This window comes from Winogradskyella poriferorum, assembly GCF_050618035.1.
In the GTDB taxonomy this organism is placed as follows: Bacteria; Bacteroidota; Bacteroidia; order Flavobacteriales; family Flavobacteriaceae; genus Winogradskyella; species Winogradskyella poriferorum_A.
This window is the reverse complement of the sequence record NZ_JBODPY010000004.1, coordinates 346029-461371: the sequence shown is the minus strand read 5'-3', so window position 1 is coordinate 461371 and position 115343 is coordinate 346029. Positions and strand designations below refer to the sequence as shown.

Sequence of the window (115343 nt, the reverse complement as noted above, 5' to 3'; positions counted from 1 at the left end):
TGTTCCATTGCTCGATCTCATACCAGAACTACGGTTGACAGAACTATTATTTGATCTAACTCTTCTTGTATTGGTTACCGCATTAGATAATCTGCTTGTTGAATAATTACGACGGGATACTGCGGCGTTACTTCGTCCAACACTACTAAGGTTTCTGTTATAAAATGAAGCGCCTCGTCTTCCGTAATTAAGAGCATATCGATTTGGGTTACCATAATAGCCATTATGCCATCCCCAATTACTCCAACCAGGACCCCAGCCCCAATTGTTCCAGCCCCAGCCCCAGCCAAAGCCTGCATTCCAGCCCCAACCAGCATTCCAGCCCCAAGGTCCTCCCCAGGCCCAATTATTCCAGCCCCAGCGCCAAGGTCTACCCCAGCCCCAGTTGTTCCAGCCCCAGCCCCAGCCAGCGCCCCATAACCAAGGATCATTCCAACCCCAGAAGCCATTATCTATAACATTTATGGTAACAGTACTATTATTTTGTCCCCAGCCACCATAAGGTTGTACTTGTTCTAAAGAATCTTGTACTTTTTCGGTATAATCACTAGAATATGAATCCACGTCAGTAAAGATTTCAGATTCAGATTGGTAAGCATCTAATTGTGCTTTATTTTCTGCAAAATAATTTGAGTAGTAGTTTGAATCATCAGTAGAAGTAGTTGCAACTGGTTGTTCAACAAGATTATTATCTTCATTTTCATTTGATGAGTAAATACCATCATTGTCGTAACCTACGTATTGATAAGGACCACACGAGGTTATCACGGCCATAAGACCAAGAGCAACAAAAAATGGCAATTTTTGAATTGTATTGGTTTTAAATTGCATATCTCTTCTATTTTATTGTTGAACATAGCAAAAATAGTTAGTTTTGCGCAACTATTTTTTTATTTAATAATAGCACAATTTCTGTGCCAAAACTTTGAAAATGGGTAAAAATCTTACTAGTAGAGCTGAGGATTATTCAAAATGGTATAATGAACTGGTAGTCAAAGCAGACCTTGCAGAAAATTCTGCCGTTAGAGGCTGTATGGTAATTAAGCCCTATGGTTATGCTATTTGGGAAAAAATGCAAGCAGAATTAGATCGCATGTTTAAAGAGACAGGTCATCAAAATGCTTATTTCCCACTTTTTGTACCCAAAAGTTTGTTTGAGGCTGAAGAGAAGAATGCTGAAGGATTTGCCAAGGAATGCGCTGTTGTAACACATTACAGGTTGCAAAATGATCCTGACAGAGAAGGAAAGCTACGAGTAGACCCTGAAGCAAAATTAGAAGAAGAATTAGTTGTAAGACCTACGAGTGAAGCTATAATATGGAATACCTATAAAGGTTGGATACAATCATATAGAGACTTACCTATTTTAGTTAATCAATGGGCAAACGTTGTACGGTGGGAAATGCGTACCCGTTTATTTTTGAGAACAGCAGAATTTTTATGGCAAGAAGGGCATACTGCACACGCTACTCAAGATGAAGCATGGGAAGAAACTAAGCTTATTAATAATGTCTATGCAACTTTTGTAGAAAATTTTATGGCTATTCCTGTCATTCAAGGTTTAAAAACAGAGAGTGAGCGATTTGCAGGTGCGGATGAAACTATGTGTATTGAAGCCTTAATGCAAGATGGTAAAGCTTTACAAGCAGGTACATCTCATTTTTTAGGTCAGAATTTCGCAAAAGCTTTTGATGTTAAGTTTACCAATAGGGAAGGGAAGCAAGATTATGTTTGGGCAACATCTTGGGGTGTGTCTACTAGGTTAATGGGTGCTCTTATTATGACGCACAGTGATGATAAAGGATTGGTATTACCACCAAATTTAGCACCTTTTCAAGTCGTAATTGTTCCTATCTATAAAAACGATGAGCAATTTGATAAGATTGCAACCTTAGCTGAGAGCATCATTAGTGATCTTAAGGAACGTGGTATCTCTGTTAAATTTGATAATCGCGATACATTAAGACCAGGTGCCAAATTTGCACAACATGAATTACAAGGTGTGCCTTTGAGAATTGCCATTGGGCCAAAAGATCTCGAAGATGAAACTGTAGAGCTTGCAAGAAGAGATAATCTTACCAAGCAGACGGTAATTTTAGATAGACTGAGTGTTGTTGTAGAGGATCTACTAGAAGAAATTCAGGAGAATTTATTTACTAAAGCCTTAGAATATAGAAACTCACATATTACAAAGGTTGAAACTTTTGATCAATTCAAAGATGTTTTAGAAACAAAAGCTGGCTTTATATCTGCACATTGGGATGGTACAGCTGAAACCGAACAAAAGATAAAAGAGCTAACTAAGGCCACAATACGTTGTATTCCTTTAGATGGTGATACTGAGGCTGGTAGTTGTGTTTATAGCGGAAACCCTTCTAAACAGCGTGTTCTTTTTGCTAAGGCGTATTAAAAAAAGTAAAAAAAATATATTAGTTGTTGCAACATTTAAAAATAGTTGTATTTTTGCATCCGCAATGGAAACATTGTAGGTTCATTTAAATAGTTAAATAACCAAATGGCCCGTTCGTCTATCGGCTAGGACGCCAGGTTTTCATCCTGGTAAGAGGGGTTCGATTCCCCTACGGGCTACAACTTTTAATAAGAAAAATAAAATGGCAAATCATAAGTCAGCTTTAAAAAGAATAAGAAGTAACGAAAAAAGACGTGTGCTTAACAGATACCAGCACAAGACTACGCGTAACGCTATAAAGAAGTTACGTGAAATAACTGATGCTAAAGAGGCTCAGAAAATATTACCTTCTGTAATTAGTATGATTGATAAATTAGCTAAGAAAAATGTAATACATGCTAATAAAGCTGGTAACTTAAAAAGTAATTTGACCAAGCACGTCGCTGCTTTATAAGCGATAGCATTAAAATATTTAAGAGCCTTTCCAAGTTGAAAGGCTTTTTTTATTTACAGATATAAATAAAAAAACCTCAAGAATCACTTGAGGTTTTTTTAATGTTTAGTATGAGTTGTTTATCCGTTCATTGAAATAAGGAATTCTTCATTATTTCGAGTTTGTTTAAATCTGTCATTAATGAATTCCATTGCTTCAACCGGATTCATGTCTGCTAAGTATTTACGCATTACCCACATTCTTTGAATGGTATTGTCATCAAGTAATAGGTCATCTCTTCTCGTACTAGAACTGGTAAGATCAATTGCAGGGAAGATACGTCTGTTTGATATTTTTCTATCTAATTGTAGCTCCATATTACCTGTACCCTTAAATTCTTCAAAAATAACTTCATCCATTTTAGATCCGGTTTCAGTCAATGCTGTTGCAATAATTGTTAATGAGCCTCCATTCTCAATATTACGAGCGGCACCAAAGAAACGTTTAGGCTTATGAAGTGCATTTGCATCGACACCACCAGATAATATTTTACCTGAAGCTGGTTGTACTGTATTGTATGCACGTGCTAACCTGGTAATAGAATCTAATAAGATTACTACATCATGACCGCATTCTACCAAACGCTTTGCTTTTTCTAAAACAATATTAGCAATCTTAACATGTTCGTGGGCTTCTTTATCAAAAGTAGAAGCAATAACTTCACCACGTACATTTCGTTGCATATCTGTAACTTCCTCTGGACGTTCATCAATCAACAATATCATTTGATATACTTCTGGATGATTTGCTGCGATAGCATTAGCAACATCTTTTAGAAGCATGGTCTTACCTGTTTTAGGTTGAGAAACAATCATACCACGTTGTCCTTTTCCGATAGGAGAGAATAAATCCATTATTCTTGTAGAGATTGTAGATTGTCTTTCAGCAATATTAAATTTCTCTTGAGGAAAAAGTGGTGTTAAATGTTCAAATGCAACACGGTCTCTTACAACCTGTGGGTTTTGACCATTTATTTTACTCACCTTAATTAAAGGAAAATACTTTTCACCTTCCTTAGGAGGTCTTACATGACCTAATACTGTATCACCAGTCTTAAGACCAAACAGTCTAATTTGAGATTGCGATACATAAATATCATCAGGAGAAGTGAGATAGTTATAATCTGAAGACCTTAAGAAACCATAACCGTCTTGCATAATGTCTAAGACACCTTCACTTTCAATAATGGCATCAAATTCGAAATCTGGTTCTCTGTAACGATTTCTGTTGTCTTTGTTACCATTATTTTTTGAATTGTTGCGGTTTTGATCTTTGGATCTATTTTGTCGATTATCGTGGTTTTGATTATTGGATCTTTTGTTGTCCTCATTTCTGTTGTTGGACTTATCCTCATTTTTCTCACGCCCACTATTATCCTGAGGTTTATTATCCTTAGGATTATTTTGAGATTGATCTTTGTTTTTCTGATCCTTGTTTTTTTGATTGTTGTGACGTGCGTTGTTATTTTCTTGTGGTTGTCTTTGTACTCTGTTACGTTTTTGTCTTTGATTATTTGACTGTTTTTCAGAGTCTGCATTTACGTCAACCTTTGCTTTAACAGCTTCTGGATTTGCTGCTTGATAGTCTAAGATTTGGTAGACTAGGTCTAACTTTTTTAAGCTTCTATACTTAGGAACATTAAGTTGTTTCGCTATGTCCTGTAGTTCAGGAAGCTTCTTAGCTTTTAGCTGGGAAATTTCAAACATTTGTATATGTGATATAATATTATAGTTTCGATATTATTAACTCAAAATTTTCTAAATGAAATAAAAAGAAAAAAAGTGAAATTAATTCGGAAGATTGCATGCTTGCGATGAATTCGCCTGTGCATTGCAATGCAATAATACAATTTTATTTTAAAATAAATTCTATCTTTTTAAAAAATAAACCCCTAATTTTGCAGAGCTTTTTTGAAAAAAAGATATGATTCAAAGAATTCAGACATTATATTTAATACTAGCAGTCGTAATTTCTGCAGGCTTAATTTTTGTTTTTCAACTCTGGACAAACAATGAAGGTGTTTCAGTTTTTGCTAAAGACAATTACTTGTATTTAGGCTTGTATTTTGGCTCTGCTTTATTATCTTTAATTTCGATTTTTAGTTTTAAAAATAGAAAGACTCAGTTTATGTTGGGTCGACTTAATATAATATTAAACTTTATTTTACTAGGAATCTTTGTAACTCAATCTCTAAACTTATCTGGAGAGGCTGATGTCTCTGAGAAAGGTATTGGGATTCTTCTTCCTGTTTTTTCTATTGTGTGTTTAGCCTTGGCTAACAAGGCTATTAAAAAGGATGAAGATCTTGTAAAATCTGTAGATCGATTACGTTAGAACCTAAAATCTTAGTAGTATTAGTGCGAAAAACCCAGACGCTGTCGTCTGGGTTTTTCTTTTGTTATCTTTTAAATTCTATAATTTCTAAATTTTTAATGTCCTTGCCATCAATAATAAAACGTAGCATTGTTCTTACCTTATGAAATCCATGCTTACCAATGGCTCCAGGATTCATATGTAATAGATTTATTTTTTTATCAGGAATGACCTTAAGGATATGGGAGTGACCACAAATAAATAAATCTGGAGGATTACACATCAACTCCTCTCTAACGCGACCATTATATTTTGGAGGATACCCTCCAATATGAGTTATCCATACATCAACACCTTCACAATTAAATCTGTTGTGAAGCGGAAATTCAGCTCTAATCCGACTATCGTCTATATTCCCATAAACTGCTCTCAATGGTTTGTGTTTTTTAATGGCATCAGTTACAGATAAATCACCAATATCTCCAGCATGCCAAACTTCATCAGCTTGCTTTACATATTTTAATACATCATCGTCTATATGGCTATGTGTATCGGAGAGTAGGAGTATTTTTTGCATTAAGATAATATTGTGATTATAAGTATGAAATCTGTTTATCTTTGTCTTGACAAAAGCAAAAATAGGTATTCTTTTGAGATATTTTTTAGAGCTATCATACAATGGTAAGGCTTACCATGGTTGGCAAAATCAGCCGAATGCGATAACCGTACAAGAAGTCCTCGAAAAGGCTCTAAGCACCTTGCTTGGAAGTCCTATTGCTATTGTAGGTGCAGGTCGAACAGATACAGGAGTACATGCCGCAAAAATGTATGCACATTTTGATTTTGATGCACCAATAGATTTATCTCATTTAGCATATAAGCTTAATTCTTATTTGCCAAAGGATATTGCTATTTCAAAGATTCATATGGTAAAGGATAATGCACATGCACGCTTTGATGCAAAAAGTAGGACTTATCATTACAAAGTGAGCACTCAAAAAGATGTTTTTTCATATGACTATGCCTATCAGCTTACAAAGTCATTAGATTTAAATGCAATGAATGAAGCCTGTGCTATTTTAGTTAAGTACACGGATTTTCAATGTTTTTCTAAAGTTAATACAGATGTAAAAACCTATATCTGTGAGATTAAGGAAGCCAAATGGTATGAAAAGCAAGGTAACCTATTGTTTGTAATTACAGCAGATCGATTTTTAAGAAATATGGTTAGGGCAATAGTGGGAACCATGATTAATATCGGATTGGGTAAATTGAAGCCACAGGATCTGCATGGTATAATTGAAAGTAAGGATAGAGGTGAAGCAGGCTATTCAGTCCCAGCTCAAGGATTAAGTTTAGTTGATATTGTTTATCCTCAAGAAATATTTATAGTGGATTCTGATTTAATTTCAGCATAATATGGCAGAAGAAGGAAAGAAAATATTTGATGTTTCGCTATTTAAGCGCTTGTTACAATATATAAAGCCATATCGTACTGTATTTATTGTATCGCTTGTCTGCGTAATAGGTTTAGCCATATTTGGAGCCTTAAGGCCTTACATTTTAAAAGAGGCTATTGATGTAAAGATTGCGAATAAAAAATATGATGGCTTTGTTTTTTACATGGTCATAATGCTGGCTTTATTAATATTTGAGGTGGTATCACAACTGCTCTTTATTTACTATGCTAGTTGGTTAGGACAGTCTGTGGTAAAAGATATTAGAGTTAAGCTTTTTAGGCATATGCTTAAGTTTAAAATGACTTATTTCGATAAGTCGTCTGTTGGTGTTCTCATTACACGAGCCGTGACCGATATGGAGCGTATCGCAGATATTTTTGGTCAAGGTCTGTTTATGATTTTCAGTGATATTTTAAAGATGGCTGTTGTTGCTGGATTTATGGCGTTTATCAACTTAAAATTGAGTTTAATAGTCTTTGTGGCCATGCCAATAATTGTTTTTGCAACTAAGATTTTTCAAAAGTACATGAAGCGTGCTTTTGAGGATGTAAGGACCGAAGTATCAAATTTAAATTCTTTTGTCCAAGAGCGTGTTACAGGGATGAAAATTGTTCAGCTTTTTACGCGTGAAGCTATTGAATACAAAAAGTTTAAGGCCATTAATGAGCGTCACAAAAAAGGATGGTTAAAAACCGTTTGGTATAATTCGATTTTCTTTCCAGTAGCAGAATTTGTGTCTTCGGTGACTATGGCATTAGTAATTTTAATTGGTGGTTTTAGTGTGGTGTCCTCTATTCCTGGCACTACATTAGGTGATCTTATTTCATTCACCATGTTCATCCCAATGTTGTTTAGACCATTGTATCAGATTGCAAATAAGTTCAATACACTTCAAATGGGTATGGTAGCTGCAGATCGTGTATTTAAAGTTTTAGATACGGACTCAAATATTGACGATACAGGAACACAAATTGCTAATCATTTTAAAGGCGATATCGAATTTGATAATGTAAGGTTTTCCTATATTAAAGATGAGGAAGTTTTAAAAGGTATTTCATTTAATGTTGAAGCCGGTGAAACCGTTGCTATTGTAGGCGCAACTGGTGCTGGTAAGTCTACGATTATTAATTTACTGAATCGTTTTTACGATATTGATTCTGGCACAATTAGAGTTGATGGCAACGATATAAAAGCACTTACTTTAAACTCATTGCGTAACCAAATTGCTGTGGTGTTGCAAGATGTTTTTTTGTTTGCTGATACCATATTGAATAACATTACCTTAAATAATGAATACATTACGGAAGAGGATGTAGTTACTGCAGCAAAGGCAATAGGTATTCATGAATTTATATCGAGCTTACCAGGTGGTTATCATTACAATGTTAAGGAGCGTGGTGTTATGCTTTCTTCTGGTCAACGTCAATTAATTTCGTTTTTGAGGGCGTATGTGACCAATCCTAGTATACTCATATTAGATGAGGCTACCTCCTCAGTTGATTCCTATTCAGAACAACTTATACAAGATGCGACGGACAAAATAACCAAGGGTAGAACGTCCATTATAATAGCGCATCGATTAGCAACTATCCAACAGGCTGATAAAATTATTGTTATGGATGCCGGTGAAATCGTAGAGATAGGTACACACAAATCACTAATCAAGAAAAAGGAGGGCTATTATAAAAATCTTTACGAAGTTCAGTTCTTAAAAGCTGAACCTATCTAATTATTTTTTAGGGGCAAAATCTTGAATATTTAGTTCCCCAGTTAAAAATCCAATTACGGTAATTGCGAGATAAAATCCAAAGAAAAGAATCACAAATAAGAATAAGAATACAAGTATTTGTGCAAAAAATGTAATACCCTTTAATTTACTTAGTCGGTACAATAACCACATCAGATAAATTCCTAGAATCAATAAAGAGAAGAAGGAAAAACTCATGTAATGCTCAGGTAATAAAAACATAACCAAAATTGATGGAATAGTCGTCATAAGACTGAATTCTGCCATACCATAAATGAACGTTACGGTCCTCTCAGTAAAATTATATTTAACTTCTTTTAAAATTAACCAACTAGAAATAACTAGAATTGGTATGTACGACAAAAAGAAAAAGGACGAATACTCAGATGACATATCTCCAATTTTATTTTTAGTGGCTTCATCCATACCTTGATTAAAAACATCCACATCAATATGAAAATTCGCTTTCTTCATTAAGAAAAAAGTGATACCAGAAAGCGTAAGAGCAATTCCAAGGTAACTTAAGGGATTTACATATCGTTTTCTTATACCTTTAACATAACCATCAATTACAGCCTCGGGCTTGGTTAATAAGTCTATAAACGTTCTCAGTAACTTATTATCGTAATTAAAAAAAGTTTCGCTGATATGCTCAAAGAGGTTTTTAAAGCTGAGACGATTTCGGATGACACGTCCTCCACAATTACGGCAGTAATCATCGTGTTCAGATAGTTTAGTATAGCAATTCTTACAATTCATAATTATTATTTAATGGCGCCAAAATAGCCATATAAAAACCCAGCGATAAGAATCAAAATTCCTATTATTGCTCCTATAATACCAAATGCAACCATTACCAATAGATAAAAAGCAACACCATTCCAAAAATCTAGTTGAAAGACCCGTTTTAAAGTGTAAAAATGATAGATAAAAATAAGAACGGTAACAACGCCAGATATTACTAAATAGTCTAACCCAAGAAATAAAAATAAAATATATAAAACTGCAGTGATAATGATAACCTGTGCATAGTAATAGATGTTGACGACCAAATGTTCGGTAAAATTATATTTATAGACAGGTTTTATCAAAAAATTGGTAGCCCAACTTCCAAATGCATAAAGTGGTATGGATAGGATATAAAAAACACTCTGATAATTATTTATTTCCTCGAAGCTTTCAAATTGTGAATTAATTGTAGAATTGATGGGGTTTTTAGCGCCTCCTGTAGCCGACTCAAAAGCTCTTAATGATTCAAATGTTGATTCGAGTTCAGACTTAAAAAAAGAGTTCATTAAAAAAACTTGAACACCGACAAGTGTTAATGCAAGTGCAAAATATTGCAAAACATCAATATATTTTTTCCGTGTACCATTTATATATCCATTTATCACCTGTTCTGGACACTTAAATAAATCAATAAATGTTATTAGAAGTTTATTGTCAATAGATAAAAACTGCTCGTTAACTTGTTTCGCTAAAACTGTTGGTGTTAAACGATTTTTAATGATTCGAGCACCACAATTGTCACAAAACTTTTGGTTTTGTTTTATCGATGTTTCACAATTCTTACATTTCACTAGGCCAAATCCTTTTTAATTTTTTCAATGAGGTCGTGTGTGTCTTTAAACATTTCAAAACCTCCATTTTTTATATATGAAATCTGTCCGGTTTCCTCACTTACTGCAATAGCAACAGCATCTGTTTTTTCTGTTATTCCTACCGCAGCTCTGTGTCTTAATCCAAAACGTTCAGGAATATTCTTTTCATTATTAACAGGTAGGATTACACGAGTGGCTTTTACAATGTTTTTTTCGATGATAATTGCACCATCGTGCAAAGGGCTATTTTTAAAGAATATACTTTCTATTATGGGTTGTGATACTAAAATGTTCATAGCATCACCAGTATTGATGAGAAAGTCGAGATTATTATTACGCTCAATGACAATTAATGCGCCTGTATTGGTTGCTCCCATTCTACTACAAGCATTAATAATAGCATCAACATCTGTAGTGGTTTGGTCTTCGTTCTTAAGAAACTTGAAGTTTTTAAAGATGCCTTTTTTTCCGCCGATATTGGTAGATCCTACTAGAAGGAGAAATTTTCTGATTTCGGGTTGAAAGACAACAATTAAAGCAATAATACCTACCTTCATAAAACCGTCGAAAATGCTGTAAAGCATATGCATCTGAAGGTAATCGGTTAAACGCCAAGCCAGATAGATGATTAAAATACCAATGAAGATATTTATGGCAACAGTCCCTTTAACAAGCTTATAGATGTAATAGAGGAGAATGGCAACAAGGAAGACATCGACAAAGTCTATAAATCTAAAATCCCAAAGTTGTAAATCCTCCAAGGCAGGTGCTTTTTGCTAATTTAAGAATTTAAGGTTTAAATACGAATTCAATGTTTGAGGTATTTTTTGCAAACGGTAAAAGTGAATTCTTTATATCTATATAATCTTGAAAACTAAGGTTTTCGTTAAAATATAATGATAGTTTTTTGAGGCCTGGATCTTCTTTATACGCTTCTGAAAGTGTAGCTTCAAGATTTTTAAAATTAGCTTCATAGATTTTGTTAGATAGTGATCGTATCATAATATCATCCATGCTTTCTACAATAAGATGGCAGAGTTCATTTGAGTTTTCATTTATCTCTAAGTTTTCTGTCAGAAAGGTGGTATCTGTAAAATCGATAAATCCTAAATTCTTGCTATTGGTATTATTGCAGGTAAAGTAGTTTTTTGCCGCTTCATTTTTGTGCATGGAAGCCTTACGTCTTTTATTTTGAAGATACTGTAAATGAGGAATAGCTTGTTTTAAACTTAAACGCGTGTCAACATTTACCAACCAGTTTGTTGTACCTATTAAATTTTTTCGATTAAATAAAGTAGAATCTGGTTGCGATTCATCATAAAATATATACGCTGGTGAAACGTCTAATACCTCAGTGATTTCTGCATTTTCAATTTCAGGTAGTTCTAAAACACGTTCATTTGCACAGCCAAGCAAAAGAAATGATAGAAATAACAAATAAATGGGTTTCATTAATTTGAATTGAGTTGGTTGTAAAGTGTAATACATTCATTTGCTTCTTTAACATCATGTACACGAAGTATTTTTGCTCCTTTTTGAAGGGCAACCATATTTAAGGCTGTGGTTCCATTTAAGGCCTTATCACTGGTTGTATTAAGCGTTTTATAAATCATAGATTTTCTTGATACACCAGCTAAAACAGGTTTCCCAATGATTTGAAGCAACTCCATTTTATTAAGAAGTTCAAAATTTTGTTCTAAGGTCTTGGCAAAGCCGAACCCAGGATCAACTATGATGTCATTTACCTTTGCCTCGTGAGCTAAAGCAATGCGTTCAGCAAAATAAAAGTTAATGTCTTTTACTAAATCTTCATAATCTGTTTGCTGTTGCATCGTTTGAGGCGTTCCTCGCATATGCATCATTATGTAAGGGACATTCAGTTCGCCAATGGTTGGTATCATGTTTTTGTCGATATGACCAGCTGAGATATCATTAATAATTGAGGCACCAGCTTCAATACTCTTTCGCGCTACCTCACTTCTAAACGTATCTACCGAAATAAGTGTACTTGGAAATTGTTTCAGAATTAATTCTATTACAGGAATAACACGATTGGTTTCTTCATCCACACTTACTTCTGATGCTCCTGGTCTAGAACTGTAACCACCAATATCAATAAAAGTGGCACCGTCAGAAATCATAGTTTCAACTTGATTTAGAATCTCACTTTCATCTTTGTATTTTCCACCATCGTAGAAGGAATCTGGTGTAACATTAAGTACACTCATTACTTTTGGAGTACTGATATCAATTAAATTTCCTTTACAATTTATGGTCATAATTATGGGTAAAAAACGTGGTGGTAAACTTTAAACGTCAAACTTTGAACTTCTGATTTATTTATGCGAAATTTACGGAAATTTTATGCCTTTTTAGAGTATTTAATTTTATCGCTCAACGTTAACGAGCATAATACATTTGACTAACTAATTTTATATAGCGTATTACAATAATGCAAGATACCTCAAAACAATATGATGCTGTGATAGAAAAGTGTCGCAACCTTTTTAAGAATAAGATGAGTGATTATGGAAGTGCATGGCGTATTTTGCGTTTACCCTCGTTAACAGATCAAATTTTTATAAAGGCACAACGTATTAGAAGTCTGCAACAAAACGCGGTGCGAAAAGTTGACGAAGGTGAGGCAAGCGAGTTTATTGGTATCATTAACTATTGCATTATGGCCCTTATTCAGTTAGAGAGAGGTGTTGTTGAACAACCAGATATGGATACTGATGAAGCAACTTTGCTTTATAATGAAAAGATTGAATTGACGAAGCAATTGATGTTAGACAAAAACCACGATTATGGTGAAGCCTGGCGTGATATGCGTGTGAGTTCTTTAACCGATTTAATCTTGCAAAAATTGTTACGTGTTAAGCAAATTGAAGATAATGCAGGTAAGACCTTAGTGAGTGAAGGGATTGATGCTAATTATCAAGATATGATCAATTATGCAGTTTTTGCAATGATCCATTTAGGGGAATCAAACGCTTAAGAAATAATAAGATTATGAAATTTCTAGTACAACTTAGTAGAATCTTTGTCGGAGTCCTGTTTATTATTTCTGGCTTTATAAAATTGAATGACCCTCTTGGGTTTTCTTATAAACTACAAGAATACTTTGGTGCAGATGTGTTGAACATGGAATTTTTAATTCCATATGCCTTATTAATTTCAGTTTTTGTAGTTGTCTTCGAAGTTGTACTCGGTGTATTTCTATTGATTGGGTATAAACCAAAATTTACGGTTTATAGTTTATTGGCTATGATCGTGTTCTTTACGTTTCTTACTTTTTATTCTGCATATTTTGATAAAGTAAAAGATTGTGGTTGCTTTGGAGATGCCTTAAAATTAACACCTTGGGAGAGTTTTACTAAAGATGTTATTCTCTTGGTTCTTATTCTCATCCTATTTTTTGGACTTAAACACATTAAACCGCTTTTTAAAGCTTTGCCAACAACTATTATTGCGCTATTAAGCTTTTTAATTTCGTTATGGTTTGGTTACCATGTATTGATGCATTTACCATCAATTGATTTTAGAGCATATGCTATTGGGAAAAACATTCAAGAACAAATGGTGATTCCAGAGGATGCACCAAAGCCAATTTTAGAATATACGTGGACTTTCAATGTTAATGGAGAGGAGCAAGAGTTTGTTACTAACGGAAGCTATCCATCGGTTGATGGTGAGTATATTGGTGTAGAGACTAAAACCATTGACGAAGGTTACATACCACCAATTCAAGATTTTTCTATTGAATCTAATGATGAAGATTTGACGTCCTACTTTCTAGAAAAGGATAAACTCGTAATCATAGCGATGTATAATATTACGTCTTCAGAAGATGAGGGTGTCGCTAAATTGAAGGCCTTTACTAATGATGCCATTAAAGCAGGTTACACCGTAATAGGACTGACATCATCCGGTGATGCAGAAAAGCAAAAGGTAAAACAAGAATATAATTTGAATTTTGATTTTTTCCTTTGCGACGAGAAGGTGATAAAGACCATCGTACGCTCTAATCCAGGTGTGGTTATTCTTAATAAGGGAACCGTTATGAATAAGGCACATTGGAATGATATTGAGGACCTTGAATTTTAGTTTTGGCGAGATACCTATTACATAAATTACTGTACGCCTTTATAACATTAATGGGTGTCGTTACAGTAATTTTCTTTTTGTTTACAATTCTTCCTGGAGATCCTGCTAAAATGATGCTAGGACAAAATCAATCGGCCGAACAAGTTGAAGCCGTTAAAAAAAAGTATGGTTTTGATCAGCCAATTGGTAAGCAATATCTTTATTATCTAAATGATTTGTCGCCAGTATCCTTCCACTCTAATGCTTCAGGTAATTATACCTATTTAGCACCTAAGAAATATAATGCCGTTGAGTTATGGTCTGTTGGGAATACTACCACAGTTTTAAAGACACCTTACCTTAGAGAATCCTTTACAAAGCAAGGTAAAAAAGTAACTCAGGTTATTGGAGAAACAATACCAAATACATTTGTTTTGGCAGTATCCGCAATTATGATAGCCATTACCTTAGGTATAATATTAGGAATAATATCTGCCTTGTATAAAGACACTTGGCTAGATAAACTCATACAGATATTAAGTACATTGGGTATGAGTGTTCCGTCCTTTTTTAGTGCCATATTATTTGCCTGGTTTTTTGGATTTGTCCTCCATGAAATTACAAATCTTGAAATGACAGGAAGCCTTTATGAGTTAGATGATTTTGGTGAGAAAATGACCATTCAATGGAAAAACCTTATTCTCCCAGCTTTGGTTTTAGGAATCCGACCATTAGCTGTGGTCATTCAATTAATGCGTAATTCTCTGCTAGAGGTTCTGTCTCAAGATTATATTAGAACTGCAAGAGCAAAGGGCCTCAGTGAGTTTCAGGTTATTAAGAATCATGCTGTTAAAAATGCATTGAATCCTGTAGTAACTGCAATATCTGGTTGGTTTGCTTCAATGTTAGCAGGTGCTGTCTTTGTGGAATATATATTTGGTTGGAATGGTTTGGGGAAAGAAATTGTCAATGCATTAAATACCCTTGATCTTCCTGTAATTATGGGTGCTGTACTCGTGGTTGCAATTATCTTTATAACAATAAATATTTTAGTAGATTTAATATATGCTTGGCTAGATCCGAGGGTGAAATTGTATTAGATAAATCATGAAATAAATCATTTAAGCTTCATTATGAATAGCTTATTTTTGTGATTATTAAATCAAAGTGAAATTCAATTCAAAATAAAATGAGAAGAAAAATCGTAGCTGGAAACTGGAAAATGAACAATGGACTTATTCAAACGGAATCTTTAATTGTTGAATTAAAAAAACAAACGAAAGGGTCTGACGCTGAGGTTATGATCGCGCCAACATTTACGAATTTATGGCATGCGTTCGAAGCTACTAGACAACATAATATTGAAGTTATAGCGCAAAACATGCACTTCGCAGAAAATGGAGCTTACACAGGTGAAATAAGTGCTGGGATGTTAAAAAGTATTGGAATTCAAACCGTTATTCTGGGACATAGTGAAAGACGTGCATACTTCAACGAAACTGATGAGGCTTTAGCTAAGAAAGTTGATGCTGGTTTAGCAAATGGTATGGATATCATTTTTTGTTTTGGTGAAGAATTGGCAGATCGTAAGGCTGGCAATGAGGAGGCCGTTGTGGAAAGCCAAATTAAAAATGCGCTTTTTCATTTGGGAGCCGAAGACTTTAAGCACATAATATTAGCTTATGAGCCAGTTTGGGCTATAGGAACAGGAGAAACGGCTACACCAGAACAAGCACAAGACATGCATGCTTTTATCCGTAAGACGCTTGCTTCAAAATATGGTGAAGAGGTCTCTGAATCTGTTTCTATTTTATATGGAGGTAGTGTGAAACCTAATAATGCACAAGAAATATTTTCAAAGCCAGATGTTGATGGTGGTCTTATTGGAGGCGCATCGTTGAAAGCTGAGGATTTCTATGCGATTGTAAACGCGTTTTAAAATATTTAAAATATAATTAAGCCACAAAGCATCTGCATTCTGCAGGTGCTTTTTTGTTAAGGGTATACCCTTAATAATATTATTCAGAGAATACCCTTAGATTTTTTTTACTGTAGCCAACTATCTTGCTCATATTTATTGTATTGATTAAATGTTGGTTTTTAGTAATTTAATCTACTTTTATAGGAACTCATAAATACCTTCTAATCGTTTTGAGATATAAGATTTTATTTTTTTGGTGCTTTATTTCTTTAATGGGAACCGCACAAGACATTGAAGTCTATAAGGATAGTATAGCTCTAGAACTACAAGGCATTAAGTCAGATAGTCTGAAAGCGACGCGCTTTTACAGAGAGTCTACTAATGCTTTGAGACGTTATAATGATTTAGGATTAAGTAGGATATATCTTGATAGTGCAATGTACTATTCGAAGCAATCTGGATTCAAGGATTCAGAGGCTAAATGTCATTTTTTATATGGCTTATTAGAACGTGTAAGTGGTAATAATGAGGTTGCCTTGGGTCATTTGGAAAAGAATATTAAATATTTTGAGAAAGACTCCACCAATAAGGCATATGCATTATTTCAAGTTGCTATCATACATCGTAATCTTGGTGATTATGAGAAAAGTCTAGGGAAATATTTAGAGATCTTAAAAATATTTGAGCATAAAAAAGATTCTTCAGCAATGGCCTCAACATATAACAGTATTGCTAATATTTATGGTGATATGGATAGATATGAAGAATCGGTTGCCAATTATAAGAGCGCAGGCGCCATCTTTAAGGCTAAAAATGATCAGCGTAATCAAGTCAATACTTTAAATAATATGGCTGAAATATATTTGCGAATGAAGGATACGATAGCCTCTAGAAATTATGCGTATCAATCATTAGAAATTGCTCAGCAGATAAAGGAAGATTTGGCTTTGGGAGGCGCATATTATGCTATTGGTAGATCATTTCTTAGTTCTGATAAAAATAGAGCTTTAAGTAATTATTTAAAGGCAAAAACCTATTATGAACGCATAAACTATGTTGGGAAATTAGTTCCTCTATACAATGATTTAGGTCGTTTTTATAAGAATGAAAATAATATTCCACAATCTGTACTATTTTATAACAAAGCTCTTGATATACTGCGAGAATCTAGCGACTTATTAGATATTAAAAACACCTATGAAGGATTGTCTGATAATTATGCGTTGAATAATAATTTCAAAAAAGCTTACGAGTTTCAGTCTTTATATATTGTTACCAAGGATTCACTTTTTAACGAGCAAAACATTAAATCCATTAATCAACTTCAGAAACAGTTTGAAACTGAGAAAAAGGATAAAGAAATTGCTACGCAGCAGTTAGAAATTCAAAAACAGGAAGCAGAAATTCAGAAAAAGAAAACGGTTCAAAATTACATGCTTGGTGCTATTGGATTCCTAATAATAGGTGCTCTACTAATATGGGCTGTGTATAAACAGAAGCAGAAACGAAAAGAGCAAGAGTTTTTGACCTTAAAGCGAGAATATCAAATTAGGTCTTTGGAAGCACTTATCGAAGGAGAAGAAAAAGAACGCTTTAGAATAGCTAAAGAATTACATGATGGTGTTAATGGTGATTTATCAGCTATAAAATACAAGTTATCTTCCTTAATTGAAATGAACAATAAGGTAATTCACGAAGCTATTAATATGATAGATGACTCGTGTAAACAAGTACGAGCAATTTCTCATAACTTAGTGCCTCCTTCCTTAGAAAAATTTAGTTTAGTTGAAGCTGTTGAAGCGTATTGCAATAGTATGAATGTAGCTAATGAAGTGGAGATTACGTTTCAGGCTGTAGGTGAGGAATTTACCTTAACTAAGAAGGCAGAAATAAATATCTTAAGGATTATACAGGAATTGGTTTCTAACAGTGTAAAGCATGCAAAGGCGAATGAAATTAATGTACAAGTTAGTTTTCAGTCGCAGATCTTACAGGTAACTGTTGAGGATGATGGAATAGGTTTTAAAAAGGATGATGTTGATGATAAAGGCATTGGTTTAGCTAATATTGATTCTAGAATTCAATACTTAAATGCAGAATTAGATTTTATGTCTAATAATAAAGGAACTTCTTATACTTTTGAAATTGACTTAAACAAACTAGATGAGTATTAATGTAGCTATAACTGATGACCATGAAATGGTATTGCATGGTATTAAAAGTATGCTTCAAGAAACTGATGAGGTAAATATTGTTGCTGCTTTTCCTGATGCCAATTCAACTTTGAATGGAATTTCATCATCACATGTAGAGGTATTATTACTAGATATAAATTTACCAGATATTAATGGCATAGATCTTAGTAAACAACTACTTAGACAATATCCAAATTTAAAAATTATAGCATTAACAAATTTTGATGATGCCTCATTTGCGAAGCGAATGCTTAAAAATGGAGTCCATGGATATCTGCTAAAAAATACGGATAAGTTAGAGATACTAAAGGCCCTTAAAACAGTGCTTTCGGGTGATATTTATTTGCACAAGGCTATAAAAGATAAACTACTTTATCAAAATTCTAAACCTAAATCTAGTAATGGCTTAAATGTCAAATTAACGCGCCGAGAAAAAGAAGTTTTATTAGCGATCTCAGAGGAACTAACTACTCGAGAAATCTCAGAAAAGCTATTTATCAGTCCTAAGACTGTTGAAACACACCGTTCGAACATCATGCTTAAGTTTGGTGCAAAAAATAGTATTGGTATCATTAAGGTAGCCCTTGAGCACGGTTTACTTTAATTTAGATTTCGTCTGGTATAATTCAAATCTAAGGGTATACTACTAAATTATTATTTAAGGGAATACCCTTAAATGTATCCTTCTCGTTCAATTTAATTTTAAAACATCAAACAATCTTCATCTTAATGATGTTTTAAAACAAAAAAAATGAAAACAATTACACGTCTTAAAAGTTTGCCTCAAATCATTACCCTTTGTCTTTTTATCAATTGTGTTATGCATCTAAATGCTCAGGTTTATAATGGGGATTTAACCTTGAATTCTCAGTCAGATGTAGATAATTTTAGCTATTCTGAAGTCACTGGAAACTTAATTATCATTGAAAATTCAGCAACACCAATTTCTAATTTAACTACTCTTAGTACACTAACTCAAGTTGGTGGAAATCTATTTGTTAATAACAATACTCAGCTTACAGATGTTGCTGGTTTGTCTGGTTTAACAACCATTGGTGGAAGTCTTCAGTTTTATGGCAATAATAGTCTTACTTCGCTAACAGGTCTCAATAACTTGGCAAGTGTCGGCAGTGGGATTACTATAAATAATAATGATTCATTAACCTCATTGTCCGCTTTAAACGCGGTTAGTTCTAGTAACAATATAGTTGTTATTCAGGGTAATGATATCTTATCAGATGCAGACGGTTTAAATGCCATTCAAAATGCGAATACAGTAACCATTTCATACAATAATGGTTTACAAACTATAAGTGGTTTTACTGGTTTGCAAACTTTAGAAAGTATTACGATTAACAATAACGCTATAACTTCTATTTCTGGTTTTAATGTTCTTTCAACTGTACAGAATTCACTCACAATAAATGAAGATATTAGTAGCCTAAACTTTTTGAGTCAGTTAACTACTGTCGGTGACGACTTAACATTTTCAAATACAGCTTTGATAAATTTTAGTGGGTTGTCAAGTTTAAGTAGTGTTGGTGGATTAGCCTTATTATATAATAACTCTCTTTTATCTTTAGTTGGATTGGAAAATATTACAAGTCTGTCTAAAGCATTGTATTTATTCGATAATACTAGTATCACAAGCTTAGATGGTTTAGATAACTTAACGGCTATTGGAGAGGACATTAGTTTGCAATTTAACGACAGTCTTACAGATTTAAGTGCATTGACTAACGCTACAGTTGGCGGTAGCTTATTTATTTCATATAATAATTCTCTTAGTAGTCTAGACGGCTTACAAGGTATTACTCAATTAATCTCCTTACATATTTATAATAATTTATCCCTTTCTGACTTAACAGGGTTGTCAAGTTTAGTTACAACTACTAGTTATTTTCTAATAGAAGACAATCCGTCGTTATCTGATTTCTCGGGGTTTGGGAATTTAGTTTCCATAGGAGGTTATGCTTCTATAGAAGGCAATACCTCATTAACTTCATTAAGTGGAATCAATAATTTAGTATCAATTGGTGGTGGTTTGAGCATAGATATGAACAATGACATCATAAGTTTAACAGGACTGGAATCGCTAAGTTCAATAGGAGGAAACTTCTATCTAAGAGATTCGGATTTAACCTCAATAGCAGCATTAAGTAATTTAATGTCTATTGGCGGTGATGTTACTATCAGAGGTGAAGTTTTGAATTCACTTACGGGATTTGAGGGTTTAACGAGTCTACCAGGAGCATTAGAAATTTCCTTTTCTAATGTATTGACAGATTTAACAGGATTGGACAATATAACGAGTGTCGGAGGAGAATTAACAATAAATAACAATGCCAACTTAACCACATTAATGGGATTAGAGGCTTTGACCTCCATTGGACAGTGTCTCACAATAAAAGGTAATACGTCATTAATAAATTTAGAAGGTCTCAATAATGTTAACTCTATTGGCGCTTGTTTTTTCTATGGACCAGGCCGTAGCACTAGTAATTTTAATAGTATTGCAATAACTATTGGTGGTTTTTTTGCTAATGAAGGTAATGGGAATCTCTACGATTTGTGTGCTTTGTCAAGTCTAATTGCAAGTGTTGAAGTTTCGGAGAGTGAGCTTATCATTGCTAATAATCTGTATAACCCAAGCTATTTAGAAGTTCAGAGCACTTCATCATGCGCAAATGCCGCATTGTCAATTGAAGAGGTTATGCTTGATGAAATACATATTTATCCGAATCCTGTTGTTGATGTATTAAATGTAGAATTACCATTTTCTGGTAATTTTGAAACAAGTAACACCAATTTTTCAATCTACGATCTGTCAGGCAAATTGGTAATACATGTAGATCAATTATCGCAGTCAACAATCAATCTTTCTCAGTTAAATCCTGGTGTTTATTTTTATGTACTTGAAGTTTCTGATTTGACAGTAATTAATGGGAAAATCCTTAAAAAATAGATTCGGTAAATTTTTAAAATAGATTGTTAAGTAAGGTTAGGTTTTATAGGACTTAACTTTACTTTTTTATTAATTAAAACAATAGAAATAGATTGATAATTGAACCTTATGTTACTTGAGTTAAGTTCGATGTTCAAATAATCTTTAGTATAAGAGTTTTTAATGAATTCTTAGGGTTTAATTTGCCTTATCTTTGTCAAACTACATAATAGTAATATGACAAACAATATTTATATAGGCTACGATTTTAAGATTGAACCACTTCAACCTGCATCTGAGATTCTAATTGCTGAGCTTGGTTTGGTGGGTTTTGAAAGCTTTGTGGAGAATAATGAAGGTGTAACAGCTTATATTCAAAAAGAACATTGGGACTCGTTTATTTTAGAGGACATTCAGATTTTAAAATCTGATGAGTTTAGTATTAGCTATAGTTTTAATGAAATAAAGCAAACCAATTGGAATGCGGAGTGGGAGAAAAACTTTAATCCTATTGTTGTAGACAATTTGGTTACTGTTCGAGCTCCATTTCATGACGCTCCAGATACGAAATACGATATCATTATAGAACCCAAAATGAGTTTTGGGACAGGTCATCATGAAACCACCCATATGATGATTCAACATATTTTAAAGAATGACTTTAAGAATAAATCTGTGTTGGATATGGGTTGTGGCACAGGAGTGCTCGCAATACTTGCTGAAAAAGTAGGTGCAACCCGTTTAGATGCAATTGATATTGATAATTGGTGCTATATAAACAGTCTTGAAAATGTTGATAGAAATAATTGTAAGAACATTTCTGTTTTTGAAGGTGATACTTCCCTATTAAATAGTCAATCTTATGATGTTATAATTGCCAATATAAATCGAAATATTCTACTCGCCGATATACCAACTTATGTAGCGCATCTCAGTGAGAATGGGATCCTTCTCTTAAGTGGATTCTATGAAATTGATATTCCTTTAATTGAGAAAGCATGTAATACTCACATGTTAAAATTGAAAGAAACTATAAAAAGAGGGGATTGGGTATCTTTAAAATTCATAAATTAGTCTTGTTATGAGTCCTAAAGAAAAACAATCAGAAGAACTACTACTAGACGAGCAAGTTGTGAATCAAAACGAAATTGTTTTGTTCAACGATGATGTGAATACGTTTGAGCATGTAATAGATACCTTAATTTATGCTTGTGATCATACACCGGAGCAGGCCGAACAATGCTCAATTATTGTGCATTACAAAGGTAAGTGTACCGTGAAAACAGGGCCTTATGAGGATTTAAAACCGAGATGCTCAAAACTATTGGAAGCCGGATTAAGTGCCGAAATTGTATAAAAAACCGCCTTTAAGCGGTTTTATTTATTTTGATACTCTTCCTACAGCACAACTCACGAAGGATTTCGCTTTTTTAGGTAAGGGGTTAGCCTCACCTTCGACTGGATATCCTAAGTTCGATAATTTTTTTTTCGCGGAAGCTAGTGCTTCACGAGAATTATATATAAAGCTTACTTGGTCTGTTTCATTACTAACTTCAACCTTATCAATTCCAGTGAGTTTAGAAAGTTGAGTTGTAATGGTATTTGCACAACCATGACATTTTAAGTTTTGTATTTTAATCGATGCAGACGTCATTTTATTCGCTTTTAATTTTACAAGTGCTTATTCCAAAAACACGATATAGAGGGCAGAAGTTTATTAAACTTGTAATTAAAAATATAATTGCAACAGCCATTAGTATATAGGCTAATGTACCTTCAATGATATTAAAATAGTAAAGTGCCGCTACTGCTACAGCAATCAGCGTTCTTATACCTTTGTCTGTGTTACTCATGTTTTTTTTCATATTGTTTGATTTAAAGTGTTGATGGACAAACAAAGTCAGTAGTAGGTAAATCTGTTTTTTGAATGGCTCCAAATCCACCTGCTATATCAACTAAATTTTGAAAACCTCTAGCCTTTAGTATTGAAGCTGCTATTACGGATCTATAACCACCAGCACAGTGAACATAATACGTTTTATCTCTATCTACTTCATTCATTTGTTCATTGATATAATCTAGTGCAAAATGTTGCGCATTTTCGAGATGCATGGATTTATATTCACCATCTTTTCGTACATCGAGAATATTAAGATCGTTTGAATTTGCTCTATTTGCAAACTCTTCTGCAGATATAGATTCTAAAGTTTCTGTCTCCTTACCTGCTTTTTTCCAAGCGTCTATACCTCCTTCTAAATAACCTAGGGTATTATCATAGCCTACTCTTGATAGCCTTGTTACGGCTTCCGCCGATTTACCTTCTGGTACAACCAATAGTATAGGTTGTTTTATGTCGGTAATTAAAGCACCGACCCATGGAGCAAACTGCCCTTTGAGGCCAATGAAAATAGAATTAGGAATATGTTCTTTTACAAAATCATCTTGGTGTCTCACGTCGAGTATTAATGCAGACTCATGGTTTGCTAAAGCTTCAAATTCTTCTGGTGTTAATGGTGTGTCGCCTGTGTTTAAAATAGTATCAAACGCATCATAACCCATTTTATTCATCATGGCATTCTTTGCAAAATATTGTGGTGGAGGTGCAATACCATCTAATACCTCTTTTACAAATTCTGCCTTAGTCATATCTGCTCTCAAAGCATAATTAGTCCTCTTTTGTTCACCCAAAACACCAACTGTTTCTTTGCTAAGGTTTTTGCCACACGCAGAACCAGCGCCATGAGCAGGATAAACAATGACGTCATCAGATAAGGTCATAATCTTATTTCTAAGGGAGTCATATAACATGGCTGCCAAATCCTCCTTAGTGAGGTCAGATTTTATGGCAAGATCTGGACGACCAACATCTCCTAAAAACAAGGTGTCACCAGAAAATATAGCATGATCTTTACCATCCTCATCGATCAATAAATAAGTAACCGATTCTAGAGTGTGACCAGGTGTGTGTAAAACTTTAATAGTGATCTTTCCTAATTTGAGTTCCTCACCATCTTTTGCAGAATGTATGGCGTAGTCTGTACTTGCTCCAGGACCAAATACGATTGTAGCGCCAGTTTTTTTAGCTAAATCAACATGGCCAGAAACAAAATCTGCATGAAAATGTGTTTCTAAAATGTACTTTATTTTCGCGTTATTTTTATTTGCGATATCAACATATTGTTGTGTTTCTCTCAACGGATCAATTATAGCAACTTCACCATCTGACTCAATGTAATAAGCACCTTGTGCTAAACATCCTGTATATAATTGTTCAATTTTCATTTTTAGTTTTTTTAGTCATACAAAGTTACAAAACTCCAATTCTCGAAATGTGACATTTATCACATAGTCCTACAAGAGCTCTTTATACAAAATATATAAGGCCATAATAAGTGTAAAATAACCAAAGCCTTTTTTTAATTTTTTACCACTAATAAATTTAGACATCCAAACTCCAATAATTATTCCAATGATGGATAGGATTGTAAAAATAATTAGGAAATTCCAATCAATTTCAAGATTGGTAACATCACCTAAAAATCCAATTAAAGACTTAATGGCAATAATAAAAAGTGACGTACCAACAGCAGTTTTCATGGGTAGTTTAGCCAATAGAACTAACGCTGGAATGATTAAGAAACCACCACCTGCACCAACAATTCCTGTTAGAACACCAACACCAATTCCTTCCAATCCGATTAAAGGGTAATTATATTTTATTTCAATATTAGTTGTATCAGTTGAGATTTCCTTTCTGTCTTTAATCATAGAAAGGCTTGCTAACAGCATAATAAGTGCAAAAAAGACCATGATAAAAATAGAATTAGTGATATCATAATCACCAATTGAGAAAACGACATCAGGAATCATAGGTACTAAAAATCGTCGCGTTAAATACACAGCTATAAAGGCAGGTATAGAAAATATGATGGCTGTCTTTATATCAACCAGTCCTTTTTTAAAATTCTGATAAGCACCAATTAACGAGGTTACACCTACTACAAAAAGTGAGTAGGCTGTTGCTGTTATAGGATTCAGCCCAATGAGATAGACGAGGATTGGAACAGTAAGAATAGAACCACCTCCACCAATAAGACCAAGCACTAAACCTACAATGACTGCACCTAGATATCCTAAGATCTCAATGACATCCATTAGTGTGGTAATTTGTCTTTAATTATTCCGTAGGTATATGTACCAGCTATTGCAGCAACAATTACAATAAGCATTGTATATACACCTGTACCAACAAGAATGTACATAGGTCCTGGGCAAGCTCCACAAAGTGCCCAACCCAATCCAAAGATGCTACCACCAATAAGATATCTACTTAATCCTTTAGCTTTTTTGGGTACACTTAAGTAAGTACCTTCTGTAGTTTTAACGTGTTTTTTCTTTGCGAAAAGTAAAAGGATTACACCTGTGATCACTGCAGTTCCAATTATACCATACATGTGGAAAGATTGAAACTTAAACATTTCAAAAATACGATACCATGAAACGGCCTCAGATTTAACTAATACAATACCGAAAAAGATACCAACTAAAAAGAATTTAATGTATTTGCTCATATCAAAATAGAATTGGGTAAATAAAATGAATCATAATTAGGCCACCGATAAAGAAACCTATCACGGCGATTAATGATGGTAATTGAAGACTGCTTAATCCTGTTATTGCGTGCCCAGACGTACATCCGCCTGCATAACGCGTACCAAATCCAACTAAAAATCCACCTATTAAAAGTATACTCATACCTTTAATGCTTACCACATTATCCCAGCTGAATAATTCAGGTGGTAATAAGCTTACACCAGCATTTTCAAAACCTAAAGTATTTAAGTCTTTAATGGTATTTTCGCTGAGTTGTATATCAATAGGATTGGATAGAAACTGGTGCGCTATAAAACCACCAACTATTGCACCTAAGACAACAACCAAATTCCATCTTTGACTTTTCCAGTCAAAATCAAAGAACTTTACTTTTTTACCGGCACCACCAATTGCACATAAAGTTCTTAAGTTGGAGGACATACCAAAGGTGCGCCCAAAATAAAGCAGTAAAAACATAACTATGGCAATCAGTGGACCTGATACATACCATGGCCATGGGTTTAAAATATAATCCATACAATAATTTTATGTCAAAAATATAATATCAATGATTTAGGAAATGTTACAAATGTTACTAAAAATCAATAACAGATATTTTATTTCTACCTAATTCAATTTTATTGGCTTTTTCAAGTTGCTTTAATAAACGTGAAACTACAACACGAGAGGTGTGTAAATCTTCCGCAATCTCTTTGTGTGTAATGTCTAGTGTTGTATCTGCAGTTAGTTTAACTTTATCTGTGAGGTACTTAAAGAGGCGTTCATCCATTTTCATAAATGCTAAGGTATCTATGGTTTCTAGCATTTCATCAAATCTTATTTGGTAGCTCTTTAAAATAAAATTTCGCCAACTTTCATTCGTATTAAACCACTGTCGCATATGATCTAATGGTATCATTATAACGGTAACTTTATCATCTGCTGCCGCTCTAATTTTACTAACAGATCTTGCCATACAACAGGTTAGAGACATGGCACAGGTATCGCCTGATTCTAATACATATAATAGGAGTTCATCACCCTCAGTATCTTCTCTTAAAACTTTAATGTTTCCTTTAATTAGTAAAGGAATAAACTCAAGCTTTTGACCAATATCAATTATAATTTCACCTTTATCATAGGTCTTTAATCTTGCTGTTTCTGCAATAAGGTCGAGAATTTCGTTATCAAATATATATTGGAAGGATTCTAATAGCGCTTTATCTATCATATCTCAAAAATAGTCAAATAGATTTTTGAAATAAATAGTTTGGTGGTTTTTTAGGAATTGTATTATATTTGCACCCACTTTTAAAGGCCTCGTGGCGCAACTGAATAGCGCATCTGATTACGGCTCAGAAGGTTACAGGTTTGAATCCTGTCGAGGTCACTAAATCGGAGAATTGATTCATAGGAATTGGTTCTCCTTTTTTTATGCCCTCTATTCTCCCTGTCAATGAGGGGATTGCGGAAAAAACAGCGTTCACCTTTGAGGTTCGAACTCTATCGTTTGGCTTGTCATAACCCAGACCGCCAGGAAACACCAGATTTTGCAGTTTCTGTTTTTGTTTCAAATCCCCGTTTGCCCATATATCCTGGAGTGAAGCGGACAGTTCAAGTGCTTTTTCAATGGCATTTTCAAGGTTAGAACTGTTCAGTGCTGGATTCTCTGTTTTTGATAACAGTTCCTTTCTTTGAGCTTCATATTTGTTCTTGAACTTATTGTACATGTCCGAATCTATCTCGCCAAGCGCAAAACGTTCCTCTATGGATTCTATCCTGTCTTCAAGTTCTATAAGCGTTCTTTTTATTGTAGCACTCTGCTGTCTTACTTCCTTTGTGATATTGTCATAAGTGTACGCCATGACCTCCTTGACAATATCATTGTATTTTGGGTCTAATTGATATGTATTCAAATAATCCATAAAGGATTTATGCAGAACCTTAGCTGATTTGTTGCACGAGCAGCCCTTGGACCTACACTTGTAATAGTAAAGCCCCTTTTTCTTGACAAGATAGCCTGTTAGTGGAAGCTTACAGCTTTCACAGTAAATCATCTGCTTCAAAGGAAGATTCTCGTTTTCCGATTTATGGTGCTTGGGGTGATGTGTCTCCACAGAATTAATTTTAAGAAAATTCTCTTTTGAGACAAGCGGCTCATGCTTGCCCACTATTATCTCACCGGGTATCATTCTGCTGATAAGGACACCACAATAGAACGGGTTCTTGAATACTTCGCTCAACCTACGCTCGTTGATGGCCATTCCCAACCTTTTAAGCTTATCGATAATCTCCACATTGGTATATATGCCCTTTGCCTTCCATGCAAAGGCCTTTTTGAGCAGTTTCCCCTCACTGGACGGCACGATTTCCCAGTCCACGGCCTTGTGGTATTTCTTTTTATTGACATATCCTATTGGAGGACTCCAAAGCCAATAGCCCTTGCGTAGAAGGTCCGTCATGGCAGTAATGGTCTTATCCCTGCGCAGCTCGTTATCAAACTGGCTGAACATAAAGAACAGATTCTGCTGGAACTTTCCCGCAGCAGAAGTGGTATCCACCTCCTGTGTGACCGCCTTTACCTGGATACCCCTCTCAAAGAGCTCCTGTGATATCTGGGCCGCACTGCTGCCCGTTCTCGAGAACCTGTCATAGGAATACACAATAATATATCCCACAGAACCGCTCTGCCTGACGTGCTTGAGCATCCTTTTAAATTCTTTACGCTCATCACTCTTGGCGGACTCGTAAGTCCCCCCAAAGTAGCCCACAATGTTATACCCGTTGGATTTGGCATAGTTCTCACAGTACTTTTTCTGGGTCTCAAGTGATGTGTTTGTATCGGCCTGTTCTTTCGTGGATACGCGAGTATAGATTATAGCGTTCCTGTTATGGCTAAGCTGGTTTTGCTTTGGCGCAAATTGTTTGAATCTTTCAAGCGTGTTCATGTGTAATTATTTGATTGTGTTCAATACGATGAGGCAATAGGCCTCCAGTGAATTTAAAATTTCATCTATATCATCTTCCTTTCCACAAATAAGAGCAAGTCTTTGTTTAACGGCCTCTCTTTTCTGCCTGGTAAGTTTGTTATCTTCTAATGCATAAGAATCCCTTTGGTCCATAACGAGCTAATGTCAGCTCGGGCTGGAACCTCAGGGACCGATTCGGTGATACTTGTGTTTTCATATAAATTAATTGTTTTATTTTGTTAAAATAGTCAGTTTATAATTACCCTGTGCCCTTGGCTCTATCAGTAGCCTTGCTGTTTTGGGTAGTTTGTTGTTTAAAAAGAAATCTGCTAGTTCTTCACCTTTTTTATGGTCCTCCCTTATGATAAGCGGTTTTATCGAATCGTCATCAACAAGCAGCTCGATGTACTTGGGTGATCTGAACATGATAATCTCCCGTATCTGGTTTTCTACTTGTGAGAGATAGGGAAGGTCTCTTTTGACATATTCAAATTCGACAGATACAACAGACCTTATAAATTCCATGAGGGGGACACACAAATACGCTTCACTGTTTATAAGAGCCAATAGTTCCTCAGTGATGGCCTTGTTCCCATCACGCACATGGCATTGTCCGCTCTTTGGAAAGTAATAGAATGACAAGGGGTTCTTGTCGATGAGGATACTATCCACAACAGCATCCACAAAGGGATTGATTTCTTGGCCGAGGGTATCCATCAGCATAGGGTCGTTCGACATATCTCTTAAGTCCCCAAGAGAGCCATCATCCCCATTTTTCCTCTCAAGGGATGCAATCCTCTTCTCGAGCTTATTTTTAAAGTATCCATCCTCACGCGGCTTTTGCCATACCAAGTGTGCCAGCTGCGCAAGCTTGCCCGTATGTATGCCAAAGGTACTGAGCTCCTGTACCAAATACATCCAAACTGCCTGTGGGACGTTCATGCTCCCGTTCTTGTGCGCTTTGAAAAAGGGCAGTATGCCCTTGCTCTTCCAGTAGGTGACCATCCGTGAGCTGATGCCAATATGCTTGGGGAGTGTGTATCGCTGTTCCAAAAGGTTGTTTTTAAGGGTTAAAATATCTGTCATCTCTTTAATTTTACAATATATGGTAAAATAAAACATATTTAAATGTATTGTGTAATATTAAGAATTTTAATTGAATCCACCAAATAAAAAGCATTTAAGAAAAATGGCCTTAATGGACTTGATGGGCATAAGTGCAATGGAAGAAAATAAATGGCCATCGCCGTTGTTACAATGACCCTGATAGAACAGAGCGGTCTATGTCGGGTTTACGCTCAAGGATTGAATGGAATTCATATTCACTTAAAAAGTCATGGCATGGGGTTCCCTTCACAAAACACATAGCGATAAGGACCGCAAGGAAGAATATATTCACCATAGCTCAAACCACCGTCAAAAGTTGGCACGGATAGCCATGACCTTTTTTTGTTTCCAAAAATAAAGGTTATTTTAAGGGATAAATATTGTCATTTAAAATAAGGATTGTTTTAAAAAATAATTTGCCCGTGTAAAGGAAGCTGCCGATACAGAAGGGGCATAATCCATGGTAAACCACATTGGAACCGCTGAAACCGTATTAAAATCGATTTTAACACGGTTTCAACGATATTACAAGGCATAAAAAACACCAAAGAAAAAAGGCAGTGTTCCATAAACAAAAAGAAGGGTTTCAAATAAGCTCCCATTAATTGATTTTACTGTAATTGCCCGCATTTTTCGCTCTTTTTTTGTTATTAATGAAAATGTTTAAACAAACCCTATACAAATTAATGGAATTTTATAAATAAAAGTACTTATAAAAAGGAATTGAAAAACACCAATGTTTTTACTGTGATTAAATGTAAAAAAAACAAATGTTTTATTTCAAATAAAAAACAAAAAGGAACAATAAAAATGGGCGTTTTTATTGTTCACGAAACAAAACAAAGAATTTCTTTTTTTTATATACGATCGATTGTTTTGGATATGCCGTAAAAACTATTTGTAGCTGGTTTTTTAAATGGCAGGCTTTAAACATTGTTTTTCTTTTGTTTTTTTTCTTTTGTTTTGTGCCATTTCCGAAAAGAAATTCTGCAAAGAAAAAAGAAGGAACTTTTATCTTTTGATCTTGGTATTCAATTGTATTGTTTCTTATTTCTTTCTTTCTTTCTTTCTTTCTTTCTTTCTTTCTTTGTTTTGAATTATTGATAATGACATAAATAACGCTGCAAAATAAATTTTAAATGATAAAGGAAATGACCAAACAAAAGCATTTGGCAATATCGTTTTTTGTTTAAATCGTTCATAAAGAAAATTGCGGCATTTGTTCCAAATAAAAAAAACAATAAAATGGTGGGTTTTTATTGTAATTTAAACAAAACAAATAATATAACGCTTTATTGTAAGATCGATTGTTTTGGATGTGCCATAAAATCTATTTGTAGCTGGATTTTTTAACGGCAGGATTTAGCCATTGTTTTTGTTTTGTTTTTTTGCAATATTCTAAAGAACATTCAATGGTAAAAAAGTTGTTTCTTTTATCATTGTGCCCTTTAAAACAAAAAAGTAGTTTTATTTATCAACTTTTTATATTAAAAGTCAGATAAATCTCAAAACGAATAGGTCACTTATATTAAAAGGAATACAATAACTAAAAATGGATTACTACTTAGTTGGGAAATTAGAGTATCTAATATATTTTAAAAGATTATTTAAACCCCTTAAAGTGTCTTGACCCTTTCAACTAAGTGGTCTGGGGCAATAAGTTTTACATCTCCTAAGGAGGATGCTATCAATTTTACCAAATCGATGTTAGGTACTAAAATGAATTCAACAAGATTGTAACCTTGGCTTTTTTTACCCGTAATTCTTTGTGTAAAATGTATGGGCTTAATCTTCCAATATTCAATTAAAAAATCAGAAACACCTAGAGTAATAAGTAATTTATTCTCCTTTTCAGTTATACGACTGGTAACGCCAAGATAGTATTTTTGAAGGTCCAACTCGGCCAATGCCGAAGTAGGAATGTCGCCTGCATTGAACTGTTTGCCCAGTTTAAGGTCTTTCACTCTATCTAATCCAAATACCCTCAAGGCATTTTTTCGCACATCAAATCCAATAATATACCACCTGTTCTGGCTAACCTTGAGCTGGAGCGGCGCAATAACGCGATTTGTTTTATCTTTTTTGAATTTATGGTAAACAAACGAGATGGTTAGTTTTTCATCTATAGCCTTAAAAAGGAACCTTAACATATCGATGCCTTCCGATTTTGATTCCCCGTCAATAACGTACTTTTTGTATAGTCTGGAAAACCCGTCCTTAAAGTCTTTCAAATATTCCAATTCTAAAGCGCGGTCTAAAAGATTGGTTTTATCGATTTCAGTATCTCGGATAATGAACATTTTTTCGTGACTGTTATAATCTACTTCATAGCCAATCCCTCTTAGGAATTCAAAATCTCTATTTAAGGTTCTGGACGAAATAATGTGCTCCTTTGTCTCTAGATAGTCTATGAACTGCTGTTTAGTCCTATATCTGTTAATGCCAAAATCTCGGACTAAGGCAATACGATTTAAGGCTGGATAATTTTTACTTGACATAATATGGCAAACTTATAAATTATTTTTGTATTTGAATATAACTAGTAAAAAATGGATGCATTTACGAAAAGTCTATGTGAAAACTCGGAATTGTATTTTAAGCATTATGAATTTTATTCTAAAGGACAATTAACAACCTTTTTGAGAGATTTCAGTTATTTAAAAAGTCGTTTAGATTTAAATGCCATAACCTACAATAAATGGGAAAATGGCATGAAGTCTCCTGTACCGCTTTGTACATACAATGGTGGACTTGGATTGATGTGCCAATATAGCCACATTAAAGTAATGCAAGAAAGGTAGTCAAAAATCCCTACAGTATCAGAGATAATTATCAGTCAGAACAACTTTAAAAACAACACCTATTCAATCCAAACTAATAAAAAATAGTTCCTTATGAAAACACCTAAGACACTTACAGAAATCAAATGCCCTAAATGTGATGAAAGCATAGACATCAGTGACTCGTTGCTGCAACGGGTCGAAGCGCAATATAAGGCCAATATGGAAGAACGGTTCAAGTCTGAAAAAGCCCAAATGGAAGCGAAACACATAAAGGCATTGGAGACAATCAAGGAAACCGTAAGGGCCGATACCGAAAAGGAACAGAACAATAAATTAAAGGCACTTGAAGAAGATTTGCTGCAAAAAGAGGAACGGTTGAAGGCCTTTAACCAGACCGAACTCGAATTCCTTAAATTACAGCGTGCACATAAAACCCTTAAAGACGACCTGTCACTGGATTTTGAGAGGAAACTTAATGAAGAGCTCGAATTAGAACGTTCCAAGATTAAAAATCAACTGGCATCAGAATCCGAATTAAAGATTAAAGAACTGGAAAAAAAACTAGCTGACCAAGTGAAACTGACAGAGCAGATGAAACAAAAGCAGGAACAGGGATCCATGCAGATGCAGGGCGAGGTTTTGGAGTTGGCACTTGAGCAGTTCCTGCAGCAGGAATTCCCGTTAGACAATATTGAGGAAATCAAAAAGGGCGCCAACGGTGCCGATTGCCTTCAGATAGTAAACACCCATCAAAAACCCAACTGTGGCACCATATACTATGAGACAAAGCGTACTAAGAGTTTTAGTGACGGCTGGATCGAAAAGTTCAAGGCCGACATCCGCGATAAGAATGCTTCGGTTGGGGTTTTGGTCTCTGAGGTCCTGCCAGATGATATAAAGGGTGTTGGGCAAAGAGATGGGATTTGGATATGTAATTTTGCAAGTTTTAAACTGATAGCGCACGTACTAAGAAAAGCCGTTGTGGACATCAACTTTGTTGAAGCTAAAAACCAGGGCAAGAGCGATAAGATGAGCCTTCTGTACAATTATTTGACGAGCAATGAATTTAAGATGCAAGTGGAGGCCATTGTAGAGGGATTTACCCAGATGCAACAGGACTTGGACTCAGAAAAACGGGCCATGAAACGCTTATGGAAAAAGCGCGAGAAGCAACTTGAAAAGGTAGTTGATAGCACCCTAGCTATGCACGGTTCAATTACGGGCATTGCTGGAAATGCCATAAAAAGTATTGATGTCCTGGAGTTAAAGCAATTGGGTGAGTCAGATGTGGAATGATTGGATTATAAAAGTCAACTAATGGGATTTATGGCTTACAAAGAGTATAGTCATTTCACTTGAATTCTAATGAATCAATAAATTATAAAATCAGGTTTCTTTCTTTTGATATATTTTTATAAAGCCTTAGTTTAAAGACACAATTTGTCAATAGTACTATCTATTTTTACCAAAAAATAAAAGAAATGCTATTTCTACTTAATTATTTCCTAACGGGTTTCTTGCTTTTTGTCCTTATTGACCTATTTAAACGGTACAGTTCTGGCAATAAAGACTCATGCTCGTTTTTAGAGAGTTTATTCTATGTGTTTATTTGGCCAATTATGCTGTTTATTATCATTCGGCACACGTTTAATGAAGATGAGGAAGAAGAGGAGATTGAATAGTAAATGTGTGATTTTTTTAATTTCTCAACTTTTTCATAATTTAAAAAAATTATTTTTAATCTTTCAAAACAAAAAAAATGAATAATATTGAAAAAGCAATTGAGCAGTATTGTGACCTTAATTTAACTAATGAGAATAATTGGTATAATTGGAGCATAGATATGAATAATTTGCCTGAACAAATTAATATATATGATGGTAATAACTATGAGCAAAATATTCAATTAAAACAGGATCTCAATAAATTATGGGCCAAAACAAATAATCAAGAAGAAAAAGAAAATTTGATTAAATATTACATCAGAGATTGGGGAGGAATCCGAACCAATAGACCTGAGACAATTAAAAAGTATACAGCAAGTACTACTGAAGAACTAATAAACACATTAGGAAAAAGAGGAATTGCATCCTGGTCAAAAGCTTTAGTTGTAAAAGATTCTGAAAACTACGCAATTTTTGATGCTAGAGTCTCCATATCCTTAAATTGTGTTCAAATTTTACACAAAAAAAAAAGATATAGTTTTATTTCCAATTTTATCAAGTAGAAATAATGTCATCAAAAGAGGAAATGACCAATTAAAAATTCTGGCAAGAAATAATAATTGGACTAAAGTAAGTGAAAATAATTTTTATATGCAATATATAGATATACTCAAATCTGTTGCTAAAACAAAAGAAACAAACATATCTACTATTGAAATGTTATTATTTGCAAAGGCAGAAGAACTTGTGCTGGAGACTTTTTTTAATTAGTGTTTCAGAAATGTTATTTATACAATCTTTTTATCACCCCAATGCGCTACCTCACCAAATCTCGTTACAAATTAGGGCTTGAATGCCCCAACAAACTCTATTATACCAAAAAGGATGTGTATGCCGACCAAAAGAAGGACAATCCCTTTTTACAAGCCTTGGCCTCTGGTGGTTTTCAAGTAGAGGAACTGGCTCGCTTGCACTATCCAGATGGGCTTTTAATTGATGATACACCCGGTAAAAGGTATGATTATAATGCCAAAGTTGAGGAGACAAACAAATACCTACAACAAGAGAACGTTGTCATTTTTGAAGCTGCCTTCAAGTACAAAAATCTATTTATCCGTGTAGATATTCTAGAAAAGAAAGGCGACCAAATCAATTTGATTGAAGTAAAGGCCAAGTCCTTTAAAAAGGGACATGAGAAGAAAGATGTAAAATTCAATACCAACTGGAACTTTTACCTATTTGATGTTGCCTTCCAGAAGTACGTTATCGAAAAAGCAAGGCCATCTTATACGGTAACCCCGTTTTTAATGTTGGCAGACCAAGATAAGACTGCTCAAGTTGATGGTCTGAACCAAATGTTCCGAATCAAAAACAACAAAGAAAACCGCACTGGTATTCAAAAAATGAATACACATTTAGAAACATTGCAATTGCCAGAGCAATCCGTATTGTCATTGGTGCCCGTTTCTGATATCATCGCTGATATAGAGTCTGGAAAGCATAGGATTTTAAAGGATTATGCCTTTGAGGATTCAATACAGGTCTTGGCTAAAGCCTACAGTGAGGACCGCTACTTTGGTTTCGACTTAAACTTTAGTATATGTAAAAAATGCGAGTTCAGAACGGACGAAACCACAAAGGATAAAAAATCTGGTTTTAAGGAATGTTTTGCCAAACAAATGAATTGGGATGAAGCCGATTTTGAGGATGCCACGGTTTTTGAGATTTCCAAACTTCACCATACCAAACTCAAAATGTTCAATGAGCAGGGTGTTTTGAAATTGCAGGATATTGATGATTTGCAATTGATGCCCAAAAGTGACTCTAAGCAAGTACTTAACGGATGGACTCTTTATGAACGTCAAATTCTACAAAAAGAAATGGCATTAGAGGATTACGACATTCCTTATAGGCTCCAAAAAGACAAACTTAAAGCTGAGATTGGTTCATGGAAGTTTCCTCTTAATTTTATAGACTTTGAGGCTTCTACAATGGCATTGCCGTTCCATAAAGGGCAACACCCTTATGAAAAGGCAGTGTTTCAGTTTTCACATCATATCTATTACAAGAATCGTTATGTTGAGCATGCAAACGAATACATTAATGTGAAGCCAGGAGTATTCCCCAATTTTGAATTCGTTAGAGCCTTGAAAAAGGCTTTGAGCCAGAATAATGGCACTGTGTTCCAGTACTCACCTTACGAAAACTCCACATTGAACCAGGTTAAGAGGCAGTTGGAAGAATCCAATGAACCTGACAAGGAACAACTCATTACATTTATCAAATCTTTGACAACGCCACCAAAGGATAGGAATTATAGTGGAGAGCTATGGGTACCAACCCGCGGCATGGTAGATTTGTGCGAGGTCGTCAAAGCCTATTATTACAATTCGTACACCAATGGCAGTAACTCCATAAAAGACGTGCTACCGGCAATTTTCAGAACATCGCCATGGATTAGGGATAAGTACAGTCGTAAGATTTCTGATATCAACATGACCACCACTAACTTTCCTTCTGATTATATTTGGTTGCGTGATGAAGATGGTGTGGTTGTAGACCCTTACAAAAATTTAGACAAGCCATTTGAGGATTGGGATGAGGATTTTGAGCGTAAAAGTGACATTAAAGAAATCAACAATGGAGGTGCCGCATTGACAGCCTACGGGTTAACACAGTATACGGACATGAGTGATAAGGAGCGCAATACTTTACGCAAGGCCTTGCTAAAATATTGCGAACTAGATACTTTAGCGATGGTGATGGTATTTGAGCACCTGAAAGAACTGTGCGACTGATTTAGTCTGCATGTCCTAGACGCATACCTATTAAGAAATTTAGATGAAGTAAGGGCCCAAGCAGAAGTATTTAGAGAAGATTATAATGAACATCATCCACATAAATTGTTAGGAAGAAAGAGTCCTAATGAACTATTGAACGATTTTTTTTCATGAAAAACATTTTGTTAACTTTAATGTTTTGTGAAAAAGTAAGTCTTCAGCTTAAACAATGTATTTTAATTAATTATGGTAAAAGAAATTATTGAAAAATCCACTGTTAAAACTTCGTTTAATATAACAGAAGGAAAAAATAGGGTAAAGAATCTAAAAAATGAGATTAATTCTAAAGAAGGGGCACACTTAAGCGAGAAATTACCCCTTTATCTAGAAGAAAAAGAGTTTATTTCTAAAGAAGAAATCATAGAATTAATTAAAAGTAAAAAGTATGATCGGAAAACAGAAGTATATTCTATTCTTTTATGGGGAGTTTATTTTCATGCAGTACCAAATAAGGAAACAAAGAAAGAACTCTTAAAGTATATAGAATCAAAAGATTTTCATGAATTAATAGAAATTATCATATCGGAAATTATTAAATCGGATGATTCAAATGTTCTTTTTAAAAGTTTCAAAGAGAATAAGGAATTCCAAATTCCAGGTATTGATTATGCCTTTTTTACAAAGTTTTTTTTCTTTTATAGAGCAGCCCTTGCACCAGAAAAACAGACTTATCTAATATTAGACAAATGGTTAAGTATAGCTTGGTGTATGATTGAGCTTATGAGCAATAATACAGAAATAATAAACAACTTTTATGGAAAAAGAAGTAAAGGTAAATTGTACGTAGATGGTCGTTTAAAAAATAACAAGTATGTAAATTCTAATGCTTATGGAGAATACCTAAAGTTTATGATAAGATTGTCAGAAGAATTTTCAATTTCAGTTATCGAATTAGAAGAAAAACTATTTGGACATAATCTTACCGAAACATTCGCCTTTAATGCTAGAAACGTATACAAAAAAACTGCACTTGAAGAAAATATTCCTCTTTCTAAACCTAAAGATATTGAAGTTTCTCAAGAACCTAAAAATAAGCTAAAATCTAAGCTTAAGAAAAATGTAAATCAAAAAGAAATAAAACAAACACGTTTTTTTCTTTTCGAAAAACCTGCTTATAAAGCTATTCGTTATTCAAAAGATATAAATAAGAATAGAAAAATTGGTCGAATTGAAAGTCGTAAAAATGGAAGCTACCTTTACTTAAAAAAAGACTTTTTAGGCACTATTGAAACAGATAAAAATGAATGGGAGGATATTATTAAAAAGAAGTCAGAAGCAGGACACTTTAAAAAGTTTTTTAAGGATGAAAAAAGTGCGATTAAGTTTTTAGAAAGTAAAGGTGTAACTTTAGAAAAAATTAAATAAGTTTTTAGTTTCCTAATAAAATATTAATTTTATGAATAATCAGTTTATTGAATATGGTATAAAAGGTAAATCAATTTTTAACCTGTAGCCATATTTCAGGACGAGACAGAAAAAACATTAAATTTAACTCATATGAAAATTATTATTAAACAATGGGAAACCCTCATAACAAAACGACTTCATAAGATAGAAATTAACTCAGACGATTATCCTGAAATGAAAGATATGTCAAAATTGGATATTCAGAATTACATTAATGAGAATATTTATTCAATGTCAGCAAAAAATTCAGAATTATTTGATAGTTTACATGATGAACTTATTGACGATTTTGAATATGATGATTTTCCACCCTCTGACTACTCAGATTGTGAAATAACGATTGAGGATTAAATCATGCCATAGCATTGTATTCGGGAATTGATGAAAAGTATACCGAATTTGGAAAACTTTTAAATAATTTTAGCGAATTCTTTTATTCAATGTTACCTGCAAAAAACGGGTATAGTATACCATCCAAAGCGGGTAATTCTGAGCATAGATAAATTATCAATAACTCATAGTATAACCTTAGTTTAATGTCATAAATGACATGGTTCAAATTATCCGCTACGACTGGTTGGGTTTTGCACCACATCCAAATTATATTATTATCTTTTATCAGTAATAAGAAATCGACATAATTTGTCATACCTTGTGTTTATGTTTGTTTTGTAAAAATAACATATGAGACACTTAACAAAATCACTTTACAAAACAGGCTTAGAATGCCCCAACAAGCTGTACTTCACTAAAAATAAACAATATGCCAATACCAAAAAAGATGACACTTTTCTTGAGGCTTTAGCTTCTGGTGGTTTTCAGGTTGAAGAATTGGCTAAACTACATTATCCAGGTGGTATTTTAATTGAAGATAAAAAGTCGGATAAAAGTTATGACTATGATGATAAGGTGTTACAAACCAATCACCTTTTACAACAAGACAACGTCGTTATTTTTGAAGCAGCCTTTAAGTTTGAAAATCTATTTATTCGTGTAGATATTCTAGAAAAAAAAGGTAACCATATCAACTTGATTGAAGTGAAGGCCAAATCCTTCGATTCCACAAATATGGAACATGAATTCATAGGAAAACGAGGTGGTCTTGTAGGGGATTGGAAATTTTATCTTTTTGATGTGGCATTTCAAAAGTACGTTATAGAAAAATCACACCCAGAATTTAAAGTGACACCGTTTTTAATGCTTGCCGACAAATCAAAGACAACAACCATAGACGGCTTAAACCAATTGTTTAGGGTGACTAAAAACACTGATAATCGTACAGGTGTTGAATGTAAGATAAAACAATTGGATAATGTAGAAGAACAATCGGTTTTAACAAAAGTTAATGTGTCTAACCCTATACAAGGTATAGAAAAGGGTAAATATAGAATTCTTGAAGCATTTGATTTTGAAACATCCATCAAAGAGTTATCTAAAGCCTACAAAGAAGACAATTACTTCAATTATCCATTACAGTATAATGTATGTAAGCACTGCGAGTTTAAAACAAATAAAGACACGCAACATTTAAAATCTGGTTTTAAAGAATGCTTCAGTAAACAAATGGCATGGACAGAAAAAGAATTTAAAGAACCCAATGCTTTTGAAATATGGGATTTTAGGTCTTGGAAAAAACTTGAAGAAAGCCAACGATTACTACTTAAGGATTTAGATGAAACCGACTTTGGAGAAGACAAACCTAAAGCAGGAAAAATGTCTAGAGTTGAGCGACAATTAATTCAGCGAGAAAAAGCTATTTCAACTGATAATAAACCTTATATTTTAAAAGATGAACTCAAGGAAGAAATGAGTACATGGCAATATCCTTTAAATTTCATAGATTTTGAAACTTCGACTTCGCCATTACCTTTTTTTTGTGGTCAAAAACCCTATGAGCAAGTAGCTTTTCAATTTTCACATCATATCTATCATAAAGATGGAACCATTGAACATGCTGCTCAATATATCAACACCACTGCAGGTGAGTTTCCAAATATAGATTTTTTAAGGGCCTTAAAAGAGTCTATTGAAAGCAATGAAGGGTCTATTTTCATGTTTTCCAATCATGAAAATACTATCATTAACCATTTAGTAGAACAAGTTTATGTATCCGATTTACCCGACAGAGCAGATTTATTTGTTTTTGGACAACAAATATCAAAAGGTAAAAAAGACACACCATTAATTCCCTGGAAAGGGTATCGCTCAATGATAGACTTATGTAAGGTCATTAAGGATTATTATTATAATCCATATACCAAAGGTTCAAACTCAATTAAACAAGTCTTGCCTGCTGTATTTGAAAGTAGCCCATTTATTAGGGATAAATATTCTAAACCTATTGGGAAGATTAATTTAAACTCACTCAACTTTCATAATGATAAAATTTGGCTTAAGATTATTGATGGTGTTGTTGAAGACCCTTATAAAAGCCTACCAAAAGTATTTGATGAATGGAATGATGACTTTGAAACGATATCTGAGCTAGACGATATTAATAATGGTGGTGCAGCACTAACCGCCTATGGCAAATTACAATATACAGATATGGGCGATGAGGAGCGCTTACAAATAAAAGAGGCCTTACTGCGTTATTGTGAGCTAGACACTTTAGCTATGGTGATGATTTTTGAACATTTAAAAGAACTTACAGAAAATAATTAAGATTATGGTATCATTTATAATAGTTTATCTTGCAATAGGATTTTGTATTGGCTTAATATTCAATATCCTTTATTTTGTTACCTACAAGCCGCTTTCTGAACCACTGGAAGTTTTAGCTATCCTACTTTTATGGCCTACTGTACTAACAAGTTTTATTAATTGCTTTTTTGATACAGATGAATAAACTCAAAATGTTTTATTAAAATATCTCTTGTAAATATATTATATGACCAATTTATGTTTGTTAGATTTAGACCATACTTTAATTTATGGCTCATATGCACCTTCAGAAAAAGCAGAATTGTTGTTTGAGTATAGTGAATATCTAAAAGTCTATAAACGACCATTTGCAGAGGAGTTTATTAACTTTTTGAATCGTTACTATACGCATATCATCGTGTATACAACTGCTAAAGAAGACTATGCGAATCGTATTTGTTTTGATCTAAATATCGATGCTTTCAAAATTTTCACAAGACAAGATTGTAAACAAAAAAACGATAGGTATTATAAAACTTTCCAGCATCTATGGGACCATTTATATGACAAAATTGATATTATAGATGATAGCCCAAATGTTTGGCTAGGCACTGATGCCTTGGAATCTAAAATTAGATTTATTGTACCCAAAGAATTTAGAGGGGAATTAGATGATGATGAACTGACTAGAATTATAAGCGTTATAAATCTAAAGGACTAATTTTAATAATTTTTTTATTGTTGCTTTACTATTAAAAATTGAAAGACAAAATGCTTTTTAAGTCTTCAATTGTAAATCGTCATCAAAAAGTGGACTGATTCAAAAAAAATTATAAATATGTAAAAAAAAAACTTACCTTTAAGTTATTAACTAAATACTCTCTAAGATAAAGTTCACTTTAGCGAGTCTATAGACTTCATTTATCAATATAATTAAAACAAAAAACTTAAACAATAATATTATGATTAAAGTAAATTTTACCAAAGTTGAATCATGTTATGTCAACTTAAATTTAGAAAGTAAAGAAGAGGCTATCGAAATAGTAAAATCTTTTATTGAAAACAGTGCTTATGATACTTTATTTTTAAGTGAAGGTGATTTAGATGGAGATGAAGATAACGAAAGTTTTAAGAAGCTTAAAGAAGTTTATATAAGTAGTGGGAATTATACTGTTGAAGATGGGGCTTCGCCTGATTTCGAAATTGAGAGCGCTTACGAAGAATAGATAGAAATATCAAAAATCGAACGATAAAATGTTTTTTAAATCCTCAATAAAGTTAGAAGAGTCAACAGTGGAGGTCACGATTTATTCCCAAGCATAATTTTTTATCCTTGGGAATATTTTTTCTAGAGGCATTAATGTGCTCTATATACAAAATAATTCTTAAGATACTCCTCATTAAAAAGAAAAAAACGAGCATCTCGTGCCAAGTTTAAGTAGTCTTTTTTGAAGCTTAGTTTTTCTTGAGCATCATTTGCTAAATGATATCCTATTAAATTATAGAAGATAAGATAGTAGTCACAATATGACCCATAAATAATCTTACTAGTATCCAGGTTAGCGAATACGAGATTAGCTCGTTTTGCATTACCCAATTGATAACTAATGATCACATCAATAAGACCAAAAATAAAGACGTCAAAATAATGATGCAGGTGAAAATTATCCATAATATCTTCATAGAAGTTTTCCAAGATATACTCTAGTTTTTTAAACTGTTTCGCTAAAAATAGATGGTTGATGAATTCATTTAGATATTGACGAATATCAGTTTTGTTATCAATTCCATTTAAAAATAACTCCCAGTTTTTTTCAACTTCTATTTGGTTACCCTCCAATGTGTTGTGTAAAATTTGATATCCATAATACCTGCCAATTAACACATAGGGAAGTTTCTTTAGTTCCTGTTCATCAAAAGCTACGGGCTTAAGACTGTTTCCATTTAGGTAATTCCACAGATTGCTAAGTAGCATTAGAAACAGCATTTCTTCCTTGTCTTTATTTACAGTGGCAATGATTTTATTTATGATAGTGCCATAACGATGGTTTAAATGAATGATATCCACATACAGGTAAACACAATAATACCGAAACCCATCTATTTGTATTAATTTATCAATAACAGCATTAAAATATGCTATAGGTATCAAGTAAAGATAGATAGTTAATAAGTAAGCCTGTTTTGCTGCATATTCAGTAACATCAGTATTATCTTTTAGCAAGCTAATATTATCTGGATTGAGCAAGTCTTGTATATAGTTCCATTTTTCAAAGTTTACAGCATGCTCAAAAAGGGAAACGCTAACAAAGGTTGTAGATTCTGTTCTGTAAAGCGTTTCTATAAATTTAAAATCTGATTTCGTGAGTTTATCCTTGGACTTTAAGCGTTGTATTTGGGAAATATTAAACCACTCTTCAAATCGGTTTTTGGATTTAACATACTCCAGATACGTTTTATAACCTAAAAATTCAACGAGCGTGTTTAATGTTTTTTCATTGGGCTTACGATGGGGAATTAATCCCCAAAAGCGTCTTATGGTGCTGAGACTTAAATCATGAATATCCTGCTCCAGAAGAAGATTTTGCAAAGCCCTAGCTTCTGTTGTAGATGAAATTTTAAACCCTATCTTCTTTTCAACGTCAATTTTAAGTTTTTTCTGAAATGCTTTCATGGGGTTGTATTAAAAGTAAAACATTAAAAGCCCGAATATGATAAGCATAAGGCCTACCATAGGTTTCCATTTCAGTTTTTCTATACCTAAGATTGTAGCTATAATTACCGTAATCGTAGGCGTCAACAGGCCTATCAAAGCAGAATAAAAAGGGTGGGTAGATTTTAGACCATCCAATCCCAATAACACGGCTAAACTTATGGGTAGAGCGAATAAGGCATACTGCCACCATACTATTCTTTTTTGTTCTTTATGTTTTACAGGTATAAACATCCAAATACAACTAGCCAAAACAAAGACTAAAAGTTCTTGAAAAAAAGCGATAGCGATTTTGGATACACTATCCAATAAATGCCATTGTAAGAACAATAGTCCGCCAAAGCATACATGTGCCAAAATAAAATATATATGCCCTAAAACTGATGGTTTGCTTTTTACCTTACTGAATTGTCCCCAAACAAAAGCTAGGTAACCTAATGTAACTATTAAAAGTTCAGGTAACTTTTGGACTACGGATACTGTATTTGTTTGTTCACCTACAAAACCTAAAACAAAGGTTAATAGGAGGCTGTACACAGAGAACTGCAGCACGGTTCCTTTTTTAAAGCCCAATACCAAAAACAATAAACCAACAAAGCCAACAATACTAACGACTATAAGTTCCAATAGGTGGTTTTGAAACCTTAGTTCTTGGGTCAAACCTACATAGATTAAAATACAACCCATAAATATACTGGTAAAAAAAGCCCTTTTACCAATCAATTTAAAAGGATAAACCTTAGGTGCATAATGCGACCAGAGCACGTTGTTTATGGAAAAGAATAAAACACTACTTATTAAATAAAGCATGAGGTAAAAATAATAAATAAAATGAACACTGAATGAACATAAAAGGTAAATTAAAAACAATAAATTTAAAAAGATTTTAAAATTTTTAATTGAAAATAAAATGGCAAGAGATTACACCAAGTACAACGTGGAAGGTTTAGGAGAAAACCTTAATAAAAGAAAACTAGTATTTACCATCGTAAATGACTGGGTAGAAAAAAATAATCCCAGCTTTGAAGACTTACAAAAAGCTTTTCCAGATCAAATACAAGGTTCAAAGGGGGTCGTTAAAAAAGAAGCCGAGGTTAAAGACCCTAAGCGATACAATGTTAAAGAACCACTGAAGATTAAAAACGGTGCACATGTTGTAGTTTGTAATCAATGGGGTGAGAATATTAATGATTTTATAGTCGCTAGTGAAGAATTAGGCTATCAGATTAACACAAACGATCAGAATTCAACTCTAGGAAAGGAAAAAAACGGGAATATAAAAGAAGCATACCTTAATTACTTCCAAAATCAAACATTTGATGAAATCTATGATTTTATAGAACAAACTAATAAGTTATTTGAAAACTTTAGCTGGGAGTCTGAAAGTGACTGTGAAGAAATAGCTGATTTATATAACGATTTACATGAAATTACCTTAAAAGACTGTGTTAAATACGGTGGGTATTTGTATGTGTTTACTGAAATTTCAGATAAAATGGGAGAAGGGGAATATGATACTTACTTCGATTGGGATATAGCTACCGAGTATGGTTATGATTGGTACGATATGATACAAAGTGAAGAAACAGTTGTTCATAAGGTGGCAACTAAGTATGGTCAAAGTGAATTTGATAAATACTTTGCATCTTTATTTGTTCTGACATTATTACGAATTGTTGATAATGCAGATTCAGAAGAAATAGCAGAATTTATAGTAGCCAATGATGTTTCTGCTTACAAAGAGGTATTCACAGATACAGATGATTCAATGGAAGATTTTGTTTCTGATATGGTTATCGATCTATTGAAAAGTATTGGTTACGATATTTATGATTATGAGGGTGAATGCGCTGTTAATGGGTTACACTTCTTAGATGTAGGCTTAGATATGGGCTATGACTACATTAAGCTTGCCGAAGATTTTAGAGATTCAAACATTTAAAATAAATCATAATAATATTTAATTATTTAAATGGCAAGAGATTATACCAAGTACAACGTAGAAGGTTTAGGAGAAAACCTTAATAAAAGAAAATTAGTATTTACCATCGTAAAAGACTGGGTAGAAAAAAACAACCCAAGCTTTGAAGAATTACAAACCACTTTCCCAGATAAAATTCACGGAGGTAACCCAGATAAATTTGGTCTAGTTCGTAAGGAGGTAGATGTTAAAAATCATAAATACTTTAATATGCGTGAGCCCCTAAAAATAAAGCAAGGAGTTCATGTTGTTGTGATGAACCAATGGGGTGAAAATATTGAAAATTTCATTGCGGCTAGTGAAAAATTAGGGTACAAGATTAGAAAAAAAGAAAACACTGTAAATAAAGAATCTATTGAAAATAATGATTTCGAAATTACACTAGATGAAAACTTTCCAACTTCATTTGTTAATCAATTAACTGACAACAGGAAAGATGAAAACTTTCTTAATCAAGTAAATAATTTTTTTGAAAAAGAATTGAGGACAGACCACAAATATTTTGGTGCAGCTAAACTTTTTGAGTCACTTACCAATTCTTACTATGATAATGAAGCAGATGAATTCGAGGCATATTACATGTATACAAATTATAAATATGAAGCTGCATTTAAAATTGAAGAAGATGAATGGGAGCTCAAAGATGTATTGAAAGAAACTCCATTAGCAGATAAGATATTAGAACTTGAAGACTTAAACATTTCAGATGTAGGTAGCATAGACTTTAAACTATATTATTGTGCTTATTTTAAATATGTTGTTGAACAATTGGCATATTGTGAAGATCCAGAAATACTTGCAGAATTTATTAATGCGCAGGCCTTAGGGTACTCTGACCAGATAGTAGAAGGATTTAATTATGAGGAGGATTGGTTAGTTGATTTTGTTGATAAACTTCTATTTTATTTCTATGAAATAGACGTAGATGATTATGAAGGTGAGTACACTGCAAATGGACTTTATTTTGGAGTAAATGTAGAGTCCGAAATTGATTATGTAAAAATTGCACAAGAAATAATCGACAGTGTAATATAATTTACAAAAAATGGCAAACAGAGATTACACCAATAGAAAAGAGAGAGTGAAGTTGTTGATACAAGACAATGGATCATTAGCTTTTATATTACTAGAAAAACTATTTAATAATAAGTTAGGTGAATAGTGAATTGTTTACATATTCTTTGCGTTATGTAGAGGAGCTTCATAACAAACTGTTTGGTAGGCGCTTTAGTAAAGATGATTTTGAGCATTTGAATGTACTTTATGATTTCAAGAATTTAAGAAGCAATCTTGACCTAGAGGATTTGAATGAGAAAGTAGAGGAGCTTATTGTTCATGTAACGCAAGAAAAGGTAGATGAGATTGAAAAAGAGTCAGCAGAACTTTTAGAGTCTTATACAGCTCATTACCAGTCTGTATTTTTGGTTGATGGGTATGTTTATGCATCAATTGCTGAAGCGCTGAAGCATGCGCTAGTGCTTTATACGGTGGTAAACAAAAATAAAATTAATCACAAGCTTCTTTCTGCCAACCCTAAGCTGTAAAAGATTTTATCACGAAGCGCAAAAACGGATAGCATTATTAATGGCTGGTATTTTAATGCTAACTTTTTTGCTCTTAATCTTACCATTTTTCAGGAGCTCGGCTTACGAATGAATACCGTTAGAACTAATGACAAGGAATTAAGTATAAAGTCAATAAATTTTTTAGAAGCGGTTTACAGGTATCAAGTTGGTGAACGCATTAACGAGATCGAATCCGTTTGGAGAGAAACCAAGAATGGTAAAAAAAGATGGCAAGGTAAGTGGATTAAAAGTATAGTTGACGGTAATAAAGGAGAGCAAACTCATAATTTTGATTGGATCTCTGATACTGAAGTAATATATCAGAACACTTATGGAGTTGCTTTATCTGGAAGAAGTGAAACGAGTCTTTATCAAAAAGATAATAGTGAAAATTGGCAAAGGATAAAGTTCCTTAAAAAGTTAATACGTTAAGCAATTTATGAATAAGCCAATAATATACATAGACATGGATGGAGTCATTGCTGATTTTTCAAAAGCGATTAAAACACATCCTAAGTCGAATTTAAAACCTTACCAAGAAGACCCTGATAATATTCCAGGTATTTTTGAGCACTTAGAATTAATTACTGGAGCAAAAGGTGCCATCCATCAGCTACATCTATCAAATAAATATGATTTGTTTATATTGACAACTGCACCATGGGACAATCCTTCAGCTTGGATGCACAAGCGTTTATGGATAGAGAAACACTTTGGAGATATCTTCTATAAAAAAGTGATTATCACCCACAGAAAAGATTTACTCATTGGTGATTATTTAATCGATGACCGTACCGCTAATGGCGCAGGCAACTTTAAGGGAACTCATCTTCATTTTGGTTGGGATTACATCAATAATAAAGACAATATCTATCCAAACTGGGAAGCAATCTTAACTTATTTTAATCAACACTAATACTTAATAATGCGATACTTAACCAAATCACGTTTTAAAACAGGTCTCGAATGCCCTAATAAGCTCTTCTACACCAAAAAGGATGAATATGCCAATCAAAAAGATGAAAACCCTTTTTTAGAGGCTTTAGCCTCGGGCGGGTTTCAGGTGGAAGAATTAGCACGATTGCATTACCCAAATGGTCATTTGGTTGATGATGTTCAAGGTGATAAGTATGATTATGAGGAAAAAGTAGAAGAAACTAATCAATTGCTTCAAAATGAAAATGTTGTTATTTATGAGGCTGCTTTTAAGTATAACAATCTATTTATTCGTGTTGATATTTTAGAGAAAAAAGGGCATCAAATCAATTTAATTGAAGTTAAGGCCAAATCCTTCAAAGAGGGATACAAAGAGGTTAAGTATAATTCAGAATGGAAGTTCTATTTATTTGATGTGGCCTTTCAAAAATATGTCATAGAAAAAGCACATCCCCACTTTCGTGTCAAACCTTATTTAATGTTGGCCGACCAACTTAAAACTGCATCTATAGATGGATTAAATCAAATGTTCCGAATAAAAAAGAACAACGGGAATAGAACAGGTATAGAAAAAAAGGAAGATCAATTGGCGCAGTTAAAATTTCCAGAAGACTCGGTGTTATCCCTTAAAGATGTGACTGATATCATCACTAAAATTGAAGCCGGAGAACATCGTATTTTAGAAGAGTATGAATTTGAAGATGCCATTGAGATATTAGCCAAAGCCTATCAAGACGACTGTTATTTTGGTTACCCTCTGGACTTTGCTAAATGCAAACACTGTGAATTTAAAACCGATGCTGATTCAAAAGATAAAAAATCTGGATTTGAAGAATGTTTTAAAAAGCAATTAGGATGGAAAGAGGATGATTTTAAAGCACCAAACGCTTTTGAGATTTGGGATTTTAGGCGTTGGAAAAATCTTACTGATGAAGGTAAACTAAAGTTAACTGAAATTGAGGATGATGAATTTGGCGATATGAAGCCCAAAGAATTAGGCATATCACGAATCGAACGTCAATTGATTCAAAAATATAAATCTATTGAAAAAGACAATAAAATATATTTAGATAAAGAAGGCTTAAGTCGTGAGATGACCACTTGGAAACCGCCTTACAATTTCATTGATTTTGAAGCCTCAACGGTAGCTTTGCCTTTTTACAGCGGACAACACCCCTACGAAAAAGTAGTGTTCCAATTTTCTCACCACATTTACCAAGAAGATGGACGCATAGAGCACGCCAACGAGTTTATTAACGTTAATCCGGGAGAGTTTCCAAACTTTGAGTTTATAAGAGCACTTAAAGCTGCATTAGAACAAAACACAGGCTCTGTGTTTCAGTTTTCGCCTTATGAAAATTCAACTTTAAATCAAGTTAAACGGCAATTAGAAGCCTCTGTAGAGCTAGACAAAGAAGACTTGATTACATTTATCAAAACACTAACAACACCACCCAAAAGTAACGATTACAAAGGAGAAGTTTGGGAGGTTAAGCGAATGATGATTGACCTATGTGAAGTGATCAAGGCTTATTATTATAATCCCTATACCAAAGGGAGCAATTCTATTAAGGCCATTTTGCCAGCCATTTTCAAAACTTCTGCATTCATAAAGGAAAAATACAGTCAACCAATTGCAGACATAAACATGACGAGTAAAAATTTTCCGAGTCATTATAAGTGGCTAAGAATAAAAGATGGCGAAATTGAAGACCCTTACAAGTCATTAGATAAGCCTTTTAAAGATTGGGATACAGATTTTGAGCGTAAAAGTGACATTGAAGAAATTAATAATGGCGGAGCTGCTCTTATTGCTTATGGATTAACCCAATATACTGATATGAGTACTGAAGAACGTAACACTTTACGCGAGGCCTTACTTAAATATTGCGAGCTAGACACCTTAGCTATGGTGATGGTATTTGAGCATTTGAGAGAATCTCTATTAATAACAGAAATTGATAATATTAAATAACAAGACAAAATCTATTAAATTAAAATATAAATTATGAAAGACATCAAAAACAATTATGCTATTCAAAAACAGATTAAAGAATGTGTTTATCTTATTATTCTTGACTGTAAAGACGGTTTATGGGATTCATTAGACGTTAGAAGAGCACATCTTGAAGGTAGGCGTTTGGATATAAAACCTAAAAAATTCAATGGCCCATATTTAATTAAAATAGGACGCAATACAAAATCTCAAACATTATTTGATCGGATGAAAAGCTATAGAAGTTTGACTACATTACCAGATAGCATGAAGCCTATTTTCGATGAGAAATTACTAGAACACTATTGCTACGATTTCACTGGAAAAGGAACAGATTATGTTAAAAATTTAGAACAGGGCCTAAAAAACTGGATAAATACCAAGTATAAGTCAAAAAGATATACTACTAGTGAGTATTATCAACTTGAATCTTTAGAGGATGTGTTAGCTTTTAAGGAATATTTCCAAATATTTTTCAAACAGTTAAAATAAGTTAATATCATTAATTTGTTACACTATGGTTAAAAAGTAAAACTAAGTCACTAAGAGACATCGATTATTACGTAAAATATCCAGAAGAATTTTTGATCATTCTGAACTAATAACTTTCGGATTTTATTTTAAAGTATAAGTAGATTATGAGCGTTTCAAATCTTTAAACTATGAACATTGACACTATAAAAAGCAAAATCATAAAATTAGCAGAGGAGCATCATTCTATAGATGGCGAGGATTTTAAAGAGATTAAATCCGCAGAGCTATTAGAGTCAGAAGCTCAAGACCTCATTATTGAGTATTGTGTAAACAAGAATTATCTTGTCAATGGTTTTCCAACCCAAAAGAAAGAGATGCCTGAAGAGTATGATGAAGATTATTTTTCTATGGAGCGCTATCAATTATACTTAGATAAATTAACGCTTGAAAAAGAAGATGTGGCAGAATTGACGTGGTGTTATGTGTCAAGTTTTTGGCCTGGATGGTTTGATTCTAAAGACGAATATATTGAGAGCATAGTCCATCAAATCAATTCAAGTAATTTTTATGATGTTGATTTGTAATGTAATATAGTTGTGCTTTAATATAAATTATTATCTCAAAACACTTAATCATCAATACATCAAATGTTGTTTGGATTTGTTTCTCCATCCAGCTTGGTTCTCGTAGTCAACAAAGAATATTTTTAAATCAGCTTGGTTCTTGTACTCCACGAAGAACAGCTTCTTGTCAGCTTGATTGGCATATTTGGTAAAGAACCATTTACCATCGTTTTTCCCAGCTTGATTTTGGTATTTGACCTTATAAACCTTTAAGTCGGCTTGGTTTTCATAATCGACCACAAATACCTTAACATCTGCTTGATTGACATATTGTACCGAAAATACCTTTTGGGCCTTACAATTGATTCCGAATAATAGGATTGCTGAGATTGTAAAAAATAGTTTCATTTTAGATATATTATGGTTCGTTCTTAAAAATAGCAAAAAATAGGCCAGATATTGCTTTCCAACAAATCACTAATTAAAGGTAAATTGATTTTATAGTAAAACAATCTAAATAAAATATGTAACTACCCAATAGTTTAGAAAATTGAGCTAAGCTTTCTGTAATTGAGTTCGATATTTTTTCTGTATGCTCTACTAAATGAGACTCAAGCGCTTTTTGTGTTTGAGTCTTTTGTTTTTTAGGGTTGTAATTTTATAAAAATGAACTGGTTAACTCAAAAATCAGGTTCATTTTACTGGTTCTACATTCCTTGTTTTTCATTGAAAACCTAAAGCCTTCGGGAAACAGGATGTTTTGGAAAAGCCTTTTGCTATGGTAATCCAGTGATTCGTAGAATTGACGGGGTTTTGGGCTACTTTGAAAAAGAATTTCATTACTTTTTTGTGGTTCGACATTTTTGACGGCAGATTCAGAAGAAATTGTTTTTTCTTTTCAATTTGTTCTTTAAGCCTTGATCCATGTTTTTCAAAAATCTCCTTTGATATTTCATCGGTGGCGTACCTAAATTCGATTTTATCATACTGTTCCTGAAGATTGTTTATCTCAGAGTTTAGCTGTCGCTTTTTATCAGCACTCGTTGATATTTGATGCTCAATAATCTTCTCTAGTTGTTTTGAGAACAGATTTTGAAACGCTTTTGATAACTTAAGAGATTCCAAAACACCAGAAAATTGCTGATGCATACCAGCTGATAGTGATTTCGTTCTTGTATTTGCATTTATCGTTTTATTACAGGACGAACATTTATAGTATAGGATCTGCTTTCTTTTGTTCTTATATGAGGCCATATTAGTGTTACAGTCGTCACAAATCAAGAACTTTGGAGCCAAAGGGGTCTCGGTATTGCCATTTATTTTTGGAATACCTATCTGGTTCGAATTATTGAGCTTATTTTGAAGCATACCAAATTCCTTTTTTGTAATTATTGGTTCCCAATGTCCTTTGATTTCGATATCGGGAACTAAACTGTTGGTAAAGTAACCAGCATAAAATATGTTAGACCACATTTTGTTAAGGGTCTGTTTTGGGATATACAATCCCTCTAGTTGCAGATAGTCTTGAATTTCCTTATTGCCATAGTTTTTGTCTTAAATGCAGTACAACTGCAGGGTTAAACGTAGTTCTGCTTAGAGAATGAAAAGATAATAAATTCTTAAGCAATAATCAGAGAATCGGTCTTCCTTATAATCTCTGATTATTGATTGTCAATTAGCTTCGCGAGAGCGAAGAGTATATTGTAGAATTTATTAGATTGGGAATTCGAGAAGCAGGATCAAATTACTTTTAACCGACGATGTCGCACGTTTTGGCTCGAGGCCCGCTGAAGGCGATATTTTTGGGATGGGCATTAGTGGTAATTTGGTTTAACCCTGCAGATGATAGCACGTTTACTTTAAGGTGCATTGTCTGCGAAGCAGCGCATATTAAAGTTCGCCTTTGGCGAATGTGCTATCATCGGTCTTGTATATGATACGTTGCGTGTTTTAGCACTAAAGTTAGCAAATAAATCACAGATAGAAAGTCCGCGAGGATTTTCGTAAATAAGCCTTCATTAGCAATGGATTATATACATTGTTGTACACAGTATTTTTAGTTCTAATTTTGTGATTGTCCCTTAAATTCTATTTTAAATTAGACTTTATTATTCTATAATCTTAATTCCGTGTTCTAAAATATTCTTTGATAGTACTAAAGTTTTTCAAAAGTTTTCTTGCAGTATGTTTCTTTTACTATCTAATGGAATACTCTTTTTGTGTTGGCTTAAGCTGGTGGAGAAAAAGTGTGTGGAATGTTAATATAAATTAATTTTTTTTCTAACTTAATTCATTGTTATTAAAAGAGAAGTCTAATTACAGCATTTGTTGTTAAACCCAGAGAAAATCTTGAAAACTTATTTACTCCATCACTTTCATTGACCCTGTAAAAGTCTTTAATAACATTTTGCTTGTTAGAGATGTTCCAAACTGATGCACCAATTTCTGACCGAAATGTGTTACTTATTTTGAATTTGTAAATAGCTGAAGCATCAATTCTCATATAATCAATTAATCTTTGACCATTACCTTCATCAAAATTTACATCATCATCTACAATCTCATTACCCACTAACGGTATAGTAGTTGGGTTTCCTGTTCGGTAATTTAATCCTGCTGAGACATTCCAAGATTTATTACTAAACGTTGTACCCAAAGTAACAGAATGTGTTATATCAAAGTTGCTCGAAAACTCAATATCTTCAAGAGCTTCAAATGAGTAAATATTATTCATATAAGAATAGCTTAACCAACTATTGAAGTTACCAAAAGTTTTTCGGCAGAGAAACTCAAATCCATAGACATCATAACTTCCTTTTTCTTTTGCAAACTCGTATTTAGTGGTAAAGCTCTGACTTTGGGTGGTTATGCCATCAACTGTTTTGTAATAGCCTTTGGCATCTAAAAACCAACCACTATTCTTATACAGTATTCCAAATGAAGTTTGTTTACTTTGTAGCACAGGAATACTATCGTTATCGGTTAACTGCCATCGTCTCTTTTCAATTCCTAAAAAGTCATTTTGGAAATTGACAATTTGTGAAGTGCTTTGGTGTTTAAATTCTCCTTGTGCCTCAATTTCAAAATGTTCTCCTATTGATTTTCTAACGCTTAATCTAGGTTCAACTATCAATTTTTCAAAACGAGTTAGATAGTTCGCTCTTACACCACCTCTAACTGAAAAGTCATTATTTGGACTTTTATACAAAGCTTGACCGAAGACTGCATGTTCTCTCAATATTTCTTCATCACGTCTCACAAAACGTGGTAAATCAATATCGTTTAAATTAATAACTTCCGTTTCTGTAAATTGATAGCCAAGATTAAAACGCCATCTATTTTCCTCATATAAGTTATTCAATTGAACACTTGTTTCAGAAACAATGTTTTCTTGTAACTGAAGCTGATTATTTAAAACATCTGCGTTAAGAGCTTCGAGCTTATACTCATTATCATAGATGTTAATGGTTGAGGACAACTTTTCATTCCATTGTCTTTTATAGTTTAGTCCAATAGCAAGAGTATTTTGAGAAATACCGCTTCTTCTTGATTGTGAAATTCCATTAACGTCGGCAGTTTCGTTAAAGCCTAAATCGTTGTTAATCAAAATAAAGTTTAGCCTTAAAAAATCTTTGTCTGTTGGCTGATATAACCATCTTAAAGAAGCATCATAAAAATCAAACTCTTGGTTAGAATTAGTAACGTTGGAAACATTATTGTCTGCTTCCGTTTCTTGAATTACTCTTTCAAAATAGACATCGTAAGTTGGTGTTCTTACAAAATCATCTAATGACTTTCTTGAAGCTATTTGCAATGATGATTTGTTTCCTATTGGTATGTTTGAAAATAACTCCGCATTTAAGAAGTTAAGTCCAAAAACACCATTAAATTTTGAATCAATTTGTTTATCTGTTTGCATGTGGATTGTTCCTGAAACACCATCTGTCAATGCTACATCCGAACCATTATTAATTACATTAGCAGTTTGCGTCATAAGAGGGTTAAAACTTGATATTAGACCAAAGAAGTGTCCTGTTTGATACATTTTTATATCATCCCAAAGCATTAAATTCTGGTCATTAGAGCCTCCTCGAATATTGATGTTTGAAACCGTTTCATCAACACTCAAAACACTAGGCAGTGCTTGAACAGTTTGCAAAACATCAGATTCAATAAGGCCAGGTAACAAACTGAACTTTTTGTAGTCAATGGATGTTGTCCAGTCTTGTCTTTTGTCAATTCCACGAACCAAATAAGATTCAATGAGAACAGGTGCTATGACTTCTTGTTGGGCAAACATTGTTACTGTTGAACAGGCTTCTAAGTTGAAGTATTTTAATTGACGTTCTATGGTCTTGAATCCAATATGCCTTATGGTTAATACTTCATTTAAAGATTTGAGTTCAATTTCAAAATAACCCTTATCATCAGTTACAGCATAAGCAAACTTACTCGTTACCGTAGCTGAAACGAGTGGACTTTGTGATTCAGAATCAATTATATAACCGCATAACTGAATCCCTTTAGAAATAGTATATACCATATCACTGACCCTCTCAAAGACTAGGTTAGTTTGATTTTCAAGATTCTTAATTTTAGCTGATAGTTTTAAATCCTTTGGTATAGGTTCTACAAGAATATCTTTTAGAAGACTGCTTTCATAATTAAAAGTGATTGAGTGAATCTGTGAAATTTCTTCAAGAACTTTAGAAATAGGTACACCCTGTTCAGAATTTTGTCCTAATATTTGATATAGTGGAAAGACACTTAATAACAGAAATATGTAAAATCTAGTTCTCCCCATTCGTAATAATGACCTTGTTTGTGTCGATTAAATAGGTCAAATTAAAGGGCTTAGAGATTGATTTTAGTGCGTTTTCAAGATTATCATGTTCAAAAGCACCTGTAAACTGAATATTCAAATCAGATGGATACTGAACTTTTATATTATACTGTTTTTCGAGTTCAATGATAACATCTTCAAAAGATGCGTTTTCAAAAACACTCATGTTTTTTAACCAATGTGGCTCTGCTATTGTAATTTTAGATTTAGAACCTTTTCCTGATGATAAGATAAACTCTGTTCCAGCAGGTAACTTAACATTCTCATCATCAAATGCAACTTGCACCAAACCTTCATAACATGAGACTTTAAAAATACTATCTCTCGACATTACATTAAATTCTGTACCAAGAACGCTTACTATACCAAAAGGCGTATTAACATCAAATCGTTTTCCTTTTTCTACATCGAAAAAAGCTTCTCCAGTTAAATCCAATGATCTATTAGAATTCCATTTGGTATTATTGTATTGTAGCTCGGATAGTTCGTTGAGATTAACAATTGAGTTGTCAGGCAAGGTAATGACTTCATTTTGGGCTAAAGTGGTCTGATAAGAGCTAATTTGGTCTTTATTTAAAAATGTAAAGAGTGCAAAACCAACAATAAAAATTGCAGCTATACTAGATACAACTTTTACCCAATTGATAGAATTGTTGTTTTTGGAAACTAGTTTCTCATCCAATGTATCAAAAGATTCAACTTTGGCATGTGTACTAACATTAAACCGTTGAGCTTCTTCAATAATTTCCTTATAGAGGTCGGCATCTTCCAATGCATTGAAAGCTATTGACTCTGTATCAGACAGGTCATTATTTAACCACTTTTTTACTAATTGCTCTTTATCCATAACATGCTGTTATATATTTAAAACAACTTAAAATTTAATTGTCCCAAAACTATTTTCGATTAAGTTCTTCAAGTTTCTCTTTAAGTATATTCAAAGCTGCATATATTCTGTGCTCAGCTACTTTTTTGGTAATGCCCAAAATTTCTGCAACTTCCTTATGGGTTTTACCGTCTAACTTATTTAAAAGAAATGCAACGCGCTCTTCTTCTTTTAATTCTGAAAGTACACGTTCAAACCGTTTTAAAAATTCTTTTTTGCGCAAAATAAATTCAGGAGATTCATTAGTATAGTCTTTTGGTTTTACCTGTTGATATTTTAATACTACTTTTTGATGCTTAACTTCATTCAGCATCATATTATTAGCAGTAGTGTACAAATAAGATTTTGCTGCTTCTGGTTTTATTTTAGCACAGTTTTCCCATAACTTTATAAATGCCTCCTGGACTTTGTCTGAAGGATTTAACAGATCACCATACTTATAAAAAAGTATATTACTCAATGACTGTGCATACTTCTCATATAGTTTTGAGAAGCGAATCTTATCGCATATGTCTTGGTGCAATGATTTTGGCAAGGATTAGGTTTTTTGATTACAGAAAAGAAAGATAAATAAAAAAAAGTCTATTTTTTCTTGGGACAATTTTTTAATGGGTTGTTTTAAGAATAAAGAGCCTTTTAAAAGGTAAATCAAAAAACGAACTTATTTAATCAAAAACATTTAATTATGAAAACATTAAAACCAATCTTACTACTAGTTCTTGGTGTTGTATTCACTATGACATCTTGTAGAACTGAAGACGATTTACAAATTGATCCTCCTGTTGAAGAAACAATCGAAGCCAATTCTACAATAGCAAATTTAATGAGTAGAACCGCAACCAATGATGGTTCTAGCGATAACATTATAGATAATGCCAGTTGTTTAAGTGTTCAACTTCCAGTTACCGTTACAGTAAATGGTATTGAACTCGAAATTAACGATGAGGATGGTTATGAAGATATTGAAGACATTATCGATTTGTTTGATGATGATGTAGATTCCGTTGTCATTTCATATCCAATAACAGTAATATTAATAGATTATTCAACAGTTGTAATCAACTCAGATGCTGATTTAGCAGAACTTACAGGTAACTGTGTTGGTGAAAATGAAGATGATGATGATATTGAATGTATTGACTTTCAATACCCAATTACAGCTTCTATTTTCGATGAGAACAATGATTTAATCAGCTCCATAACTATCAATAACGATAATGACATGTATGATTTTATTGATGATCTAGATGAGTATGCAGCAGTAACTATTAACTTTCCTATTACTGTAATATTTGCTGATGGAACGACACAAACCATAAATTCTATACAAGAGTTAGAAAACGCTATTGAAATGGCAGATGACACTTGTGATGAGGATGATGACAACGATTTTGACGATGACGATTGTGATAACTGTTCTACCAATGACCTTGAAACCATTTTTGCAGATTGCTCTGAATGGACAGTTGATAAATTAGAACGAAATGACAATGACCTAGAAGACAACTATGTTGGTTACGTGTTTGAATTCAATGGAGACGGGACAATTTTAGTCACTCAAGGCAATAATACTTTTAATGGTACCTGGGAAGCTTCAGGTGCAGGTAATAATATTTCAGTAACTATTAATATTACCGGGTTGCCAGATTTTAATGATACTTGGAATTTACATGAAATCGAACAAGAAAGTGATGATGACGATGATGAGGTAGAGATTGATTTAAGATTAGGAGATGACCGATTAGAGTTTGAGAGTGATTGTCAATCTAGTGGTAATATTGATGATACTGCTCTAGTTAATGCACTAACAAATGGAGATTGGTATGTCACTTACTTCTTTGATGATACAGATGAAACAGCAGATTTTGCTGACTATACCTTCAATTTTGCATCAGACAATACCGCAACAGCAATGGATATGGCTGGAACGACTAATGGAACATGGTCTACAACATCTGGGGATGATACCGAACTTGGTCTAAATTTAAACTTTGGTGCTGGTATTCCACTTGATGAATTAGCAGATGATTGGGATGTTCTTGAAGTAACCAATGACATTATCAGATTAAAGGATGTAAGCGGAGGAGATGGTTCGGAAGACTTTTTAACGTTTGAAAGAAATCCTTTTGATGGTGGTAGCGGAAATGATGATTTAGAAGCTATATTAATTGATGGTTTATGGATTGTGGCATCTTACACAGAAGATTCCGATGACCAAACATCTGATTATGCAGGTTATGAATTAGATTTTAACATGGATGGTTCTGTATCTGCTTCAAATGGATCTAACACCAATAACGGTACTTGGGACATATTTAGTTCTGGTAACCAAATGGCTCTAGATTTTGCAACTGATATGCCTTTTGAAGAGTTTAATGATGACGATTGGGATGTAATATCAGTTTCATCTACAGAAGTGGTAATCCAAGACGTGAGCGGAGGTGGAGGTGGAACAGATACACTAACGATTCAAAAACTATAATTTAAGAAATAAATAAAATCTAATAATCATGAAAAAAGTATTTAATCTCGGACTGTTATTAATGTTAAGTTTTTCTCTAATGTCATCCATGTGTTCAAGTGATGATGACGATGGAAGTTCGAATGATAACAGTCAGCAAATTTCACAGATTGAAAATAATGTCGAATCTGGCACATGGCGAATCACAAACTTTAATGATTCAGGGCAAAATGAAACTTCTGATTTCAATGGTTATGACTTTACATTTAATTCTGACGGCTCACTAGTTGCTACAAATGGTTCAAATACCCTAACAGGAACTTGGTCTGTTACAGATGACAGTAACAGTAGTGATGATAGTAGTAGTGATGACGATATAGATTTCAATATTTTCTTCCCTGTACCAGATGACAATGATTTTGAAGACCTAAATGATGATTGGGATGTGGTAACAACAACATCTACAAGAATTGAACTTATTGATGTTAGTGGAGGAAATGGAGGTACAGATATGCTCACATTTGAGAAAAACTAAATAAAAACAGGGTTTAAGTTAGTAATTGTCCCTTAGCTCCAAATTACTTGATTAATAGCAAACCAACCATGAATTTCATGGTTGGTTTTTTTATACGTAATCAAAAAAATCATCAATTTAAGGGCAAATGTAGCAAGTGTATAAAATTTTTAAGAAAGGCAGATGTAGTAGGAAAATTTTATACTCTTGTGGGAAGTTAATCCTAAATTTTCTGAAAACTTTTACAGCAGAATGTTTCTTAAAAAGATCAATTCTGCAAAATTTTAATGTTTAGATTAGGTCTTTTTCCAATATTGTGTACAACGGTCTCGGCTATGAGTAGTTGCGTGGGTTAGCACTTAACTTTGCAAGTACACACCAACCTGAAAATCCGCGAGGATTTTCAGAAGTAGGCGAGAACAAGCAATTACTTATAGCCATTGTTAGCCTTTGTTAGTTTACATTAATTTTATGTGTAAGGCGTTCCTATAACGTGAAATACTATATCAGATAAAATATGTGATAATATCGCAATCAACAATCCTCGTTTCCAAAAAATCCACCCGAATACTGAACCAGTAATTAAATTCCCAACCATTGTAACGCCAATTGTAAAAGACGTTAGTTCTACAAAATTCTTTGATAATGGCAGATGAATAAGTCCAAAAAATAATGATGAAATTATTATGCTTGTCCAAACTAGTTTATTCGATGGTTTTTTGATTTTCTTAAAAAAAAGGAATACAGTTAGTATAAGTGACATTAGTCCTAATCTAAACATTATCTCTTCGGTTATTCCAGCTGAGAAAGACACAAGTGCATAAAAAGGTTTGGATGGGCGGGACAGCTTATGTGCTACAGGATAAAACTCTTTCTGAATTTCAAATAAGCCTAATAGAATGATAGAAACAACTATTGCCAACAAAAAACTGGACACAACTGCATCTCTCGTAATTATCTCACTAATCGGTTTTTTTGAAAAAAATCTGGCAATTAGTGGTGCTCCCATATTGGCTCTTGAAGAAAGCCAAATACCAATAAAAACTAATATAGCACCTAATATTAAACTACTGATTACTATTGTAGTTATGTCGGCATAAATTGATTCATTCAAGTTAATTCCTGTATTTCCAGCCTCTATGTTTAGTCTTTTAACTTCTCTACTAAATGGAATGTTAATGAGGGCACCAAAAATGAATAGGATAAGCACTGCTAATGAAACCTGCCATCTATATTTTTTAGCTTCTTCTGCGTTGCGTATAACTGATGATTTAAAACTTTTTTTCAATTGATTATCTGTTGTTTTTAATAAAGGCTAACGGTTTGGCTAAACTGCGTTTTAATGCAGTTTAGCTTTTGTTAGCATTTTTTCTATTCTCAACTCACTTTTCAACTTTGGAATAATATTCTACCCATTCTTTATCTATTTCCCAGTTGTAAAAATCTAAATCATAATCTGAATCAGTATATTGGTAAATTAGACTTTTTTCATCATCAACAAGTATCGTTCTAATTCTGGTGTTGCTTTTATAGTTAGCATTAGTCACTTTGTTCAGAGAGTACTTGTTATACGTGATACATATGCCATAGTTATCATATGTATATTCTCTATTGCTTGAAATTCTAGCCGTCGAAATGTCGTTTTTGCTTAGCTTAATGAAGCTAGGGGAATACATAACTCTCTGATAATCGAATTTGTTTTTTATAACCCCATATTCCCAGGTGTGGTATTTCAAAGAGAATTTTTTAGTGTTTTTAAAGATGTACCTTACTTCTTCCTTACTTGATAGTAGCATATCCTGTGCTTCGGCGTCCCAGCTATAACTTTTTGAATACTGCTTATCTAGCAATGCACTGTAAGTGAATGTAGTTTTACTACTCAAAAAGAATTCATTGCGATAATCTTTGTTGTAAGATGCATAGTCATACCATTTCGTTTCTATGATGTTACCTGCTTCATTATATTGGTAATCAGTTCTAGATAAAAGATCAAATTTCTCTAATTTCGAATTCCACGTATACCATAAGCGTGCAGTTTTATTTCCTTGTTTATTATACTTAAATTCTTCCTTGTCATACGGCAAAAAAGACTCTTTGTCAAGACTCCAGTAATATTGATATTGAAATGAATTGTTCCCATTGATGTCATAAATATATTCTGTTTTGGAACCATTCATAGATGTGCTAGGTTGATATTGTTTTAGATCTTCCTTCCAACTGTATTTGAATTCTACTTGTATTAAGCCTCGATTATCATATATGCTTTCTGTTTTATTTATTGGCTTTTTTCTATTGCCAACTATTTGAAAAACTTCCTCAGTGATTTTATTTTTATCATAGTTCCAATAGTATATAAACTTGTTTTCTCCATTTCTGCCAATTAAGCTATCTAGTTGCAGCTTAAAAGGCTTTATTGTTTCACTTGAACGTAAATTAGAGCTAGTTTTTCCATCATTTGCATTGCTTTGTGCTATAGCAGTGTTGATACTCAAACAAATAGTAAGTACTACAGATATTTTTACTTTGCTCTTCATCGATTCTTAATTAATGCTAACGTTGTTGTATATGGTTTGTTGCATGTTTCAGCAATTAATTATACACAGTATTTAATCCAATAGAAAATTTGTGAGGATTTTCGTAAGTAGACTAGAACTAGCAATAAATTATATACGGTGTTGTAAGCTGTGTTTTTATTTCCCTTTTTGTTTTTTTAGAACAGCGATGAACATTTCATGTATCATTTCTCCTAAAACAGAGGGGCCGTCAATATCCAGTTTGTTGGTAGTCATTAATCTTATCCCATCACTATGCTCTAATTCGAAAACATCATGTCCAAATTCATGATACATGATAAATAATTTATCTATATAAGTTGATTTATTCCAATTCTCTAGGTCTATTAAAATTTCAATGCAACATTCTTTGTCCATACCAATTGCTCTTGCTAATACTCCATCTGGTAGAGATGTGTAAGTGTACTTTTGATTTTCTTCTAAGCCTTCGTCTCCGAATTCGATTCCGTACACAATATTTGCGTGAAAAAAGAATTTTTTAAAATATTCTTCTGGGTCATTTGTTGCTTCTAAATAGAATAAGTATGGATGAAGTTGTCCATCAACCCATGAGTTTGAAGCGTCAAATTTTTCTAAACCTAACAAAGAAATAAGCTCACGTTTATTCTTAATCCATATTTTTTTTGCACCATCCGAAATTTTAGATGAAACGTTAAAATTAATGTCGTTTTCTGTTAACGTACCTTGTCCTTTTGGTGTATATGCCATGTAACCAAAGTCAACTGTTCTATAAGATTTAATCTTACCTCGCTTATTTTTTACAGGTAGTTTAGTAGTACCATTTGCAACTTCAAGTTCTATTTTTGTTTCTCTGAAAAGACCGTTATTCCATTTGTAATATTTTTTAAATAAATAATCAGATACGTCAGCGCCGTACTTTGGTTTATAGGATATATTCTCTTTTGTTTCTGAAGGCGTGCCAACATCTTTAAAAAGGTTTGAAATGTTAATAGGATATTTGTAAGGAAACCATTCATCCAATTTTCCATTATGTACTGTGAAAAAAACCTCAATTTTTGTTATTTTCTTTTGTTTGTTCAAAGTCAATTTATAATCCTCTTGAAAAAACTTATTTTGAGCACTAAATGTAAAAACGCTGTCATTATCTACAATTGTGTTGAATTTACAGTCAACATCCTTATAAGTATATTTTTTCCAACTACTCATTTTTTCATGGTAAAAAGCGTCTTTTGAAATGTCGAAATATCCTTTTGCGCTTTGTGCAAATGCAACAAATGGAAGTATTAAAAAAATAATTAAGGTTTTTTTCATATTATTTTGGTCAGCTTGCTTACAACGGTCTCGTGTATGAGTAGTAGCGAATTTTATGCTACTATATTTCGGAATGAAAAATAATTAAAAAAAATAGGAATATGTTTCCATTTAGCAATCAAGACGCTATTACTTATACACATTGTTATGTGCTGGCTTTTTTAATTTTTTTAATACGCCGTTCAATGAAAACTAAGTTTGGAACCCACGATAAAAATGATAAATACGAATAATAATTATAAAAACGCAGTCCCAGAACTTCACCTAGTGATAAATAAATTCTGAAAGTCACAAAAGCGAAGCAAAAAGCAAAGCTGCGCATCATCCAAATACGATGAAGTTGTATATTTCTATTTCTTATTTGAACAAATGCTACAATAGTTGAGGTTAACCAACCCAAAGCGGATAGAATAAAACCAAGCTTCGAGTACCATTTACCTGTTGCATAAAACGCCACTATTAAACCCATTATACCACTAGGGATTACACAAGCAACATAAATTTTACCAAGGTTGCGATGAAGACTAGGTTTTTTAATTCTAATTTTATCAAAAAATTGGGTGCTTCCCGCTAATATAGCGATAGCACCAAATCCAATGTGAGTCATAAAAATAGGAATGTACCAGCTACTCCGTAAAAGTTCATCAGGTTTAGTTTCAAAAAGCCCTCGTGATGATGGTATAAAGGCAAAAACACCAGGATAAAGGCTAGTTAAAATAGCTATTAAGGCAACAAAACCTAGACCAATTCGTATAGATTTGGATTGTTCTATCATAGACTTTCAGTGAATTCAAGCAATAACTCGATACCTTCCTCATCTAGCATTGTTGTTCCTATAAAGGGCATTTTACCTCTTATCATTGTGTTGACAACTTTTTCTTTTTTGCGTAAAATTCCTGTTTGCTCTAAAGGTGTTTCATATCTGAAATCAAATGGTCTTTGTGTTGATTTATCCCAACCTTTCGGATTATGACAATGTGCACAATTCATATCTAAATAAGCTCTACTTCTGTCAGTTAATGATTCTTCAGTATTTTTATAATCAACTATGTAGTCAATTTGATTAACATCAAATTCATTTAAAAGTCCAACTGATTGTAGGTATTCAATTTGGTTAAGATTTGAACTATGCCGACTTACAATGCGATTTAAATTTCTTAATGTTGGTCCTAAAGGTGTTAGTTTAGAATTAGATTGATGGCAAGTCATACATTGGTTTTCGGTTGGAACTTGATAATTTGTTGAGCGCATTGTACCGTTTTCGGAAATCCAACTAATTTTTGTTTCTAGTCCATTCGTTTCTAGTGTAGCTTCAGTTTGCTCTTTATTCCAAATGTATGTAGCTATATTCCATACGTCATTTTCTTTTATTTCTAAACGGGTTTCTATAATTTTTTTACCTAAACTTTGGTCTCTATCATCATTGTAATAGAAAAATGTTTTAGTGAGTATTGTTCCATTTGGAAACTCTATGGAACCGTCAGTTAACTTTTTCATTTTAGTTCCTACAGGTAATTTAACTAATCTTTGTTTTTGAGAGTAATCAGTAAATAAAGTTGAACTTAATTCCAATAAGTGAAAGTCTTTTGACGGAAGCAAATCAGCTGGTGAACCCTCGAAAATTTTATATTCCGAAAGTTTTTCTTTGAATTTGGTTGACTTTGGAAAATTGAAATCAGGAATTGCAACATATTCCTCATCTCTGTAATTATTGCTGTTACAGGCAACAATAATAAAAAGAAGTAAAACTGCTAAACAAGAAAGATATTTAACCATAAAATCAAGTTTTTTTCGATTAGTAACGAAGATATCCGAACAAATTGAGTTTGTTGTAATGAAATCTTTTAGCAACTAAATCATTTGGCTAAACGGCTACAGTTGATTAATAATTTTTGTTCGACTGGTTAAAACGGTCGTTAACAGAATGATACTCGTATCTTTAATAAAACTTGATATTTTTAAATGGTTAAATATTTATTATGGTTGAATTATGGAAACGTATTAATAAAGAATATTTTTTATTTGGTGTGCTTGCGTTATTCTTGTTTGTACTGAATTCTTTTGACAAAGGCGAATTTGGGTTTAATACTCGCAAGGCACTGTATTCTTTGAGCTATGTATTATGTGCATTATTTATCGACTATGTTTTAATTCCTAATTTTCTTTATAAGAAGAAAACATGGGTTTTCTCTTTATTGCTAATACTTTCGATAGTAGTTGTAATTGTTCTTGAGGAATTTGTGGTTGAAAAAATACTGCTGTCTAATACTCATGGACGAGGATTTAATCTGTTTTGGACGTTGTTAGATGTATTACCACCATTGGCTTTTTTAGTTGGATTTAAATTTTCTTGGGATGCCATAGAAAAACAAAAGAAAATAGATTCGCTTAACCGTTTGGTTGCTGAAAGTGAATTGAATTTTCTTAATTCTCAAATTAATCCTCATTTTCTATTCAACAACCTTAATAATCTTTACGCTTACGCATTAGAAAACTCTCCTAAAACTCCTAAAATAGTACTTCATCTTGCTTCCATTTTAAGATATATGCTTTACGATTGTAGAGAAGATAGGATTTTATTAAGTAAAGAAATTGAGAATTTGAAAGATTATATTCAATTAAACCAATTGCAATTCGATGATAAAGGAAAAGTCAATTTCAGAGTAGAGGGTAATTTATCACAACTGAAAATAGCTCCTCTAATTTTAATGGTTTTTGTTGAAAATGCCTTTAAACATTCGTATGCAAGTCAACTGAATAACATTTTAATTAACATTTCAATAAAAATTACAGATAAGACATTGTACTTTACTTGTGATAATAATTATTCGAATAACAGTAATACAAATGATTTGAGCAAAGGAATTGGCTTAAAAAATGTAAAAGGAAGACTTAACATTATTTATTCTGAAAAACATGAACTTATTATAGAGGATAAAAATAATATGTACAAAGTATTTTTGAGAATTGAGCTAGATTAGAAAGGTCAATACACTAGTGGTTTTATGGAAAAAACAGATAAATCAATAATAAGATGCATAGTTATAGAAGACCAAATGCCTGCACGTAAGATTCTAAAAAAATATATTGATGATGTGGAAATACTTCATCTAAAGGGCATGTTTTCGAACGCATTAGAAGGTTTAGATTATTTAAGAGAGAGTTCAGTGGATTTGATATTCCTCGATATTAATTTGCCTAAACTTTCTGGAATTGATTTTTTAGATCTCTTACAACAACAACCCAAAGTTATACTAACTACAGCTTTTTCGGATTATGCTATACAAGGCTATGAATTAGATATAACCGATTATCTACTTAAACCATTTTCATTTCAACGGTTTTTAAAAGCCGTTATGAAAGTACAGCGACAATTGAATTACGCTACTGATATTAACAAATATAAAGAGCCAAAAGGTATTTTAGTTAAAGTTGGATATGACTTGGTAAGTGTTCAATTCGATGAAATTATTTATATACAGACTGATGGTGATTATACGATAATATTTTGTGAAAATAAAAAATATCATGTTTCTTATCCGTTAAGATATTGGGTTTCCAATTTACCTGCTTCCAAGTTTATTCAAGTTCATCGTTCGTTTTTGGTAAATATTCACAAAGTTCAAGTAGTGTCTACTAGTTTTGTAAAAATAAACGAATCAAAGATTCCGCTAGGTCGGGTATACAAAAAGAATTTTCTCGATAATTATCAAAGGTTAGAAAGATGAAGGTGAGTTTTTTCAGCTTGCACATAACGGTTAGTATAAGAGCAGTAGCGGATTAAAATGCAACTACTTTTCGGCAAGCAATATACTTAATTAAACGCAAAAACGGTTCGAGTTTGCACCCGAACCGCTATTGCTTTTATACAATGTTATGTGCTGCCTTTCCTTTTCAGGTGCGTTGGCTTGGTGGCTCTTTTGGATTTTTTAGCGTTGGATTGAGGGTTCGGAAAAATACAAATGTGCCACCAAATGTGTTGGCTGTACTTGTCGTTAAAAACTCCATTTCAGCCTTGTGAAAACATAGCTTCCAACTCCATTGTAAAGACTGTTTTTGTCGCCTGTGAATATTTGTGCTGCAATCAGTAAATTAGTATTTTCTGTCAGAGAGAAGTCAATTGTTGGGTTCAAGAAAATAGAGTTGTCGTCAATGTTCCAAATGGAATTTAAGTTGGCTTTTATTAATGGTGTAATGTCATAACCGACAGAAATGAAGGTTGAAACATAGTTGTTGATTAGTCCTTTTGCAAAAACGGGTTGAGTCAAAAATTGGATATTTGTGGTCTTAATAGGATTTGTATTTCCAATGAATTCAAGTCGGAAATTTAATGTGTTTGGCAGTGTGTAATCAAATGAAATGTCGCCTATAAAAGTCGGGTTTACGCCAACATTTTTGTAAGGTTGAAAATAGGTCAATTCTCCTTTAAAACCTGCATTCTTAATTTGGCCTGCCCAACCTGCACCAAGGGCAATATCTGTTTTGTATTTACCAACCAAAAATTGAAAGTCATATTCTTTAATATTTGTTTTGTAATTAGTTGCAAATATCATTTTGTCAAAAGTGCTATCAATGTTGGATGCGAATTCAATAGATGATAATGAACTTATATTGTACTTTACCAATGCAGCATCAGTTCCTCTGCGTTCTTCATAGTCAAAATCGAAAAATGAGTAAGCATTAAACAAATCGTTCGGGTTCCAAGCATACGTTTTCCCCCAATTAATTCGCTGTTTACCAATTATCGCTTGCCATTTATCTTTATCAAGTTTTAAGTTTGCACGGTCTATTGTTGAATGAATGAGGTAAGATTGCCCTTGCGAGACAATACCTCCTAAACGTATATAATCTAACGATTGATTAACTTGCTCGTCAAAATTTGGAATTTGTTGAACGCTATTCCCAAAGTAAATTCTATTTCTTGCTTCAACATTAAGTGTAAGCCAAGAATTAGCGTAGTATTTAAAATTAACACGGTTATGTATTTGATTATCGAAAGACCATAATCCATTGAAAGAAGGAATAGCTACTGAAACCAAATCTTTCAGATACCCATTTATTTCAAACTTACTTGGATTGTTATTTTCAATTTGTTCTACATCAATTGTGTCTGTTGGATTAATGTTTTCATTTTGGGCAAATAAACCAAGGCTTGGAAAAAGAAGAAGAATTATTATAAGATTTGAATTTCGCATTTTTCATTTTTCATTTTGAAGTATCGCTTATCACTTTCCCATCTTCAAATACAATTACTCGTTTTGCCCTGTCAACTACTCTTTGGTCGTGAGTGGAAAAAATGAAGGTTGTACCTTCTTTTTGATTAAGTTCTTCCATAATGTTTAGCAAATCCGCAGTTGACTTACTATCCAGATTTGCGGTTGGCTCGTCAGCAATTACAAAAGTTGGTTTGTGAGCTAAAGCTCTTGCAACTGCAACTCTTTGTTGTTGACCACCTGAAAGTTTTGCAGGTCTTTCATTTATTTTATCTGCTAAACCAATTTCGGTAAGTAGTACGGTCACTCTTTTTTCTCTCTCTTCTTTTGGTTTCTTTTGCAGTTCCATTATAAACTCAACATTTTCTTTTGCAGTTAAAACTGGTAAAAGATTATACTGCTGAAACACAAACCCAATATTGTCTCTGCGAAATTGTGTCATTTTGTTTTCGGATAATTCGCTTACATTTTTTCCATTGATAAATACATTGCCACTTGTGGGTGTGTCAATGCCACCTATCAAATTAAGTAAAGTTGTTTTTCCTGAACCCGAAGCACCTACAATAGCGGTAAATTCTTTTGCCTTAAATGAAAGGGAAACATCATTTACTGCATTTACTGGAACTGTTTTTTCGTTGTAAATCTTGCGAAGGTTTTTTATTTCTATTACGTTCATTTTATTTTTTTTGTTGTTAATCTCTTAATAATTAGGCTTAATTCTCATTGCTCGGTATGCTGGTATTGAAGCAATTGCAACCGTTAAAATTTTAGCAATTACAATTACCATTATTATAATTTCAGGATTCAATTTAGGATACATCACTGGTCTAATGCCTAACATATCAAGTCCTGAACTTATAGGCACACCTACCTTGCTGGCAATGAGAGTTAAAACATAGCCAAATAATATTCCTGAAACTGCACCTATCATCATAAGCACTCCTGCTTCATTTAGTAGCATTGAAAACACCTTGAATTTACTTTGTCCAATGGCTCGTAACATTCCTATTTCGTGCGTTCTTTCTTGAACTATCATATTCATAATATTCATCAAGCTAAACCCTAAACCTAAAATGACAATGATTGTAAAAAGAACTCCAACCATATTTATCAAAGCATCAAAAGCATTGAGTTCTGGCAATAATTCTTTCCAATTATTCACTTCATATTCGGCAGATAGCGTTTCCTGAATACCACTCTGTGTTTCTATTAATTTTGTTGGGTCTTTAATTTTAATAGCGATTTCTTGCGGTTCAGAAATTGAACCCAATTCTTGTAAATCGGTGTAATTTACAATTACCGTATTTTCATCAAAAGGTGTACTTGGTGTTGCAAAAATTCCTGCTACTCTAAAACTTCCGCCAACAATTTCCTCTTGAGTGTTCTTGAGTGTGATAATGATTTTTGATTTCAATTTCAATTTTAACTTGTCGGCAGTTTTCTTACTGATTAGAATTGGCATTCTCATATCTGTACTTAAATAGCTGCCTTCAACCAAAAAATCTTGTACTACACTTATTTCACGTTCAGTTGTAGGTTCAACTCCCTTAATTTCACAACCTATGCTGTTTTCAGGTGAAGCTGCAACTGCATTTGTGGATATGCGTTTTGCAACAACATCTACATTTGCGTTTTCTTTGACTTTCTGAATTACATTTTCTGCGTTAGGAATAAAAAGTGTAATGTCCTTGTCGTCTTGAAATCCCATTTTGTGAATTTGCAAATCACTTGTTTGTAGATTCTTCGCATCATCCAAACGCTGTTGGGATATAGACTTCATTAAATTTAATGCGAATAAAGCCATTGCAAATCCAAAGAAGGCTGCCAATAAAAAAACGGTTGTCCGTGTTTTGTTTCGCCAAATATTTCTCCAAGCTAATTTTGTAGTCATATTATTATCGTTTTATATGGCTTCAGCCACTTTTTGTTTATTAATGATTTGAATAGGAAGCAAACTTGCAATTAGCATTATGCAGAAAACTATAAATGACATTAAAGCCCATAGTTTCGGTTTGATTCCAAATTGCATAATGGGTTCCGCACCCATTGCCTCAAAAGATTTTGCACCATCTCCTGTCAATGGAATTGGGTGGTAGTACATAAAAATCATAAATGGAATTGCGATTGATAATCCTATAATAATTCCTGTAATGCCCAACATTAAACTTTCTAAAAATATCACAGTTTGTATTTGTGATTTCTGTAATCCGATTGCTTGAAGCATTCCAAATTCTTTTTTTCGTTCCAATGCCATCATTATGATTGTTCCGATTATTCCAAAACCCACAATTAAGAAAAGACACGAGGAAAGCAAAATAAAAAGGGTGGTATCAATTTTGAGCGCGTTCAAAATTTCAGGTATCATTTCATCCCAAGTCATAATTTCATAATTGCTACCCAACTTTGATTTTAGTTCTTTGGAAATTCTGTTTGTTTGGGATTTGTCTTTAATGTTGAGCATTAAAGCGCTACACATTCCAAATGCACTATTGTATTCTTGTGCCAAAGACAAAGGCATATACACCAACATCACGTTCATTTGTGGATTAGGAATTTTTACAATTCCTGATATTGGGTATTTACCTGCTGCTACATTTGCCTGATAACCTTGTCCGATTAACACCAATGTATCGCCTACTGTAAGTTTTAAATATTTTGCTAACCCTTCTGCTATCACTACTTTTTTGCTCTTTGAAGTAAAAAAACTACCCTTTACAATTCTGTCTTTTACTTTGTTAAATTCATTTTCATTATCGCCATCAATGCCCAAAACCAAAGAAGCCTTTGAAGTTTTGTCTCCTGCGGCTAATGAGAAGTTTTGAAGTCGTGGAATAATTTGTGTAACACCTTCTATAGAGTTGATTTTGTCTATCAATTTATCATCATCCAAAAGCAAATCATTGATAGACTTATCTTTCCAATAATCCGCAGTATGTACTTGAATATATCCCACATTCTTTACACCTGCTTCTACCATTTTATCGCCATTACCAAGCATTAAAGAACGCAGGCTAATTGTAATAATGATAGCAAAAGCAATACTAACAAGGATAATTACACTTCTTTTGCGTTTTCGCCAAATGTTTCGCCAAGCTAATTTTATAAGTTGCTTCATTTTATTTTACGGTTTTCATTTTTTCTTTTGAGAAAAAGTTATTGTCCAATTTCTCACTGAAATTTGCAGCTGAAATTGTTATGATAGTCTTTTGTCCTTTTTTATTATTGGGTGTCATTTCTAAAGTGGTGGCTATTTTTTTACCTCCTACAGTTTTGAAATCACTATTGATAAGTGTGTTTATCAATGTTCCATCTTCATCATAGTATTCAGCTTTCCGTTGTAATATATCATCTTTGCTAATCCATAAAATGACCTTGCCCCAAACTACCGCTGCATTTGGTTTAGGTGTTGCTTGAATTTTATAACAAGTAACATTTTGAAATTTTTCTTCGCCTAATAGTTTATGCGTGTAGTCGTTCACTATCGAAGCTTCTTTTAATAAATTCTCATTCGTAAAATCTGAACCCATCCAAGATTGGCTCATTTGGGACGGTGAAATTTTGGTTACTCTTTCAATGGAAGGAAGCCAAGTCCAACCTTCCGATTTAATTCTCAAAGTCGAGATTCCTTTGTCTTTTGCAGGTGCTTGGATTACCATCATTCCGTAATCCGCATCTTTTGACCAAGCTTTGACAGTGAGTTCTCTTGTCCATTTTGGACGCACTAATTTCATTGTCATATTCATTGAGTAAGCACTACTTCGAACATTGTAATAAGCCTTTTTTACGATTTCGGTTGGTGTGTCCGCTGGTGCAAACGCCATTAGAAAAATGGCGACTGAAAGAAAACCGTATTTTAGAATTGATTTTTTCATATACTTCGTTTGTTTTAAAACTTGTTGTCTGTTATCGAATAATTTGTTTTATATTTATAATGCAAAAATAGAATGTCTTAAAAAAACGTACAATAGCTAAATCGACCAAAGTGTCTGTTATGGAACAGATTCGGATAAAAGTTCAGTAAAATGAAGAAGAAAACTCAAAAGCCTGTTGATAGGCGAATTCAAAAATCAAAGAAGTATTTGTCAGATGCTTTTAAAGCATTGATTTTAGAGAAAGGGTATGAAGCGGTAACAGTTCAAGAAATAATTGATAGAGCAAATGTAGGTCGTTCCACTTTCTACGCTCATTTTGAAAGTAAAGAACAATTACTCTTTAGTTTGCTTGGAACGATGAACGAGAATTTGCTTGGAACGATGAACGAGAAAAGTAAAGATGGGATAGATTTTGAAATGCTTTTCAATCACTGCGCAGACAATTTTCAAATTGCAAAAGCAATGTTGGGGAAGAAAGGTGGGGATTTAATTATCGGTCATATTCGAGATGTGATGAGTTTGAAAATTGCCAAAGATTTAAAACGTGATTCATCAAAATCAAAGTCAGAACAACTCAAAATATATTTTACAAGTGAAGCGTTGTCCGCTGCATTGGTCAGTTATCTAACAAATTGGTTGGATGAGGATATGCCTTACAGTTCAGAAGAAATGTCTGCAAAGTGTAATGAACTGGTCGAAAAGTTTACTTGATTGTTGTCAATCCATTCATCTTTTGGGGTGGTGGGTGGGCTTGGGTGCGGTTGGGCAAAATTAAATGTGGTGTTTTAGTGTGGGCTTGTGTGTTGGCAAAAACACCTCTTTTAATTTTGTGAAGGGTTGGCGTTTTGCATTCCTTCCATTTCAATGTTGCACTGTCGTTCGTTTTTTTAGGTTGCACATAACAATTGGATATACGTATTACGTATATCCACATTATACGCCTAAGATAGCAAATCTTTTATTTTACCAAAGGTTTTATTTGCGACATGGGTGTAGATTTCAGTTGTCTTTGTAGAGTTATGTCCCAATAACAGCTGTATGTGTCTAAGGTCGGTACCCTCTTCCAAAAGATGAGTGGCAAAACTGTGCCTGAGCATGTGCGGTGTCACTATTTGGTTCACATTAGCTCTAACAGCAGCTCTTTTTACGATTTTCAAAACACTTGAAGCGCTATACTTACTGCCCTTGGGACCTTCAAACAGGTATTTCTCTGGCCTATGTTCTCTGTAGTAGCTCCTCAGGTCGGCTAAAAGCTTCGGGCTAAGAACGGTAACCCTGTCCTTATTGCCTTTTGCCCCCCTAACGTTAATCACCATTCGCTCACTGTCAATATCCGTTGTGCGTAACTCCAATAGCTCACTACGTCTCAGTCCGGAAGAGTACAATAAGCCAATAACACATCTGTGCTTGATGTTGCCGGCACAGTCTATCATTCTCAATACCTCTTTTTTAGACAAGACTTTAGGTAAAGTCTTTTTCTTTCTAGGTCGTTCAATAGAGTAGAAGCGGTTAGGCATACCAAGGACAGTTTCGTAATAGAACTTTATGCTGTTAATGGTAAGGTTGACCTGAGAGTTTGAAAGACCGTCCTTAATGAGAAGTTGTAGATACTTTCTTATGTCTTGCTCATCAATTTCACTGAGCTCCTTATCCTTGAAGTGGTTGATAAACGATTCAAAACTTGATACGTAGTTCTTAACGGTATTGGCGGAGTACCTATTCAGTTCTAGTTTAAGCAGGTACGATTCCGGGCATGCCTTGTAACCGTTCTCCAGTTTTCTTTTTCTGTACTTGTCAAGTTTAATGACCGGGTTATTGTCGTTTACGACCTTTTCCTGAAAGAAATAATTGCCATTGACCCAAGCGACACCTTGGAAAGTTTTGAAGATCAGATCTAGATTAGACTTTAAGTTTGGAAGATAGTACATGGCAAACTCGCCGCTCCATGAAACATTGGGAAGATTTTCAACAAGGGCATTTAATACTTTGTCGGAATTGAACTGGATTCCGATACATTTCTTTTGGTCAATCAATAGATGTTTTAAAGTGACTGTTTTACGTAATTCCATTTTTTTGGTCAAATTATATCAAAACAAAAATATAAACCGTATTTTATTCGAATAACTTGCGTATAAGATTCACTTAAGTTAACAAAATGAAGAGATTACAAGAAAAATGTCTCAATTGTGGCAAAAAACTCACGGGCAGAATCGATAAAAAATATTGTGACCCAAGATGCAAAAGTGCCCACCAGTACAAAGTAGAACAGGAACGTCCGGAACGTTTTTACAATAAGGTGGATAATCAATTACGGTTGAACCGAAGAATCCTAAAAGAGTACAATAAGGCGGGCAAGGCCGTGGTAAGACAATCGATATTTATGGCCGAAGGGTTTGACCCTAATTTCTTTACCCATTACTGGAAGAACCGAAAAGGCAATGTCTATCTGTTTGTTTACGAATATGGGTTCTTGAGCAAAAAGGAGAACGGTAACGATAAATATGTTCTTATTAAGTGGCAGGATTATATGGCTAAATAAATTGTGCCGTATCTGTACTCTTTTTCTTGAGATGCATATGAATAGGAGAGGAGTACTTTATGTACCGAAAAGTCAATGATGACATTTGTTTAAAATTCATTTAACTGATTAAGTTTATTGATTTCTTGTATTAAATGGTTCGATATTTTTTCTGTACGCTCTACTTGTTATTCCCAAGCATAATTTTTTATACTTGGGAATATTTTTTTGTTTTCGAGTGAGATTTTAATACAAATTTTGCGCAGCCAATTTTTTGAATATTTCGATGGTTTGATTCGAGAACAAATCAATTTGTTGTACTTGTTATTCCCAAGCATAATTTTTTATCCTTGGGAATTTTTTTTTTTTTTGGTCGGTTTTAGAAAATCAAAAATCGAACGATAAAATGTTTTTTAAATCCTCAATAAAGTTAGAAGAGTCAACAGTGGAGGTCACGAATAAATAGAACAATAAGAAAAAACACCAAGCTCGCTTGAGTGTTTTTTTGTTTGTACTATTTTCAAAGCGGAGCTTTTTCAGGAAACATGATATAAATCCTGTCGAGGTCACAATAAATAAAAAAGCAAGCTTATTATAGTTTGCTTTTTTGTTTTATCTAAGAACGCATTTTGCCAGTCATATCATCTATTCTTATTAGAAATACAATAGGAACGTCTTGGTTATAAATTTTACTCGAAAATTCACTAATGAAATCGAGGTCTTTTCTTTCTTTTCTTAGTACAATACTTTTTATACCTAATGAAAATTCATGGAGATAAAGCTTTGCTGTTCCTCCACTTATCTCATCATACCTGCCGTGTACTAATACAGATTGCCATTTCTTTGCAGCAAAAATATCTGCAACAGCTAATGAAATATTTATATTTTTCCTCATGGCATTAATTTTATGACCAAGACCAGAGTAGCATATAATATACTTCTCATTTTCATTATAGTAATAGGTGATAGGAATCGTGTAAGGCGTGTTGTTACTTATATAAGATAAGTAACCAATGTAATTATTCTTTAAGATTTCCGAACACTGTGGTGAAGCTATTGTTGTTATCATGACAGAATTATTATTGGATTAAGTTACGTATCAGAGTTAATATATTAACTGACATAAATCAGTATTAAATAATTTCATTTTAGTTAACTTAAGAAGAAATAAGAGCGCAATGAAGAATATACTTTTACTTACGGATTTTTCTCAGAATTCTATTAATGCGATGGTGTATACCTTGAAATTGTATAGCAATGAGTTGTGCGACTTTTATGTTTTAAATGTGCAGGATTCTCTTAGCTACACTTCCGATGATCTTATGCTCGGTAAAGCAAATGAAAGTATTTATGAATCTCTAATCTCAGATAACAAAATGAAGTTAAAGGGATTGGTCAATCAATTAAAACACCATTCTAATGATCGCCTGCATCAGTTTAAACCTTTAATTGATTATGATGTTTTTATTGATGCCATAAAACAAGTCATTGAAAAGTATAATATCAATTTGATTTCAATGGGTACCAATGGTGCTTCCAATCTAAAAGAATCTTTATTTGGTAGTAATGCCCTAAAAGTTCTGCGCTATATTGACTGTAATACCCTCGTCATACCAGATGGTTATGAATATAAACCACCAAAAAAATTACTCTTAGCCTTAGATAATGATGATTATGCAGATCATATTACTGTCAGAGAAATAATTGAACTTCTCGATAAGTTAGGTGCTAATATCGAAATTCGAAGATTTATCTCCTCGGAAGAAGATGTCAAACATAAAATTAATTCAGATAAACATTTGTTATTAGAATTGATTGACGAAAATAGATTCACTTATCATATTATAAAGGATGAATCCTTGTCGAGCATATTAATTAACTCTACAAAACCAGAGGATACCGATATAATAACGCTTGTAGGTCAATTCAGAGGATTTTTTGACCGTTTATTCGGTAAGGCTGATAAAACTAAAATTAGCAAGAACTTAGATTGCCCACTCATGATATTTCATCACTAAAATCAAAAAAATATTGGCTTTGTTAGCTAGCTAACATTTTAATCATTTTCCTTAGAATAAGTTTGTAGTGAACAAATTAAAAAAAGAGCAATGATTAAAAAAACAATTTTAGGGATTATGGCATTAGGGTTTATTGCCTTATCCTGCAGTAGTGATGATGATGGTTCATCAGTAGTGATTCCACAAGCTGGAACATTAACAGGTGGGCCATTTACTTTTTGTGTAGATGGTATACCAGATATGGTGAGTGGGATAACATTAGATAATCCAAACGCAGCTGGTACTAACAGAACTTATGTTATTACCGATGATGCAGGTAACATACTAGGGTTACCACCAACACTAGAGGCCGTTGAAGGTGTGGACTTTGATGGCGCTGGTGGTGGTGTATGTCTTATTTGGTACATGCGCTATGAGGATGATGTTGAGGGACTTGGAACTGGAGAAAATACAAGTAACCTAACAGGTACTTTCGATTTGTCAAATTCCATAACTGTAACAAGAAACGCACCAGAAGCTGGTACCTTGTCAGGTGGTCCTTTTAACTTTACTGTAGATGGCACACCAGATATGGTAAGTGGAATTACTTTAGATAATCCAAATGCATCAGGTGCAAATAGAACTTATGTCATTACAGATGACTTAGGAAATATTTTAGGATTACCGCCTACGTTAGCAGATGTTGAAGGTGTCGATTTTGATGGCGCTGGTACAGGTGTGTGTTTAATCTGGTATCTGAGATATGAAGACGGATTACAAGGATTAGCAACAGGAATGAATGCTAATGACCTAGTAGGTTGCTTCGATTTATCAAATGCTATAGAAGTAATACGTAACTAATTATATGAAAGAGAATTTACCGCTCTGCGATAGATTAAATTGAGTTTTTAAAAGGCTACCTTCGGGTAGTCTTTTTTAGTCTAGCGCATTTTTGGTTACATAAGAGCGCCAGCCAATTATAGCGAGCTGTATTTTAGTTGCTTTACTCAAATCTAATTGTCTTTTGCTAAAAGAGGGAAGAATGGTCTTGTTTATTTTGGCCAATACTTTAAATAGCGATTTCTTCATGCTTTTCGAAGTGCTGTAGTTTATTAGCATAGCACTTATAAGCAAAAATAGTAAAACTTATTCTAGAACTAAGTCCCACTATTTTAATTTGATTGGTTAAATTTTTTTTAGAACATTGAAAAAACAATTTCAATGATCAACTTTGCTAATGTCATCATAATTTCTTTGGTTTAGAAGTTAATTTTATGCGTTTTCGTTTGATTGAGTTTTCAATATATAAGCTCAACAAATAATCTTCCAAACGATTTATAATAAATCTGCGAAATTGAATTTAATATTGTAAGTAAAAAAATAGAAATAGTTATAAATATTTGTGACCTATCTTCAATTAAGTTTTATTTATAAATATAAAATACGTTATATAGTTTCGAATTGTAATAATTGTAGGGGTATTTTCAGCTATTTTTTGAAATCGTAGAGGCAATTTGTCTTCAAAATCTCTAAAAATCACGTTTTCATTATTTTGAGCCGTATGATTTTTAATTTGAACGGTTTGAAAATTAGATACGTTTTAAGATGAAAATTCGCAGTTAAATTGACAATCATCCTGACTTATAAGGTATATTTATAAAAAATTAGTTAATGAAATATAGCTTTACTCTTTTTGTACTCTTTTTTTATGGTATCCTATCTTCACAGGTGTTAGTAGTTAATGAATTAGATTCTGACAATCCAAGTATTGATACTCAAGAGTTTGTTGAGATTAAATCCCAAACACCAAATTTTTCTACGGATGGGTATATTCTCGTGTTTTTTAATGGTTCAACCAGTGGAAACGACTCTAGTTATTTAGTGATTGATCTTACAGGTTACAGCACAGATAATAATGGCCTATTGGTAATAGGGAGTTCTGGAGTAGGACCATTTCCACAATTACTCATTGCCGAGAATGTGATTCAGAATGGAGCAGATGCGGTTGCAATTTATCAAGATGTTCCAAGTGCTTTTCCTGAAGGTACCGTTGCCAATATCACTAACCTTGTAGATGTTCTAATTTATGACACGAATGATTCTGATGATCTTACACTGATAGAGATATTTAATGATGATCCAAATTTTACTGATATAGTACAAATAAATGAAGGGTCGAGTGGAAGTGTAAACTCAATTCAAAGAAACAATGATGGGACTTACTTTACGGCATTACCTACGCCACGGCGTTTAAATGATGGTTCGGGTACACCTATTAATCCGGTGACAATTTCTTTAGCCCAAGAGCAATATGACGAAGGAGATGCGTTTACTATCACATTTACTAGTGAAACAAATGTTACTTCAGATTTAAATTTTGACATATCGCTGAATAATTTTGGGTTCAATAATGCGGACTTTACGGGAAATACAAGTCTCACGATTCCAAATGGTCAAAATACTACAAGTACGATAATAACTCTAGTAGATGATGCAGATGATGAAGGTGATGAAATATTGGAAATTAGTTTTACAAGTCTTATTGAGCCAATCGTACCCTTTAATAATAAATTACAAGTAAGAGTTGTAGATAATGATTTTACTATGGCACCTTGGGGAACACCAATAAATCCAACAATTGGTAATGTACAAGGCACACAACCTACTGATTATTATGATAGCTTAGATGGCTTATCGGATTTAGCGCTTAGACAGGCATTACAAGATATTATTGCAGATCCTAATGTTGTAAGAGCACAGACCTATGCCGATGTAATTGATATTTTAAAGGAAGCAGATCAAAATCCAGAAAATAGTAACCAGGTTTGGTTGGTTTATTCTGAGGAAGGCAGGCCTAAATTAGATTTACAAACTACGAGCTCCAATACTGGGAAGTGGAATAGAGAACATACTTTCCCTAGGTCTACAGGAGGGTTTGATGATATTGAAGCCGATGAGATAGCAGATGGGATTAACGTGTTTTGGGAAACTAAGGCAGATTCATTAAGGCATGCAAATTCTGATGCTCATGCTCTAAGAGCCGCTGATGCTGCGGAGAACAGTACAAGAGGTAATCAGCATTATGGACAATATGTTGGCCCAAGTGGAACACTCGGTAGCTTTAGAGGTGATGTGGCAAGAGGTGTACTGTATTTAGAAATTAGATATAATGGACTAGAGATTGTAAATGGATTTCCAAGTGTGGTAGGGCAGTTGGGTGATTTAACAACTTTATTAGATTGGCATCGTAATGATCCACCAGACGATTTTGAAATGAATCGAAATAACGTGATATATACTTGGCAACAAAATAGAAATCCATTTATTGATCAGCCAGATTTAGTAGAGTATATATGGGGAAATAACGTTGGAGAGGTATGGAATCAAGAATTAAGTATTCTTGATAATGAGGTATCAGATATTAGGGTATATCCAAACCCAACTAACGGAAGATTACTTATAGACGGTTTAGGACCGTTTAATTTAGAGGTGTACTCCATGGACGGAAGGCTTTTAAAAAGGTTTGAGCAGGTAAATAATTATGTAGATTTAGATATGACTTCAGGGCTGTATCTTTTAAGAATACAACAGGATCTAAGAATTATTACCAAGAAAATTGTTGTTGATTAAATAGTTCGATATTTGAAAATAAAAAAGCCAAACTAAACGCAATTAGTTTGGCTTTCATTTTTTTGATCGGTTGATTTATTAATTCCTTGATCGAACAATTAATTTATCGCCCATTACGCCATATTCAATCTCTGAAATCCCATCATCATTTTTATAGCTTGCGGAGCTTTGTTTACCGCTATTGTTTTTTAATGAGATTTTAATGCTTGTTATTTTACCTGCTTTATTTCTTCTCAGTTTTGAATACTTAACACTAATGCCAAGATCCTCAAGGCTTGCTTTATTTGCATCAAGGACACTATCTGGTGTATCTTTAGTTATAATTCCAATAGTAGCATTTTTTGATAAATCATCATCACTAATAAAAGTGTAACCAGAAACGCCTGTAGTGACTTTCCACGGTCCTTCTTGATTGTCTTTCGTGGTCCAAGTTAATTTATCACCTTTAATATTTATTCCTTTAGAATCACCATCTTTTGTTTTTACAACTACAACACCATTTTTACCATCTTGCCCATAAATTGTAACTGCTGACTCTCCTTTAAGTACATTTACAGAGTCAATGTCATTTGGATTGATTTTGCCCATTTTATCATTTGAAATAACCTCTCCATCAACTATGATTAATGGTTCTTGGCTATTATTTCGGTACCCTACTACTGTTTTGCTGGTTACCTTGCCAGGTGTAAGAATCTTAACCTGATCGCCACCAGTTCTTATTTCGATTTTGCTATCCTCCTCATAAAAATTATCAGTTTTGATTTTAATGATTTTTTTAGAGTCTACGCTGTCAATGATATATTCCTTGATGACATGCACGTCCTTATCTACATCATGATTTTTATGAAGGTTTTTACCGTCATCTTCTTTGAAATAGAAACTATTACCTCCTTTAACTCTAAATTCGTATACATTAGAACTGTCTTCTTCGATTTCGATAATTTCTCCATCCTCTCCTTCTTTGAAATAGAAAATATTAGATTCTTTCCTTACTCTTGGTTCCGGACTTACGCCTTCTACAATTATAATTTCTTCATGTGCAGTTGGGCCTACACCAAAAGAACCATCTTCTTTCATGCTAAACTTAAATGGTTTTATAGCCTCATCACTACTTATATTGTAGTTGGCTGAACCATTTTCCGTTTTAAAATCCACATTAATCTGGGTAATTTCATTAGCGTCATTACGCTTTATATTCTTTATGGTCATGGTGACGCCATTCTTTTTTAAATCAGATTTAATGGTATTCAATTGTTCCTCCGTAGTGTCCTTATTAAATATGATCTCAATGTGTCCTCCAATCTCATTTGATAAAGGTGTTGCACTTACTATTTCCTCTGGAGCATTTGTAGTATATATAGTTTTCGTATTCATGCTCATAAGTAAACCTGCTATTACAGGTAACATCAATAGATATCTCCATTGTTTCATGTTGTTAGATCTTGATTTTTGTAACATAACTATTCGTTCTTTAATTAATGAATTATAAAAATTGTTTGATAATGAAATTTGTTGTTCGCCAACACTTGTTTTTAATAACAGGTGCTGGTATTCCTTTGTAGAGTTCGTGTTTGATTGTGTTTTGTGATCAGCTATATACTCTAGGTTTTGACGAATGTCATTTCTATATAACCACATCAATGGATTAAACCAAAAAATAGAGCATACTAATTGCGTAAACAAGATATCTAAGGAGTGTAATTGGCTTGCATGTACTTTTTCATGTGTAAGCATTAAATCGAGCTCTTTGTTGTTAAATGAATCTGGATTATAAACGATCCATTTAAAAAATGAAAAAGGTGCGATTTTGCTGTTAACAATCACGTAGGTATAAAAGCCATCTTTATTTTTCGGATTGGTTAGTAATAGCCAAATTAAAGATCCAAATTGAAATACAAATTGTATTAGAAATAGGATTAGACCTGTTAAATAAACACCTAATATTAGTTGGCTCCAGTCAAACGAAGTTGATGCCGTTTCCGAGTTTAACGGTATTTCCTCAATATAACTAAACAACTGAGGATTTACAGTTTTAGGTTCGACCGAAATATGTATAGGTATAATGATAAGTGGAAAGACTAATGCAATGACCAAGCCACTAAGTAAATACCATCTATTATGTGTAAAAAAGGTTTCTTTTCTTAAGAAGAAAAAGTAGCATATATAGAAAACCGTTAAGACTATAGTCGATTTTAATAAATATTCCATATTATTTCTTGTTTTCGATTATAGAAATGATCTCTTTTAACTCTTTGACGCTAATCTTCTCTTCCTTTGCAAAAAAGGAAACCACATTCTTATAAGAACTATTAAAATAATTTTCAATAGCCGTATTCATAAAACGTTTTTTGTAATCCTCTTTAGATACAATAGGGAAGTACTGATGCGTTTTGCCATAAGCCGTATAGTCAACATAGCCTTTCTCTTCTAAGTTCCGGATTATTGTAGATAATGTATTATAGTGTGGTTTGTCATTTTGAATTTCTGCGAGTACATCTTTTACAAAAGCCTTTTCGAGTCTCCATAAGATGTGCATTATTTCTTCTTCCTTGTTTGTTAATTTCTGCATTTTATGACTGTATTTTAGGTGATTCAAATATATAACTATTTTTATAGTTATAAAACTAAAAGAGTAGTTATTTAACGAAATTTTTAGTTTTATTCATGTGTGAAATACAAATGTTATCTTCGCACTTCTATTAATTTGACAGGCTAATTTTAAAATAGGTGATGAGTGTTCTTCTTGTACTTGCGGGTTTAGCATTTTTGGTAGTGGGTGGTGATTTTTTAGTAAGGGCCTCTGTTGGTCTTTCCTTTAAACTAAAAATTTCAAAGCTTGTTATTGGTATGACAGTTGTGTCTTTTGCAACTTCGGCACCAGAGTTATTAGTGAGCTTACAAGCAGCGCTCGATGGTGTCTCGGATATTGCTCTCGGTAATGTTATTGGTTCAAATATTGCGAATATTGGTCTTGTTTTAGGGATTACAGCAATAATTTCTCCCCTTAGTGTAGATAAGGATTTCTATAAATATAACTGGCCAATGATGATGCTCGTATCATTTGCCTTGTATTTCTTTTTGAAAAACGATAACGTACTAACATCGCTAGAAGGCATCGTTCTATTTATAGGTTTAATTTTATTCTTGGTCATACTTATTAGAAGTTCAAGAAAATCTATGAAGGTTAATCTAGAAGAGGTTGATGATGCGTTAGCAGAAGTCTCGAATTTTAAGATTTTTATGTGGTTGCTAATTGGGTCAGTTGGTTTATACTACGGATCAGAGTGGCTAGTTGAAGGCGCAAAACAGTTAGCAATGGCGGTTGGTATTAGTGATTATGCCATCTCGGTTAGCGTTATAGCTATAGGAACAAGCGTGCCAGAATTGGCAGCTTCGGTTATTGCCGCATTAAAAAGTGAAAAGGCGATTTCTTTGGGTAATCTAATCGGGTCAAATATATTTAATATAGCCTCTGTATTAGGATTAACCTCAATAATTAAACCTATAATTGTTAATCCAAACACGCCAGAAATACTTAGTACAAATATTTTTTGGATGATTGGTTTTGCGGCGATTCTTGTACCGTTTATACTTATACCAAAACGATTCGAAATAGGGCGGTTAAAAGGAGTTCTGCTTTTTGTATCCTATCTCATCTTTATAATATTAGCCTTAAAATAAAAAAAACCCGCATTTGCGGGTTTTTATTTATATAACGAAATCTAATTTCTTTTATACATCTGCACTTTTTACAGTTTTGATGATTCTACCAGCAATCTTATAAGGATCACCATTTGAAGCTGGTCTTCTGTCTTCTAACCATCCTTTCCATCCTTTCTCTACTGTAATAATAGGGATACGGATCGATGCACCTCTATCTGAGATACCATAGCTAAATTCATCAATTGACTGTGTCTCATGCTCACCTGTTAAACGCTGATCATTAAACTCACCATATACTGCAATGTGTTCTTTAACAACTGGTCTAAACGCTTCACAGATTTTCTCATAAACTTCTTGGCTACCACATGTTCTCAATGTTGTATTAGAGAAGTTTGCATGCATACCAGATCCATTCCAATCCATATCCTTACCAAGTGGTTTCGGGTGATATTCGATGTAGTATCCGTATTTCTCAGTTAATCTATCTAATAAGTAACGTGCAACCCAAATTTCATCACCGGCTTTTTTAGCACCTTTTGCAAATAATTGAAACTCCCACTGTCCTGAAGCAACCTCTTGGTTAATACCTTCAAAATTTAAACCAGCAGCAATACAAGCATCTGCATGTTCTTCAACTAAATCTCTACCATGAGTATTCTTGCCACCAACCGAACAGTAATACATACCTTGTGGTGCAGGATAACCTCCTACAGGGAAACCTAATGGTAATTGGGTTTTCTTATCCATAATAAAGTACTCTTGCTCAAAACCGAACCAGAAGTCATTATCATCATCATCAATGGTTGCTCTACCGTTAGATTCATGAGGTGTACCATCTGCATTCAATACCTCAGTCATTACTAAATAACCATCTTTTCTTTGTGGGTCTGGATAAATCGCTACTGGTTTTAATAAACAATCCGAAGATCCGCCTTCTGCTTGTCTAGTAGACGAACCATCAAAAGACCATATAGGACAATCCTCTAATTTACCACTAAAATTTTCTTCAATTTTCGTTTTACTACGCATGTTTTGAGTCGGCTTATAACCATCTAGCCATATGTACTCTAATTTAGATTTACTCATCATTTTATGATTTATAATTTGACGATGCAAATATTGTTATTTTTTTTATTTGGTCAAAAAATATAGGGTCTTTTAGATGAAATGTTATTAATAATTGTTGATAACCCTATTTTTTTAAGGGTAGGTATATTAGAAATTATATTATTCTTATTTTTGACCTAAATTTTTGTCAATATGTCAACACTTCGATTTCATGCTTTAAAAGCCTCCTTAAATAGAACACCAATTGAGGTTAAAGAAAGCAATAGACGCTCAGATATATATGGAGCAAATGTTTTTAATGATGTTGCTATGAAGCAGTATTTAAGTAAACATGCTCATCTAAGTATAACGCAAGCCATAGAAAAGGGAACAAAGATCGATAGGGTAACAGCAGATCATATTTCTACTGGAATGAAGGAGTGGGCCATTTCTAAAGGTGCAACACATTATACACATTGGTTTCAACCTTTAACAGGTGCTACGGCAGAGAAGCATGATTCATTTTTTGAAACTATAGATGGAGGTCTTGCTATAGAGCGTTTTGACGGTAGTCAATTGGTACAGCAAGAGCCTGATGCTTCTAGTTTTCCTCATGGTGGCATAAGAAATACATTCGAAGCCAGAGGGTATACAGCATGGGATCCAACTTCTCCTGCCTTTATATATGGTACAACATTATGTATACCGACAGTGTTTGTGGCTTATACTGGTGAAGCCTTAGATTATAAAACACCTTTATTAAGAGCGCTTCATTCCATTGATGACGCTGCGACAGCGATATGTAAATATTTTGATAAGAATGTAAGAAAGGTATCGGCCTCTCTTGGTTGGGAGCAAGAATACTTTCTAATAGACGAAGCTCTGGCTACATCACGACCAGATATTGTATTAACAGGGCGTACTTTATTAGGACATTCACCTGCAAAAGGTCAACAATTAGATGACCATTACTTTGGTACGATACCAGCACGAGCCATGTCGTTTATGCGCGATTTAGAAAATGAATGTTTGGTGTTGGGTATACCAGTGAAAACTAGGCATAATGAAGTGGCACCAAATCAATTTGAACTAGCACCAATTTATGAGGAGGCAAACCTAGCTGTTGATCATAATTCATTATTAATGGATGTTATGAAGAAAGTAGCGAAACGTCATAAGTTTTCGGTGCTAATGCATGAAAAACCATTTGATGGTGTCAATGGTTCAGGTAAGCATAATAATTGGAGTTTAAGCACAGATACGGGAGTTAATCTTCTCTCGCCTGGTAAAACGCCAATGAGTAATTTACAGTTTCTGACATTTTTTATAAATACTATTAAAGCAGTATTAAATTATGAGGAGTTACTAAGAGCCGCAATAGCTTCAGCAAGTAATGACCATAGATTAGGTGCAAATGAAGCGCCACCAGCAATTATATCTGTATTCATTGGAGAGCAATTAACTAATGTATTACAGGAGTTAGAATCTGTGACCAAGGGTAAATTATCACCACAAGAAAAGACAGACTTAAAACTCAATGTTGTAGGTAAGATTCCAGAAATTTTATTGGATAATACAGATAGAAATAGGACATCTCCTTTCGCATTTACAGGTAACAAGTTTGAATTTAGAGCTGTGGGGTCTTCAGCAAATTGTGCTAATCCTATGATAGTTCTCAATTCTATAGTTGCCAAGCAATTAATTGATTTTAAGAAGGAGGTTGATGCTTTAATAGATGAAAAATCTATGAAGAAAGATGATGCCATCTTTAATGTACTACGCGAGTATATTAAAGACTCTAAAAAAATCTTGTTTGAGGGTAATGGTTATAGTCCAGAGTGGGAAAAGGAAGCTAAAAAACGAGGGCTAAGCAATAATAAAACTACACCTGAGGCTTTAGAGATAAAAATAGATAAATCCTCAATTGATTTATTTGAGAATCTCGGTGTCATGAATAAAGTTGAAGCAGAGGCGCGATATGAAATAGAGATTGAAGAGTATATCTTAAAGATTCAAATAGAGAGCAGAGTACTAGGAGATATTGCCCGCAATCATGTTGTACCTACAGCTGTTAGATATCAAAATATATTAATTGAAAACGTTAATGGTTTAAAGAACATCTATAGCGATAAGTTTAAATCTTTTGCGCAAGAGCAACTCAATTTAATAGAGAAAATTTCAGGTCATATTGAAGCCATAAACTCTTTGGTAACAAAAATGATTGAGGCTAGAAAATCACTTAATAAGCAAGTGGATCTCGATAAAAAGGCCAAAGGGTATTGTGATAAGGTAATACCGTTTTTCGAAAGTATTCGTTACCATAGTGATAAACTCGAACTTATGATTGATGATGAGCTATGGCCTTTAACCAAATATCGTGAACTTTTGTTTACTAATTAACGTTAAATCGTTGAACATTTCATGTGGCAAATGCAGTGTTCACGATACTTTTATAGGTAAGGTTACGTAGTTGGGACATTAATAATTTATATTTTTATTACCATTCGTCGATTGCAAGTTGCTCCTTATCGAAAAGGTTACTTCTTTTAGTTAAAAAGTATTCTGAAATGAAATTTACAACTTGATTATTTAGTATGTTTGTAGTGCTATTAATCAATAATTATAAATATGAAGAAGTTACTCTTAAGTGTAGCTATTCTAGTGGGTGCGACCTTAATTCTTTCGCAAGACAATACTGAAGATTTAAATAACATCACTAAAGATGAGGTTGTAAATATGCAGTCTAAGCTACAAGCTGAATCCTAAGAAATTAAAAACATAAAGACCTTAGTGTCTTATTAAAAATAAAAGATAAAATCATTAGATGGTTTTATCTTTTTTTGTTGAAACTAAGTTTGTTATGTCAAATTGAAGAATATTTTTCTATATTGCGCGAACCCCTAACAGCGAATATCAGCCCTGCTTATTAAATTGTCAATGATGATTTCCAGATCTAAACTTTTTTTTATAAGTATTTTATTTTCAGCACTATTTACCAATTTGATTATTGCTCAGGAAGAAGAGCAAACAGTCGAACAATCAGAGCTAACTGACGAAGAAAAGCAATTCAAGAAACTTGATTTTTACAATTATAGAGGGACTAATGTCATTGATTTAGGTGTTGGTGGATCAACACTTTTCGGTGATTATGAGGATTCTAATTTTGGATTTTATTATAGAGCTGGTTATAAACGATCTATTTCGCCTTCATTTTATATCGGAGTAACTGCTAATGGTTATAACCTTGCATTCACTGAAACCGAAGAAAATCCAGAAATTGATTTAAGCTTACTCTCAGTAGATTTTAATTTAGAGTATCTGTTTATTCCAACAGAATACTTCTCACCATTTGTATATGGCGGTTTGGGTATGAATATGAATACGGATTCAGAAAATGATACTAGCACCATGAAGGCACAAGTAGGATTTGGTTTTGAAGTCTTAATGGTAGACAAAGTTGCTTTTAAAGTATTCTATGAATACAACTATAGTTTTGATGATGAAATGGAGATGCTTATTGGGGATGCTTCTAATGACAAATTTATGCGTCTTGGAATTGGTGTTAACTTTTATTTTGGTGGAGAACAACAAAAGCAAAAGGTTCAGAAGAGCGTCAAAACAATTATGAATTCTAATCCAATAATTCCTAATAATTGATATCTATTGTTACTTTTGCACAAACCTTAATTTCTAATGAGTAATTCGGTTAGCAAAAGATATGCACAGCGTGGTGTCTCAGCATCAAAGGAAGATGTGCATAATGCAATTAAAAACATAGATAAAGGATTATTTCCTAAAGCATTTTGCAAAATTGTACCAGATTATCTTACTGGTGATGAAGATTACTGTTTAGTAATGCATGCCGATGGCGCAGGGACTAAATCCTCCTTAGCCTATATGTATTGGAAAGAGACCAACGATATCTCTGTTTGGAAGGGTATTGCACAAGATGCCTTAATCATGAATATTGATGATTTACTTTGTGTTGGAGCAACCGATAATATAATGTTATCCTCAACCATAGGAAGAAATAAAAATCTTATACCTGGAGAAGTCATTTCTGCAATTATTAATGGCACGGAGGAGCTTATAAACGAATTAGATGAATTTGGTGTTACGATTCGCTCTACAGGTGGTGAAACAGCTGACGTAGGAGATTTAGTAAGAACCATTATTGTTGACTCTACAGTAACAGCGAGAATGAAACGTAGTGAGGTTATTGATAATGCCAACATCGCCGAAGGCGATGTGATTATTGGATTAGCTTCTTTTGGTCAGTCAACCTATGAGAAAGAATATAATGGCGGTATGGGTAGTAATGGGCTAACTTCTGCAAGACACGATGTATTTTCAAAATATTTAGCGTCAAAGTACCCAGAAAGTTTTGATAGTGCAGTACCAGAAGACCTTGTCTACTCAGGTCACACTAAACTGACAGATGAGGTTGAGAATTCACCATTAGATGCTGGCAAGCTTGTTTTGTCACCAACACGTACATATGCACCCATAGTTAAGGCCTTGCTTAATAAATACGACAAGGATTCAATTCATGGTATGATTCATTGTAGTGGTGGAGCACAGACTAAAATATTACACTTCATTGACAGGCTTCATATTATAAAAGATAATATGTTTGAGATTCCACCGTTATTCAAGCTCATTCAAGAACAGTCAAAAACGGATTGGAAAGAAATGTATCAGGTATTCAATTGTGGCCATAGGCTTGAGTTATATGTGAAGCCTGAAATAGCTGAGGACATCATAGCTATCTCAAAGTCTTTTAACGTCGATGCTCAAATCATTGGTAGGGTGGAAGCTTCTGACAAGAAGCAACTTACCATCAAAAGTGAATACGGAACTTTTGAGTATTAAATTATGTCAGCTTTTAGATTAATATTTTTATCGGCAATATATATTGCCACTACAGCAATTTTGTTTTGTCAACCAGCAAGTTTGTTCTTAGAACCAGAGGAGCAGGATGATTTTGGCTGGAAAATTAATGAAGAACTTGGCTTATATTTTAATCAGGTTTCATTTACAAATTGGAATGCAGGTGGTGCGAATTCTATTAGTGCAATTTTCAATGGTAAAGCAGAAGCCAATTATAAGAATGATAAACTCTTCTGGAACTCCTCATTATTATTACGATATGGTATAAACAAACAAGAACGTGAACCTGTTAGAAAGACCGATGATGCTATATCTATAATCTCAAATTTAGGTTTTCAGTCTAATCGCGAAAGTAATTGGTTCTATTCAGTTCGTTTTAGTTTTAATACGCAGTTTGCAAATGGTTTTAATGACCCGAATGAACCACCAATTTCAAGGTTTATGGCACCAGGTTATTTGTTCCTTGGAGCTGGTTTGGAATATGGAAAACATATAGAGAAATTTTCACTTTATGCCTCTCCATTTACCATGAAAAACACTTTTGTATTAGATGAAGATTTGGCTAATTCAGGTGCTTTTGGTGTAAATCCTGCGATTTATGATATGAATGGTAATCTTATAAATCAAGGTGATCGTGTAAGAACAGAGCTTGGTATTTTACTAACCAATCAATACCAAGATGAAATCATGGAGAATGTTAAGGTTAATAGCTTATTACGCTTGTATAGTGACTACCTTAACAGCTTTGGAAATATTGACATTGAATGGGAGGTTAATTTTGATTTCAAAGTAAACAAGTACATCAGCGCGATGTTTGGTTCGCACTTGAGGTACGATGATGATATCAAAACTGAAGTTGTTAGAAACGAAATTACCAATGAAGATATTGTTGTAGAAGGGCCTAAATTACAATGGAAGCAACTTCTTGGCGTTGGTGTTGTGGTAGACCTTGATGAGTTTCTTGATAAAGCATCAAATGCTAATTAGACAAAGATCCTTCGCTTAAGTACTTGTAGTCTTCAAGTTCTAATAAATCATTTATAAGTTTAGTGCAACCATTTTTAAGTAAGTAAATTGAGTCTGCTGTCTCAATGATGTGTCTATACATATGGTCGGTAATTAATATGGCTTTCTTATGTTTTTCTTCAGAAATAAGTGCCTTTACACTCTCAACATGCTTAGGAGAAAGATGTGAGAATGGTTCATCAAGAAGAACCAACTCGCAGTTTGATTTTAGAATGATATAGATCTCAATTAAACGACGTTGCCCACCGGATAGGTTTTTAAATTTAAAGGATTTGAAATCTCTATAAGCCTCAAATGTACTTGCAAAATGATCCCAATTAATATCATATAGATGAAATGCTCTATTCAGAGTCATATTATTCGGTACAAAATTGTACTGAGGTAGTAATCTAGCCAGATTTGTTTTATATAATTGTTTTAAAAGAGGCTTACCATCTATTCTAACTAGTTTGTATTTAGGCTTTAAAATACCAAAGGCAATATTCATTATACAGCTCTTACCACAACCATTACTACCAAGAATAGCTGTAACTTTTCCAGTTTCAGCTTTTAAGTAAATGCCATTTAAAATCCGTTTTTCTCTAAAGTAAAGTTCTACATTGTCTAATTCAAATTTCATTTTTAATTATGTAAATTCCTTAAATATCGTAAGGAATATGATGGTTAAAACGCAGTCTAACACAAAAACAATAGTGAATAACCTAAAAGGTGAAATACCAAGGTTTTTATAAAAAGTAAGTTTTCGTCTGTTAGGAGTTTCGCTAATATAGTACCATGCAAAAACCGTTAAGAATAATTTGGTTGCAATTGCAGGAACGAGATGTGGATTAAAAAACCCAATGAATGCGTTAACAAAAAACGACCAAACTACAAACGGTTTATAAAATGCAAGTATAGCTAGGAAACGATGCATATTAACCAATAACGTAACAATACCTCAATTTATTTTTTGCCATCAAACCCAATAGGATAACAAGGTTAAAATTCAATAATTATCGTATTTTTGGTTTTCAATTTTTAGACGATAGATGTTAGAGAAAATTCAAATTGTAAAGCAACGTTTTGATGAGGTAAATGACCTTATAATTCAACCTGATATTATAGCAGATCAAAAACGTTATATAAAGTTGAATAAGGAATATAAGGACCTTAAAAAAATTGTTGATAAGGGTGATGTTTACAAGGAATTATTGGATAATATAACTGAAGCTGAAGAGATAATTGCAGATGGTTCTGATGAGGAAATGGTAGAAATGGCAAAGATGCAATTAGAGGAGGCGAAGGAGGCTTTGCCACAAGTTGAAGAAGATATTAGATTCTTACTCATACCAAAGGATCCAGATGATGCCAAGAATGTTGTTGTCGAAGTTAGGGCTGGAACTGGAGGTGATGAAGCTAGTATTTTTGCAGGTGATCTTTTTAGAATGTACACCAAGTATTGTAGTGATAAAGGTTGGAAGGTCGATGTTGTGAGTCAGAGTGATGGAACTTCAGGTGGATTTAAGGAAATTATTTTTGAAGTCTCTGGAGAGGACGTTTATGGAACTTTGAAATTTGAAGCTGGTGTGCATCGTGTACAACGTGTACCACAAACCGAAACACAGGGACGTGTCCATACTAGTGCAGCGACTGTAATGGTTTTACCTGAGGCTGAGGATATCGATTTTGAATTAGACATGACGGAAGTTAGAATAGAACGTACCACTTCAACTGGTCCTGGTGGGCAGTCTGTAAATACGACCTATTCTGCAATTAAGCTACATCACGAACCTACTGGTATGATTGTGAGTTGTCAAGATCAAAAGTCATCACATAAAAACCTAGAAAAGGCTTTGAAAGTGTTGCGTACGCGTCTTTATGATTTAGAACTTGAAAAACAGCGTCAGGCAGATTCAGAAAAACGTAAGAGTATGGTGAGCTCTGGTGACCGAAGTGCTAAAATTAGAACCTATAATTATCCACAAGGACGAGTTACTGACCATAGAATAGGGCTCACGCTTTACGATTTATCCAATATTATAAATGGCGATATTCAAAAAATAATCGATGAGTTAATGTTGGCAGAGAATACTGAGTTATTAAAAGCTAGCGACGAGATAATTTAAATACAAGCCTCTTTAAGAGGCTTTTTTATATGACTACAGAATCATTATTAGAACAGATAAATAAAAAGAAATCCTTCCTCTGCATTGGATTAGATGTGGATTTAAATAAAATTCCTCAACATTTATTGGAAGAGGAGGATCCTATATTTGCCTTTAATAAAGCCATTATTGATGCCACACATCACTTATGTGTAGCTTATAAGCCAAACACGGCCTTTTATGAGGCCTATGGGATAAAAGGTTGGCAAGCACTAGAGAAAACGATTAATTATCTCAATGCCAATCACCCTGAGATTTTTACAATTGCAGATGCAAAACGCGGTGATATTGGTAATACAAGTACTATGTATGCCAAGGCCTTTTTTGAAGATTTGGGATTTGATAGTGTTACTGTTGCGCCATATATGGGTAAAGATTCTGTGGAGCCTTTTTTATCCTTTGAAGATAAACACACAATACTATTAGCCTTAACGTCGAACCAAGGCGCTTTTGATTTTCAAACTCAACAAATTAATGGTATCGAGCTTTACAAGAAAGTATTAGCAACATCAAAAACTTGGGAAAACTCAAAAAACTTAATGTATGTTGTGGGAGCTACAAAAGCAGAGTATCTCGCAGAAATTAGAAAAATCATTCCAGATAGCTTTTTACTGGTGCCTGGAGTGGGTGCACAAGGTGGAAACCTGCAAGAAGTCTGTAAATATGGCATGACTGATGAAGTAGGATTATTAATCAATTCATCGCGCGGCATAATTTATGCTTCAAAGGGCTTAGATTTTGCTGAGGCCTCAGCGCAAAAGGCAAGTGAACTACAATTTCAAATGGAAGCTATTCTAAAGGAATAACCCAAGCGTTTTTACCTCTTAATATTATTCCATATGAGAACATATAAAGACCAGCTCAATAGGCCAGTTCTCATAAATGATCGTCCAATACGTATTGTATCTTTAGTGCCGTCAATAACAGAATTGCTGGTTGATTTGGGTTTAGAAAATTATCTGGTTGGTATTACAAAATTTTGTGTTCATCCATTGGATTTACGGAAAAGAAAGGTTGTTGTAGGTGGTACTAAATCTGTGAAATTAGATAAAATCAAGGCACTTGATCCTGATCTTATTTTATGCAATAAGGAAGAGAATTCCGAAGAACTAGTTCATGCTGTAGAAGAGATAGCACCAGTTCATATTAGTGATATCAATACTCTAGAAGACTGTTATGAATTAATCAAAATGTATGGTGCAATTTTCAAAGTAAATGAGAAAGCCGCTATAATAATTGATACTATTGAAAAAGAGCGTAAAAACCACACTTTTAAATTCAACGCTCCAAGGTCAGTCGCTTATTTTATATGGAAAGGACCGTATATGGTTGTGGGCTCAAATACCTTTATTAATACCATGCTCATTGAAGCAGGGTTTCATAATGTATTTGAAGATGAGGTTCGCTATCCAGAGATAGATTTGGATCACCCCAAGCTTAAGTTGGCTCAGACCATTTTCCTTTCTAGTGAGCCCTATCCCTTTAAGGATGAACATATACTGGAAATTAAAAAAAGCTATCCAAACAAGGAGGTTAAAATTGTTGATGGCGAATATTTTTCTTGGTATGGGAGTCGATTAATTAAGGCTTTCGAATATTTTAAAACATTACATCAATAAAAAAGCCGACACAGGACGTATCGACTTTACTAACTAACTGTACTAATCTTATTTATAAGACTTATCTAACTAATCTTTTGCAGTACAAAGATGTTCGTTTTTTCTGGTACCAATGTTATGTTAATATTAGCATTAAATTAAATGTAGTTTAATAACTTAGGTAAAAACTATATCAATCATGAAAAAATATTTTGTAATTGTTCTGCTTTCCTTTGGCATTCTACAGGCATTTGGACAGAACAAAACATGTCCTTGTTGTACCGAAATACATTCAGAATTTGATTTTTGGATCGGATCTTGGGAAGTGACAAACCCAAACGGTACAAAAGCAGGAACTAATACACTTACCAAAGTTGAAGGGAAGTGTGTTTTAAAAGAGAATTGGGTAAGTGCTACTCCTGGTTATACAGGTACAAGTAATAGTTTCTTTAATTTAAAAACTAAACAGTGGGAACAAATATGGATAGATAATCAAGGAGCGAGTTTACACTTAAAGGGGAATAAAGTTGGTAACCAAATGATATTGAAAACGGACAAGGAAAACAATAAGGATGGACAGTTATTTTTTCATCGTGTTACATGGACCGACAATGAAGATGGGACCGTAAGACAACTTTGGGAAACAATTACCAATGAAAATGTGACCGTAGCATTCGACGGTCTGTATAAGCGAAAAGAATAATTAAGCCGGTTGTACCTCTCGGGTAAATTCTAGCGCACTAAGTTGTTCTAAAATTTTCTTGGCTTCAAAGGATGATATATCACTTTGAGCTTGGTCCGACTCACTTAAGTTATATGCCTCTTCAATTAATTGAATGTATTGTAAATACAACTCTTTTTTTAGTTGTTCAGCATTATTTTGATCTTCCACGATTCAAAAGATTTCTTTAATATATTGGGAAATTAGCTAAAAAAATGCTAAAAACCTCAATTTTGTTTAAAAAAATTAATAAAAAATTAAACAAAATTAATCTTGGAGCGCAAATACGCGACGTAATAAATCGGTTGTACGTGATGAGACTTTATTTCTTATTTCATTTTCTTCAACAGCAATCATTGTAAATACACCATCAAGAGCCTTATTGGTTACGTAGTCTGTTAGATCAGGATTTACATCTGATGTTAAAGGAAGATTATTGTACCTGGTGATTAAATTAGACCAAATTTGATCTGCACCAACTTTACTAAACGATGTGTTTATAACAGGATTAAACTTATTATAAAGTTCAGCCTTAGTCTTGGTAATTAGATATTGAGTAGCAGCGTCATTTTCTCCTAAAAGAATACTTTTTGCATCGCTAAATGTGATATCCTTTACAGCGTTTACAAAGATTGGAGTTGCTTCTTTTACTGCATCTTCGGCTGCTCGGTTCATTGCTTTAATACCTTCGTCCGCGAGATTTCCCAACCCAACTGTTCTTAAAGTTTTATCTACTTTTTGTAACTCCTCAGGTAATAAAATTTTAACGAGCTCATTTTTATAATAGCCATCTTTTAAAGTCAATTTAGAGACTTGTTTTTCTATGCCTTTATCTAATGCTTGTCTCAAACCAGAGGCAATGTCTGTATTACTAAGAACACCACCAGATTGTGGGAGCTGATTCACAACTTCTTGCAATTCTGCACAAGAAACAAATGTGATTATAGACAGTAGGATTAAGAATTGCTTTTTCATGGATTTGGTTTTTTATCTTTAACATATCGAAGATACATATTAATGAGACATTTGAATAAGATTTTTGTAGGCTTATTTTTAATATTTGGATGTAATGAGGTGAAAACCAATGAATCGTTACAAGACGCTACTGGAAACAAAATTGAAGCTAATCAAATTATAACAGTCCTAGGAATAGCTCAAGATGCTGGTTATCCTCAAATAGGATGTAATAAAGCATGTTGTGATGCCTATTATAATGGTAATGAATCTAAGAAAATGGTGTCGTGTCTTGGATTGGTAGACCGCAAAAATAAAGGTAAGTGGTTATTTGACGCTACGCCAGATATCGTAGAACAAACCTACAATCTTAACAAGCTAAGTAATTCCGATAATAATTTAAATGGCATCTTTTTAACACATGCACATATAGGGCATTATACTGGATTAATGCATTTAGGAAGGGAAGCTTTAGGTGGTCATAAAGTACCAGTTTATGCAATGCCACGAATGAGTAATTTTCTTGAAACCAATGGTCCTTGGAATCAATTGGTGGAATTAGGGAATATTGAAATTAATAGGCTAGAGCATGATTCGTTAATCAATCTTAATACAGCACTCAAAGTGGTGCCTTTTTTAGTGCCACATCGCGATGAATATTCTGAAACAGTAGGTTATAAAATTATTGGCACTAACAAATCTGCAATATTTATTCCAGATATAGATAAGTGGGAAACTTGGGAGAGGTCGATTATTGAAGAAGTTAAAAAAGTAGATTATGCTTTTTTAGATGCTTCATTTTTTAGCGATGGCGAATTAGAAAGGGATATGAGCCAAATACCACATCCCTTTACCACCCAAACGACTACACTATTTCAAAACGAAAGTTTAGAAACAAAAAAGAAAATTTATTTTATTCATTTCAATCACACCAACCCAGCAATTAAGGAAAAGCATAGACTCAAAGATAGCATCCAAGCTTTAGGGTTTAATTTCGCCAAACAAGGTGAAAATTTTAGATTATAGATGTAGAACTTATGAAAAAATAACAGTCTTGTTATTGTATACCATTACTTTTCTGTTGGCATGAAGTTTAATGGCATTTGATAAGACAATTTTTTCGAGATCACGACCTTTAGAGATAAGATCATTAATAGAATGTGAATGCGAAACATGCGTAACATCTTGTTCTATGATTGGACCTGCATCTAGTTCCTCCGTTATGTAATGACTCGTGGCGCCAATTATTTTTACACCACGTTTGTATGCAGAATGGTATGGTTTAGCACCAACAAAAGCTGGTAAAAAGGAATGATGAATATTTATGATTTTATCTGGATACTTATCAATGATAAGATTGGATACGATTTGCATGTATCGTGCAAGAACAACAAAATCAATCTTATAAGCTTCTAATAGTTCCAATTGCTTTAGTTCAGCTTCATGTTTATTAGCCTTACTTACTGGAATGTGATAAAATGGGATTTTAAAACTATCAGCAATAGGTTTTAAGTCGTTATGATTGCTTAGAATAAATGGAATTTCCAGGTGGAGTTCACCTGAGTTATATCGACCAAGGATATCGTACAGGCAATGATCATATTTAGAAACAAATAAAGCCATTTTAGGTTTGAGTTCGGCCTCAAATATTTGATAATCCAACTCAAATTTATTTGCTAATTGCATTCTGAATTCTGATTTGAATTGATCGATTAAAAATGCATCCGATTCAAACTCACATTCTAATCTCATGAAAAATATATCCTGTTCTCGGTCTACATGTTGATCGATATACACAATGTTACCTTGATTATTAGCCATGAAACTAGTAACCGAAGCAATTATATTAGGCTGATCCTTACAATGAATTAGAAGTGTAATTTTATTCATAGTTGTCACAAAATTGATCGACTAAAATAACTCAAATATTCAATGATTATAACTGTTAAAATACAATTAGATATTTAACAAATTTTAGTGTGATTTTTTGAATATTCCGTAAATTTGCCTTTCAAATAAGTCATTTTTTTACGAATGGAACAAATTGCTCCTTATAAGCCAAAACATAAAGTTCGAATTGTAACTGCAGCTTCACTCTTTGATGGTCATGATGCGGCCATTAATATTATGCGAAGAATTATTCAATCAACAGGTGTTGAGGTGATTCATCTGGGACACGATCGAAGTGTAGAAGAAGTTGTAAATACTGCTATACAAGAAGATGCTAATGCTATTGCCATGACATCCTATCAAGGTGGTCATAATGAGTATTTTAAGTATATGTATGATTTGTTGAAAGAAAAAGGTGCAAGTCATATAAAAATCTTTGGAGGTGGAGGTGGTGTAATCCTTCCTGAAGAAATAAAGGAATTGATGGATTACGGTATAGCTCGCATTTATTCTCCAGATGATGGAAGAGAAATGGGGCTTCAGGGAATGATTAATGATTTAGTAAAGCAGTCAGACTTTGCTATTGGTGATGTATTAAATGGTGAAGTAAAGGTTTTACATGAGAAGAATCCAAAATCTATTGCTCGTGTCATTTCTTCTGCTGAGAATTTCCCTGATATTGCTAGGGAAGCATTAGAAACTATTCATAAAAAAAATAAAGATTCTAAAACGCCAGTCTTAGGAATTACTGGTACAGGAGGAGCAGGTAAATCTTCTTTAGTCGATGAGTTGGTAAGACGTTTTCTAATTGATTTTCCTGAGAAAACTGTTGGGTTAATTTCAGTAGATCCGTCTAAACGAAAAACAGGAGGTGCTCTTTTGGGTGACAGAATTAGAATGAATGCTATCAATTCTCCACGTGTGTATATGCGTAGTTTAGCAACACGCCAGTCTAATTTAGCATTATCAAAATACGTAAATGAAGCTGTTGAGGTCCTTAAGGCTGCAGAATATGATTTGATAATCCTCGAAACTTCAGGGATTGGACAATCAGATACTGAGATTTTAGAACATAGTGATGTTTCTTTATATGTAATGACACCAGAATTTGGTGCAGCGACACAACTTGAGAAAATTGATATGCTCGATTTTGCTGATCTAGTTGCCATTAATAAGTTTGATAAACGTGGTGCCTTAGATGCCTTGCGTGATGTTAAGAAGCAATACATGCGAAATCATAACTTATGGCATGAAGATCCAGATACAATGCCAGTATTTGGTACCATAGCTTCTCAATTTAATGATCCTGGTATGAACACCTTATACAAGGCGATTATGGATAAGGTTGTCGAAAAAACAGATGCAGATTTGAAATCTACTTTTGAGATTTCTAAGGAGATGAGTGAAAAGATCTTTGTGATTCCACCTGCTCGTACAAGGTATTTATCTGAAATTGCTGAGAATAACCGTGCGTATGATGTTACTGCAAATAAGCAGGTTGAAGTTATAGAGAAATTATACGGCATATTTAAGACGATACAATCTGTTTCAGGACATCAGCCAATACTTACCAAGTCTGGTATTGAGCTTGAAGCAATTGATGATGAGCAAAAAGATTTTGTAAAGTTATTACTTGCAGAATTTGATCGTATTAAGATGGATCTTGATGCTTATAATTGGGAAATTATTACCGGTTGGGAAGATAAGGTGAACCGCTATAAAGCACCAGTATATACGTTTAAGGTTAGAGATAAGGAAATTAATATTGAGACCCATACAAAATCACTATCTCATAGCGATATTCCAAAGGTAGCTTTACCTAAATATAAAAGTTGGGGGGATATTTTAAGATGGAGTCTACAGGAGAATGTTCCTGGTGAGTTTCCATATACTTCAGGGTTGTACCCATTTAAGAGAACTGGTGAGGATCCAACGCGTATGTTTGCTGGTGAAGGTGGTCCTGAACGTACAAATCGTCGTTTTCATTATGTGAGTTTAGGTATGCCAGCTAAACGTTTATCCACAGCATTTGATAGTGTAACGCTTTACGGAAATGATCCAGATTACAGACCTGATATCTATGGTAAAATTGGTAATGCAGGTGTTAGTATTTGTTGTTTGGATGATGCAAAGAAATTATATTCTGGTTTTAATTTAGCTGATCCAATGACTTCGGTAAGTATGACTATAAATGGTCCTGCTCCAATGTTATTAGGCTTTTTTATGAATGCAGCCATAGATCAACAGTGCGAAATTTATATTAAGGAAAATGGCTTAGAAAAAGAAGTTGAAACTAAGATTGCTTCAATTTACGATAACAAAGAAAGACCCGTTTATAATGGTGAACTACCTGAAGGAAATGATGGTCTTGGTCTTATGCTTCTTGGTGTAACGGGTGATCAAGTCCTGCCAAAATCGGTATATGAAAACATAAAAACCAAAACTATAGCTCAAGTAAGAGGAACGGTTCAAGCTGATATATTAAAAGAGGATCAGGCACAAAATACCTGTATTTTCTCTACGGAATTTGCCTTGCGCTTAATGGGAGATGTCCAAGAGTATTTCATTGACCATAACATTAGAAATTTCTATTCGGTTTCGATTTCTGGTTATCACATTGCAGAAGCAGGTGCTAACCCAATTACACAATTAGCACTAACGTTATCTAACGGGTTTACTTATGTAGAATATTATTTGAGTAGAGGTATGGATATTAATAAGTTTGGTCCAAACCTATCCTTTTTCTTCTCAAATGGTATCGATCCCGAGTATGCTGTGATTGGACGTGTTGCCCGTCGTATATGGGCAAAAGCACTTAAACATAAATATGGTGCAAATCCAAGAGCACAGATGCTTAAATATCATATTCAAACTTCAGGACGAAGCTTACATGCGCAGGAGATTGATTTTAATGATATACGTACAACATTACAGGCACTTTATGCAATTTATGATAACTGTAATTCTCTACATACAAATGCTTATGACGAAGCTATAACAACGCCAACTGAAGAATCAGTGAGACGTGCTATGGCAATTCAGTTGATCATTAATAAAGAACTAGGATTAGCTAAGAATGAGAATCCGTTACAAGGTTCATTTATAATTGAGGAATTAACCGATTTAGTTGAAGAAGCAGTATTACAAGAGTTTGACAGAATAACAGAGCGTGGTGGTGTTTTAGGAGCTATGGAAACCATGTATCAGCGTTCTAAGATACAGGAAGAAAGTTTATACTATGAAACTCTAAAACACAATGGTGATTTTCCTATAATCGGTGTTAACACGTTTTTGAGTAGTAAAGGCTCACCTACAGTGCAACCAGCAGAAGTTATTAGGGCAACAGAAGAGGAGAAGGAATTCCAAATTAAGACATTAAAACAACTTCACGAGTTTAACGATAGTGAGGGACTTCTTAAGAATTTACAGCACGTTGCTATTAATAATAAGAATATTTTTGAAGCCTTAATGGAGGTATGTAAGGTTTGTTCGTTAGGTCAAATAACCAGTGCGCTTTTCGAAGTAGGAGGACAATATAGGAGAAATATGTAATCTAATTGATTACAAAGTCATCATCCAACTACGTTGAAGTTTTCTAAACTTTTTAAGTTCACCGCGTAGGATCGGAAGATAATCGCGTCCATTACTTTTTGAACGTTCTAATCGGTAGGAATTTCGGTAAAGTTTAGAGGTAAGACGGTCTAGACTCTCCAAGTGCTTGTGTTTCTTTTCTGAATGACGTTCGCGCTCGGCATTAATAATCTCTGGAGCTAGACTTCTAGATTGTTGTACGATGTCACCTGAGAAGTAAATATCATTATCTTCAGTACCATCATTATTTAGATAGCATAAATCATTATTTAGATAAGTGGATATACTTCTTGAGAGCATAATTATATCCATGGCCTTTCTGTATACAGGCAAATCTGATAAGTGTGATGGTAGGTTGTAATTCATTTTTCTAGCAATTGTTACGAAATTACACACTATTATGCACAGCATAATTTAAAATTTAAATTAAAAGTGTACTTTTACTTTAATTTCTATGTTAATTTTTCATAAAAATTTAAATTATTATGGATTCTGTTAATTTGATGATATTAAAATGCCTTCAAGAAAATGCAAGAATGTCAAATTCTGAAATTGGTAGGCGAGTAGGGATGTCTTCTCCGGCTGTGAGTGAGAGGATTAAAAAGATGGAAGATGCTGAAATAATTGAATCTTATACAACACTTATATCTCCATTTAAGTTAGGCTATCAGTTAAAGGCCATAATAACGTTAAGAGCTTTTATGGGCATGCTAAAACCATTCTTAGAAAAGGTAAAAACTTATGATGAGGTCGTAAATTGCTATAGAATTACAGGAAATGAGAATATCGTAATGGAAGTAGTTTTAAAGAATCAGAAACACCTAGAAACTTTTATTGATCAGCTCATTACATATGGTGAAACCAAGACACAAATTGTGCTTTCTCATGTGGTGAAGCACAGTGAGATAAAATCTACAAATTAATGCGTAATAATTTCATGAGATACCTCCTCCAAATTCCAATCAATTACCAGACCTTTTGCTAACGATTTAGCTATGTCTTGACCATAAAGTAGTTCACTTAAATACAAGGCCGCTTCAAAAGACTTTGCGCCACCTGCTGAGGTAATGTATTTACCGTCATGAACAAATAATACATTTTTTCTTACATCTAAGTCTGGAAACATTTCACGCATTTTATCAATATCACTTGGGAAGGTTGTTGAAACTTTTCCTTCCAATAAGCCAGCTTTTGCCAATACAAAAGCACCATCGCAATGTGAGGTTATAAATAGGGCATCTTTATCAACCTTCCTAACAAAATTAAGCATGGCCTTATCTTCTAAATCAGTATCTAAATGATGCTCGGCACTTGGTACAACAAGTATATCTATTTTTGGCAGTTGATCACTGGTGTAATCAAGATCTGGCAATATGCGCATGCCTTCAAAAGTTGTGATGCTTTGCTTTGTATTGGCCACAGTAAAAACGTTCATAGGTTTTATGCTATCTCTAAAAATAGTATGCTGAAAAATATCGTATGGTGCTGTTAATTCGGTATTGTAAACACCATCCATAATTAGAAATGCCACATTATAGCGGTTGGGTTCTAATTTCAATGTATCAGGCTCTTCCATTGGTTTATCTGAGCAACAAAGAACAATTAACAACAGAATTAAAGCGCATATTTTTTTCATGTGATCTGTATTTTTGATTTATAGTTTTTTGTTGGTTCTAGCGATTAACCAATATGCCAAAGCTATCGAAACTAATCCATAAGTACCCGTAACAACCCAATTTACTTGGTAACCATATTGGTCTACTATACTCAATCCAATTTTAGAGCTGAAGATATGAGATAAGGAAAACGCCATGGCATATAGGGCCAAATAACTCCCTTCCACACCACTTTTTGCTCTGTTTAAAGCAAATTTATTGGTGTACGGAAAACCAAGCATTTCTCCGAATGTTATAATAATCATATTGATAATTATTATCCCAATCCAAAAATTTTGATAGAGGATAAAAAAGCTAATACACATTAAGAAGCAGGCCATTAAAATATGCTTTGTTACAGGTATCAATTTCTTTTCTAAGAAATTTAGAAAAGGCATTTCTAGAATAATAATTATACCAACATTTATTATCCACATTAAGCCTATTTCAAACTCATTTAACTCAAATACTTCTTCATAATAAAGTGGCATAGTCACAATAAGTTGGAAAAATGCCATTCCCATAAAGAAACATAAACCGATAAATATCCAATAGGTAAAATCGCTGTAAACTTCATTTTTACTAGGCATTTCAACTTCAGTTTCCTCAGTAATTGGTTCTTCTTTTGGAGGTGCTACTAAAAACTTAAAGAGAATAATTGCCAATATGCAAGTGATCCCATCAATCCAAAAAAGTAAACCATAGCCTTGGGTGACAATAATTAAACCGGCCACAGTAGGCCCAATGGCCATTCCCGCATTTATTGCTAATCTTATTAAACCAATTGCTCTAGTTTGATTTTCTGGAGAACTATAGGCTTTAATAGAAACATAGATCGCTGGTCTAAAACTGTCAGCAATACTCATTATTATCAATATTGCGATACAAAGGCCCCAAAATGAGGTAATATGCTGAAGGACTATAAAGCTTAAACCTGTAACCAATAGGCTAAAAATCATAACCTTATAGAATCCAAAAATATCGGTTAATTTTCCACCTAACCAGCCTCCAATAACCGAACCTATACCAAAAAAGGCAAGGATCCAGCCAGCGTCATCTTTACTAAAATCTAAGTTTTTTGTGAGGTATAAGGATAGAAATGGAATTACCATTGTCCCTGCTCGATTAACCAATGAGATTAATGATATGTACCAAATTTCTTTGGATAATCCCTCAAAGGATTCAATATAGTTGGCGTAAAGTTTTTTCATTTTGGTTGTTATATAAAAATAAAAAAGTCCGACGTTATTGTCGGACTTTTAAATATTGTTAAAGTGTATATGATTATAGCTACAATAGATAATACATCCGAATGTTTTCCGAAGAAATCACACAGGTTTGTTTTGTATATCTATTGACTTGTCGCATTATTTGTTATTCAATTATGTCCAAAACTACAATAAAATTTGATAAGTTGTATTTTTGAATTCTCGAAATTTATGAATTCATGAGAATCACATATTTCTTAATTGCGTTATTGTTTTTATTGGGTTGCACCCAAAAGAAAGAAAGTCTTAAAGGGGAATCGGAATGGCAACGTCAAAAGAACGCCATTTTTAAAGATGCTTCTAAATCACCCTTAAAACCTAAAGATTTAAAGCGTTTTAATGGTTTAGATTTTTTTAAAGTTGATTCTACTTTTATTGTAAATGCAACACTCCAACGTACTCCAAATTCTAAATGGTTTAATATGAAGACTACGGATGATAGGTTATCGAAAGAACGTGTTTACGGTATTTTAAATTTTAGACTAAAAAATAAAAACTATACACTTTCTGTATATCAAGGTGAAGAGAATATGCAGACTGAAGGTTATGAGGATTATTTGTTTTTACCATTTCTTGATGATACCAATGGTGATTCTACCTATGGTGGAGGTCGCTATATAGACTTAAGAATTCCAGAAGGCGATACTATTCAATTAAATTTTAATGAGGCTTATAACCCCTTGTGCGTTTATAATGAAAAGTATTCGTGCCCTTTAGTGCCAAGAAATAATTACCTGAATCTTAGGGTAACTGCTGGCATGAAGAATTTTAAGAGTCAATAATTACTTAACCAAATAAATTCCTGCAAAAACAGCAAGGAATCCAACTACAAAACTACCAATTGTATACAAAGCAAAACTGGTAAAATCTCCAGATTTTAGAAAAACATGGTTCTCATATGCAAAAGTCGAAAAAGTAGTAAAGCCACCACAAAAACCGGTTGCAAGTAGTAAGGTTTGATTTTGTGTAAGACTATCACTTTTAGTAGCGAGTCCTAAAATTACGCCTATAAAAAGACTTCCTAGAATATTTGCCAGAAATGTACCATATGGGATACCATTTTCTGTGTTATTAAGCCATTTACCGATAACATAGCGAAGCACACTTCCAACACCACCACCAAAAAAAACTAATGCGAGTTGCTTCATTTATTCTTTAATTGGAATATAGATTTCAGTCTTCCAATCTGCCGGATTTGGAAAATCTCCAGGGTCGTTGGTGTAAACCTCAAAAGGATAAAGTTCTGATTTAATAAGACCATTTTCAGCTAAATGAGTCATAGTTGCTTCCCAGGCTTTGGTTAAATTTGTATAGTTACCCATTAAAGTGGTTTTAAGAGCCTTGGTCTTAGGAATGTAACCTAGTGAAATATCAAATCCTTCAGGAATAGTATAACTTTCATTAATAGGAAGACCGTTGCTCATTATAACATTTTCATCATTCATAGAATTATAAACTGTTAAAGGCATTCCTTTTGGGACAATGCCTTTACTACCCATAAATTGCATAACTGCCCCAAAATTCTCTCCCATTTTAGCACTTATGTTCGTCGAATTTGCATTTGTAGTTCTGTACAAATAAAACGTACCGCCATATTCTACAAGCCCATTTATTTTAATTTCATAACGTGCCATATCTTCTGTAATAAGACTGTCTAGTTTAAATAATCCACGTTCAAAGTTTGGACCCGTTTCAGATTCGATGGAACCCATTAAAGTGGTGAATAATTTAGAAACAAAATCCTGTTTACCTTCCATGGCCCAAGTAACTTTAGTCCCACTTTCTTTAGGTTCAAAGGTCCAATTGATATTTGATTTTGCTTCAAACGGTGTCGTAAATTCAATAAGTTGATTTATAGACTTATTAATTTCTACTGCGTTTGTGGTCATTTTACCTTCACCCAAAATTTCGCCATTCCAACTGTAATTAGCACCTTCACCAGTTGTAATATCACCATAGTTTAAATTGGCATCAGGATCTTGCTCCATCCAAGGTGAAAAGGATGGCCATTCTTTAAAATCATTTACTTTTTGAAACAATAATGTGGCAGGCGCATTTATTGTGCGACTTCTATTAAAGCTGTATTCATTTGGTTGCACAGCAACATAAATTGAAAATCCGATAATGAAAATTAATAGCAATAGTAGGATATACTTAAGTGCTTTCATTGATTGATAAAGATTAGTTGTTACTCAAAGATAGTAATTTTATGATATGTTAGATATGTCTTAAATTTGTTTAAAACTGAAAACACACTAACACATGAAATTCAAATCAATCTTGAAATTTAGTCTTATTCTTCTTTTAGTTTTTGCATGTAAGGATGATGCAAAAGATGAAGCACAAACCATTGCTGAAAAGGAGTTTGACTATAATGTCGAGCAATTTGCTGACTTAAAAATATTACGTTATAAAATCCCAGGATGGGATAAGCTCACACTTAAAGAGCAAAAACTTGTGTACTACTTAACGGAAGCAGGTCTTGCTGGACGAGATATTATGTGGGACCAAAACTATAGACATAATTTAAAAATAAGAAGGGCTTTAGAGCAAGTTTATACAGAGTATACGGGAGATAAAACAACAGATGATTGGAAAAACTTCGAGATATACTTAAAGCGTGTTTGGTTTAGTAATGGTATTCATCACCATTATTCAAATGATAAGATTAAACCAGACTTTACGAAAGACTATCTCAATGAACTGTTTTTAGCAACGAGTACTAAATTGGACGGTGAAGCATTTGATGTCATCTTTAATGATAAAGATTCTAAAAAAGTGAATCAGGCTAAAGGTGTTGATAATGTGGCTTTGTCTGCAGTTAATTTTTACGGTCCTGATGTTACAAATGAAGATGTTATTAATTTTTACAAAACAAAAACATCACCAGATCCAGATAGACCGTTATCTCATGGTCTAAATTCACAATTAGTTAAGGAAGATGGAGCGTTGGTTGAGCGCGTTTATAAATTAGATGGCCTCTATGGTTCTGCTATCGAAGAAATAATTAGTTGGTTAGGAAAAGCTAGAGAAGTTGCCGAGAATGAAGCACAAGGCAAAGCTTTGGATTTACTGATTAAGTATTACATGACAGGTGATTTAAGAACTTGGGATGATTATAATGTAGCTTGGACAAATGCTACAGATGGTAACGTGGACTACATAAATAGTTTTATTGAAGTGTATAATGATCCATTGGGCTACAGAGGTTCTTATGAGACTATTGTACAGATTAATGACTTTGACATGTCTCAAAAAATGGCTGTTCTTTCTGAAAACGCGCAATGGTTCGAGGATAACTCACCATTAATGGATGAACACAAAAAGAAAAACGTAGTCGGTGTAACTTATAAAGTTGTTACTGTTGCTGGTGAAGCTGGTGATGCCTCGCCAAGCACACCAATAGGTGTTAATTTGCCGAATGCCAATTGGATAAGAAAAGAGGTTGGAAGTAAGTCTGTGTCGCTAGGTAATATTATAAACGCATACAATAATTCTGGAAGCTCAGGGCGATTAAAAGAATTTGTACACGATGATCAAGAACTTGAACTAGAAGAAAAGCACGGTCAGCTTGCTGATAAATTACATACAGCTTTACACGAAGTTATTGGACATGCATCTGGACAATTAAATCCAGGAGTAGGTGAAACCAAAGAAACTTTAAAAAATTATGCTTCGACATTAGAAGAGGGTAGAGCAGACCTTGTTGGTTTATATTATCTCTACGATTCTAAATTACAGGAATTAGGATTAGTTGAGAATTGGAAGGAGGTTGGTATGGCCGCTTACGATGGTTATATTAGAAATGGTCTAATGACTCAGTTAATACGATTAAATCTAGGAGATGATGTTGAAGAAGCGCATATGCGTAATCGCCAATGGGTATCAGCTTGGGTTTTTGAAAAAGGTAAAGCAGATAATGTTATTGAAAGGGTAACGCGTGATGGTAAAACCTATTTTAATATTAATGATTATGATAAACTTCACGACTTATTTGGTCAATTACTAAGAGAGACACAACGTATTAAGTCTGAAGGTGATTATGAAGCTGTAGAGGCTTTAGTAGAAGGATATGGTGTAAAGGTCGACCAAGATATTCATGCTGAAGTATTGGAAAGAAACAAACAGTTTACTTCAGCACCTTACAGTGGTTTTGTTAATCCTGTATTAGTGCCAGAATTGAATGATGCTGGTGAAATAACTGCAATAAAGGTTACCCAACCTAAAGGATTTCCTGAACAGATGTTAGAGTATAGCAAAAGCTATAGTTTTCTTCCTGATGTAAATTAATTCAAATCTAAAAACATAGAAAACAGTCGTGATTTCACGACTGTTTTTTGTTGGTTTTTGTTTTAAAGAAAAAACTATAAATGGCTAAAATGATAAGATAGGTTAGCATGGGATTAATAATAAGTTCTAAATTTTGTTTTCCTTGTATTGTAATGCGTAAATAATTGCAAAAACCAAAAGATTATCTTGTGCTTTAAGCCTAAGCTTTTTTCTAATGTTTTTTCGGTGGGTTTCAATTGTAGCTGTGCTTAAATTGAGCTCATTTGCGATTTTACTATTTTTAAATCCTTCACTAATAAGAAGAATGACGTCATTTTCTCGTTTCGTAAGCTCTGATTTATGAGACAAATCTTTGCCCAATAGTGTATATAAGGAATGAATAATAGTATTCAAAAGATCTGGATTAATATAAACACTTTTGAGGCTTTCTAAAACATCAATTAGTTCTTTGGAATTAAGCTTTAGTTGATGTTGATTCAAAACAGCTATTGCCGTTAACAACTTATTTTTCACTGAAATTACAGGCTTTTGCATACCTCTAAATTAGAAGGATAAGGATAATGAAAAAATCCCCAATACTGGGGATTTTTGACGATAGCTGATGAGTTTTACCCTTAGATTAATAGCAACCAACTATCTTATGTAACAACTAACAAATATACTGTTTGACCTATTTATATTTTTAAGATTTATCTAAATTTAGAAAACATACTTATGCCAAAAAATCCCCATTAATGGGGATTTTTAGATTGATAAATGATATGATAACTTATTTGGTTGTTAACTTATAAATAACCTTAAATGATATAGTACCAGCGTAACGATCAAAGAAGTAGGTATTATCCGACGTATCAATAGAAGTAATGGCACTACCATTGGTCATCAAGGCTTGTCCATTTTGCTCTAATAGAAAATCCTTAGGTTTTCTATATGAAATTAATTCATAACTCAAACCAAATGCCACGTGTTCATCCATATTATAAGACAATCCTAAACCTCCACTCATCTTTTGATTAAAAATATTTCCACTTTGTGCTTCATTAAAAGTTACAAGATTAACTATCCCGATAACACTCCAGTCAGAAATTTTCCTAACCTGCCCAATGGCTTTACCATCTTTATCTTTGTTCCTCTTAGCTTTTTTCTCTTTATAACTTATAGGAACAGAAATTACTGTTGATAGTACAAAACTTGATGATTGTAAGTCATCGATTATTAAAGTACCGTCAAAAGGAGAAATTTGTGCACTCTTCAAATTTTCGAGTGCAAAATTGTAACCAAGGCTTAGTCCGAAGGACACTTTTTCATTGATTTTCCCGAATTCAGTTTCTAACTGTTCTAGAGTTCTTGAAATATCTTCGCCAGCATTATTTTGTGTAACTGTTTCATTTGAGTCTTCATCAAATCTTAAAATAACTTGTTCTTGTCCTAGCATAAAATAGCCAGTAAACAAGAGTATGATTATTGTTAAATAATTCTTCATATTTTCTTTGTTTTGGTGGGTTAAAATTTATACTTCTTTTCAAGCGCATAGCGCATTAATTCGCCTTTGCCCTGCAAGCCAAGAATACGAATCATATTTTTTCGATGGGTATCTACGGTATGTATACCTATAAACAACTCATCGGCAATTTCGCGTGAGGTTTTGCCTTGGGCAATTAGCCCTAAAATTTCAATTTGACGTTTGGTTAAAACGCCTTTCGCCTTTTTGTTACTGTTTGTAGCATCTTCAATTTTAATATTGGCATCATAATAGGTTTGCCCTTTATAAACCGAGCGCACAGCTTTGAGCACTTCTTCAAGGGCGGAGTTCTTTAATAAATAGCCAGACGCTCCGGCTTCTAACATTTGCCCAATCGCTTCCGTTTGATCAAACATCGTAAAAGCCAACAGTTTGGTATGTGGCAATTCTTTTTTAATAAGTTTGGTGGCTGTAATGCCATCCATTTTTGGCATGCGAATATCAGTAATAACCACATTGGGCTGCTTTAAGCGTACCAATTCCAGTAAGGCTTCACCATCATTCACGGTACCCACAATCTCAATATCGTCCTCATAAGCCAATAAAAGCTTAATACCATCTATTAAGGACTGGTGATCTTCTGCTATAGCTAATCGTATCATAGTGGTATATCAATTATTATGGTGGTTCCTTTTCCAACCTCAGATTCTATTGTGAGTTTACCATCTAAGTGTTCAATCCGCTTATCAATACTACTAATGCCCATACCTTTATTGGTTTTAGTAATTTGGTTGGGATTAAAACCCTTACCATTGTCCTCAACCATGATATTTATAGAATCTTCGTGGTTGGTTAAATGAATCGTAGCTTCTGTGGCCTTAGCATGTTTAATAACATTGGTAACAAGCTCTTGTATAATTCTAAACAAGGTCAGTTCCAAGCTATTTTCTAGGCGTTGGTCTAGACCATGGTCAAACACCTCAATTTCAATTTGATTACTGCTCGAAATTTTCTCAGCCATATTTTCAACAGCCTTCAATAATCCTTGTTTGGCAATCACACCAGAATTTTTTGCATGTGCTACGGTTCTTACTTTTTCATAAGCCTCATCGATAAGGCGATTGGTTTTATCAAACAGTTCTGGAGAGTCTTTATCCTTAAGGGCATTAAAATGTAATTTTACGGTCGCCATAAGACCACCAAGATCATCGTGCAAGTCATTTGCAATACGTTGCCGTTCTTTTTCTTGCCCTTCAATCATGGCATCAATGGACATCAACTCTTGTTCTTTGAGTACAGTACTGAGTTTTTGGGTTTCGATTTCCTTGGCTTGTTCTGCTAATTTTTGTTTGCGCTTGGTGTTTTTATAGATAAGAAAAGCAATAATACTCCCTAAAGCTAAACTGCCTCCAAGGCCATAAGCAATATTATTAATGCGTTGCCTTTTGGCTTCTGATTCTAGATTGTCTGCTCTTAGTTTTTCATTGTCATATTTTTCCTCAACATCGGTGATGGCCGTATTTTGCTCCTTAAGGTTTATGACATCTTTTATGGAGTCGTATTTAAATAAATACAGATAGGCATTTTCCATATCACCTTTGTAATAATACGCTAAATCCATATTTGAAAAGAGGATTTTTTTACTCTTAGTATTTAATTTTGGTAACTCCATTTGTTCAGCAGCCTTGTAATATTCTAAGGCCTTCATGTAATCTTTCTTTCTTCTGTAAGCGTTACCTATATTATTAAAGAGGTTAAACTCTGTATTTAAGTTTTTATAATTTAAGGTATCGCTATAATAGGCCTTTAATGCATTGTTGTAATAGAATATGGCCGAATCTTGGTTTTTATATAATCGGCTAAACAAAGACCCTTGATTTATTGAGATATTGACTTGCCGTTTAATATTATTCTCGCTTTTTGATAGTGCCAAGGCTTTATCAAAGAAGATTTTGGCTGAATCCTTAACACGGTTTTTCATATAATTAACCGCAACATTATTGTAATATGAAATGAACCATTTATTAGAATTACTAGATACTGCATAGTCATAGATTTCTTGGAGGTAAGGTTCCTTTTTAATTTCTAAATTGTTTTGACTGTCTAACAACAAGTAGATATCTAAGTTAGTTTCAGCAACATTCTCAAGATCATTGGAAGCCTTAAAAAGTTTTAGTGCTTTACGGTAATAGACAAGGGCCGAATCTTCTAGGTTTAAATTTTCGTAGGCATTACCAATCTTAAGAATATACTTGGCATCATTGCTAGATTCATAGTACTGTTGATGCATGTTTATGACACCATTATAATCCTCAACAGAATAAAGAGAATCAATGGTAAAATGCTCTTGCCCAAAAGATAAAATGGACAAGATCATTAAAATCAAAATATGTAGTCTGCTGTAAATCAACCTCCAGTTGGTGGAATAATATCGCCTCCTTGTTCCCTTGGTGCGAAATTTTCTTGTTCCAATATTAATTGATAAAGATTACAATCTGTTTCGCTATAGTATTCGGCATCATCCACACATTTCTCATATATTTTCTTCAGCTTATCCTTTTTGTACCGATTATCATGCAGAATGTACACTCTAAGAGAATCTTTTAAGATGGAATTATCAAGTTTAAGTTTCTTAATGTTTACTTTCATTTGTTGAAATCCCTTAACAGGTTGTTCATTTGTAGGATCACCATTATTTCCATCCAACACCACTACAATAGCAGCCAAACTTTCGCTGGAGACATTTTCACAATATTTAGCTTTCAATTTTGGTTCAGTTATGGGAACCTTTAGATAAATAAATCCTTCTTTTTTGTTAAAATGATTTTGGCTTTTGTCAACTAAACTATATCTACGATGTTTACTTCTTTCTGTACCATCACCCTCATCAAGGGGAATATATTTTTGTTCTTCAATTGGGCCACAGCTGATTACAAAAATCCCTACTAATAGAAAGATTAATAAATTTAGTTTTTTCATTTTGGTTGGTTTTAAAATTAACTTAATACAAAGGTGGGATGAGGGACTATACCAAAACATACCCAGTAGCAGGTATTTTGAGTTATTAAGTTATAAAAAAATTAGGTATTAATAAGAAAAAGCTGACAAATTACTCAAAAGTTTACATAAATATAAACTTAACCGTAGCAATTAGCGCTATAAAACCAATAAAGGCAAGCAGTATCCAAATGGTGCCTTTGTAATATTTTTTATGGAGTGGGAGGTCCTTACGGTATTGGAAGGCGATAATAATCACAAACGCGATAAAAAATAATATTCCAAAAATCAATTGACCAGTACTAAACATCTCCTTATTTTTATGCAAAAATACGATATAACTACTAATTTATAAACACCAATGCAAGACAAAATCAATGCTGTAAAGGCTTTTCATACCGCTTTTAAAATAGGTCATAGAGAAACTCCAAAAGCCGATTTAGGCCTCGAAAAAAATATGTTACGCTATAAACTGATGCGCGAGGAGAACGAAGAGTATTTAGAGGCGGCCAACGATGGCGACTTGGTTGAGGTTGCCGATGCCTTAGGTGATATGCTTTATATCCTTTGTGGTACCATTATAGAGCATGGTCTACAGTATAAAATAGAGGAGGTTTTTGATGAAATACAGCGTAGTAATATGAGTAAGCTTGGTGCAGACGGTGAACCTATTTACCGTGAAGATGGTAAAGTCTTAAAAGGCCCTAACTATTTTAAGCCACAGATTAAAGCGATTTTAGAAAACTAGTTTTAGCAAACTTTTACGCGCCAACTAAATGGATCTTCCGATTTGTTGGTCTGTATATCTGTAATGCGTTTTTTAAGACGGGCACCAAAGGTTTCTTCCAAGACTGGCAATTCGTAATTTTTGCCTTTATAACCAAATCCTGCTATTGGTGATACTACGGCTGCAGTACCTGCACCAAATAATTCCTTAAGTGAACCATTTTCTGCTGCTTCAGTA

General features: G+C 33.6%; 114 protein-coding genes, 2 tRNA genes and 1 pseudogene (2 of these 117 cut by a window edge). 60 read left to right on the top strand and 57 right to left on the bottom strand.

What is annotated here, in order from left to right; genetic code table 11:
* Positions 1-831: the 5' portion of a hypothetical protein gene (locus tag ACRHOC_RS11900; protein ID WP_431158862.1), read on the bottom strand. It extends 264 nt beyond the left edge of the window; 831 of the gene's 1095 nt are visible here — the first part of the coding sequence; its start codon is at positions 829-831; its stop codon lies off the left edge, out of view.
* Between the two features lie 100 nt (positions 832-931).
* Between ACRHOC_RS11900 and proS the strand changes: the two genes are divergently transcribed.
* From proS to rpsT, 3 genes are all read left to right on the top strand, one after another.
* Positions 932-2410, top strand: coding sequence for a proline--tRNA ligase (gene proS, locus ACRHOC_RS11895; RefSeq protein WP_431158861.1), 1479 nt, complete (start codon positions 932-934; stop codon positions 2408-2410).
* Positions 2411-2517: 107 nt separating this feature from the next.
* Positions 2518-2589 (top strand) — tRNA-Glu (locus tag ACRHOC_RS11890).
* 23 nt (positions 2590-2612) lie between these two features.
* On the top strand, positions 2613-2864 hold the full coding sequence (rpsT, locus tag ACRHOC_RS11885; protein WP_431158860.1) for a 30S ribosomal protein S20: 252 nt from the start codon (positions 2613-2615) through the stop codon (positions 2862-2864).
* A 119-nt stretch (positions 2865-2983) separates the two neighbouring features.
* Here the strand turns inward: rpsT and rho are convergent, their stop codons facing one another.
* Entirely contained in the window at positions 2984-4609 is a 1626-nt protein-coding gene (rho, locus tag ACRHOC_RS11880) for a transcription termination factor Rho (RefSeq protein WP_431158859.1), read from the bottom strand.
* Between the two features lie 217 nt (positions 4610-4826).
* Between rho and ACRHOC_RS11875 the strand changes: the two genes are divergently transcribed.
* Positions 4827-5237, top strand: coding sequence for a DUF4293 domain-containing protein (locus ACRHOC_RS11875; RefSeq protein WP_431158858.1), 411 nt, complete (start codon positions 4827-4829; stop codon positions 5235-5237).
* A gap of 64 nt (positions 5238-5301) precedes the next feature.
* Here the strand turns inward: ACRHOC_RS11875 and ACRHOC_RS11870 are convergent, their stop codons facing one another.
* Positions 5302-5793 (bottom strand): metallophosphoesterase family protein, encoded by a 492-nt coding sequence (locus ACRHOC_RS11870; protein WP_431158857.1) that lies wholly within the window; start codon positions 5791-5793, stop codon positions 5302-5304.
* Positions 5794-5866: 73 nt separating this feature from the next.
* On the opposite strand from ACRHOC_RS11870, the gene truA reads away from it, so the two are divergent.
* Positions 5867-6634, top strand: a complete 768-nt coding sequence (truA, locus tag ACRHOC_RS11865) for a tRNA pseudouridine(38-40) synthase TruA (protein WP_431158871.1) — start codon at positions 5867-5869, stop codon at positions 6632-6634.
* 1 nt (position 6635) lies between these two features.
* Positions 6636-8405, top strand: coding sequence for an ABC transporter ATP-binding protein (locus ACRHOC_RS11860; RefSeq protein WP_431158856.1), 1770 nt, complete (start codon positions 6636-6638; stop codon positions 8403-8405).
* On the opposite strand, the gene ACRHOC_RS11855 is transcribed toward ACRHOC_RS11860, so the two are convergent.
* The 5 genes from ACRHOC_RS11855 to folP are packed head-to-tail and all read right to left on the bottom strand — an operon-like array spanning position 8406 to position 12303.
* Complete coding sequence (locus tag ACRHOC_RS11855) at positions 8406-9182, bottom strand: DUF3667 domain-containing protein (protein WP_431158855.1); 777 nt, start codon at positions 9180-9182, stop codon at positions 8406-8408.
* Between the two features lie 5 nt (positions 9183-9187).
* Positions 9188-10003, bottom strand: a complete 816-nt coding sequence (locus ACRHOC_RS11850) for a DUF3667 domain-containing protein (protein WP_431158854.1) — start codon at positions 10001-10003, stop codon at positions 9188-9190.
* Positions 10003-10785, bottom strand: a complete 783-nt coding sequence (gene cdaA, locus ACRHOC_RS11845; protein ID WP_431158853.1) for a diadenylate cyclase CdaA — start codon at positions 10783-10785, stop codon at positions 10003-10005. The genes ACRHOC_RS11850 and cdaA overlap by 1 nt, the downstream gene beginning before the upstream one ends.
* 28 nt (positions 10786-10813) lie before the next feature.
* Complete coding sequence (locus tag ACRHOC_RS11840; RefSeq protein WP_431158852.1) at positions 10814-11476, bottom strand: hypothetical protein; 663 nt, start codon at positions 11474-11476, stop codon at positions 10814-10816.
* Positions 11476-12303 carry a dihydropteroate synthase gene (gene folP / locus ACRHOC_RS11835; protein ID WP_431158851.1) on the bottom strand — a complete coding sequence of 276 codons (828 nt, stop codon included), beginning with the start codon at positions 12301-12303 and terminating at the stop codon, positions 11476-11478. The genes ACRHOC_RS11840 and folP overlap by 1 nt, the downstream gene beginning before the upstream one ends.
* A gap of 173 nt (positions 12304-12476) precedes the next feature.
* On the opposite strand from folP, the gene ACRHOC_RS11830 reads away from it, so the two are divergent.
* From ACRHOC_RS11830 to ACRHOC_RS11790, 9 genes are all read left to right on the top strand, one after another.
* Positions 12477-13022 carry a DUF1599 domain-containing protein gene (locus tag ACRHOC_RS11830; protein WP_431158850.1) on the top strand — a complete coding sequence of 182 codons (546 nt, stop codon included), beginning with the start codon at positions 12477-12479 and terminating at the stop codon, positions 13020-13022.
* A gap of 14 nt (positions 13023-13036) precedes the next feature.
* Positions 13037-14131 (top strand): BT_3928 family protein, encoded by a 1095-nt coding sequence (locus ACRHOC_RS11825; RefSeq protein WP_431158849.1) that lies wholly within the window; start codon positions 13037-13039, stop codon positions 14129-14131.
* Between the two features lie 2 nt (positions 14132-14133).
* Positions 14134-15210 carry an ABC transporter permease gene (locus ACRHOC_RS11820; RefSeq protein WP_431158848.1) on the top strand — a complete coding sequence of 359 codons (1077 nt, stop codon included), beginning with the start codon at positions 14134-14136 and terminating at the stop codon, positions 15208-15210.
* 89 nt (positions 15211-15299) lie between these two features.
* The gene (gene tpiA / locus ACRHOC_RS11815; RefSeq protein ID WP_431158847.1) at positions 15300-16049 is read left to right on the top strand and encodes a triose-phosphate isomerase; all 750 of its coding nucleotides are present in this window, start codon (positions 15300-15302) and stop codon (positions 16047-16049) included.
* Between the two features lie 254 nt (positions 16050-16303).
* Entirely contained in the window at positions 16304-18205 is a 1902-nt protein-coding gene (locus tag ACRHOC_RS11810) for a tetratricopeptide repeat-containing sensor histidine kinase (protein ID WP_431158846.1), read from the top strand.
* Complete coding sequence (locus ACRHOC_RS11805) at positions 18195-18830, top strand: response regulator (protein WP_431158845.1); 636 nt, start codon at positions 18195-18197, stop codon at positions 18828-18830. The genes ACRHOC_RS11810 and ACRHOC_RS11805 overlap by 11 nt, the downstream gene beginning before the upstream one ends.
* A 147-nt stretch (positions 18831-18977) precedes the next feature.
* Entirely contained in the window at positions 18978-21191 is a 2214-nt protein-coding gene (locus ACRHOC_RS11800; protein WP_431158844.1) for a T9SS type A sorting domain-containing protein, read from the top strand.
* 216 nt (positions 21192-21407) lie between these two features.
* Positions 21408-22244 (top strand): 50S ribosomal protein L11 methyltransferase, encoded by an 837-nt coding sequence (gene prmA, locus ACRHOC_RS11795; RefSeq protein ID WP_431158843.1) that lies wholly within the window; start codon positions 21408-21410, stop codon positions 22242-22244.
* 7 nt (positions 22245-22251) lie between these two features.
* Complete coding sequence (locus tag ACRHOC_RS11790) at positions 22252-22527, top strand: ATP-dependent Clp protease adaptor ClpS (RefSeq protein WP_431158842.1); 276 nt, start codon at positions 22252-22254, stop codon at positions 22525-22527.
* A gap of 24 nt (positions 22528-22551) precedes the next feature.
* Here ACRHOC_RS11790 and ACRHOC_RS11785 read toward each other — a convergent pair whose 3' ends face one another.
* The 7 genes from ACRHOC_RS11785 to ACRHOC_RS11755 all read right to left on the bottom strand — a co-directional run bounded on the left by ACRHOC_RS11785 (position 22552) and on the right by ACRHOC_RS11755 (position 26994).
* On the bottom strand, positions 22552-22824 hold the full coding sequence (locus ACRHOC_RS11785) for a heavy-metal-associated domain-containing protein (RefSeq protein ID WP_431158841.1): 273 nt from the start codon (positions 22822-22824) through the stop codon (positions 22552-22554).
* 1 nt (position 22825) lies between these two features.
* A complete protein-coding gene (locus ACRHOC_RS11780) occupies positions 22826-23035 on the bottom strand; it encodes a YgaP family membrane protein (RefSeq protein ID WP_431158840.1) in 210 nt (69 codons plus the stop codon).
* Between the two features lie 10 nt (positions 23036-23045).
* Positions 23046-24452: an MBL fold metallo-hydrolase gene (locus ACRHOC_RS11775; protein WP_431158839.1), complete on the bottom strand. Its 1407-nt coding sequence runs from the start codon at positions 24450-24452 to the stop codon at positions 23046-23048.
* A 69-nt stretch (positions 24453-24521) separates the two neighbouring features.
* Positions 24522-25325, bottom strand: a complete 804-nt coding sequence (locus ACRHOC_RS11770; RefSeq protein ID WP_431158838.1) for a sulfite exporter TauE/SafE family protein — start codon at positions 25323-25325, stop codon at positions 24522-24524.
* Positions 25325-25741 (bottom strand): DUF6691 family protein, encoded by a 417-nt coding sequence (locus ACRHOC_RS11765; RefSeq protein ID WP_431158837.1) that lies wholly within the window; start codon positions 25739-25741, stop codon positions 25325-25327. Before ACRHOC_RS11765 ends, ACRHOC_RS11770 begins: the two co-directional genes overlap by 1 nt.
* Position 25742: 1 nt before the next feature.
* On the bottom strand, positions 25743-26300 hold the full coding sequence (locus ACRHOC_RS11760) for a YeeE/YedE family protein (protein ID WP_431158836.1): 558 nt from the start codon (positions 26298-26300) through the stop codon (positions 25743-25745).
* 58 nt (positions 26301-26358) lie between these two features.
* Entirely contained in the window at positions 26359-26994 is a 636-nt protein-coding gene (locus ACRHOC_RS11755; protein WP_431158835.1) for a Crp/Fnr family transcriptional regulator, read from the bottom strand.
* Between the two features lie 85 nt (positions 26995-27079).
* Here ACRHOC_RS11755 and ACRHOC_RS11750 point away from each other — a divergent pair.
* Positions 27080-27153: transfer RNA gene (locus tag ACRHOC_RS11750), tRNA-Arg, on the top strand.
* Here the strand turns inward: ACRHOC_RS11750 and ACRHOC_RS11745 are convergent.
* The 4 genes from ACRHOC_RS11745 to ACRHOC_RS11730 form a co-directional block, all read right to left on the bottom strand.
* Entirely contained in the window at positions 27119-28711 is a 1593-nt protein-coding gene (locus ACRHOC_RS11745; RefSeq protein ID WP_431158834.1) for a recombinase family protein, read from the bottom strand. The two genes, ACRHOC_RS11750 and ACRHOC_RS11745, sit on opposite strands and share 35 nt — an antisense overlap.
* A gap of 6 nt (positions 28712-28717) precedes the next feature.
* On the bottom strand, positions 28718-28885 hold the full coding sequence (locus ACRHOC_RS11740) for a hypothetical protein (protein ID WP_431158833.1): 168 nt from the start codon (positions 28883-28885) through the stop codon (positions 28718-28720).
* Between the two features lie 78 nt (positions 28886-28963).
* The gene (locus ACRHOC_RS11735) at positions 28964-29818 is read right to left on the bottom strand and encodes a hypothetical protein (protein WP_431158832.1); all 855 of its coding nucleotides are present in this window, start codon (positions 29816-29818) and stop codon (positions 28964-28966) included.
* Between the two features lie 1637 nt (positions 29819-31455).
* The gene (locus ACRHOC_RS11730) at positions 31456-32337 is read right to left on the bottom strand and encodes a helix-turn-helix transcriptional regulator (protein WP_431158831.1); all 882 of its coding nucleotides are present in this window, start codon (positions 32335-32337) and stop codon (positions 31456-31458) included.
* Between the two features lie 51 nt (positions 32338-32388).
* Here ACRHOC_RS11730 and ACRHOC_RS11725 point away from each other — a divergent pair, with 51 nt between their 5' ends.
* The 11 genes from ACRHOC_RS11725 to ACRHOC_RS11675 all read left to right on the top strand — a co-directional run bounded on the left by ACRHOC_RS11725 (position 32389) and on the right by ACRHOC_RS11675 (position 42402).
* Positions 32389-32640 (top strand): hypothetical protein, encoded by a 252-nt coding sequence (locus tag ACRHOC_RS11725; protein WP_431158830.1) that lies wholly within the window; start codon positions 32389-32391, stop codon positions 32638-32640.
* A gap of 93 nt (positions 32641-32733) precedes the next feature.
* Positions 32734-33918 carry a DUF2130 domain-containing protein gene (locus tag ACRHOC_RS11720; protein WP_431158829.1) on the top strand — a complete coding sequence of 395 codons (1185 nt, stop codon included), beginning with the start codon at positions 32734-32736 and terminating at the stop codon, positions 33916-33918.
* A gap of 185 nt (positions 33919-34103) precedes the next feature.
* Positions 34104-34304 carry a hypothetical protein gene (locus tag ACRHOC_RS11715; protein ID WP_431158828.1) on the top strand — a complete coding sequence of 67 codons (201 nt, stop codon included), beginning with the start codon at positions 34104-34106 and terminating at the stop codon, positions 34302-34304.
* A 77-nt stretch (positions 34305-34381) separates the two neighbouring features.
* Positions 34382-34849: a hypothetical protein gene (locus tag ACRHOC_RS11710; RefSeq protein WP_431158827.1), complete on the top strand. Its 468-nt coding sequence runs from the start codon at positions 34382-34384 to the stop codon at positions 34847-34849.
* Positions 34850-35098: 249 nt separating this feature from the next.
* Positions 35099-37084 carry a DUF2779 domain-containing protein gene (locus ACRHOC_RS11705; protein WP_431158826.1) on the top strand — a complete coding sequence of 662 codons (1986 nt, stop codon included), beginning with the start codon at positions 35099-35101 and terminating at the stop codon, positions 37082-37084.
* A 6-nt stretch (positions 37085-37090) separates the two neighbouring features.
* The gene (locus ACRHOC_RS11700) at positions 37091-37240 is read left to right on the top strand and encodes an integrase core domain-containing protein (RefSeq protein WP_431158870.1); all 150 of its coding nucleotides are present in this window, start codon (positions 37091-37093) and stop codon (positions 37238-37240) included.
* A 72-nt stretch (positions 37241-37312) separates the two neighbouring features.
* The gene (locus tag ACRHOC_RS11695; RefSeq protein ID WP_431158825.1) at positions 37313-38491 is read left to right on the top strand and encodes a hypothetical protein; all 1179 of its coding nucleotides are present in this window, start codon (positions 37313-37315) and stop codon (positions 38489-38491) included.
* A gap of 132 nt (positions 38492-38623) precedes the next feature.
* Positions 38624-38884 (top strand): hypothetical protein, encoded by a 261-nt coding sequence (locus ACRHOC_RS11690; RefSeq protein ID WP_431158824.1) that lies wholly within the window; start codon positions 38624-38626, stop codon positions 38882-38884.
* A gap of 333 nt (positions 38885-39217) precedes the next feature.
* Entirely contained in the window at positions 39218-41197 is a 1980-nt protein-coding gene (locus ACRHOC_RS11685; RefSeq protein ID WP_431158823.1) for a DUF2779 domain-containing protein, read from the top strand.
* Positions 41198-41423: 226 nt separating this feature from the next.
* Positions 41424-41897, top strand: coding sequence for an HAD family hydrolase (locus ACRHOC_RS11680; RefSeq protein ID WP_431158822.1), 474 nt, complete (start codon positions 41424-41426; stop codon positions 41895-41897).
* 241 nt (positions 41898-42138) lie between these two features.
* Positions 42139-42402, top strand: a complete 264-nt coding sequence (locus tag ACRHOC_RS11675) for a hypothetical protein (protein WP_431158821.1) — start codon at positions 42139-42141, stop codon at positions 42400-42402.
* A 131-nt stretch (positions 42403-42533) separates the two neighbouring features.
* Here ACRHOC_RS11675 and ACRHOC_RS11670 read toward each other — a convergent pair whose 3' ends face one another.
* Entirely contained in the window at positions 42534-43850 is a 1317-nt protein-coding gene (locus tag ACRHOC_RS11670) for a hypothetical protein (RefSeq protein WP_431158820.1), read from the bottom strand.
* A gap of 9 nt (positions 43851-43859) precedes the next feature.
* Positions 43860-44516, bottom strand: coding sequence for an EamA family transporter (locus ACRHOC_RS11665; protein ID WP_431158819.1), 657 nt, complete (start codon positions 44514-44516; stop codon positions 43860-43862).
* A 283-nt stretch (positions 44517-44799) separates the two neighbouring features.
* Between ACRHOC_RS11665 and ACRHOC_RS11660 the strand changes: the two genes are divergently transcribed.
* The 8 genes from ACRHOC_RS11660 (at position 44800) to ACRHOC_RS11625 (ending at position 51425) form a co-directional block, all read left to right on the top strand.
* A complete protein-coding gene (locus ACRHOC_RS11660) occupies positions 44800-45831 on the top strand; it encodes a hypothetical protein (RefSeq protein WP_431158818.1) in 1032 nt (343 codons plus the stop codon).
* A 30-nt stretch (positions 45832-45861) separates the two neighbouring features.
* Positions 45862-46905, top strand: a complete 1044-nt coding sequence (locus ACRHOC_RS11655) for a hypothetical protein (protein ID WP_431158817.1) — start codon at positions 45862-45864, stop codon at positions 46903-46905.
* A gap of 119 nt (positions 46906-47024) precedes the next feature.
* Positions 47025-47414, top strand: coding sequence for a hypothetical protein (locus ACRHOC_RS11650; protein ID WP_431158816.1), 390 nt, complete (start codon positions 47025-47027; stop codon positions 47412-47414).
* A gap of 108 nt (positions 47415-47522) precedes the next feature.
* Positions 47523-47867 carry a hypothetical protein gene (locus ACRHOC_RS11645; RefSeq protein WP_431158815.1) on the top strand — a complete coding sequence of 115 codons (345 nt, stop codon included), beginning with the start codon at positions 47523-47525 and terminating at the stop codon, positions 47865-47867.
* A gap of 7 nt (positions 47868-47874) precedes the next feature.
* A complete protein-coding gene (locus tag ACRHOC_RS11640) occupies positions 47875-48351 on the top strand; it encodes a 5' nucleotidase, NT5C type (RefSeq protein ID WP_431158814.1) in 477 nt (158 codons plus the stop codon).
* Positions 48352-48360: 9 nt separating this feature from the next.
* Positions 48361-50346: a DUF2779 domain-containing protein gene (locus ACRHOC_RS11635; RefSeq protein WP_431158813.1), complete on the top strand. Its 1986-nt coding sequence runs from the start codon at positions 48361-48363 to the stop codon at positions 50344-50346.
* A 33-nt stretch (positions 50347-50379) separates the two neighbouring features.
* Entirely contained in the window at positions 50380-50859 is a 480-nt protein-coding gene (locus ACRHOC_RS11630; RefSeq protein WP_431158812.1) for a hypothetical protein, read from the top strand.
* A 170-nt stretch (positions 50860-51029) separates the two neighbouring features.
* Entirely contained in the window at positions 51030-51425 is a 396-nt protein-coding gene (locus ACRHOC_RS11625; RefSeq protein WP_431158811.1) for a hypothetical protein, read from the top strand.
* Positions 51426-51476: 51 nt separating this feature from the next.
* Here the strand turns inward: ACRHOC_RS11625 and ACRHOC_RS11620 are convergent, their stop codons facing one another.
* The 5 genes and pseudogenes from ACRHOC_RS11620 to ACRHOC_RS11600 all read right to left on the bottom strand — a co-directional run bounded on the left by ACRHOC_RS11620 (position 51477) and on the right by ACRHOC_RS11600 (position 57668).
* Positions 51477-51812, bottom strand: a complete 336-nt coding sequence (locus ACRHOC_RS11620) for a DUF6150 family protein (RefSeq protein WP_431158810.1) — start codon at positions 51810-51812, stop codon at positions 51477-51479.
* A 315-nt stretch (positions 51813-52127) separates the two neighbouring features.
* Positions 52128-52940 (bottom strand): annotated as a pseudogene (locus tag ACRHOC_RS11615) (hypothetical protein); the annotation flags it as partial.
* 763 nt (positions 52941-53703) lie between these two features.
* Positions 53704-56208 carry a TonB-dependent receptor gene (locus tag ACRHOC_RS11610; protein WP_431158809.1) on the bottom strand — a complete coding sequence of 835 codons (2505 nt, stop codon included), beginning with the start codon at positions 56206-56208 and terminating at the stop codon, positions 53704-53706.
* Complete coding sequence (locus ACRHOC_RS11605) at positions 56195-57094, bottom strand: FecR family protein (RefSeq protein WP_431158808.1); 900 nt, start codon at positions 57092-57094, stop codon at positions 56195-56197. Before ACRHOC_RS11605 ends, ACRHOC_RS11610 begins: the two co-directional genes overlap by 14 nt.
* Before the next feature lie 49 nt (positions 57095-57143).
* Positions 57144-57668, bottom strand: a complete 525-nt coding sequence (locus tag ACRHOC_RS11600; RefSeq protein WP_431158807.1) for an RNA polymerase sigma factor — start codon at positions 57666-57668, stop codon at positions 57144-57146.
* Between the two features lie 150 nt (positions 57669-57818).
* On the opposite strand from ACRHOC_RS11600, the gene ACRHOC_RS11595 reads away from it, so the two are divergent.
* Together ACRHOC_RS11595 and ACRHOC_RS11590 are read left to right on the top strand one after the other, a co-directional pair.
* A complete protein-coding gene (locus ACRHOC_RS11595) occupies positions 57819-59615 on the top strand; it encodes a hypothetical protein (RefSeq protein ID WP_431158806.1) in 1797 nt (598 codons plus the stop codon).
* 28 nt (positions 59616-59643) lie between these two features.
* Positions 59644-60129 carry a hypothetical protein gene (locus tag ACRHOC_RS11590; RefSeq protein ID WP_431158805.1) on the top strand — a complete coding sequence of 162 codons (486 nt, stop codon included), beginning with the start codon at positions 59644-59646 and terminating at the stop codon, positions 60127-60129.
* Positions 60130-60577: 448 nt separating this feature from the next.
* Here the strand turns inward: ACRHOC_RS11590 and ACRHOC_RS11585 are convergent, their stop codons facing one another.
* The 5 genes from ACRHOC_RS11585 to ACRHOC_RS11565 form a co-directional block, all read right to left on the bottom strand.
* A complete protein-coding gene (locus ACRHOC_RS11585) occupies positions 60578-61396 on the bottom strand; it encodes a CPBP family glutamic-type intramembrane protease (RefSeq protein WP_431158804.1) in 819 nt (272 codons plus the stop codon).
* 94 nt (positions 61397-61490) lie between these two features.
* Positions 61491-62642, bottom strand: coding sequence for a hypothetical protein (locus ACRHOC_RS11580; protein ID WP_431158803.1), 1152 nt, complete (start codon positions 62640-62642; stop codon positions 61491-61493).
* Positions 62643-62798: 156 nt separating this feature from the next.
* On the bottom strand, positions 62799-63953 hold the full coding sequence (locus ACRHOC_RS11575; RefSeq protein WP_431158802.1) for a hypothetical protein: 1155 nt from the start codon (positions 63951-63953) through the stop codon (positions 62799-62801).
* Between the two features lie 145 nt (positions 63954-64098).
* Positions 64099-64728 (bottom strand): DUF2306 domain-containing protein, encoded by a 630-nt coding sequence (locus ACRHOC_RS11570; RefSeq protein WP_431158801.1) that lies wholly within the window; start codon positions 64726-64728, stop codon positions 64099-64101.
* A complete protein-coding gene (locus ACRHOC_RS11565) occupies positions 64725-65729 on the bottom strand; it encodes a hypothetical protein (RefSeq protein WP_431158800.1) in 1005 nt (334 codons plus the stop codon). The genes ACRHOC_RS11570 and ACRHOC_RS11565 overlap by 4 nt, the downstream gene beginning before the upstream one ends.
* A gap of 203 nt (positions 65730-65932) precedes the next feature.
* On the opposite strand from ACRHOC_RS11565, the gene ACRHOC_RS11560 reads away from it, so the two are divergent.
* On the top strand, positions 65933-66934 hold the full coding sequence (locus ACRHOC_RS11560) for a sensor histidine kinase (RefSeq protein WP_431158799.1): 1002 nt from the start codon (positions 65933-65935) through the stop codon (positions 66932-66934).
* A 24-nt stretch (positions 66935-66958) separates the two neighbouring features.
* Positions 66959-67681, top strand: a complete 723-nt coding sequence (locus ACRHOC_RS11555) for a LytR/AlgR family response regulator transcription factor (RefSeq protein ID WP_431158798.1) — start codon at positions 66959-66961, stop codon at positions 67679-67681.
* A gap of 267 nt (positions 67682-67948) precedes the next feature.
* Here the strand turns inward: ACRHOC_RS11555 and ACRHOC_RS11550 are convergent, their stop codons facing one another.
* From ACRHOC_RS11550 to ACRHOC_RS11530, 5 genes are read right to left on the bottom strand one after another with little or no spacing between them, the layout of a single operon-like run.
* Positions 67949-69148, bottom strand: coding sequence for a hypothetical protein (locus tag ACRHOC_RS11550; protein WP_431158797.1), 1200 nt, complete (start codon positions 69146-69148; stop codon positions 67949-67951).
* A gap of 10 nt (positions 69149-69158) precedes the next feature.
* Positions 69159-69842, bottom strand: a complete 684-nt coding sequence (locus ACRHOC_RS11545) for an ABC transporter ATP-binding protein (RefSeq protein WP_062055918.1) — start codon at positions 69840-69842, stop codon at positions 69159-69161.
* A 24-nt stretch (positions 69843-69866) separates the two neighbouring features.
* Positions 69867-71057 (bottom strand): ABC transporter permease, encoded by a 1191-nt coding sequence (locus tag ACRHOC_RS11540; protein ID WP_431158796.1) that lies wholly within the window; start codon positions 71055-71057, stop codon positions 69867-69869.
* 12 nt (positions 71058-71069) lie between these two features.
* Positions 71070-72281 carry an ABC transporter permease gene (locus ACRHOC_RS11535; protein WP_431158795.1) on the bottom strand — a complete coding sequence of 404 codons (1212 nt, stop codon included), beginning with the start codon at positions 72279-72281 and terminating at the stop codon, positions 71070-71072.
* Position 72282: 1 nt separating this feature from the next.
* On the bottom strand, positions 72283-73038 hold the full coding sequence (locus ACRHOC_RS11530) for an outer membrane lipoprotein-sorting protein (protein ID WP_431158794.1): 756 nt from the start codon (positions 73036-73038) through the stop codon (positions 72283-72285).
* A 150-nt stretch (positions 73039-73188) separates the two neighbouring features.
* Here ACRHOC_RS11530 and ACRHOC_RS11525 point away from each other — a divergent pair, with 150 nt between their 5' ends.
* Entirely contained in the window at positions 73189-73749 is a 561-nt protein-coding gene (locus tag ACRHOC_RS11525; protein ID WP_431158793.1) for a TetR/AcrR family transcriptional regulator, read from the top strand.
* Between the two features lie 230 nt (positions 73750-73979).
* Here the strand turns inward: ACRHOC_RS11525 and xerA are convergent, their stop codons facing one another.
* Positions 73980-75107, bottom strand: coding sequence for a site-specific tyrosine recombinase/integron integrase (gene xerA, locus ACRHOC_RS11520; RefSeq protein WP_431158792.1), 1128 nt, complete (start codon positions 75105-75107; stop codon positions 73980-73982).
* An 86-nt stretch (positions 75108-75193) separates the two neighbouring features.
* Between xerA and ACRHOC_RS11515 the strand changes: the two genes are divergently transcribed.
* Positions 75194-75577 (top strand): hypothetical protein, encoded by a 384-nt coding sequence (locus ACRHOC_RS11515; protein WP_431158791.1) that lies wholly within the window; start codon positions 75194-75196, stop codon positions 75575-75577.
* A gap of 595 nt (positions 75578-76172) precedes the next feature.
* Here the strand turns inward: ACRHOC_RS11515 and ACRHOC_RS11510 are convergent.
* A complete protein-coding gene (locus tag ACRHOC_RS11510; RefSeq protein ID WP_431158790.1) occupies positions 76173-76625 on the bottom strand; it encodes a pyridoxamine 5'-phosphate oxidase family protein in 453 nt (150 codons plus the stop codon).
* Between the two features lie 109 nt (positions 76626-76734).
* Between ACRHOC_RS11510 and ACRHOC_RS11505 the strand changes: the two genes are divergently transcribed.
* Both ACRHOC_RS11505 and ACRHOC_RS11500 read left to right on the top strand, forming a co-directional pair.
* Positions 76735-77574, top strand: coding sequence for a universal stress protein (locus ACRHOC_RS11505; protein ID WP_431158789.1), 840 nt, complete (start codon positions 76735-76737; stop codon positions 77572-77574).
* Between the two features lie 90 nt (positions 77575-77664).
* Positions 77665-78414 carry a hypothetical protein gene (locus tag ACRHOC_RS11500; RefSeq protein WP_431158788.1) on the top strand — a complete coding sequence of 250 codons (750 nt, stop codon included), beginning with the start codon at positions 77665-77667 and terminating at the stop codon, positions 78412-78414.
* 75 nt (positions 78415-78489) lie between these two features.
* Here ACRHOC_RS11500 and ACRHOC_RS11495 read toward each other — a convergent pair whose 3' ends face one another.
* Positions 78490-78642 carry an SsrA-binding protein gene (locus ACRHOC_RS11495; protein ID WP_431158787.1) on the bottom strand — a complete coding sequence of 51 codons (153 nt, stop codon included), beginning with the start codon at positions 78640-78642 and terminating at the stop codon, positions 78490-78492.
* A gap of 582 nt (positions 78643-79224) precedes the next feature.
* Between ACRHOC_RS11495 and ACRHOC_RS11490 the strand changes: the two genes are divergently transcribed.
* Positions 79225-81183, top strand: a complete 1959-nt coding sequence (locus tag ACRHOC_RS11490) for an endonuclease (RefSeq protein ID WP_431158786.1) — start codon at positions 79225-79227, stop codon at positions 81181-81183.
* Between the two features lie 78 nt (positions 81184-81261).
* Here ACRHOC_RS11490 and ACRHOC_RS11485 read toward each other — a convergent pair whose 3' ends face one another.
* Both ACRHOC_RS11485 and ACRHOC_RS11480 read right to left on the bottom strand, forming a co-directional pair.
* Complete coding sequence (locus ACRHOC_RS11485) at positions 81262-83391, bottom strand: M56 family metallopeptidase (protein ID WP_431158785.1); 2130 nt, start codon at positions 83389-83391, stop codon at positions 81262-81264.
* 1 nt (position 83392) lies between these two features.
* Positions 83393-83752, bottom strand: a complete 360-nt coding sequence (locus ACRHOC_RS11480) for a BlaI/MecI/CopY family transcriptional regulator (RefSeq protein ID WP_431158784.1) — start codon at positions 83750-83752, stop codon at positions 83393-83395.
* Positions 83753-83913: 161 nt separating this feature from the next.
* On the opposite strand from ACRHOC_RS11480, the gene ACRHOC_RS11475 reads away from it, so the two are divergent.
* Positions 83914-84864, top strand: a complete 951-nt coding sequence (locus ACRHOC_RS11475; protein WP_431158783.1) for a calcium/sodium antiporter — start codon at positions 83914-83916, stop codon at positions 84862-84864.
* 51 nt (positions 84865-84915) lie between these two features.
* Here the strand turns inward: ACRHOC_RS11475 and ACRHOC_RS11470 are convergent, their stop codons facing one another.
* Positions 84916-85932: a glutamine synthetase beta-grasp domain-containing protein gene (locus ACRHOC_RS11470; protein WP_431158782.1), complete on the bottom strand. Its 1017-nt coding sequence runs from the start codon at positions 85930-85932 to the stop codon at positions 84916-84918.
* A gap of 174 nt (positions 85933-86106) precedes the next feature.
* Here ACRHOC_RS11470 and ACRHOC_RS11465 point away from each other — a divergent pair, with 174 nt between their 5' ends.
* The 5 genes from ACRHOC_RS11465 (at position 86107) to ACRHOC_RS11445 (ending at position 91770) form a co-directional block, all read left to right on the top strand.
* Positions 86107-88293, top strand: coding sequence for a glutamine synthetase III (locus ACRHOC_RS11465; protein ID WP_431158781.1), 2187 nt, complete (start codon positions 86107-86109; stop codon positions 88291-88293).
* A gap of 228 nt (positions 88294-88521) precedes the next feature.
* Entirely contained in the window at positions 88522-88659 is a 138-nt protein-coding gene (locus ACRHOC_RS11460) for a hypothetical protein (protein WP_431158780.1), read from the top strand.
* A 171-nt stretch (positions 88660-88830) separates the two neighbouring features.
* Complete coding sequence (locus ACRHOC_RS11455) at positions 88831-89550, top strand: outer membrane beta-barrel protein (RefSeq protein ID WP_431158779.1); 720 nt, start codon at positions 88831-88833, stop codon at positions 89548-89550.
* 36 nt (positions 89551-89586) lie between these two features.
* Entirely contained in the window at positions 89587-90765 is a 1179-nt protein-coding gene (locus ACRHOC_RS11450) for an AIR synthase related protein (protein ID WP_431158778.1), read from the top strand.
* A gap of 3 nt (positions 90766-90768) precedes the next feature.
* Positions 90769-91770, top strand: a complete 1002-nt coding sequence (locus ACRHOC_RS11445; protein ID WP_431158777.1) for a DUF3078 domain-containing protein — start codon at positions 90769-90771, stop codon at positions 91768-91770.
* Here the strand turns inward: ACRHOC_RS11445 and ACRHOC_RS11440 are convergent.
* Entirely contained in the window at positions 91763-92428 is a 666-nt protein-coding gene (locus ACRHOC_RS11440; RefSeq protein WP_431158776.1) for an ATP-binding cassette domain-containing protein, read from the bottom strand. The two genes, ACRHOC_RS11445 and ACRHOC_RS11440, sit on opposite strands and share 8 nt — an antisense overlap.
* 409 nt (positions 92429-92837) lie before the next feature.
* Between ACRHOC_RS11440 and prfA the strand changes: the two genes are divergently transcribed.
* From prfA to ACRHOC_RS11420, 4 genes are all read left to right on the top strand, one after another.
* The gene (gene prfA, locus ACRHOC_RS11435) at positions 92838-93914 is read left to right on the top strand and encodes a peptide chain release factor 1 (RefSeq protein ID WP_431158775.1); all 1077 of its coding nucleotides are present in this window, start codon (positions 92838-92840) and stop codon (positions 93912-93914) included.
* Positions 93915-93943: 29 nt separating this feature from the next.
* Entirely contained in the window at positions 93944-94759 is an 816-nt protein-coding gene (gene pyrF, locus ACRHOC_RS11430; protein WP_431158774.1) for an orotidine-5'-phosphate decarboxylase, read from the top strand.
* A gap of 33 nt (positions 94760-94792) precedes the next feature.
* Complete coding sequence (locus ACRHOC_RS11425; RefSeq protein WP_431158773.1) at positions 94793-95572, top strand: ABC transporter substrate-binding protein; 780 nt, start codon at positions 94793-94795, stop codon at positions 95570-95572.
* Between the two features lie 178 nt (positions 95573-95750).
* Positions 95751-96254 carry a hypothetical protein gene (locus ACRHOC_RS11420; RefSeq protein ID WP_431158772.1) on the top strand — a complete coding sequence of 168 codons (504 nt, stop codon included), beginning with the start codon at positions 95751-95753 and terminating at the stop codon, positions 96252-96254.
* Here ACRHOC_RS11420 and ACRHOC_RS11415 read toward each other — a convergent pair whose 3' ends face one another.
* Both ACRHOC_RS11415 and ACRHOC_RS11410 read right to left on the bottom strand, forming a co-directional pair.
* On the bottom strand, positions 96255-96443 hold the full coding sequence (locus ACRHOC_RS11415; protein WP_431158771.1) for a Lacal_2735 family protein: 189 nt from the start codon (positions 96441-96443) through the stop codon (positions 96255-96257).
* A 96-nt stretch (positions 96444-96539) separates the two neighbouring features.
* The gene (locus ACRHOC_RS11410) at positions 96540-97247 is read right to left on the bottom strand and encodes a DUF4197 domain-containing protein (protein ID WP_431158770.1); all 708 of its coding nucleotides are present in this window, start codon (positions 97245-97247) and stop codon (positions 96540-96542) included.
* 42 nt (positions 97248-97289) lie between these two features.
* Here ACRHOC_RS11410 and ACRHOC_RS11405 point away from each other — a divergent pair, with 42 nt between their 5' ends.
* On the top strand, positions 97290-98252 hold the full coding sequence (locus tag ACRHOC_RS11405; protein ID WP_431158769.1) for an MBL fold metallo-hydrolase: 963 nt from the start codon (positions 97290-97292) through the stop codon (positions 98250-98252).
* Between the two features lie 9 nt (positions 98253-98261).
* On the opposite strand, the gene purU is transcribed toward ACRHOC_RS11405, so the two are convergent.
* Positions 98262-99116: a formyltetrahydrofolate deformylase gene (purU, locus tag ACRHOC_RS11400; RefSeq protein WP_431158768.1), complete on the bottom strand. Its 855-nt coding sequence runs from the start codon at positions 99114-99116 to the stop codon at positions 98262-98264.
* 144 nt (positions 99117-99260) lie between these two features.
* Here purU and ACRHOC_RS11395 point away from each other — a divergent pair, with 144 nt between their 5' ends.
* Positions 99261-102668 carry a methylmalonyl-CoA mutase family protein gene (locus ACRHOC_RS11395; RefSeq protein WP_431158767.1) on the top strand — a complete coding sequence of 1136 codons (3408 nt, stop codon included), beginning with the start codon at positions 99261-99263 and terminating at the stop codon, positions 102666-102668.
* A gap of 9 nt (positions 102669-102677) precedes the next feature.
* On the opposite strand, the gene ACRHOC_RS11390 is transcribed toward ACRHOC_RS11395, so the two are convergent.
* Complete coding sequence (locus tag ACRHOC_RS11390) at positions 102678-103073, bottom strand: hypothetical protein (RefSeq protein WP_431158766.1); 396 nt, start codon at positions 103071-103073, stop codon at positions 102678-102680.
* Between the two features lie 119 nt (positions 103074-103192).
* On the opposite strand from ACRHOC_RS11390, the gene ACRHOC_RS11385 reads away from it, so the two are divergent.
* On the top strand, positions 103193-103630 hold the full coding sequence (locus tag ACRHOC_RS11385) for an Lrp/AsnC family transcriptional regulator (RefSeq protein ID WP_431158765.1): 438 nt from the start codon (positions 103193-103195) through the stop codon (positions 103628-103630).
* Here the strand turns inward: ACRHOC_RS11385 and ACRHOC_RS11380 are convergent.
* Positions 103627-104283, bottom strand: a complete 657-nt coding sequence (locus tag ACRHOC_RS11380; protein ID WP_431158869.1) for a DJ-1/PfpI family protein — start codon at positions 104281-104283, stop codon at positions 103627-103629. The two genes, ACRHOC_RS11385 and ACRHOC_RS11380, sit on opposite strands and share 4 nt — an antisense overlap.
* 78 nt (positions 104284-104361) lie before the next feature.
* Positions 104362-105573: an MFS transporter gene (locus tag ACRHOC_RS11375; protein ID WP_431158764.1), complete on the bottom strand. Its 1212-nt coding sequence runs from the start codon at positions 105571-105573 to the stop codon at positions 104362-104364.
* A gap of 236 nt (positions 105574-105809) precedes the next feature.
* Here ACRHOC_RS11375 and ACRHOC_RS11370 point away from each other — a divergent pair, with 236 nt between their 5' ends.
* Positions 105810-106412 (top strand): DUF1684 domain-containing protein, encoded by a 603-nt coding sequence (locus tag ACRHOC_RS11370; RefSeq protein WP_431158763.1) that lies wholly within the window; start codon positions 105810-105812, stop codon positions 106410-106412.
* Here ACRHOC_RS11370 and crcB read toward each other — a convergent pair whose 3' ends face one another.
* A complete protein-coding gene (gene crcB, locus ACRHOC_RS11365; RefSeq protein ID WP_431158762.1) occupies positions 106413-106778 on the bottom strand; it encodes a fluoride efflux transporter CrcB in 366 nt (121 codons plus the stop codon).
* Positions 106779-107798, bottom strand: coding sequence for an SRPBCC family protein (locus tag ACRHOC_RS11360; protein WP_431158761.1), 1020 nt, complete (start codon positions 107796-107798; stop codon positions 106779-106781). It abuts the gene before it with no gap.
* Between the two features lie 94 nt (positions 107799-107892).
* Here ACRHOC_RS11360 and ACRHOC_RS11355 point away from each other — a divergent pair, with 94 nt between their 5' ends.
* Positions 107893-109920, top strand: coding sequence for a dipeptidyl-peptidase 3 family protein (locus tag ACRHOC_RS11355; RefSeq protein ID WP_431158760.1), 2028 nt, complete (start codon positions 107893-107895; stop codon positions 109918-109920).
* Positions 109921-110046: 126 nt separating this feature from the next.
* On the opposite strand, the gene ACRHOC_RS11350 is transcribed toward ACRHOC_RS11355, so the two are convergent.
* The 5 genes from ACRHOC_RS11350 to ACRHOC_RS11330 all read right to left on the bottom strand — a co-directional run bounded on the left by ACRHOC_RS11350 (position 110047) and on the right by ACRHOC_RS11330 (position 114361).
* A complete protein-coding gene (locus tag ACRHOC_RS11350) occupies positions 110047-110454 on the bottom strand; it encodes a response regulator transcription factor (RefSeq protein ID WP_431158759.1) in 408 nt (135 codons plus the stop codon).
* Positions 110455-110689: 235 nt separating this feature from the next.
* Positions 110690-111403 carry a hypothetical protein gene (locus ACRHOC_RS11345; RefSeq protein ID WP_431158758.1) on the bottom strand — a complete coding sequence of 238 codons (714 nt, stop codon included), beginning with the start codon at positions 111401-111403 and terminating at the stop codon, positions 110690-110692.
* 20 nt (positions 111404-111423) lie between these two features.
* Positions 111424-112044, bottom strand: a complete 621-nt coding sequence (locus tag ACRHOC_RS11340) for a response regulator transcription factor (RefSeq protein WP_431158757.1) — start codon at positions 112042-112044, stop codon at positions 111424-111426.
* Entirely contained in the window at positions 112041-113759 is a 1719-nt protein-coding gene (locus tag ACRHOC_RS11335) for an ATP-binding protein (RefSeq protein WP_431158756.1), read from the bottom strand. The genes ACRHOC_RS11340 and ACRHOC_RS11335 overlap by 4 nt, the downstream gene beginning before the upstream one ends.
* A gap of 29 nt (positions 113760-113788) precedes the next feature.
* Positions 113789-114361, bottom strand: a complete 573-nt coding sequence (locus ACRHOC_RS11330; RefSeq protein ID WP_431158755.1) for a hypothetical protein — start codon at positions 114359-114361, stop codon at positions 113789-113791.
* A 379-nt stretch (positions 114362-114740) separates the two neighbouring features.
* On the opposite strand from ACRHOC_RS11330, the gene ACRHOC_RS11325 reads away from it, so the two are divergent.
* Positions 114741-115127 carry a hypothetical protein gene (locus ACRHOC_RS11325; RefSeq protein WP_431158754.1) on the top strand — a complete coding sequence of 129 codons (387 nt, stop codon included), beginning with the start codon at positions 114741-114743 and terminating at the stop codon, positions 115125-115127.
* Positions 115128-115129: 2 nt separating this feature from the next.
* Here the strand turns inward: ACRHOC_RS11325 and ACRHOC_RS11320 are convergent, their stop codons facing one another.
* Positions 115130-115343, bottom strand: partial view of a branched-chain amino acid aminotransferase gene (locus ACRHOC_RS11320; protein WP_431158753.1) — the 3' portion only. Its footprint extends 857 nt past the window's final position; only the last 214 of its 1071 coding nucleotides appear in the window; its start codon lies beyond the right edge, outside the window — the gene reads right to left on this strand; its stop codon occupies positions 115130-115132.

What these genes read in the sequence shown, in the direction of transcription:
- ACRHOC_RS11780 (WP_431158840.1), bottom strand. Translation starts at nt 23,035, where the DNA reads ATGAAAAAAAACATGAGTAACACAGACAAAGGTATAAGAACGCTGATT.
- ACRHOC_RS11540 (WP_431158796.1), bottom strand. Translation starts at nt 71,057, where the DNA reads ATGACTACAAAATTAGCTTGGAGAAATATTTGGCGAAACAAAACACGG.
- ACRHOC_RS11690 (WP_431158824.1), top strand. Translation starts at nt 38,624, where the DNA reads ATGAAAATTATTATTAAACAATGGGAAACCCTCATAACAAAACGACTT.
- ACRHOC_RS11410 (WP_431158770.1), bottom strand. Translation starts at nt 97,247, where the DNA reads ATGAAAAAGCAATTCTTAATCCTACTGTCTATAATCACATTTGTTTCT.
- folP (WP_431158851.1), bottom strand. Translation starts at nt 12,303, where the DNA reads ATGACCATAAATTGTAAAGGAAATTTAATTGATATCAGTACTCCAAAA.
- ACRHOC_RS11375 (WP_431158764.1), bottom strand. Translation starts at nt 105,573, where the DNA reads ATGAAAAAACTTTACGCCAACTATATTGAATCCTTTGAGGGATTATCC.
- ACRHOC_RS11805 (WP_431158845.1), top strand. Translation starts at nt 18,195, where the DNA reads ATGAGTATTAATGTAGCTATAACTGATGACCATGAAATGGTATTGCAT.
- ACRHOC_RS11625 (WP_431158811.1), top strand. Translation starts at nt 51,030, where the DNA reads ATGAACATTGACACTATAAAAAGCAAAATCATAAAATTAGCAGAGGAG.
- ACRHOC_RS11560 (WP_431158799.1), top strand. Translation starts at nt 65,933, where the DNA reads ATGGTTGAATTATGGAAACGTATTAATAAAGAATATTTTTTATTTGGT.
- ACRHOC_RS11545 (WP_062055918.1), bottom strand. Translation starts at nt 69,842, where the DNA reads ATGAACGTAATAGAAATAAAAAACCTTCGCAAGATTTACAACGAAAAA.
- crcB (WP_431158762.1), bottom strand. Translation starts at nt 106,778, where the DNA reads ATGAAGCAACTCGCATTAGTTTTTTTTGGTGGTGGTGTTGGAAGTGTG.
- ACRHOC_RS11860 (WP_431158856.1), top strand. Translation starts at nt 6,636, where the DNA reads ATGGCAGAAGAAGGAAAGAAAATATTTGATGTTTCGCTATTTAAGCGC.
- ACRHOC_RS11680 (WP_431158822.1), top strand. Translation starts at nt 41,424, where the DNA reads ATGACCAATTTATGTTTGTTAGATTTAGACCATACTTTAATTTATGGC.
- ACRHOC_RS11790 (WP_431158842.1), top strand. Translation starts at nt 22,252, where the DNA reads ATGAGTCCTAAAGAAAAACAATCAGAAGAACTACTACTAGACGAGCAA.
- ACRHOC_RS11830 (WP_431158850.1), top strand. Translation starts at nt 12,477, where the DNA reads ATGCAAGATACCTCAAAACAATATGATGCTGTGATAGAAAAGTGTCGC.
- ACRHOC_RS11550 (WP_431158797.1), bottom strand. Translation starts at nt 69,148, where the DNA reads ATGCGAAATTCAAATCTTATAATAATTCTTCTTCTTTTTCCAAGCCTT.
- ACRHOC_RS11460 (WP_431158780.1), top strand. Translation starts at nt 88,522, where the DNA reads ATGAAGAAGTTACTCTTAAGTGTAGCTATTCTAGTGGGTGCGACCTTA.
- ACRHOC_RS11705 (WP_431158826.1), top strand. Translation starts at nt 35,099, where the DNA reads ATGCGCTACCTCACCAAATCTCGTTACAAATTAGGGCTTGAATGCCCC.
- prfA (WP_431158775.1), top strand. Translation starts at nt 92,838, where the DNA reads ATGTTAGAGAAAATTCAAATTGTAAAGCAACGTTTTGATGAGGTAAAT.
- ACRHOC_RS11825 (WP_431158849.1), top strand. Translation starts at nt 13,037, where the DNA reads ATGAAATTTCTAGTACAACTTAGTAGAATCTTTGTCGGAGTCCTGTTT.
- ACRHOC_RS11610 (WP_431158809.1), bottom strand. Translation starts at nt 56,208, where the DNA reads ATGGGGAGAACTAGATTTTACATATTTCTGTTATTAAGTGTCTTTCCA.
- pyrF (WP_431158774.1), top strand. Translation starts at nt 93,944, where the DNA reads ATGACTACAGAATCATTATTAGAACAGATAAATAAAAAGAAATCCTTC.
- ACRHOC_RS11525 (WP_431158793.1), top strand. Translation starts at nt 73,189, where the DNA reads ATGAAGAAGAAAACTCAAAAGCCTGTTGATAGGCGAATTCAAAAATCA.
- ACRHOC_RS11385 (WP_431158765.1), top strand. Translation starts at nt 103,193, where the DNA reads ATGGATTCTGTTAATTTGATGATATTAAAATGCCTTCAAGAAAATGCA.
- prmA (WP_431158843.1), top strand. Translation starts at nt 21,408, where the DNA reads ATGACAAACAATATTTATATAGGCTACGATTTTAAGATTGAACCACTT.
- ACRHOC_RS11575 (WP_431158802.1), bottom strand. Translation starts at nt 63,953, where the DNA reads ATGAAAAAAACCTTAATTATTTTTTTAATACTTCCATTTGTTGCATTT.
- proS (WP_431158861.1), top strand. Translation starts at nt 932, where the DNA reads ATGGGTAAAAATCTTACTAGTAGAGCTGAGGATTATTCAAAATGGTAT.
- ACRHOC_RS11855 (WP_431158855.1), bottom strand. Translation starts at nt 9,182, where the DNA reads ATGAATTGTAAGAATTGCTATACTAAACTATCTGAACACGATGATTAC.
- ACRHOC_RS11770 (WP_431158838.1), bottom strand. Translation starts at nt 25,325, where the DNA reads ATGGATGTCATTGAGATCTTAGGATATCTAGGTGCAGTCATTGTAGGT.
- ACRHOC_RS11530 (WP_431158794.1), bottom strand. Translation starts at nt 73,038, where the DNA reads ATGAAAAAATCAATTCTAAAATACGGTTTTCTTTCAGTCGCCATTTTT.
- rpsT (WP_431158860.1), top strand. Translation starts at nt 2,613, where the DNA reads ATGGCAAATCATAAGTCAGCTTTAAAAAGAATAAGAAGTAACGAAAAA.
- ACRHOC_RS11870 (WP_431158857.1), bottom strand. Translation starts at nt 5,793, where the DNA reads ATGCAAAAAATACTCCTACTCTCCGATACACATAGCCATATAGACGAT.
- ACRHOC_RS11470 (WP_431158782.1), bottom strand. Translation starts at nt 85,932, where the DNA reads ATGAGTAAATCTAAATTAGAGTACATATGGCTAGATGGTTATAAGCCG.
- ACRHOC_RS11350 (WP_431158759.1), bottom strand. Translation starts at nt 110,454, where the DNA reads ATGCAAAAGCCTGTAATTTCAGTGAAAAATAAGTTGTTAACGGCAATA.
- ACRHOC_RS11785 (WP_431158841.1), bottom strand. Translation starts at nt 22,824, where the DNA reads ATGACGTCTGCATCGATTAAAATACAAAACTTAAAATGTCATGGTTGT.
- ACRHOC_RS11340 (WP_431158757.1), bottom strand. Translation starts at nt 112,044, where the DNA reads ATGATACGATTAGCTATAGCAGAAGATCACCAGTCCTTAATAGATGGT.
- ACRHOC_RS11645 (WP_431158815.1), top strand. Translation starts at nt 47,523, where the DNA reads ATGAATACCGTTAGAACTAATGACAAGGAATTAAGTATAAAGTCAATA.
- ACRHOC_RS11710 (WP_431158827.1), top strand. Translation starts at nt 34,382, where the DNA reads ATGAATAATATTGAAAAAGCAATTGAGCAGTATTGTGACCTTAATTTA.
- ACRHOC_RS11580 (WP_431158803.1), bottom strand. Translation starts at nt 62,642, where the DNA reads ATGAAGAGCAAAGTAAAAATATCTGTAGTACTTACTATTTGTTTGAGT.
- ACRHOC_RS11405 (WP_431158769.1), top strand. Translation starts at nt 97,290, where the DNA reads ATGAGACATTTGAATAAGATTTTTGTAGGCTTATTTTTAATATTTGGA.
- ACRHOC_RS11595 (WP_431158806.1), top strand. Translation starts at nt 57,819, where the DNA reads ATGAAAACATTAAAACCAATCTTACTACTAGTTCTTGGTGTTGTATTC.
- ACRHOC_RS11445 (WP_431158777.1), top strand. Translation starts at nt 90,769, where the DNA reads ATGTCAGCTTTTAGATTAATATTTTTATCGGCAATATATATTGCCACT.
- ACRHOC_RS11715 (WP_431158828.1), top strand. Translation starts at nt 34,104, where the DNA reads ATGCTATTTCTACTTAATTATTTCCTAACGGGTTTCTTGCTTTTTGTC.
- purU (WP_431158768.1), bottom strand. Translation starts at nt 99,116, where the DNA reads ATGAATAAAATTACACTTCTAATTCATTGTAAGGATCAGCCTAATATA.
- ACRHOC_RS11480 (WP_431158784.1), bottom strand. Translation starts at nt 83,752, where the DNA reads ATGCAGAAATTAACAAACAAGGAAGAAGAAATAATGCACATCTTATGG.
- ACRHOC_RS11760 (WP_431158836.1), bottom strand. Translation starts at nt 26,300, where the DNA reads ATGGATTATATTTTAAACCCATGGCCATGGTATGTATCAGGTCCACTG.
- ACRHOC_RS11620 (WP_431158810.1), bottom strand. Translation starts at nt 51,812, where the DNA reads ATGAAACTATTTTTTACAATCTCAGCAATCCTATTATTCGGAATCAAT.
- ACRHOC_RS11515 (WP_431158791.1), top strand. Translation starts at nt 75,194, where the DNA reads ATGAAGAGATTACAAGAAAAATGTCTCAATTGTGGCAAAAAACTCACG.
- ACRHOC_RS11875 (WP_431158858.1), top strand. Translation starts at nt 4,827, where the DNA reads ATGATTCAAAGAATTCAGACATTATATTTAATACTAGCAGTCGTAATT.
- ACRHOC_RS11355 (WP_431158760.1), top strand. Translation starts at nt 107,893, where the DNA reads ATGAAATTCAAATCAATCTTGAAATTTAGTCTTATTCTTCTTTTAGTT.
- ACRHOC_RS11695 (WP_431158825.1), top strand. Translation starts at nt 37,313, where the DNA reads ATGGTAAAAGAAATTATTGAAAAATCCACTGTTAAAACTTCGTTTAAT.
- ACRHOC_RS11510 (WP_431158790.1), bottom strand. Translation starts at nt 76,625, where the DNA reads ATGATAACAACAATAGCTTCACCACAGTGTTCGGAAATCTTAAAGAAT.
- ACRHOC_RS11655 (WP_431158817.1), top strand. Translation starts at nt 45,862, where the DNA reads ATGGCAAGAGATTATACCAAGTACAACGTAGAAGGTTTAGGAGAAAAC.
- ACRHOC_RS11605 (WP_431158808.1), bottom strand. Translation starts at nt 57,094, where the DNA reads ATGGATAAAGAGCAATTAGTAAAAAAGTGGTTAAATAATGACCTGTCT.
- rho (WP_431158859.1), bottom strand. Translation starts at nt 4,609, where the DNA reads ATGTTTGAAATTTCCCAGCTAAAAGCTAAGAAGCTTCCTGAACTACAG.
- ACRHOC_RS11335 (WP_431158756.1), bottom strand. Translation starts at nt 113,759, where the DNA reads ATGATCTTGTCCATTTTATCTTTTGGGCAAGAGCATTTTACCATTGAT.
- ACRHOC_RS11840 (WP_431158852.1), bottom strand. Translation starts at nt 11,476, where the DNA reads ATGAAACCCATTTATTTGTTATTTCTATCATTTCTTTTGCTTGGCTGT.
- ACRHOC_RS11800 (WP_431158844.1), top strand. Translation starts at nt 18,978, where the DNA reads ATGAAAACAATTACACGTCTTAAAAGTTTGCCTCAAATCATTACCCTT.
- ACRHOC_RS11725 (WP_431158830.1), top strand. Translation starts at nt 32,389, where the DNA reads ATGGATGCATTTACGAAAAGTCTATGTGAAAACTCGGAATTGTATTTT.
- ACRHOC_RS11465 (WP_431158781.1), top strand. Translation starts at nt 86,107, where the DNA reads ATGTCAACACTTCGATTTCATGCTTTAAAAGCCTCCTTAAATAGAACA.
- ACRHOC_RS11565 (WP_431158800.1), bottom strand. Translation starts at nt 65,729, where the DNA reads ATGGTTAAATATCTTTCTTGTTTAGCAGTTTTACTTCTTTTTATTATT.
- ACRHOC_RS11395 (WP_431158767.1), top strand. Translation starts at nt 99,261, where the DNA reads ATGGAACAAATTGCTCCTTATAAGCCAAAACATAAAGTTCGAATTGTA.
- ACRHOC_RS11640 (WP_431158814.1), top strand. Translation starts at nt 47,875, where the DNA reads ATGAATAAGCCAATAATATACATAGACATGGATGGAGTCATTGCTGAT.
- tpiA (WP_431158847.1), top strand. Translation starts at nt 15,300, where the DNA reads ATGAGAAGAAAAATCGTAGCTGGAAACTGGAAAATGAACAATGGACTT.
- ACRHOC_RS11635 (WP_431158813.1), top strand. Translation starts at nt 48,361, where the DNA reads ATGCGATACTTAACCAAATCACGTTTTAAAACAGGTCTCGAATGCCCT.
- ACRHOC_RS11455 (WP_431158779.1), top strand. Translation starts at nt 88,831, where the DNA reads ATGATGATTTCCAGATCTAAACTTTTTTTTATAAGTATTTTATTTTCA.
- ACRHOC_RS11675 (WP_431158821.1), top strand. Translation starts at nt 42,139, where the DNA reads ATGATTAAAGTAAATTTTACCAAAGTTGAATCATGTTATGTCAACTTA.
- ACRHOC_RS11630 (WP_431158812.1), top strand. Translation starts at nt 50,380, where the DNA reads ATGAAAGACATCAAAAACAATTATGCTATTCAAAAACAGATTAAAGAA.
- ACRHOC_RS11765 (WP_431158837.1), bottom strand. Translation starts at nt 25,741, where the DNA reads ATGAGCAAATACATTAAATTCTTTTTAGTTGGTATCTTTTTCGGTATT.
- ACRHOC_RS11660 (WP_431158818.1), top strand. Translation starts at nt 44,800, where the DNA reads ATGGCAAGAGATTACACCAAGTACAACGTGGAAGGTTTAGGAGAAAAC.
- ACRHOC_RS11755 (WP_431158835.1), bottom strand. Translation starts at nt 26,994, where the DNA reads ATGATAGATAAAGCGCTATTAGAATCCTTCCAATATATATTTGATAAC.
- ACRHOC_RS11735 (WP_431158832.1), bottom strand. Translation starts at nt 29,818, where the DNA reads ATGACAGATATTTTAACCCTTAAAAACAACCTTTTGGAACAGCGATAC.
- ACRHOC_RS11740 (WP_431158833.1), bottom strand. Translation starts at nt 28,885, where the DNA reads ATGGACCAAAGGGATTCTTATGCATTAGAAGATAACAAACTTACCAGG.
- ACRHOC_RS11390 (WP_431158766.1), bottom strand. Translation starts at nt 103,073, where the DNA reads ATGAATTACAACCTACCATCACACTTATCAGATTTGCCTGTATACAGA.
- ACRHOC_RS11440 (WP_431158776.1), bottom strand. Translation starts at nt 92,428, where the DNA reads ATGAAATTTGAATTAGACAATGTAGAACTTTACTTTAGAGAAAAACGG.
- ACRHOC_RS11485 (WP_431158785.1), bottom strand. Translation starts at nt 83,391, where the DNA reads ATGGAATATTTATTAAAATCGACTATAGTCTTAACGGTTTTCTATATA.
- ACRHOC_RS11495 (WP_431158787.1), bottom strand. Translation starts at nt 78,642, where the DNA reads ATGAAGAAATCGCTATTTAAAGTATTGGCCAAAATAAACAAGACCATT.
- ACRHOC_RS11730 (WP_431158831.1), bottom strand. Translation starts at nt 32,337, where the DNA reads ATGTCAAGTAAAAATTATCCAGCCTTAAATCGTATTGCCTTAGTCCGA.
- ACRHOC_RS11325 (WP_431158754.1), top strand. Translation starts at nt 114,741, where the DNA reads ATGCAAGACAAAATCAATGCTGTAAAGGCTTTTCATACCGCTTTTAAA.
- ACRHOC_RS11420 (WP_431158772.1), top strand. Translation starts at nt 95,751, where the DNA reads ATGAAAAAATATTTTGTAATTGTTCTGCTTTCCTTTGGCATTCTACAG.
- ACRHOC_RS11475 (WP_431158783.1), top strand. Translation starts at nt 83,914, where the DNA reads ATGAGTGTTCTTCTTGTACTTGCGGGTTTAGCATTTTTGGTAGTGGGT.
- ACRHOC_RS11360 (WP_431158761.1), bottom strand. Translation starts at nt 107,798, where the DNA reads ATGAAAGCACTTAAGTATATCCTACTATTGCTATTAATTTTCATTATC.
- xerA (WP_431158792.1), bottom strand. Translation starts at nt 75,107, where the DNA reads ATGGAATTACGTAAAACAGTCACTTTAAAACATCTATTGATTGACCAA.
- ACRHOC_RS11425 (WP_431158773.1), top strand. Translation starts at nt 94,793, where the DNA reads ATGAGAACATATAAAGACCAGCTCAATAGGCCAGTTCTCATAAATGAT.
- ACRHOC_RS11570 (WP_431158801.1), bottom strand. Translation starts at nt 64,728, where the DNA reads ATGATAGAACAATCCAAATCTATACGAATTGGTCTAGGTTTTGTTGCC.
- ACRHOC_RS11490 (WP_431158786.1), top strand. Translation starts at nt 79,225, where the DNA reads ATGAAATATAGCTTTACTCTTTTTGTACTCTTTTTTTATGGTATCCTA.
- ACRHOC_RS11590 (WP_431158805.1), top strand. Translation starts at nt 59,644, where the DNA reads ATGAAAAAAGTATTTAATCTCGGACTGTTATTAATGTTAAGTTTTTCT.
- ACRHOC_RS11370 (WP_431158763.1), top strand. Translation starts at nt 105,810, where the DNA reads ATGAGAATCACATATTTCTTAATTGCGTTATTGTTTTTATTGGGTTGC.
- ACRHOC_RS11500 (WP_431158788.1), top strand. Translation starts at nt 77,665, where the DNA reads ATGATTAAAAAAACAATTTTAGGGATTATGGCATTAGGGTTTATTGCC.
- ACRHOC_RS11810 (WP_431158846.1), top strand. Translation starts at nt 16,304, where the DNA reads ATGGGAACCGCACAAGACATTGAAGTCTATAAGGATAGTATAGCTCTA.
- ACRHOC_RS11345 (WP_431158758.1), bottom strand. Translation starts at nt 111,403, where the DNA reads ATGAAGAATTATTTAACAATAATCATACTCTTGTTTACTGGCTATTTT.
- ACRHOC_RS11745 (WP_431158834.1), bottom strand. Translation starts at nt 28,711, where the DNA reads ATGAACACGCTTGAAAGATTCAAACAATTTGCGCCAAAGCAAAACCAG.
- ACRHOC_RS11555 (WP_431158798.1), top strand. Translation starts at nt 66,959, where the DNA reads ATGGAAAAAACAGATAAATCAATAATAAGATGCATAGTTATAGAAGAC.
- ACRHOC_RS11535 (WP_431158795.1), bottom strand. Translation starts at nt 72,281, where the DNA reads ATGAAGCAACTTATAAAATTAGCTTGGCGAAACATTTGGCGAAAACGC.
- ACRHOC_RS11775 (WP_431158839.1), bottom strand. Translation starts at nt 24,452, where the DNA reads ATGAAAATTGAACAATTATATACAGGATGTTTAGCACAAGGTGCTTAT.
- ACRHOC_RS11330 (WP_431158755.1), bottom strand. Translation starts at nt 114,361, where the DNA reads ATGAAAAAACTAAATTTATTAATCTTTCTATTAGTAGGGATTTTTGTA.
- ACRHOC_RS11380 (WP_431158869.1), bottom strand. Translation starts at nt 104,283, where the DNA reads ATGGAAGAGCCTGATACATTGAAATTAGAACCCAACCGCTATAATGTG.
- ACRHOC_RS11685 (WP_431158823.1), top strand. Translation starts at nt 39,218, where the DNA reads ATGAGACACTTAACAAAATCACTTTACAAAACAGGCTTAGAATGCCCC.
- ACRHOC_RS11450 (WP_431158778.1), top strand. Translation starts at nt 89,587, where the DNA reads ATGAGTAATTCGGTTAGCAAAAGATATGCACAGCGTGGTGTCTCAGCA.
- ACRHOC_RS11670 (WP_431158820.1), bottom strand. Translation starts at nt 43,850, where the DNA reads ATGAAAGCATTTCAGAAAAAACTTAAAATTGACGTTGAAAAGAAGATA.
- ACRHOC_RS11720 (WP_431158829.1), top strand. Translation starts at nt 32,734, where the DNA reads ATGAAAACACCTAAGACACTTACAGAAATCAAATGCCCTAAATGTGAT.
- ACRHOC_RS11505 (WP_431158789.1), top strand. Translation starts at nt 76,735, where the DNA reads ATGAAGAATATACTTTTACTTACGGATTTTTCTCAGAATTCTATTAAT.